This is a genomic window from Hymenobacter sp. (genome assembly GCF_036387835.1).
GTDB lineage: Bacteria > Bacteroidota > Bacteroidia > Cytophagales > Hymenobacteraceae > Hymenobacter.
In genome coordinates, this window is the sequence record NZ_DASVSY010000050.1 from 1 (window position 1) to 91,995 (window position 91,995).

General features: G+C 56.9%; 78 protein-coding genes and 2 pseudogenes. 38 read left to right on the top strand and 42 right to left on the bottom strand.

The features are described from left to right. The 8 genes and pseudogenes from VF639_RS25470 to VF639_RS09895 all read left to right on the top strand — a co-directional run. Positions 1–121: pseudogene (locus VF639_RS25470) on the top strand (IS982 family transposase); the annotation flags it as partial. After that, positions 75–644 carry a hypothetical protein gene (locus VF639_RS09865; RefSeq protein ID WP_331145730.1) on the top strand — a complete coding sequence of 190 codons (570 nt, stop codon included), beginning with the start codon at positions 75–77 and terminating at the stop codon, positions 642–644. The pseudogene VF639_RS25470 and the gene VF639_RS09865, both read left to right, overlap by 47 nt. A gap of 181 nt (positions 645–825) precedes the next feature. After that, the gene (locus tag VF639_RS09870) at positions 826–1,260 is read left to right on the top strand and encodes a hypothetical protein (RefSeq protein ID WP_331145731.1); all 435 of its coding nucleotides are present in this window, start codon (positions 826–828) and stop codon (positions 1,258–1,260) included. 190 nt (positions 1,261–1,450) lie between these two features. Further along, positions 1,451–2,485, top strand: coding sequence for a sensor histidine kinase (locus tag VF639_RS09875; protein ID WP_331145732.1), 1,035 nt, complete (start codon positions 1,451–1,453; stop codon positions 2,483–2,485). Positions 2,486–2,637: 152 nt separating this feature from the next. Then, complete coding sequence (locus VF639_RS09880) at positions 2,638–2,907, top strand: DoxX family protein (RefSeq protein ID WP_331145733.1); 270 nt, start codon at positions 2,638–2,640, stop codon at positions 2,905–2,907. A gap of 17 nt (positions 2,908–2,924) precedes the next feature. After that, positions 2,925–3,107, top strand: a complete 183-nt coding sequence (locus VF639_RS09885) for a DoxX family protein (protein WP_331145734.1) — start codon at positions 2,925–2,927, stop codon at positions 3,105–3,107. Positions 3,108–3,193: 86 nt separating this feature from the next. Then, on the top strand, positions 3,194–3,718 hold the full coding sequence (locus tag VF639_RS09890) for a flavodoxin family protein (RefSeq protein ID WP_331145735.1): 525 nt from the start codon (positions 3,194–3,196) through the stop codon (positions 3,716–3,718). A gap of 37 nt (positions 3,719–3,755) precedes the next feature. After that, positions 3,756–4,541, top strand: a complete 786-nt coding sequence (locus VF639_RS09895; protein ID WP_331145736.1) for a LytR/AlgR family response regulator transcription factor — start codon at positions 3,756–3,758, stop codon at positions 4,539–4,541. Positions 4,542–4,734: 193 nt separating this feature from the next. On the opposite strand, the gene VF639_RS09900 is transcribed toward VF639_RS09895, so the two are convergent. From VF639_RS09900 to VF639_RS09925, 6 genes are all read right to left on the bottom strand, one after another. Beyond that, positions 4,735–7,155, bottom strand: coding sequence for a glycoside hydrolase family 2 TIM barrel-domain containing protein (locus tag VF639_RS09900; protein WP_331145737.1), 2,421 nt, complete (start codon positions 7,153–7,155; stop codon positions 4,735–4,737). 213 nt (positions 7,156–7,368) lie between these two features. Beyond that, positions 7,369–8,976, bottom strand: coding sequence for a glycoside hydrolase (locus tag VF639_RS09905; RefSeq protein WP_331145738.1), 1,608 nt, complete (start codon positions 8,974–8,976; stop codon positions 7,369–7,371). Between the two features lie 175 nt (positions 8,977–9,151). Beyond that, positions 9,152–10,639 carry an RICIN domain-containing protein gene (locus tag VF639_RS09910; RefSeq protein WP_331145739.1) on the bottom strand — a complete coding sequence of 496 codons (1,488 nt, stop codon included), beginning with the start codon at positions 10,637–10,639 and terminating at the stop codon, positions 9,152–9,154. A 443-nt stretch (positions 10,640–11,082) separates the two neighbouring features. Then, a complete protein-coding gene (locus tag VF639_RS09915; protein WP_331145740.1) occupies positions 11,083–12,621 on the bottom strand; it encodes a RagB/SusD family nutrient uptake outer membrane protein in 1,539 nt (512 codons plus the stop codon). Positions 12,622–12,642: 21 nt separating this feature from the next. Further along, entirely contained in the window at positions 12,643–15,657 is a 3,015-nt protein-coding gene (locus VF639_RS09920) for a SusC/RagA family TonB-linked outer membrane protein (RefSeq protein ID WP_331145741.1), read from the bottom strand. Positions 15,658–15,770: 113 nt separating this feature from the next. Continuing rightward, positions 15,771–17,630 carry a glycoside hydrolase family 35 protein gene (locus VF639_RS09925; protein ID WP_331145742.1) on the bottom strand — a complete coding sequence of 620 codons (1,860 nt, stop codon included), beginning with the start codon at positions 17,628–17,630 and terminating at the stop codon, positions 15,771–15,773. A gap of 619 nt (positions 17,631–18,249) precedes the next feature. On the opposite strand from VF639_RS09925, the gene VF639_RS09930 reads away from it, so the two are divergent. After that, a complete protein-coding gene (locus tag VF639_RS09930) occupies positions 18,250–22,464 on the top strand; it encodes a hybrid sensor histidine kinase/response regulator transcription factor (protein ID WP_331145743.1) in 4,215 nt (1,404 codons plus the stop codon). An 83-nt stretch (positions 22,465–22,547) separates the two neighbouring features. On the opposite strand, the gene VF639_RS09935 is transcribed toward VF639_RS09930, so the two are convergent. Beyond that, positions 22,548–23,780, bottom strand: a complete 1,233-nt coding sequence (locus tag VF639_RS09935; RefSeq protein ID WP_331145744.1) for an isocitrate dehydrogenase (NADP(+)) — start codon at positions 23,778–23,780, stop codon at positions 22,548–22,550. Positions 23,781–24,082: 302 nt separating this feature from the next. Here VF639_RS09935 and VF639_RS09940 point away from each other — a divergent pair, with 302 nt between their 5' ends. Further along, positions 24,083–24,703 (top strand): GNAT family N-acetyltransferase, encoded by a 621-nt coding sequence (locus tag VF639_RS09940; protein ID WP_331145745.1) that lies wholly within the window; start codon positions 24,083–24,085, stop codon positions 24,701–24,703. A 22-nt stretch (positions 24,704–24,725) separates the two neighbouring features. Here the strand turns inward: VF639_RS09940 and VF639_RS09945 are convergent, their stop codons facing one another. The 4 genes from VF639_RS09945 to VF639_RS09960 form a co-directional block, all read right to left on the bottom strand. Next, entirely contained in the window at positions 24,726–25,523 is a 798-nt protein-coding gene (locus VF639_RS09945; protein WP_331145746.1) for a LytR/AlgR family response regulator transcription factor, read from the bottom strand. Positions 25,524–25,704: 181 nt separating this feature from the next. Then, positions 25,705–26,799 carry a sensor histidine kinase gene (locus tag VF639_RS09950; protein WP_331145747.1) on the bottom strand — a complete coding sequence of 365 codons (1,095 nt, stop codon included), beginning with the start codon at positions 26,797–26,799 and terminating at the stop codon, positions 25,705–25,707. Between the two features lie 349 nt (positions 26,800–27,148). Further along, entirely contained in the window at positions 27,149–27,844 is a 696-nt protein-coding gene (locus tag VF639_RS09955) for a hypothetical protein (RefSeq protein ID WP_331145748.1), read from the bottom strand. 319 nt (positions 27,845–28,163) lie between these two features. Then, a complete protein-coding gene (locus tag VF639_RS09960) occupies positions 28,164–30,356 on the bottom strand; it encodes a TonB-dependent receptor (RefSeq protein WP_331145749.1) in 2,193 nt (730 codons plus the stop codon). A 95-nt stretch (positions 30,357–30,451) separates the two neighbouring features. On the opposite strand from VF639_RS09960, the gene VF639_RS09965 reads away from it, so the two are divergent. Next, the gene (locus VF639_RS09965) at positions 30,452–30,595 is read left to right on the top strand and encodes a hypothetical protein (RefSeq protein ID WP_331145750.1); all 144 of its coding nucleotides are present in this window, start codon (positions 30,452–30,454) and stop codon (positions 30,593–30,595) included. A 702-nt stretch (positions 30,596–31,297) separates the two neighbouring features. Here the strand turns inward: VF639_RS09965 and VF639_RS09970 are convergent. Next, complete coding sequence (locus tag VF639_RS09970) at positions 31,298–31,966, bottom strand: XAC2610-related protein (protein WP_331145751.1); 669 nt, start codon at positions 31,964–31,966, stop codon at positions 31,298–31,300. Positions 31,967–32,073: 107 nt separating this feature from the next. Continuing rightward, positions 32,074–32,607, bottom strand: a complete 534-nt coding sequence (locus tag VF639_RS09975; protein WP_331145752.1) for a hypothetical protein — start codon at positions 32,605–32,607, stop codon at positions 32,074–32,076. A gap of 286 nt (positions 32,608–32,893) precedes the next feature. On the opposite strand from VF639_RS09975, the gene VF639_RS09980 reads away from it, so the two are divergent. The 3 genes from VF639_RS09980 to VF639_RS09990 all read left to right on the top strand — a co-directional run bounded on the left by VF639_RS09980 (position 32,894) and on the right by VF639_RS09990 (position 34,735). Further along, positions 32,894–33,541, top strand: coding sequence for an MOSC domain-containing protein (locus tag VF639_RS09980; RefSeq protein WP_331145753.1), 648 nt, complete (start codon positions 32,894–32,896; stop codon positions 33,539–33,541). 75 nt (positions 33,542–33,616) lie between these two features. Further along, on the top strand, positions 33,617–34,204 hold the full coding sequence (locus VF639_RS09985; RefSeq protein ID WP_331145754.1) for a Crp/Fnr family transcriptional regulator: 588 nt from the start codon (positions 33,617–33,619) through the stop codon (positions 34,202–34,204). 90 nt (positions 34,205–34,294) lie between these two features. Continuing rightward, the gene (locus VF639_RS09990; RefSeq protein ID WP_331145755.1) at positions 34,295–34,735 is read left to right on the top strand and encodes a carboxymuconolactone decarboxylase family protein; all 441 of its coding nucleotides are present in this window, start codon (positions 34,295–34,297) and stop codon (positions 34,733–34,735) included. Positions 34,736–34,983: 248 nt separating this feature from the next. Here the strand turns inward: VF639_RS09990 and VF639_RS09995 are convergent, their stop codons facing one another. Then, the gene (locus VF639_RS09995) at positions 34,984–35,346 is read right to left on the bottom strand and encodes a hypothetical protein (protein WP_331145756.1); all 363 of its coding nucleotides are present in this window, start codon (positions 35,344–35,346) and stop codon (positions 34,984–34,986) included. 363 nt (positions 35,347–35,709) lie between these two features. Between VF639_RS09995 and VF639_RS10000 the strand changes: the two genes are divergently transcribed. From VF639_RS10000 to VF639_RS10020, 5 genes are all read left to right on the top strand, one after another. Continuing rightward, a complete protein-coding gene (locus VF639_RS10000; RefSeq protein ID WP_331145757.1) occupies positions 35,710–37,437 on the top strand; it encodes a PQQ-dependent sugar dehydrogenase in 1,728 nt (575 codons plus the stop codon). Between the two features lie 505 nt (positions 37,438–37,942). Then, positions 37,943–38,764 (top strand): aldo/keto reductase, encoded by an 822-nt coding sequence (locus tag VF639_RS10005; RefSeq protein WP_331145758.1) that lies wholly within the window; start codon positions 37,943–37,945, stop codon positions 38,762–38,764. Positions 38,765–39,124: 360 nt separating this feature from the next. Beyond that, positions 39,125–40,249, top strand: coding sequence for an SDR family oxidoreductase (locus VF639_RS10010; RefSeq protein ID WP_331145759.1), 1,125 nt, complete (start codon positions 39,125–39,127; stop codon positions 40,247–40,249). Between the two features lie 45 nt (positions 40,250–40,294). Next, a complete protein-coding gene (locus VF639_RS10015) occupies positions 40,295–40,666 on the top strand; it encodes a hypothetical protein (RefSeq protein WP_331145760.1) in 372 nt (123 codons plus the stop codon). A gap of 243 nt (positions 40,667–40,909) precedes the next feature. Then, positions 40,910–42,115 (top strand): Gfo/Idh/MocA family protein, encoded by a 1,206-nt coding sequence (locus VF639_RS10020; protein WP_331145761.1) that lies wholly within the window; start codon positions 40,910–40,912, stop codon positions 42,113–42,115. A 317-nt stretch (positions 42,116–42,432) separates the two neighbouring features. Here the strand turns inward: VF639_RS10020 and VF639_RS10025 are convergent, their stop codons facing one another. Then, positions 42,433–42,972 (bottom strand): DUF4136 domain-containing protein, encoded by a 540-nt coding sequence (locus VF639_RS10025; RefSeq protein ID WP_331145762.1) that lies wholly within the window; start codon positions 42,970–42,972, stop codon positions 42,433–42,435. Positions 42,973–43,093: 121 nt separating this feature from the next. Then, positions 43,094–44,074 (bottom strand): aldo/keto reductase, encoded by a 981-nt coding sequence (locus VF639_RS10030; RefSeq protein WP_331145763.1) that lies wholly within the window; start codon positions 44,072–44,074, stop codon positions 43,094–43,096. A 126-nt stretch (positions 44,075–44,200) separates the two neighbouring features. On the opposite strand from VF639_RS10030, the gene VF639_RS10035 reads away from it, so the two are divergent. Continuing rightward, the gene (locus tag VF639_RS10035; RefSeq protein WP_331145764.1) at positions 44,201–44,674 is read left to right on the top strand and encodes a GNAT family N-acetyltransferase; all 474 of its coding nucleotides are present in this window, start codon (positions 44,201–44,203) and stop codon (positions 44,672–44,674) included. A 57-nt stretch (positions 44,675–44,731) separates the two neighbouring features. On the opposite strand, the gene VF639_RS10040 is transcribed toward VF639_RS10035, so the two are convergent. The 5 genes from VF639_RS10040 to VF639_RS10060 all read right to left on the bottom strand — a co-directional run bounded on the left by VF639_RS10040 (position 44,732) and on the right by VF639_RS10060 (position 51,346). Continuing rightward, complete coding sequence (locus VF639_RS10040; protein ID WP_331145765.1) at positions 44,732–46,300, bottom strand: DUF6770 family protein; 1,569 nt, start codon at positions 46,298–46,300, stop codon at positions 44,732–44,734. A gap of 28 nt (positions 46,301–46,328) precedes the next feature. Next, positions 46,329–47,801: a M48 family metallopeptidase gene (locus tag VF639_RS10045; RefSeq protein ID WP_331145766.1), complete on the bottom strand. Its 1,473-nt coding sequence runs from the start codon at positions 47,799–47,801 to the stop codon at positions 46,329–46,331. A gap of 1,004 nt (positions 47,802–48,805) precedes the next feature. Beyond that, positions 48,806–49,237 carry an EamA family transporter gene (locus tag VF639_RS10050; RefSeq protein WP_331145767.1) on the bottom strand — a complete coding sequence of 144 codons (432 nt, stop codon included), beginning with the start codon at positions 49,235–49,237 and terminating at the stop codon, positions 48,806–48,808. A gap of 198 nt (positions 49,238–49,435) precedes the next feature. Beyond that, entirely contained in the window at positions 49,436–50,977 is a 1,542-nt protein-coding gene (locus VF639_RS10055) for a glycosyltransferase family 39 protein (RefSeq protein WP_331145768.1), read from the bottom strand. A gap of 126 nt (positions 50,978–51,103) precedes the next feature. Further along, positions 51,104–51,346, bottom strand: coding sequence for a hypothetical protein (locus VF639_RS10060; protein WP_331145769.1), 243 nt, complete (start codon positions 51,344–51,346; stop codon positions 51,104–51,106). A gap of 139 nt (positions 51,347–51,485) precedes the next feature. Here VF639_RS10060 and VF639_RS10065 point away from each other — a divergent pair, with 139 nt between their 5' ends. Beyond that, complete coding sequence (locus VF639_RS10065) at positions 51,486–52,826, top strand: YfcC family protein (RefSeq protein ID WP_331145770.1); 1,341 nt, start codon at positions 51,486–51,488, stop codon at positions 52,824–52,826. Between the two features lie 270 nt (positions 52,827–53,096). On the opposite strand, the gene VF639_RS10070 is transcribed toward VF639_RS10065, so the two are convergent. After that, entirely contained in the window at positions 53,097–53,498 is a 402-nt protein-coding gene (locus tag VF639_RS10070) for a DUF6960 family protein (RefSeq protein ID WP_331145771.1), read from the bottom strand. Between the two features lie 208 nt (positions 53,499–53,706). Here VF639_RS10070 and VF639_RS10075 point away from each other — a divergent pair, with 208 nt between their 5' ends. Both VF639_RS10075 and VF639_RS10080 read left to right on the top strand, forming a co-directional pair. Next, the gene (locus VF639_RS10075) at positions 53,707–54,396 is read left to right on the top strand and encodes a DUF421 domain-containing protein (protein WP_331145772.1); all 690 of its coding nucleotides are present in this window, start codon (positions 53,707–53,709) and stop codon (positions 54,394–54,396) included. Positions 54,397–54,610: 214 nt separating this feature from the next. Continuing rightward, positions 54,611–55,375 (top strand): DUF421 domain-containing protein, encoded by a 765-nt coding sequence (locus VF639_RS10080; protein WP_331145773.1) that lies wholly within the window; start codon positions 54,611–54,613, stop codon positions 55,373–55,375. 207 nt (positions 55,376–55,582) lie between these two features. Here VF639_RS10080 and VF639_RS10085 read toward each other — a convergent pair whose 3' ends face one another. Further along, positions 55,583–56,254, bottom strand: coding sequence for a hypothetical protein (locus VF639_RS10085; RefSeq protein ID WP_331145774.1), 672 nt, complete (start codon positions 56,252–56,254; stop codon positions 55,583–55,585). 285 nt (positions 56,255–56,539) lie between these two features. Here VF639_RS10085 and VF639_RS10090 point away from each other — a divergent pair, with 285 nt between their 5' ends. Continuing rightward, positions 56,540–58,357: an alpha-amylase family glycosyl hydrolase gene (locus VF639_RS10090; RefSeq protein WP_331145775.1), complete on the top strand. Its 1,818-nt coding sequence runs from the start codon at positions 56,540–56,542 to the stop codon at positions 58,355–58,357. Between the two features lie 185 nt (positions 58,358–58,542). Continuing rightward, positions 58,543–60,381, top strand: coding sequence for a glycosyltransferase (locus tag VF639_RS10095; RefSeq protein WP_331145776.1), 1,839 nt, complete (start codon positions 58,543–58,545; stop codon positions 60,379–60,381). 237 nt (positions 60,382–60,618) lie between these two features. On the opposite strand, the gene VF639_RS10100 is transcribed toward VF639_RS10095, so the two are convergent. Next, positions 60,619–61,662 carry a fasciclin domain-containing protein gene (locus VF639_RS10100; protein ID WP_331145777.1) on the bottom strand — a complete coding sequence of 348 codons (1,044 nt, stop codon included), beginning with the start codon at positions 61,660–61,662 and terminating at the stop codon, positions 60,619–60,621. Positions 61,663–62,078: 416 nt separating this feature from the next. On the opposite strand from VF639_RS10100, the gene VF639_RS10105 reads away from it, so the two are divergent. The 6 genes from VF639_RS10105 to trpS all read left to right on the top strand — a co-directional run bounded on the left by VF639_RS10105 (position 62,079) and on the right by trpS (position 67,025). Next, a complete protein-coding gene (locus VF639_RS10105; protein WP_331145778.1) occupies positions 62,079–62,915 on the top strand; it encodes a DUF4198 domain-containing protein in 837 nt (278 codons plus the stop codon). Positions 62,916–63,018: 103 nt separating this feature from the next. Beyond that, a complete protein-coding gene (locus tag VF639_RS10110; protein WP_022825949.1) occupies positions 63,019–63,393 on the top strand; it encodes an STAS domain-containing protein in 375 nt (124 codons plus the stop codon). Between the two features lie 113 nt (positions 63,394–63,506). Next, on the top strand, positions 63,507–64,418 hold the full coding sequence (locus VF639_RS10115) for a ribonuclease Z (RefSeq protein ID WP_331145779.1): 912 nt from the start codon (positions 63,507–63,509) through the stop codon (positions 64,416–64,418). Between the two features lie 133 nt (positions 64,419–64,551). Beyond that, on the top strand, positions 64,552–65,289 hold the full coding sequence (locus VF639_RS10120; RefSeq protein ID WP_331145780.1) for a queuosine precursor transporter: 738 nt from the start codon (positions 64,552–64,554) through the stop codon (positions 65,287–65,289). A gap of 34 nt (positions 65,290–65,323) precedes the next feature. Next, positions 65,324–66,040, top strand: a complete 717-nt coding sequence (locus VF639_RS10125; protein WP_331145781.1) for a hypothetical protein — start codon at positions 65,324–65,326, stop codon at positions 66,038–66,040. A 7-nt stretch (positions 66,041–66,047) separates the two neighbouring features. Beyond that, positions 66,048–67,025 (top strand): tryptophan--tRNA ligase, encoded by a 978-nt coding sequence (trpS, locus tag VF639_RS10130; protein ID WP_331145782.1) that lies wholly within the window; start codon positions 66,048–66,050, stop codon positions 67,023–67,025. Positions 67,026–67,100: 75 nt separating this feature from the next. On the opposite strand, the gene VF639_RS10135 is transcribed toward trpS, so the two are convergent. From VF639_RS10135 to VF639_RS10145, 3 genes are all read right to left on the bottom strand, one after another. After that, complete coding sequence (locus VF639_RS10135) at positions 67,101–67,937, bottom strand: hypothetical protein (protein WP_331145783.1); 837 nt, start codon at positions 67,935–67,937, stop codon at positions 67,101–67,103. Positions 67,938–68,064: 127 nt separating this feature from the next. After that, positions 68,065–69,201, bottom strand: coding sequence for a CaiB/BaiF CoA transferase family protein (locus VF639_RS10140; protein WP_331145784.1), 1,137 nt, complete (start codon positions 69,199–69,201; stop codon positions 68,065–68,067). Positions 69,202–69,393: 192 nt separating this feature from the next. Next, positions 69,394–70,125, bottom strand: a complete 732-nt coding sequence (locus VF639_RS10145) for a class I SAM-dependent methyltransferase (protein ID WP_331145785.1) — start codon at positions 70,123–70,125, stop codon at positions 69,394–69,396. Between the two features lie 153 nt (positions 70,126–70,278). Between VF639_RS10145 and VF639_RS10150 the strand changes: the two genes are divergently transcribed. Together VF639_RS10150 and VF639_RS10155 are read left to right on the top strand one after the other, a co-directional pair. Beyond that, positions 70,279–71,289 carry a Gfo/Idh/MocA family protein gene (locus tag VF639_RS10150; protein ID WP_331145786.1) on the top strand — a complete coding sequence of 337 codons (1,011 nt, stop codon included), beginning with the start codon at positions 70,279–70,281 and terminating at the stop codon, positions 71,287–71,289. 226 nt (positions 71,290–71,515) lie between these two features. Beyond that, positions 71,516–73,114 carry a DEAD/DEAH box helicase gene (locus VF639_RS10155; RefSeq protein WP_331145805.1) on the top strand — a complete coding sequence of 533 codons (1,599 nt, stop codon included), beginning with the start codon at positions 71,516–71,518 and terminating at the stop codon, positions 73,112–73,114. A gap of 115 nt (positions 73,115–73,229) precedes the next feature. On the opposite strand, the gene VF639_RS10160 is transcribed toward VF639_RS10155, so the two are convergent. The 9 genes from VF639_RS10160 to VF639_RS10200 form a co-directional block, all read right to left on the bottom strand. Further along, positions 73,230–73,820 carry a YdeI/OmpD-associated family protein gene (locus tag VF639_RS10160; RefSeq protein ID WP_331145787.1) on the bottom strand — a complete coding sequence of 197 codons (591 nt, stop codon included), beginning with the start codon at positions 73,818–73,820 and terminating at the stop codon, positions 73,230–73,232. A 57-nt stretch (positions 73,821–73,877) separates the two neighbouring features. Next, positions 73,878–74,282: a hypothetical protein gene (locus tag VF639_RS10165; RefSeq protein WP_331145788.1), complete on the bottom strand. Its 405-nt coding sequence runs from the start codon at positions 74,280–74,282 to the stop codon at positions 73,878–73,880. Between the two features lie 62 nt (positions 74,283–74,344). Further along, a complete protein-coding gene (locus VF639_RS10170) occupies positions 74,345–74,764 on the bottom strand; it encodes a hypothetical protein (RefSeq protein WP_331145789.1) in 420 nt (139 codons plus the stop codon). Positions 74,765–74,810: 46 nt separating this feature from the next. After that, the gene (locus VF639_RS10175) at positions 74,811–75,737 is read right to left on the bottom strand and encodes a 1,4-dihydroxy-2-naphthoate polyprenyltransferase (RefSeq protein ID WP_331145790.1); all 927 of its coding nucleotides are present in this window, start codon (positions 75,735–75,737) and stop codon (positions 74,811–74,813) included. Between the two features lie 83 nt (positions 75,738–75,820). After that, entirely contained in the window at positions 75,821–76,318 is a 498-nt protein-coding gene (locus tag VF639_RS10180; RefSeq protein ID WP_331145791.1) for a glutathione peroxidase, read from the bottom strand. Positions 76,319–76,714: 396 nt separating this feature from the next. After that, positions 76,715–77,296, bottom strand: a complete 582-nt coding sequence (locus VF639_RS10185; RefSeq protein WP_331145792.1) for an LOG family protein — start codon at positions 77,294–77,296, stop codon at positions 76,715–76,717. Between the two features lie 124 nt (positions 77,297–77,420). Then, a complete protein-coding gene (gene argS, locus VF639_RS10190) occupies positions 77,421–79,214 on the bottom strand; it encodes an arginine--tRNA ligase (protein ID WP_331145793.1) in 1,794 nt (597 codons plus the stop codon). Between the two features lie 415 nt (positions 79,215–79,629). Continuing rightward, on the bottom strand, positions 79,630–80,292 hold the full coding sequence (locus tag VF639_RS10195; protein ID WP_331145794.1) for a hypothetical protein: 663 nt from the start codon (positions 80,290–80,292) through the stop codon (positions 79,630–79,632). A 215-nt stretch (positions 80,293–80,507) separates the two neighbouring features. Then, positions 80,508–81,482, bottom strand: a complete 975-nt coding sequence (locus VF639_RS10200) for an arginase (RefSeq protein ID WP_331145795.1) — start codon at positions 81,480–81,482, stop codon at positions 80,508–80,510. Between the two features lie 398 nt (positions 81,483–81,880). Between VF639_RS10200 and VF639_RS10205 the strand changes: the two genes are divergently transcribed. Both VF639_RS10205 and VF639_RS10210 read left to right on the top strand, forming a co-directional pair. Then, positions 81,881–83,278 (top strand): type III PLP-dependent enzyme domain-containing protein, encoded by a 1,398-nt coding sequence (locus VF639_RS10205; RefSeq protein WP_331145796.1) that lies wholly within the window; start codon positions 81,881–81,883, stop codon positions 83,276–83,278. A 468-nt stretch (positions 83,279–83,746) separates the two neighbouring features. Then, positions 83,747–83,899 carry a hypothetical protein gene (locus VF639_RS10210; RefSeq protein ID WP_331145797.1) on the top strand — a complete coding sequence of 51 codons (153 nt, stop codon included), beginning with the start codon at positions 83,747–83,749 and terminating at the stop codon, positions 83,897–83,899. 159 nt (positions 83,900–84,058) lie between these two features. Here VF639_RS10210 and VF639_RS10215 read toward each other — a convergent pair whose 3' ends face one another. Continuing rightward, positions 84,059–84,574, bottom strand: a complete 516-nt coding sequence (locus VF639_RS10215) for a D-glycero-alpha-D-manno-heptose-1,7-bisphosphate 7-phosphatase (RefSeq protein ID WP_331145798.1) — start codon at positions 84,572–84,574, stop codon at positions 84,059–84,061. A 147-nt stretch (positions 84,575–84,721) separates the two neighbouring features. On the opposite strand from VF639_RS10215, the gene hemG reads away from it, so the two are divergent. Further along, positions 84,722–86,056, top strand: coding sequence for a protoporphyrinogen oxidase (gene hemG, locus VF639_RS10220; protein ID WP_331145799.1), 1,335 nt, complete (start codon positions 84,722–84,724; stop codon positions 86,054–86,056). 97 nt (positions 86,057–86,153) lie between these two features. Here the strand turns inward: hemG and VF639_RS10225 are convergent, their stop codons facing one another. Genes VF639_RS10225 through VF639_RS10240 form a run of 4 tightly spaced genes read right to left on the bottom strand, consistent with a single transcriptional unit; the run spans position 86,154 to position 89,274 of the window. Continuing rightward, complete coding sequence (locus tag VF639_RS10225) at positions 86,154–87,008, bottom strand: DUF4097 family beta strand repeat-containing protein (RefSeq protein ID WP_331145800.1); 855 nt, start codon at positions 87,006–87,008, stop codon at positions 86,154–86,156. Then, a complete protein-coding gene (locus VF639_RS10230) occupies positions 87,005–87,874 on the bottom strand; it encodes a DUF4097 family beta strand repeat-containing protein (protein ID WP_331145801.1) in 870 nt (289 codons plus the stop codon). The genes VF639_RS10225 and VF639_RS10230 overlap by 4 nt, the downstream gene beginning before the upstream one ends. Then, on the bottom strand, positions 87,822–88,739 hold the full coding sequence (locus tag VF639_RS10235; protein ID WP_331145802.1) for a HEAT repeat domain-containing protein: 918 nt from the start codon (positions 88,737–88,739) through the stop codon (positions 87,822–87,824). The genes VF639_RS10230 and VF639_RS10235 overlap by 53 nt, the downstream gene beginning before the upstream one ends. A 10-nt stretch (positions 88,740–88,749) precedes the next feature. Beyond that, positions 88,750–89,274, bottom strand: coding sequence for an RNA polymerase sigma factor (locus VF639_RS10240; RefSeq protein WP_331145806.1), 525 nt, complete (start codon positions 89,272–89,274; stop codon positions 88,750–88,752). A gap of 545 nt (positions 89,275–89,819) precedes the next feature. Between VF639_RS10240 and VF639_RS10245 the strand changes: the two genes are divergently transcribed. Together VF639_RS10245 and VF639_RS10250 are read left to right on the top strand one after the other, a co-directional pair. Then, the gene (locus VF639_RS10245; protein ID WP_331145803.1) at positions 89,820–90,608 is read left to right on the top strand and encodes a polyprenol monophosphomannose synthase; all 789 of its coding nucleotides are present in this window, start codon (positions 89,820–89,822) and stop codon (positions 90,606–90,608) included. A 63-nt stretch (positions 90,609–90,671) separates the two neighbouring features. Continuing rightward, positions 90,672–91,601 carry a TerC family protein gene (locus tag VF639_RS10250; RefSeq protein WP_331145804.1) on the top strand — a complete coding sequence of 310 codons (930 nt, stop codon included), beginning with the start codon at positions 90,672–90,674 and terminating at the stop codon, positions 91,599–91,601. 274 nt (positions 91,602–91,875) lie between these two features. Here the strand turns inward: VF639_RS10250 and VF639_RS25475 are convergent. Continuing rightward, positions 91,876–91,995: pseudogene (locus VF639_RS25475) on the bottom strand (IS982 family transposase); the annotation flags it as partial.

Genomic DNA, 91,995 nt, shown 5'->3' on the forward strand with positions numbered 1-91,995 from the left:
GTGCTTCAGCCAACTTACAGCGCGCTTTCCCAAACAAATCCACGCCGTAACGGCTGCTGGATTTGCGTTAAAAATTGCCCTCTTCATTTTTGCTCACGCTCTGCACCAAGCCGGCCTATAGGCTGCAACTTGGGTTAGCTATCTTTTTGCAGGCGGCCCGTGGCACCACCTCGCATTACAACGTCAGCTCGCCGCTCAACGGCTTGTTGTTCGGCTTGATGGGGCTGTTTATTGCGCTCAATACGGCGTTGATACTTTGGGCTGTCTACCTGGTATGGCGGCACCGACCCCACGGCCCCGCCAGCTACGTGTGGGGCATACAGCTCGGGCTGCTGCTGTTTCTGGTGGGCAGCGCCGTAGGCGGGGCCATGATCAGCCATTCCGGCCACACGGTAGACGCCCCCGATGGTGGACCGGGCCTGCCCGGCCTGGGGTGGAGCACCCGCGCCGGCGACCTGCGCATTGCTCACTTCCTGGGCTTGCATAGCTTGCAGGTGCTACCACTGCTAGGCTGGTGGCTGGGCCGCCGCTGGCCGCGCCGAGCGGTGTTGCTCACGTGGTTGGGCGCTGCTGCTTACGCCGGTCTGGTAGCAGCGCTGTTTGTGCAGGCTTCGCAGGGCGCGCCGTTGCTGGCGGACCGGTAGCCACCCTAGAATAACCTTGCTTGGCGTCAGTTATGTGTTGGTCTTGAGTCAACAGCCAGCAGTTCCTTGCCGTGGCCTGGGCACCGCTAAGCAAGCCTATCTTTTCTTTCCACCTGAAGGCCGCTGCTTATGCAAACTCTGCATCATTTCAAACATAGGTGTACACATCCTGTTCGGCACATTGGTTTTTTTGATAGGGGTAGTGCCGCTGCTGACGGCCAAGGGCAGTAGGGCGCACCGGCGGTTCGAGCCTTGGTTTCTACGCATCATCACGGTGGTGCTAGTAACGGCAGTGCTGGGACTGGCGGTGTTCAACTTTCGCCCGTTTCTGACCTTAATTGTGCTGCTAAGCGTGTACAACGCGTATGCCGGCTACCGCACGCTGCGCATTCGCCACACGGGTCCCACCTTGGCCGACGGCTTGTTTTCGGGCGTTTTTTTGCTGGGTGGACTGGCTTTTCTGGCGCTGCTGCCACGTATTCACCTGGTCTGGTCGCCGGTGGTTATGTACAGCACTCTCGGGGTACTGCTAACGACTACGGTTTATGATGTGAGCCGTTTTAGCGGCAACAGTGGCAGCCTGGGGGGTGGCTCTACGAGCATACCTGGAAGATGATAAGCGCCTACGCGGCCCTGCTGTCGGCCTTTAGCGGCACGGTCCTGAAAGCCTATCAACCATACAGCCAGTTTTTGCCGTCGATGCTGTATACGGGTATGGCACTTGGGTTCATGCTTGCTATTTACAGAAAACGAGGGCGCACGGCAGCTTCAGCCCTTACCTAACGGCGAGTATCTTGCTTGCTGCTATGAACGACCGTCGTCTCCGCCTCCTTGGTATTCCCATCCTGAGCTTGATTATTACGCTGCTCACGGCGGCGGAGCACAGCATGTGGACGGTGCCGCTATTTTTCGTTGATTGGGGTATTTCCTTGTACTTCACTTCCGCGCTCTGGATTGGTAACCGGGCGCTGTGGGACTGGTTGCTCCGGCGCTTTCCAAACGTAGATCAAACCAGTCGCCGCCTGTGGGCCCTGGCCGGGCTGTCGGTGCTGTTTACGAGCGTGGCCACGGCCCTGCTGCGGGTGCCGCTGCACTGGTTGCTGCCCCGATTTTTCAGCCTCAACTGGCAGGCTCAGCTGTCGGCCACGTTCTTTAACCTGTTTCCGACGCTGGCGGTGCAAACGCTCTACGAAACCATCTACTTCTTCCGGCAGTGGGAGCAGAACGTGCGCCGCGCCGAGCAGCTGCAAAGCGCCGGGGTGCAAAGCCAGCTCGAAGCCCTACAAAGTCAGCTCGATCCGCATTTCCTTTTCAACACCCTCAACACGTTGTCGGCCCTTATTGAACCCGGCAACAAACCCGCGCAACAGTTTGTGGAGCAGCTCGCCGATATATACCGCTATGTACTCCTGACCCGCGACAAACCCACCGTGCCGCTGACTGTAGAGCTAGCCTTCGTGGATACCTACCTGGCACTACAAAAAGTCCGCTTCCGCGACAAGCTGCGCGTAACTGTGGCCGTAGCTCCGGCCGCCCTCACCACCCACGTGGCTCCGCTGAGCGTGCAGCTCTTAGTGGAAAATGCCCTCAAGCATAATGTTGCCTCGCGAGACTCTCCGTTGGAACTTCACCTGACGGCAGACGGCGAATCCAACTACCTGACCGTGGAAAATACCCTGCGCCTGCGTACGGCCGGCCTGGCCCCAAGCACCGGCATGGGACTGGCCAACGTGCGCCACCGCTACGAGCTGCTGCAAGCCCCCCACCCCGTCACCGTCTCCACCGAAAACGGCTGGTTCCGGGTGCAACTACCGCTTCTATCAATGAGCAACGCGGAATGAGTAACTGGCTGGCACGGGCAGTCAGGAAGTTCTTCATTCTTGTGTGCTGTGCTCTTAGAAACTCTTCAAGACCGTCCTGCTTGATCTGGCGTCCGCATGTGGCGCTGCCTGACAGGTGCACAATTCTTCATTACTCTTTTTTGTTCTAAGAAATGAAACCCTTACTCGTCCTGCTCGGAAGCTTCTTGTTGACTTTAGGAATTGCTCGTTTGTTTGCGGGGAATCTGGACTACCTACTGGCGGGCAATGTAGCAATGGCCGTAATGCTGCTGTTTACGGGCGCGGCGCATTTCACCCTCACCCAAGGCATGGTGCTGATGCTGCCGGAGTGGCTGCCGGCCCGGAAAGCGTGGGTGTATTTTACGGGTGTTGTGGAGCTGGTAGCGGCCGTGGCTTGCTGGTGCCCGCGCTTCGAGTGCTGACTGGGTGGTTGTTGCTGGTGTTTTTCGTACTTATCCTCCCGGCTAACATCCACGCAGCTTTGCATCATATCAACTACCAGAAAGGCACCACCGACGGTCCCGGCCCGCGCTACTTGTGGTTCCGGATTCCGTTGCAGCTGTTGTTCATTGCCTGGACGTGGTACTTTAGCGTACACCTGCCAACGGCGCTTAGAGCCTAACCAAATAGGCAAAGGTTGTGTCATTCCGACAATCCCCTATCCGGATAGGCTCTTAGCACCTCGGGCCTTACCCACTAGCCTCCCCCGTGTCTTCATCTACATCTGCCGTTCCTCGGCCATTGGTCATTATTGGCAGCGCCCGCCACAGCGGCGACACGCACCGCTTGGTGGCGCAGGTGCTAGCCGACGTTCCGCACACACTCGTTGATCTGTTGGATTGGCCTGTGGCGCCTTATAACTACCAGAACGATTATCCGAGCGAAGACGCTTTTCAGCACTTAGCTGAGTTGATGCTCCAGCACCAAGCCATTGTATTTGCAACGCCGGTTTACTGGTATAGCATGAGCGGGACAATGAAAACCTTTTTCGACCGATTTACCAATCTCACAGACACCCACAAGCAGCTAGGTCGCCAGCTAGCCGGCAAGCACGCTTTCCTGCTCACCATTGGCTCTGACCAGGAGTTACCGGAAGGGTTTGAGGTGCCGTTTCGGCGGACGGTTGAGTATTTCCACATGACGTTTGAGGTCACTTTGTATCAGTCGCTCAAGCAGCCGTTTCCCGAGGAAGAAGTTCGCCAGCTTGCGCATCAACTCCGGGGCTTGTGCTAAGCAACACGCCGTCTAACTTCTCAACTTCCTGCCTCGCATGACTGTTCTGCTCCTCGAAGACGAATATCCGGCCGCCGAGCGCCTACAACGCTTGCTGCTGGAAGCAACCCCCGAAGCGCAGGTGCTGGCCGTGCTCGATAGTGTGGCCGGGGCACTGCACTGGCTGGCCTCGCACCCCGCTCCCAACCTGATTCTTTCGGATATTCAGCTGGCTGATGGCCTGAGTCTGGAAGTGTTTGAACAGGCCGTAGTGCGCAGTCCGGTTATCTTCACCACCGCTTACGACGCCTACGCCATCCGGGCCTTCAAGGCCAACAGCATCGATTACCTGCTCAAGCCCGTGAAACTAGTGGAGCTGCAAGCGGCCCTCACCAAGCTGCGTGAGTGGCGCAGCCCCGCCGCGCAGCACTCCCCCGAAGCTACCGACGACACTGCCCGCCGCCTCGAACGCCTCCTCGACAGCCTTCCCCGCCCCGACCGACAATACAAAACGCGGTTTCTAGTCCGCAGCGGTGAACAGCTGCTACCCTTGGCGGTCAACCAAATAGCGTGGTTTCAAAGCCGCCACGAAACCACCACGCTCGTGGCCACCGACGGTCGCCGCTACGTGGTGGAATACACCCTGGAACAGTTGGAAGGCCTGCTCGACCCGCGGCAGTTTTTTCGCCTCAACCGGCAGTTTATTGCTCAACTCCCGGCCGTGCAGCGCCTGCACCCGCACTTCAACGGCAAGCTCCTGCTCGACCTACACCCCGCCCCCGGCGAGGAAGTGTTGGTGAGCCGCGAGAAAGCCAGCGCCGTAAAGCAGTGGCTGGAAGGATGAAGCAGTGACGCACTACCTGCCTAGTAGCGGTTCACGCAGTGGTTTAGGGTGTAAAAGCGCAGGGTTTCGCCGTGGCCTTTGAAAGACCCTGCGAAACCCTGCGTGAAATATAAGCTGGCGTTTTCTGCGTACTGCAACTGGCGCGGTAAGTCCGTCAACCTAGCTGCTCTTCCGCCTGATAGTCACCACGCTGCTATTGAATTGCCTTAAACTCAACGACTTTGCTTTTCAGTCCCGGCGACTGGAGCGACACTTTAACGGTGCCACTGGCCGCGGTGGCCTGCACGTAAACGAGTAACTTGCCCCGGTAGGCCAGGCGCTTGGCGGCTTTATAGTCTTCGTGGCTGGCTAGGTCGCCGCTTTCCATGCCGAGGAGCTTGGCGGGACCTTCCAGCGCCACGGTTACTTCGTTGGTGGCGGTGTTGACCGGGCTGCCGTTTTGGTCGGCAATACTTACTTCAATCTGGGTTACACTCTGCGCTTTAGCGGCCGGCGAGCCAGGGTAAGTGGCCGCTTGAATGAGAGCGGGCGCACCGGCAGTTTTCAGTGTACTCTGGCTCACTTCCTTGCCGCTCTTGTAGCCCTTGGCTACCAGCTCGCCGGGCTGGTAGGGTACGTCCCAATAAACTTCCTGGCCCTGCTTGCGGCCCAACGACTGCCCGTTGAGGAACAACTCCGCGGCGTCGGCGTTGGTGAAGCCTACTACCCGGACCGTGGTGCCCGCTGGCCAGTTCCAGGTGGCATTAAGGCGTCGGTGGCCGCGGTTGGGCTGCTCGTCGGCTTTGGGCACCTCGGCGGCCGCCAGGTAGAGCATGGGTTTATCTAGCCACAGGCTTTGGCGGAAGTAGTATTCCGGCTTCGGGAAGCCCGCCAGGTCCAGCAGGCCGGCGCCGTTGCTGCGTTGGGGCCACTTGCCGGCTTCGCCCATGTAGTCGATGCCCGTCCAGAGGTATTGGGCGGAGATGTACGCCAGCGAATCGACGGGTCTCCAAGCCTTGAGGCCCATACCGTTTTCGCTGCCGTAGATGACGCGGTTGGGGTATTTCTGGTGGTCTTCGGGGTAGCGGAATTCCTGGTAGTTGTAGCCGACCAAGTCGAGCGCGGCGGGGTAGTCGGTGAAGTTGGACATCACTACGCCGGCCAGGGCGGCGGTGATGGGCCGGGAGGTATCGGCCTGCTTGGCCACGGCCACCAAGTGCTTGGCTAGCTCGCCTAGGCGGCTTGCTGGTGGGTGATCGGGCAGGTAGCCTTTGCCGTAGATTTGGGGGTTGCGGCCGGTGTTCAGGACCTCGTGGGTGTAGGGGTCGTTGGGGTAGTCGATTTCGTTGCCGATGCTCCACATAATGATAGAGGGGCGGTTGCGGTTGCGTGAAATCATGTCGCGCAAATCCCGGTCGGCCCACTCCTTGAAGTACTCGTGGGTGCCAAACTTGGCGGGCGTACCCACGTTCCAGCCTTCCACCCACTTGTTTTTGCCTTCCTCCCACTCATCAAACGCCTCGTCCATCACCAGGAAGCCAAGCCGGTCGCAGAGGGCGTAGAAGTAGTCGGCGTGGGGGTTGTGGCTCATCCGGATGGAGTTGCAGCCTACATCCTTCAGCGCCCGCAAACGCCGCTCCCACACCTCCACGGGTACGGCCACGCCCAATGCCCCCGCATCGTCGTGCAGACAGACGCCTTTGAGCTTGACGTTTTTTCCATTCAAAAAGAAGCCTTGGTTGGCATCGAAGCGGATGCTGCGCACTCCCACTTCCTCTACCACTTCGTCGGTCACTTTGCCCTGCACCGACAGCGCCACCCGCAGCTTGTACAGCCGCGGGTTGTCCACCGACCACAACGTGGGCTTGCTGATGTTCAAGGTTATGGCGGCCGGCGCCTCGGCGTTGGGCTTCACTTGCACCTGCTGCTGCCCGGTAGCCACCACCTTGCCCTGCGCATCAACTAAAGTGCTTTTCACCAACACGCTTGCGGCGGCAGCCGTGGCATTGTTGACGGCCACCGTCACCTTGCCCGTGGCGGCGCTGGCCGACACCTCGGGCGTGGTGAAGCCTACGCCCCACGGCCCGACGTGCACCGGCGCCGTGGCCACCAGATACACGTTGCGGTAGATGCCCGAGCCGGTGTACCAGCGCGAATCAGCCACCTGGCTATGATCGGCTTTCACGGCCAGCACGTTCTTGCCGCTGGCATTCAGGTACGGAGTCAGCTCATATTGGAACGACGCAAAACCACTCGGCCGCTTGCCAAGGAAGTGGCCGTTCAGCCAGACTTCGCTGTTTTTGTACACTCCATCGAAATACACGAATACTTTCTTGGCGCGGAAGCTGGCGGGCACGTCAAACGTTTTGCGGTACCAGCCGATGCCGCCCGGCAGAAAGGCCGTGGCGCTGGCCCATTCCTGACTGAACGGCCCCTCAATGCTCCAGTCGTGGGGCAGTTCGAGGCGGCGCCACTCCTGGTCGTTGAAGTCTGGCTTTTCGCCCGCGGTTACGTCGCCCCGGTGAAACTTCCAGTCGGCGTTGAAAAGCAGTTGCTGGCGGGCCGCCGGCGTTTGTGCGCGGGAGGAAAACCAGGAACAGGTGAAGAGTAGCAGAAGTAGCAAGTTTCCTTTCATAGGGCGGACAAGGGAGGTAATGAGGGACAAAACCGTTATGCTGAGCATGTGGCGCAGCATAACGACTTGCGGTTGTCATGCTGAGCTTGTCGAAGCATCTCGCTCGAATCGTTGCAATGGTAAAAGGATCTACCACACTAGCGAGATGCTTCGACTTCGCCTCCGGCTCCGCTCAGCATGACATTACTATTGCAACGGCAGCACGCGCTGCCACTAGCGGATTTCGCTCACCACGGTGGTAATTGAGCGTGGGGCCAGATGTACCAGCTGACTGGCTTTCAGGACCGGGCCGGGCTGCAGGTCGGTGGTGGCAGTGGTGGTGTAGGTACGCACGGCGCCTAGCTTCTTGCCGAGCTTGAGCTGCAGGTCAGTGGCGGTGGTGGCGGAGTTGACAACCACTGTTACCAACTGCTTGCCACCGGCATTTTTGTAGGCCGATACCAGCAATTGGTTGTCGGTGCCGGGGGCGAGGCGGGCGTCGATGCGGACGGCACCGGGCCGGATGTAGCGGCTGTAATTGCCGAGCGCCCAAAGCATCTTGCTGGTTTGGTAGTTGCCGTCTTCCTTGGTTTTATCGACGTAAATCAGCCCATCCTTGTAATTGTAAGGCGAAACGGCCAGCCACCACTGCCAGGCGGTAGCATTGGCCGTGACCAGGTCGTTGTGAATCACGCGGGCCAGGTACAGTGCGGGCTCGATGGTCAGGTCGCGCTTGCTGCCGTTGATTTCGCCGCCGTTGTCGCCCAGAATGCAGTATTCCGATTGCCAGAAACTAAGCTTGGGCACCGCGGCTACTTTGGCGGCCAGCTGCTGACGCACCGCTACGGCCTGGCCGTAGGGCGAGGTGGTGAAGTAGCTGTGGCCGGCCACGACGGGCGCCATACGGGGCAAATTGCCCACGTAGGTGGGCGAGGCAGCACTGAAAAAGGCGGTGATTTGCTCGCCTCGGTCGGGCTTGTCTTCGGGGGCCAGCAGGTAGTTGATCTTGCCCGCTTCCGTAATCAGAATTTTGGTGGGCAGCTTTTGGGCTTCCAGCGCAGCGTTCAGGGCTTTGCTTACGCCGGCAATTTCCTCGTTTCTAAACGGGCTGCCTTCCTGCTTGGGGTCGCTCCAGTCCCACTGCGGCTCGTTGATGGGGCTGATGTAGTCGAACAAGATGCCGGTGCTGCGCTGCACGCCCTGCACTACGTCGGCCATGAATTTGGCAAAGGCCTCGTACTTAGTAGGCGCAATATTGGTTTTGCCGTCGGCGGCGAAGGCTTTGCCGGTGAGCGTGTACTGCACCGGCGGGCTATTGAGAAAGCCCAGAAACTGCTTCACTCCGCGCTGCTTAGCAGCCTGCATAAACCAGACCTGCCCGGCTTGACGGGTCCAGTCGTAGCGGCCGTCGGGCAGCAAAAACGACTCGGCCCGGTGCCACTCGTCTTTGATGCCGCTCGCCTCGCCTTGCTGCGTGCTGCCGGCCCCAATATTGAAGCGCCACATCGACAAGCCAATACCTTTGGGGTTGCCGTTGGGTGCGCTTGCGGTGCTGAACAGCAAGTCGGCAATAACTTCTTTCTTGGCCGCGGGCCACTGCCCCACAAACTGACACGCCCACGCATCGGAAGCACTGAAGTTGTCGATGGTTTGGTAGGTCTTCGCGTCGTCGAGTAGCACCGTTACGGGTTTGGCGGCCGCGCTGGCCCCTGTTTGGCTGCCCTGCCCGTAACCCGGACCAGCGGCCAGCAGCAGGAGCGCCCCTAACAAGATGTGCGCACTTGTGCCATGTTGCTTGTGGAATGTGGAAGCTGAAGCGCCCGATTGAGTTGGAACACTCATTGCAAATCGTTTAAGTGAAACAAGGGAAAGATAGCCACTTGCAGATTTTATTCACATTAGCGCCTGTCCTTCCGACAGTACCTATTCGCATAGCCCATAAGAACATACGGCAGAAAAACCAGCTGGCTAACTTTCGTTAACCAACCGGTCTGTTTTTACTCAGGCACAGCTTTGATTATTGCTGCAGCACTTCCCACTGCTGGTTGTTGGCGCCGCTGAACGGATATTGAATGACGCTGGCGGCGGGAGCCGTAGAAGCCCCGTTGACATCCAGCGCCTGACTGCTGTTGCGGTTGATTATCCTGAAATAGCCGCCCCCGTTGTCGGCAACCTGCCACTGCTGGTTGTTACCACCGCCGTAAGGATACTGAATGACGGGCGCCGCGGCGGCTGTCGAGCCGTTATTAACGTCCACGGCTTGCCCGCTGTTGCGGTTGATGAGCCGGTAATAGCCCCCGCTGGTGCTCAAAACCTGCCACTGCTGATTCGTGCCGCCGTTCTGCAAATACTGGATTATGCCCGCCCCAGTGGTTGTCGAGCTGCCGTTCACGTCCAGGAGTTGGCCGCTGTTGCGGTTGATGATACGATAGTAGGCCGTAGGGTAAAAGTTGTTGGTGCCGCCCGCACCCACGCCCCAGGCGTACTGCACCCGGCCTAGGCCCGAGGCACTGGTCGTAGTCATGGTTGTTCCGTCGAATTGCTGTAGGCTGTACGAATCTCCAGTGCGCAGGCCGGGCCAATACACGCTGCTGATGCCAGCCTTGCGGCACTGGTTGGTGATGCCCAGGACGTAGGCTTTCTTGACATCGTTGGCAATGGCGCTGTTGTAGTTCACGCCCGTCGTCATGAAGGCCCCGTACTCGGTTAGCACCGCCCGGCTGGCGTAGCTGCCCAGGTTAGCCGCAAAGGCGCTTTCCCAGCCTGCAGCCGTAGTGGCCGGACTACCATAAAAGAAATCGTAGATGTGAATCGAGAGCAGGCAGCCATTGAACCGGCTGTCGGCCCCTATGCCCGTGATGTTCTGCGAGTAGCCGGTGCCACCAAGCAGCACCCGGCCCCGCGGAACGCTGGTGTAGCGGCTCAGCCAGTCGGCGTACAGGTTGCCTAGGTCGGTTTGGTTGTAGCCGTGGGGTTCGTTGAAGACCTCGAAATAGACGTTGGCGTTGCCGCCGTACTTACTGACTACGGTTTGCCACATGCTCCAGAACTGCGCGGCATCATCCACCCGGCCGTCGCGGGAAGAGTTGGCTTCCCAGCAGGCGAGAATTACCTTCATGCCCTTGCTCAAACTCCGGTCGATGGCGCCCTGGTAGGCGTTCCAGCTAGAGCCGAGCACTGTAGCTGGATTGATAGGCAGCCGCACGGTATTGGCGCCGGTGTTGGTTTGAAAGCCGGTGATGATTCTGTCGGTTTTGGCTTGCACGGTGGCGTAGCTATCGGAGGCGGCTAGGCCGGAGAGCACCAGCGCGCCGTCCACGAAGTTGTCGCGGGCGTCGGCCCAGTTGAGGCCCGCAATGCCGGCTGCTCCTACTGCATCACTGGCTACGGTGGCCGCTGGCGCCGCATCCGGGCCTACCAGTTCGTCTTCCTTGGCGCAGCCGCCGAAGGCTACGGCCAATAACAGGGCACTGCCCGAGAGCAGCGAATAATAGTTTTTTTTCATGGGTATTTTGGAATAGTGGGTAATGAGAACGAGACGTAATTTTTAATCGGGATTATTCGCCCGCCGTCAGCAGCGCCAGCTACTAGTGGTGAGTAGCTGGCGCTCTGACAAAGGATCTGTGTTTATCCAGCTAGACGGCGTCCTGCTTTATCTGTCATCCTACTGCCGTCCTGCTTGATCTGGCATCCGCTTGTCGAAGCATCTCGCGTGCTGACGCAGGAGTAGTAATCTAGTGTCATATCAGCACGCGAGATGCTTCGACTGCGGCTGCGCACCCTGGCTTGAGGCGCCACCTGCGGGCGCTAGATCAAGCAGGACGTTCCTTTTCAGCCGGTTTCCGGAATTCTTGTCCTTCCGATGCAAGAGAAATCTGAGTGGCGTCGTTAATAACTTGATTCAGATTCCTCCTGCGTTGGAAGGACAAGGACCCGTGGCATTGGCTTTTAGTACCCGGGGTTCTGCTCCACGTTGCCGCCGGAAAGTTGAATTTGCGGCGTAGGAATCGGGAACAGGTTGTTTTTCTCGGATATCTGGTCTTTCACTTTGCCCTTGTCGTAGGGGTCGGTGCTGGTCAGGTTGTAGGCATTGAAGGCCGTAATGACGGCCACCAGCCGGTGCTGCCGCACCAGGTCGTAGTAGCGGTGACCTTCCATGGCCAGTTCCAGGCGGCGCTCCAGCCAGATGTGGTCGAGCAGGGCCGGGCCGGTGGAGGTGCGGGGCAGCACGGTGCCGGGCTTGAGGCGGTTGGCGCGGGCGCGCACCAAATTCAGCGACGTGCGGGCCTTGCCCTCCTGCCCCAGGCGGTACGAGGCCTCGGCGTGCATGAGCAGCAGGTCGGCGTAGCGCAGCTCGATGCGGTTGAGGGGGGAGTGGTTGCCTTCGTTGGCGGGCCGGTCTTTCAACTGCAAAAACATCTTCCGGCTGATGCGCCCCGATTCATTTTCCGACAGCTTGGTGTCGTACTTCGAGTAGTCGAAGCCGGGCGTTTTCACGTCCACACTGTCGCCCTGCTTGATGATGGTCCACTTCAGGCGGGGGTCATTTTCCCGCACAAAAGCCTGCTCTAAGTTGCTGCTCGGCGTGTTGAAGCCCCAGCCGCCGTCGGCCCGGCTGCGCATCACCACCGTGAGGTAGGTGCCCAGGTTAAAGGTCTGGTTGGCGTTGTAGTTCAGCTCGAAAATAGACTCGTTGCCGTTGGCGTTATTCGCGTTCCACACCCGGCTGAAATCGTCGTTCAGGTTGTACTGCGCGGAGTTGATTACGATTTCGGCGTACTGCTGCGCTTCGGCCCACTTCTCGGTGTAGAGGTAGGCTTTGGCCAGATAGGCGTTGGCGGCCCCTTTGGTGGCCCGGCCCCGGTCGCCGGCTGGTTGTGCGCCTTTCTCGGGCAAGGCAGCGGCGGCCTCTTTCAGGTCAGTGATGATCTGCGCGTAGCACTCTTCCGCGGTATTGCGGCGCAGCGTCAACGACTCGCTCGGCGACACCGGCGCAAGCACCAGCGGCACCCCGCCGTAGCCCTTCACCAACTCGAAGTAGTTGTAGGCCCGGATAAACTTCACTTCGCCCAGCAGCTGCTTCTGCAGCTCCCCATCGATGGGCGCCTTGGCAATGCCTACCAGGGCCGCGTTGCAGTTGCCGATGGCCTGGTAGATGTGGGTGTAGCGGTTGTCGAACCACTCGTTGTTGGGCAGCCAGAAGAAGCGGGCAAAGTCGCCGAACTCGCGCTGGTCGCCGGCAATAGAATTGCCTTTCCAGGCGTCGTCGGAGCCGGCATCGCCGAACATGCGGGTCCGGTCGATTTTCCACCAGTCATCCTGGTCGGTGGTGGAGTAGCAGCCCATAACGGCCGCTTTGCATTCGTCGGCAGTGTTAAAGTAGTTGTCAACGGTTTGCTGACCACGGGGTGGCTCGTTCAGGAAGTCCTTGCAGCTTTGCAGGCCCAGGCCAAGCACCAACGTAAGGAGGAAGCTATATTTTTTCATGATTGCAGCGGCTAAAGGGAATTAGAAGGCGATGTTGGCGCCCACCAGGTAGGTGCGGGAAGTAGGGTAGTTGCCAATGTCGACGCCCCGGTTCAGCGCCGACGGCAGATCGGTGTAGTAGCGACCGTAGCCGATTTCGGGGTCCAGCCCGCTGTAGTTGGTGATGGTGAACAGGTTCTGGGCACTCACGTACAGGCGCAGGCTGCTCATGCGCAGCACCTTCGAGGCCTCCTTGGGCAGCGTGTACCCGAGCTGCAAGTTGCGCATCCGGGCGTAGGAGCCATCTTCAACATAGAAATCCGAAAAGCGCGTCAGATTCTGGTTGTTGTCGTTGGCCACAATGCGCGGCACCGTGTTCGAAGTGCCTTCCCCATGCCAGGCCAGGTCTTCGAGGCCCGATACTTTATTGTAGTTGTAGCTGCCCGAATAAGTCCAGCCTTTGGTTACGTTCACCACGTCGTTGCCCAGGCTGCCGGCCAGCGTCACCTGCAAGTCGAAGTTCTTGTAGCCGGCCGTCAGGTTCACACCGAAGGTCAAATCCGGCGTGGGATTGCCGATATATTGCTGGTCTTTGGCATCCAGCACCCCGTCATTGTTGAGGTCAGCAAAGCGAAAATCACCGGGCTTGGCGTCCGCCTGAACCAGCTTGCCATCGGGGCCGGTGTAGGAGTTGATTTGTTCCTGGGTCTGGAAAATACCCTGGGTTTGGTAGCCATAGAACGCGCCCACGTAGCCGCCTTCTTCGGTTTTGGAAGGCCGCCCGAAGATGGGCGTGTTGCCGGAAAACAAAGCCTGACCGTTCGCCAGCTTGTTGATTTTGCTGACGGCCCGGGTGGCGTTTACGTTGGCGCCGTAGGTGAATTCGCCCGTTGTTTTGGCGTAGCCCACCGAGAAGTCCAGCCCGTTGGTTTTCATGCTACCAATGTTGGTAACCGGGCTGTTGTAGCCGTAGCCGGCGTGCGCCGGAATGGATTGGCTCATGAGCATATCCATGGTGTTGCGGCGAAATACGTCGGCTGTCACCGTGAGCTTGTTTTCCAGGAAAGCCAGATCGGTGCCGAGGTCGTAGTCTTCCACCGTTTCCCATTTCACGTTGGGGTTGGGCACGTTGCTTTGAATGACGCCGAGCTGCTCGGTGCGGGCGTCGCCGGTCACGTAGAAGACGCGGCCTAGCGTGCCGGTGTAGGCGCTGTTGGTGATGCTGCGAATGTTCTGGTTGCCGACTCGGCCCCAGCTGGCCCGTAGCTTAAAGAAGTTAACTGGCGCCAGTCCCTTCATAAAGGTTTCATCCGAAATCAGCCAGCCCGCCGACACCGACGGGAACACGCCCCAGCGGTTGGCCGAAGGAAACACCGATGCCCCATCGCGCCGGATGCTGGCCCCGAGCAGGTAGCGGCCCTTGAAGTCGTAGTTGACCCGGCCAATGAGGGAAGCAATAGTGTTAACGAAGTCGTTGCCAGTTACCCTGAAGTTGGCAGTGGCCGCGTCGGGGTAGCGCAAGTTCGGGTCGTTGCTCGGAATGGCCTGCCCCTCGGCCAGTTCCGTGCGGGTGGAGAAGCGCTCCAACGTCACGCCGGCCAGCGCCGACACGTTATGCTCGCCCAGCGACTTAGTGAAGTTAAGCGTGTTGGTGTTGTTCCAGTTGATTTCAAGGTTGTGCTCCCGCGTCACCGTGTTCACCTGGTTGCGCTCGTTGGCGTCGATGGTGAAAAACGGTGAAAAGGCGTTGCGCTCGTACACGTTGTTGTTGGAGCCGAACCGGGTTTCGAAAATCAAACCTGGCACAAACTCGTAGTTGGCGTACACGTTGCCCACCAGAAAGTACTGGTTGCGCCTGTCGTCGTTGCGCTCCACCACGGCCAGCGGGTTGCCAATGTCGGTCGGCGAGGCGCCGTAGTAGTCGTAGGGGTTGCCCGAGGTACCTGCTACCCGCGCCGGGGTAATGGGGTCGTTGTTGAAAGCATCCCGAAACAGGGCATTGTTGTTTAGGAACTTCTGGTTGGTAACCGAGATGTTGAAGTCCTCACCCACTTTCAGGCGCTTGGCGGCCTGGTACTCGGTTTTCAGTCGTAGCGAAAGCCGGTCGAAGTCGGAGTTCTTGATCAACCCTTGCTCTTTGAAGTAGCTGATGCCGGTCGAGTACACCACCCGGTCGCTGCCGCCTGACAAGCCCACCGAGTAGTTCTGGGTGCTACCCTGGCGCGCTATTTGGTCCCACCAATTGGTGGTCGAGGTCAACGAAGCCGGATCGGGGTACACGGCGGGCCGGTTGGAGTTAGTAGCCGCCAGGTTCATGATGCGGGCGTACTCACTCGAGGAGGCCATTTCAGGAATGTTGGTGGGGTTGGATACGCCATACGTCACGTCGAGCGTGATTTTGGGGTCCCCTTTCGTGCCCGCTTTCGTGGTAATCAGGATGACGCCATTCGCCGCCCGCGAACCGTAGATAGCCGCAGAAGCTGCGTCCTTGAGCACGCTCAAGGACGCAATATCCTTGGGGTTCAAGTAGTTGATGTTAGCCACCGGCAGGCCATCTACCACGTAGAGCGGGCTGTTGCCGTTGATGGTGGAAAGGCCCCGGATCAGGATCTGCGGGCTTGCGCCCGGCTCCGAGCCTGCTCCCACCACCGATACCCCGGCGGCTTTGCCTTGCAGCGCGCTGCCCACGTCGGCCACCGTTAGCTTGGCAATATCTTCGCCCTGCACGGTGGTTACGGCATTGGTTATGCTGCGCTTTTCCTGCGTGCCGTAACCCACCACCACTACTTCGTCCAGCGCTTTGGTGTCGGCGGCCAGTCGGATGTCTACGCTGGTGCGGTTGGAAATTGCTACTTCCTGCTGGCGGTAGCCCACAAACGAGACTTGCAGCACGCCCGTGGCCACATTGGGCACGCTCAGCGAGAAGTTGCCTTGGTTGTCGGTGGCCGTACCCGTGGTCGTGCCTTTCACCAGCACGGTCACGCCGGGCAGCCCCGCCCCCGACTCATCGGTGATTTTTCCGGTGACGGTACTCGTCTGGGCGTAGGCCCCGGTCACGGAAAGGCAAAAGAGAGGTAAGCACGCAGCGTACTTCCTTCTGAATAAAAGGTGTGTCATAAACAAACAGGTGAGAATTTGGATGGGGAAACAAGGAAAACCAGCGGCACTACTTAGTTTGATTTTCCCACCGCTGGCGAGGGAAGGCGGCCCAGAATGGGCGTCGGTACACTTTTCAGAATCTTTTGCTCGGGCTTGAGCAGTTCCAGCACCACTACTTCGTTGGCACCCTTTTTCAGCCACTCCACCGGCACGTACACCGTTTGCTGCGGCCCAATGCCCCAGTAGCGCCCCAGCGAGTGGCCGTTGACCCAGATGCTGCCCTTGCCCCAGGCTTGCATGTCGAGGTAGGTGTCGCCGGTTTGGCTGAGCGTGAAGGTGCCGCGCTTCACCACCGGGCCAGTTGAAGTGGCGGCGGTGGTTTTGCCTTTGAACAGGGAGGCATCAACCCGGTCGAAGGGCAACCCGAACATTTGCCAGTTTTTCACTTCCTGCTTACCAAGCATAACCTTCTCGGTGATGCCTTTGCGGTTTTGCAGCAGGTATTTGCCGAAGTTGATCCGGCCCAGGTTTTCAACCAGAATATCGAGTTGCACCTCGCCTTTGGGCAGCGTTACGCTGAGGCTGTCTTGCTTGAGGCGCCGGTCGAGCACCCCTACCCGCTTGCCATTGACATACACCAAGCCGTAGTCCCGCAAATCTTTAATCTTCAACATCTTGGTGCTGCCACCCGCTACCTTGCTCCGGTACAGCACGAAGCCGTAGGCCTGGTTTAAGTCTTCAAAGGAAAGCGGCGTGGCATTGCTTTTCGGAGCTGGCAGCACGTCGAACAAACTGGCGGTTTCAGTGAGCTGCATGGCGGGCAGCGTAATGGCGGGCTTGGCTGCGGGCACGGCCGGCAGCTTGGTACCCGCCGGCAAGTGCTTCTCGATTACGCTGCGGAAAGCCATGAACTTAGGCGTAGCATTGCCGGCCTCGTTCAGCGGTGCGTCGTAGTCGTAGCTGCTGATTTGGGGCTCATAGGCAACGGAGTCGCTGAAGTTGGCGCCGTTTAGGAAGCCGCGGGTGGTACCGCCGTGAAACATGTACATGTTGATTGATAGGCCAGCAGCCAACACCGTATCGAGGCGGCCGGTGTAGTTTTTGGCGGACACGGTGTGGTGCGGGGCGCCCCACCAGTCAAACCAGGCCGGATACCACTCCGCTATGAAGTAGGGGCCTTTGCCGTTGTGGTTGGTACGCACTATCTGCTTCACTTCGTCGGGCTTATCGAGGCCGTTCACGGCGGGCAGCAGCCCCGGCAAGTGCCCCTGGGCTACCTTAGCGGCGGGGTCGCAGGTGTAAAGCAACCCATCGAAGCCGGCTTCCAGGAACAGCTTGCGGTTCAGGTCGAGGTACTCTTTGTCACTGGCGTAGAAGCCGTACTCGTTTTCCACCTGCACCATCAGCACCGGCCCGCCGTGGTTGATTTGCAGCGGCGCCAGCTGCTTGCCTACTTCCTGAATGTAGGCCCGGTACTCGGCCAGAAACTCGGGCGACCTGCTGCGCACGACCAGACCTTTCTCGTTTTGCAGCCAGTATGGGTAGCCCCCGAATTCCCACTCGGCGCACACGTAGGGGCTTGGGCGCAGCACCACCCACAGGCCTTCTTCCTGGGCCATCTTCACGAAGGCGGCAATGTCGTTGTTGCCGGTGAAATCGAACTTGCCTTTCTGGGGCTCGTGCAGGTTCCAGAACACGTAGGTACCAATGGTATTGAGGCCCATGGCCCGGGCCATTTTCATGCGGTGCCGCCACGCCTCGCGCGGTACGCGGGGGTAGTGCATCTCGCCGGAAATCATCTGGAACGGCTTGCCATCGAGCAGGAAATTTTCGTCGCCTAGCGCAAAGGTGTGCTTAGCCTGCTGAGCGACGGCGGGCGGCAGCGTGACAGTCAGGACGAACAGCAGTAATAGGTGGAGTACTCTTCTCATAAAGGGTGGTAGGTTTTGTAAAGAGGCGGATCAGGAAGCTCCACGGCAGCTTCAATCGATTGCACAACTCCGATAGTAGTACAGGCCCGCGGCCCGCGTCGGAGGTAGCTATAGCTATTGCCAGAGTTGGTGGAAGGTGCTGCGCTTCCTTATTAGCAGGAGAGTGGCAGCAAGACCAGCGAGCAGTTCATCAACTTATCTGCAGGCTGGTACCAGGAAGTTTCAATACTTTGATTTGATAAAGCTACCGGGTCGAAATGGGTTGAAACAGGGGAATTTTAGTAAAAAAACGGGGGTAAATTGGTCTGAACCCAGTAGCGACGAGGTTATCCGGACTTGTTTCGCAAGAAGACCTGGGGCATACAAGTCAGAGAAAAGGGATAAATTGGTCTGGGTCGGAAAAGGAGCTAGAGGAAGGAGGAGCCAGGCAGTATGAAATCTGCTTTGATGCCGCAAGACATTCGCGGCCAATCGGGGCTCACTTCACGCCGCTGTCCAACCTCTGCCTTACCCAAGTTCAATTCCTGCCCAAGCTGTTCTTTTGTTTTCAAGCCTGTTGCAAGGCTCAGTACATATGAAGTGGTTACTTACCCAAGCTCTGTGCCTCTTCCTGCTGGGAATGGCATGCCCTACCAGCTTGGCCCAAAATGCCCCCAGTGAATTTCGCTTCGAACACCTGACCGTAAACGACGGCCTGTCGCACAGCGACGCCATGGCCGTTACGCAGGACCGCCTGGGCTTCCTCTGGATTGGCACCAACCGGGGCGTCAATCGGTACGACGGCTACGAGTTGAAAAAGTACATCCTGCCGGTCAACCCCCTGAACGGCCTGTCCGGCAACCGGGTCCGGGCCTTGCACGTGGGCCGCGACGGGCGCCTGTGGGTGGGGGCCGAAAGCAGCGGCCTCAGTTTGTACGACGCCGACCGCGACCGTTTTATTGATATCAACGAGCACCAAGTCCCGGCGGCGCTCCACAGCCTGGCCCGCCGGCTGGCCCAAGCCGATGTGGCAGTTATCACCTCCGACCCGCAGGGGCGCTTGTGGGTGGGTACCCAGCGCCAAGGGGTGTTTGTGCTGGACTTCGACGCGCAAGGGCGACTGCGCAACCTGCAACAGGTTCCGCTGGCCGAAGACAACCGCAACGACTACCAGGTAATGAGCGTGGTAGCGGCGCCGGAAGGCCAAATCTGGCTGGGCACCCTCGGCGCGGGGCTCCGGATAGTGGAGGCTGGCACCGCACTCCCAAAACCACTGGTTGCCCGCAAAGCTCCCCTGGCGTTGGCTACCGTGCGCAGCATACACCTCGACCGCCGCGGCGACCTTTGGCTGGGCACCAACCGGCAGGTATTTTGGGTGTCGCGCCAGGATCGGCTGCGCGTTCAAAACCTGGACGCTCATCCCCTACCCCAGGCCTGCCGCGACATTCACGATGTTCGCTTGGACACGTTTGGGCGCTTGTGGGTAGGCACCGATTACGGCTTATATCTCTGGCAGGCTGGCACCGTTACGGGCAGCACCCCACCCGTGCAGCTCACCAAACCCACCCTGTTTCTGCCCGTGGGCGGCGACCCGTTCAGCTTGCAGTCCGAGCGGGTGCACCAGCTCTTCGAGGATCAGGATCAGGTGCTGTGGCTGGCGGCTTCGGCCGGGGGCCTGAACAAGGTGGACCTGCGCCAAAAGCCGTTCGGGCAGTTGCAGCACCAACTAACGACCAAGCCCACCCTGCCCAACAACTACGTGAACACCATTTACAAAGAGGAAGCGAAAAACCTGCTTTGGATTGGCACGCGTAACGGCTTTTCCTGCTACGACTTAGCGCGCAAAACCTACCGCAATTACCTGAGCTGGCAACAATCGAGCGACTCGACCGGTGTGGATGTATCGGCGGTGGTGCAGGCGTCGGATGGCACCTTGTGGCTCGGCACCCGCACCCACGGCCTCTACACGCTCAAACGTGAAAACGGCCGCGAGAAGATTACGCCCTTCGCGGCCCTGTCGAACCAGCCAGACCAAGTAACTACCAGCGTAGAAACCATCGTGGAGGACCGTTTCGGGACCATGTGGGTAGGCACCTTCAACGCGGGCCTGGCCCGCTTCAGCCGCTCCGGCAAGCACCTGAAAACCTACAGCGTAGGTACGGGATTACCTACCGACCATTTCACCTACCTGCTCTACGACCCCAAGCAAGACTTGTTGTGGGCTAGCACCCGCGATGCAGGCCTGCTGAAGCTGCGCGTAACCGCCGATTCGCTGGTATTACTCAAGCAGTTCAGCCACGACGAGCGCAACGCTAATAGTCTGAGCGTTAACTATGTGTGGCCCTTGCTGCAAGACCGCCAGGGCACGCTATGGATCGGTACCATTGGCGGAGGCCTCCACCAGTTGAGCACCGACGCGCAGGGCCGCGAGCATATTCAGCGCTGCAGTCAGTGGCTGCCCGAGAGCGACGTGGAGAGTTTGCTGACCGACGAAGACGGCCACCTCTGGATTGGGGCTACGGGCTTGTACTGCGTCACGCCCAGCACCCACCGCTACCTGCGCTACGATGTGGCCGATGGTCTGCAAAGCAATGCTTTCAAGATTGGGGCCGCCTGCCGGGCGCAGGATGGCACGTTGTATTTCGGCGGCATCAACGGCATCAGCTACTTCCAGCCGCGCACCATCCGGGCCAACCCGTATCCGCCCGTGGTGCGCATCACTGGCTTCCGGGTGGCCAACAAAACCGTGGCCGTCGGTGATACCATCAACGGGCGCGTATTGCTGACCAAGGCGTTTGCTCATCCGCAAACGATTGCCATTCGAGCCGACGAAAACGACTTTTCGGTGGAGTTTGTCGGGCTAAACTACGCCACGCCCAAAAAGCACCAATATGCCTACCAGTTAGTGGGTTACAACGCCGATTGGGTTGCCGCCGCTCCCGGACAGCGTACCGCCAGCTTCGCCAACCTGCCGCCTGGCGACTACACGTTTCGAGTGAAGGCCAGCAACGGCGACGGGCTCTGGTCGACCAAGCTGGCCACCCTGCAACTGACTGTGCTGCCGCCCTGGTGGAAAACCTGGTGGGCGTACCTGCTGTATGGCTTGGCTTTCATGGGCGCCCTGCTGGTTTACCGCCGCGTGACCATGGCGCAGCAAAGCCTGGAGAATAAGCTTGCGTTAGAGAAATTCCGGGTGGAGAAGGAGAAGGAACTTACGGATTTGAAGCTGAGCTTCTTCACCAACGTTTCGCACGAGCTGCGCACGCCACTTACCTTGATTTTGGGGCCCATGGAAGAGCTGCTTTCGGCCGCCAACCGCTTCACGGGCTTCAAAGACAACATCGTGCTCATGCACAAGCAAACCCGGAAGCTGCTGGAGCTGGTGAATCAGCTCCTCGACTTCCGTAAGGTAGAAGCCGGCAAGGTGCCACTGCGGGCCACCCGCGCCGATATGGTGGGCTTTCTAACCGAAATCTTTCTGATTTTCAAGCTGAAAGCCGAAGAGCGGCAACTCTCCTACTCGCTGCTGCTGCCGCCCGAGCCCATAGAGCTTTACTTCGATGCCGGTAAGCTGGAAATCGTGCTTACTAACCTGCTGGCCAATGCCTTCAAGTACACCAAGGAAGATGGCAGCATCACGGTCACGGCCGCGGTAATAGGGCAGCCGAGCGGCAACGCCGTCTTCGGGCCGAATGGCTTGATGGACAACTACCTGGAAATAAAAGTTATCGACCAGGGCATTGGGATGCCACCCAACGAATTGGCCAATATTTTCGACGCGTACTACCAGGCTTCTCAAACGGAAACCCTGCGCATGATGGGCACGGGCATCGGTTTGTCGTTGGTGAAGCAGTTTGTGGAGCGCCACGCCGGCGAAATCACGGTGACCAGCCAGGTGAATCAGGGGGCAACATTTACGGTCCGTCTGCCCTTCGGCCATGAACATCTAACGCCCAACGACTTCGGGCCCGAGGTGCCTGCCGATGAACAGCACCTCTCTGCCCCCGCCGCGGCCACTGCCCTGGGTACTGATCAACTGGTTGATTTAACAGAGCAAGCTTTTGCCAGTCCGCCGCGTTTGCTTATCGTCGAGGACAACACCGATTTGCGGCAGTACCTAGAGCAGTTGTTTGACTCGGAGTTCGAGGTGACCGTGGCCGCCGACGGCGTGGAGGGTTGGGAAAAGGCGCAAGCCCTACTGCCCGATTTGGTGTTGAGCGACATCATGATGCCCCAGAGCGACGGATTGGAACTCTGCCAAAGAATCAAGCAACACCCTAAGACGCTGCACATTCCGGTGCTGTTGCTTACTGCCCGCACGGCGGCCGTGCACGAGCTGGAGGGCATGGAAAACGGTGCCGACGACTACATCAGCAAGCCTTTCAACCCCAAGATTCTCCACGCCAAAGTCTCGGCCGTGCTGCGCAACCGCGCCAAGCTGCGGGAGTTCTACGAGCGCCAGATCTTACTGGAGCCTACCAAGGTGGTCATCCCGGAAGTTGACAAGCTTTTCCTTGAACAAGCCATGAAAGCGGTGGAAGACAACCTCGCCGACCCAGAATTCAACGTGCAGGTGTTGCTTCGGGAAATGGGCATGAGCCAGTCGTTTCTCTACCGCCGCGTGAAAAGCATTACCGGCCAGTCGGTGGTGGAATTTATTCGCGACGTGCGCTTGAAGCGGGCCGCGCAGCTGCTGGCCGGCACGCAGCTGCGAATTTCCGACGTGGCCTACCAAGTGGGCATCCAGGATTTAAAGCACTTCCGCACTATGTTTCAGAAGTTGTACGGCATGTCGCCCTCCGAATACGCCAAGCAGCACCGCGGAGGCGAGCAGGTCGGGTTAGTGGTACACTAATCGGCTGGCTTACACTTGGCACCAACAAGCAAAAAGGCCCACCCGGTTACCGGGTGGGCCTTTTTTGGTTTCAGGCGCAAAGCTTACTGACCTAGCTTGGCTTTCAGGTTTTGGTCAAGCGCTTCCAGGAACTCCTCGGTGTAGAGATAATCCCGGCCGTGCTCCACCTTGTTGCCGTGGATACAAACGGCCAGGTCTTTGGTCATCTTGCCGCTTTCCACGGTTTCGACGCACACCTGCTCCAGGGCGGTGCAGAAGTCGATGAGTTCCTGGTTGTTGTCGAGCTTGCCGCGGAACTCCAGGCCCCGGGTCCAGGCGAAGATGGACGCAATAGGGTTGGTAGACGTTGGCTTACCTTTCTGGTGGTCACGGTAGTGGCGGGTTACGGTGCCGTGGGCGGCTTCGGCTTCCATCACGGTGCCGTCGGGGGTAACCAGCGTGGAGGTCATCAAGCCGAGCGAGCCGAAGCCTTGGGCCACCGTGTCGCTTTGCACGTCGCCGTCGTAGTTTTTGCAGGCCCACACGAAGTTGCCGTTCCACTTCAGGGCCGAGGCCACCATGTCGTCGATCAGGCGGTGCTCGTAGGTGATGCCGGCAGCGCTGAATTTCTCGGCGTAATCCTGCTCATAAATCTCCTGGAAGATGTCCTTGAAGCGGCCGTCGTACTTTTTCAGGATGGTGTTCTTGGTCGATAAATACAGCGGCCAGTTTTTCATCAGGGCCTGATTGAAGCAGGCGTGGGCGAAGCCCCGGATGGATTCGTCGGTGTTGTACATGGCTAGGGCCACCCCGTCGCTTTTAAAGTTGAACACTTCAAACGACTGCGTTTCGCCCCCGTCTTCGGGGGTGAAGGTGATGGTGAGCTTGCCTTTGCCTTTGGTCAGAAAATCGGTGGCGCGGTACTGGTCGCCGAAGGCGTGGCGGCCGATGCAGATGGGAGCAGTCCAGTTCGGTACCAAGCGGGGCACGTTGCTCATCACAATGGGCTCGCGGAAAACCGTGCCGTCGAGGATGTTGCGGATGGTGCCGTTGGGCGACTTCCACATCTGCTTGAGGCTGAACTCCTTTACCCGTTCCTCGTCGGGGGTGATGGTGGCGCACTTGATACCGACGCCGTACTGCTTGATGGCGTTGGCGGCATCAACGGTAACTTGGTCGTTGGTTTCGTCCCGGTATTCGATTCCCAGATCGTAGTATTTGATATCCAGTTCCAGATACGGAAGGATCAGCTTGTCTTTGATGAACTTCCAGATGATGCGCGTCATTTCGTCGCCATCAAGCTCTACTACGGGGTTCGCTACGTTGATTTTGGCCATTATCTGTGGTTGGGTTTGGTAGGTTGTTGCGGTGACACTAGGCTTTGTGATACAGGTTTGCGTGCTTGCCACCTAGCCGACAGGAGCACGCATCAGGCTTTTTGCCCGCGCCAAAGTATGGAATAATATGCGTTATTGCTGGCACCCCAAGGCACGTATTCCGGCGCCTGGTTGGTAGTCAGGAGCTTCCGACAAGTCTACTTTACAGACTACTACGGCGTAGGAGCCATTTCAACGCAGATCAGCGCATTTGCGTTAGAGGCTAACGCATCAACAACCTGTTCGCTTTCAAGAAAGCCCTGATGCACTTACCTGCCGCCCTGTCTGGCTTCCCCGCAACTGATTTTCCCATGCACATCAGCCTAGCTGAAACCGACGAAGACCTGCGCGACATTCTGGCCTTGCAAAAACAGAACCTCGTTGGCCGGTTGCCAGCCGATGTGCAGGCGCGCGAAGGATTTGTTACGTTGCAGTACACGCTGGCCGAGTTGCAGCAGCTCCACGCCGTAGCACCTAGTATCATAGCCCGAGCAGACGGCCGCCTGGTAGGCTACGCGCTGGTGGCAGTGCCAGCGGTCCGCGGCTACGTGCCACCCCTCGACGACCTGTTTGCCATGGCCGAGACGTTGCCCTACCGTGGTAGCCTGTTGGCCGATTATCCTTACTACCTCATGGGGCAGATATGCATCGCCGAAGGCTACCGGGGCTTGGGCTTGTTCGACCAGCTTTATCAGGCCCACCGCACCCTCTATAGCCCGCACTATCAAGTGCTGGTGACGGACATTTCGGCCCGTAACGCCCGCTCCCTCCGCGCCCACAAACGGGTAGGGTTCCAGGAGCTGCACCGCTTCCTGGACCCGACGTCGCAGCAGGATTGGGTGGTAGTAGCGTGGGACTGGCAACCGATCAGCCAAGCCGGGTAGCCCGCCGCTTTTTATCACCGCCTCACCTATCCAGCCACGCTTTGAAGGCGGCTACTTTTTCGCGGCTGACCAGCACGGTTTCGCCTTCGGGGGCGGCGGGCTTGAGCACGGTTTGGAGGCGGGAATTGGTGTAGTGGATGATGTCGTGGATGGAATCGGCGTGGGCCAGGTAGGCGCGGTTGAGGCGGAAGAATTCGGTAGGATCAAGCATCTGCTCTAGCTGCTCCAGGGTGTAGTCGACCACAAAGCGGCGGCCTTCGCGGGTATGTAGCAGCGTGACTTTTTCCAAGCTGGCGAAGTAGGCAATCTGCTCCACCGGAACAGCCTTCAGGTGCTCCCCCACCCGCACCACAAAGCGCGACTTATACTCCTTAGCGGGCTGCGCCTGCTGGAGCACGCGCGCCAGCAAGGCCGCATCGAAAGTTGGAGTAGCCGCTTCGCGCAGCTGCCGCAGCTTGGTTAGGGCCGCCGTTAACTCGTCGGGGTCAATGGGCTTGAGCAAGTAATCGACGCTGTTCACTTTAAACGCGCGCAGGGCATACTTGTCGTAGGCCGTAGTGAAGATAACCGGGCTGCGGATTTCCAGCCGCTCAAATAGCTCGAAGCTCAATCCATCGGCCAGGTGAATGTCCAGAAACAGCACGTCCGGCGCCGGGTGTAGCGCCTGAAGCAGCGCCTCGGCCTCCGCCACCGATTCGGCGGTGCCTACTACTTCCAAGGGCGGCTGCTGCTTTTCGAGCAGCCCGGCCAGGCGGTTGGCGGCCAGCGGTTCGTCTTCAATAATCAGGGCGCGTAACAGTGGAGTAGATGGAAAGGCCATAGGCGAAGGTAGGGAGCAGGGCTGGTGTTGCCGGCCCTGAATGTAAAGCGAAGTTTCACTTCGCGAGGCGCCGGAATATGGTCGGCTGCACATTACCCCGACGGCGCTTACGCGAGGCTCAAGTTGTTCTGGCGGTACTTACGCGAGTCGCGAAGTGAAACTTCGCGTTACATTCTCCGGCTTATTCCAGCTCCAGTACCGGCAGCGTGACGATAAACTCGGTTTCTGTTTTCTCCACGGTCATCGGCTGTGAAGTCAGGAAGGCATAGCGGGCGGCGAGGTTGCGCAACCCCAAGCCGGTTGACTCGCCGTCGGGCACGCGGCGGTAGCGCAAGGCGTTGCGCACCACCAGCTGCCGCGTGGCCGCATCGAGCGTGATGCTGATGTGCAGGGGCTGCTTTTGGCTGGTGGCATTGTGCTTGAGCGCATTTTCGAGGAGGAGCTGCACGGCCAGCGGCGGTACCAGCAGCTGCTCCAGGTCGGCGGCGGGCGGCAGGCTAATTTCCACTTGCAGGCCTTCGCCAAGGCGGGTGCGCTGCAAAAACACATAGGCTTCCACGAAGCGCATTTCCTCTGCTAGCGTTACCACTTCCTGCTCCTGGCTGTCGAGCACGTAGCGATACACGGTGGCCAGCTGGCGCACGAAGCGCGTGGCGCGGGCCGGGTCGTTCTCTTCAATCAAGGAAGTCAGCGCGTTCAGCGAGTTAAACAGAAAGTGCGGGTCTACCTGCCGGCGCAACGAATCGAGACGGGCCACGGCGTTTTCCTTTTCTACCCGCTCGGCCCGGATGGCGGCCTCGCGCCACTGCAGCAGAAACGAGCGGCTGTGCAGAAACATGGAAATGATGAGCGTAATTATCAGGGGCACCAGGTAGTCGCCCCACGTCCCCGAATCGAGCAGCACCCGCCACGACTGATGCCAGTACAGCACCATAAACGAAGCCTGCACCCCCACAATCACCACCAACGAGCCGCCCAACAACATAAGCAGCGTCACCAGCAGCCGCCGCAACGGCTGGTCGGTCCAGGGCATTCGGGCATTCAGCCAGTTCACCATGTAGCCATTGATCAGCCACAGGCCCACCGTGTACGTGATGGTGTAGGCGAAGGTCACAGGCCAGATTTTCCAGCCGTTCAGCGTACTCAGCCCCACACTAATCCCTAAGCTCACCAGCAGTAGAGTCCGCACAGTTTTGCCTATAGTACGCCAGGAGCGGTTGTCGGGCAGGTAGCCAGGCGTGAAGTCAGACATAGCGGAAGCGGCAGAGGTTTGCATCAAGTATAGGGGGAATTGATGGTTGATTGGCTGATTTGTTGGAGTTTGTCACTTCCCTCTTTCGGAGTTGCACCCTTCCCTCTTTCGGAGTTGCACTCCGAAAGTCACCCGCCGCGGAGTTGCTCTCTGCCCGTCCACGACGTTCTTGGCGGTTTGTTCTGGCGGGCGGAGTGCAACTCTGCAACGGGTGGCTTTCGGAGTGCAACTCCGAAAGAGCAGTGAGAGCGGTGACCGGCACAACGATTCGAGCGAGATGCTTCGACTACGGCTCCGCACCCTGGCTTGATGCGCCACATGCTCTGCATGACCGTTCTTTTCCCTTCCCTCATTCCTTCAGTTACTCAGCTACTCATTTGCTGGCGGTGGCTTCGTACTGTTTCAGGATGCCCGCCAATTGGCCTTTGCCCCAGGTGGGGGCGATACTGGAAGCGGGCTGGAAAGTGTCGAAGCAGGCTTTGGCTTTGTCGTAGTAGGGTTTGGCAGCTTCAGGCCCGCCCCCAAACATTTTAGGCCGGAAATTGAGGTCGTTGCCGCGTACCAGGTACACGCGCGGGTTGCCGGGGTTCAGCTTTTCGGCTTGCGCAAGGCTCTCCCCCACCTTGGTTGTGTACTGCATGGCCCGCGTCATCGGCGACACCATAATGCGGCCCTGGTAGAGGTAAGCCTGCATCACGGCCAGCTCGGAAGCATCGGCGGCGGGTTGCTTGCGGGCCTGATCCAGCGCGGCTTGGGCCTGGTCGAAGTACTTGTCCTGCCCCTCACCGTCTTTGGCAAAGAAGCCCAACCGTACGTAGCCGTAGGCCTGGTAGTAGCGGGGCAGCCAGTCGGCGGGCATCACAGCCGCGGCCCGCTCGAACTTGCTGATGGCCTGCTGAGTAGCGGCCGGGTCGTTGGTAGTCAGCAGCTCCTGGATGGTAGCGGCCATCATGTTGATGTAGGGGCTGGCGGCAGAGGCAGCCGGGGCTGGAGCGGCGAGGGTTGGCTGCTGAGCCAGGGCGGCGAAGGAAGCGGCAACGAGGGCGAGGGTGAACAGGGGCTTTTTCATGACGTGGAAAATGGTTTGTGGTGGTTGAGTGATTAAAGGTGCGCGGCCGGCGGCGGCCTTGAAATTTGCTGTTACCGAAGCGTCGGATTAGGCGGATGAAGCGTAGGCTCTGTTAGCTGACCTGAACTGCCGCGTAGCGGCTAAAGGTTTGTAGCCCTGAGTTGGTCGAGTGCGGTAGCGCCGCGTAGCGGTGCCAGAGGCGCCTGTACTTCTGGCACCGCTACGCGGCGCAGGCTCCAATTCATCCGTTTTACTACAAACCTTCCGCCGCTACGCGGCAGCTTAGGTTAATTAATGGCTGGCCAGCAGCCAGCAGAGGCTACTCCGGCCGCTCGTTCACGTTGCCGGGGGTTTTCTTGTTTATCGAGATAAATACGCCCACGAACAGCATGCGGGGCGCGGTAGGCGTCACGGCTACGCGGTTGAACTGGCCACTGGCGTCGGGGGTGCTGGCGTAGCGGTAGCCGTAGATGTTCTGGCGGCCGAGCAGGTTGGAGGCCGAGACGTGGATGATGGTGAACTGACCGAACAGGCGCGTGAGGTGGCTGGCGTTCAAGCTCAGGTCCTGATAAGTAGGCAGCACGCCCTGGTTGTAGCCTTGCTGGTTGAGGTCATAGTAGCGCCGGGGGCTGCCGTAGGAAGCGGTGGCGCCGAAAAGCGTATTCAGCTTGGGCACCCAATACTTGCCTACCACCGACACATTGTGCCGGGCGGCGAAGGTGGGCACGGCCGAAACCGGGTCGGTGCGGTACTGGCGGCGGGTGTCGAGGAAGCCGTAGCTCACCCAATACTCCAAGTTCTTCACGGTTTTACGGTCGCGCCAGAGCACATCAAGGCCGCGGGCGTAGCCGGAGCCGCCGTTGTTGTAGGTGGCGGGGTTGTAGGGGTCGTGGCCGTTGTAGCGGGTGAGGTGGTCGTAGGTTTTGTAGTAGCCTTCGGCCTGCAGCAGCTTGCCGTCGTGGTTGTATTGGTAGGTGAGCACCGAGTGCGTGGCTAACTCGAAGCGCAGGTTCGGCTGCACCAACAGCAGGCTGTTGTCGGGCGTTTGATAGAACCGTCCGTAGGCGCCGGATACCGAACTGTTTTCAGTGGTCTGATAGGCCAGCGCTACGCGGGGGGCGGCATTGGCGCGGCCGAGCAGCGCCGAGTACTCCACCCGCGCACCGGCCCGGCCCGCCAGCCGGTCGCTCAACTGGAAATCCGATTCTACGAAGCCGGCCGCGCGCTTTTCAGTGAAGCTGGTTTCGTAGCGAGTACTGGCCTCGGTGAAGTTGGGCTGATACTGCTGCGTCACTTGCTGGCCCACGCCTTCTACGCCGAGCTTGAGGTTCCAGCGGGCACCCGCCGAATCGTTGGTGAGCACTACGCGGCCTACCAGGGCTTGCTCCAAGGTGCGCAGCCGCAGCGTATCGGGCTGTACGTCTTTGTTGTCACGCGAGAGAGCTACGCCAGTTTGCAAGCTCCAGCCGCGGCGCAGGGGGCTGCGGAAAGTGGTGTTGAGGTAGCCGTTGCCGGTTGCAAGCGCTACAGTTTGCTGGCCGGTGGGCTCGGGGCTAGGCTGCCGGATAGTGAGGCGCTGCGTGCTCCAGGTACCGTATACTTTAAGCATACCGGCCTGCCCGGTGCGGTGGCTCAGCTTGATCGAGCTGCTGCCCGAGCGGGGCGCCCGCACCCACTCTACGTTCTGCGGCATCAGGCCGGTGTAAGGCGTTAGGTTGGTATAGTCGGCCGACACGTCCAGCGAGGTTTGCTCCCAGCGCTTCGTCCGCGAAGCACCCACAAACAAGTTGGATAACGATAAACCCGTTTGCGTTTCCGGCGACAGGTCCGTGGAATTCAGGAGCAGTATGCCCGACAAAGCCTGACCGTACAGGGCCGAGTAGCCGCCCGTGCTGAACACCGTGCCCCGAAACAGCGTGGGCGAAAACCGGCCTCGTGCCGGCACGGCGGGCACCGACCCGTTGTAGAAGTTCAACACGGGCAAGCCATCCATGTACACTTTGGTTTCGTTGGCCGCCCCGCCGCGCACAAACAGCATGCCTTCCTCCCCTACTTTAGTGGTACCAGGCAGCGTGTTCAGCGCCCCCGCCACGTCGGCCAGCGCGCCGGCCGTGGTTTGCACGTCGCGGGTGTTGAGGGCGGCGGAGCGCTTCTCGTCGCTAGCCTCAAAGGCGCCGGCCGTCACCACCACCGACCCGAGGGCATGGGGCGTGCCTTTCATTTTTAGGGCCAGCTTCACCGGCTGCCCGCTCAGCGTAAGCGGCAGCTCCTGCGCCTGATAGCCCAGCAAGCTCAGCACCAGCGTAGCACCACCACCTTGCTGCGTCTCGAACCGAAACGCGCCGAGCGTATCGGTGCTGATGCCGTCGAAGGTGCCGCGCAGGAACACGTTCACGCCCGGTAGTGCCTGCCCCGCCGCGTCGCGGACGGTGCCGCTGAGGATGGTAGTAGATTGGGCCCGCAGCCCCGAGGTGGAGGCCAGCAGCAATAAGAAGAGTAGCAGACGTTTCATGGCGGTAGCAGCAAAGTGATGCCCAAAAGTGGGCGGCTGCCGCAGCCAATAAAATTTGCTGTTACCGAAGCGTCGGATTAGGCGGATGAAACGTCATGCAGCACGAAGCTCCCGCTTCGCACATCGTTGCTGACACTGGCGCGGTGCGCACTGGCGCGAGCTTGCAGCGCATGCTGACCTTGGGTAGAGGCTCCGCCCCCACTGCCGCGCAGCGGCAAGCCGGAGCCGCGCCACTGTAGACCTATAGTTCGGATGGAAGAGGCACAGCCTCCTGGTTTGGCTGGTCAAGAGCTGGAAGCTCGCGCCAGGATAGGAGAGCCCGGAGTACCCGATTCATGAAACTGCTCTAGCTGGCATTTTTTGTTTGCTTGGATTTGGCAATCATAAAAATTCCAGCCGAACCAAGCAGAGTCAGGAGAATACCAGTGAGTAAATTAAAACCTTGGGATTGCCTATAGATAACTACCCCATGTAAGTTTATTCCTCTCACCCCCGTATTTATTTTATTAGTAGTCGACACAGTGGGATCGACAAGAAACGTGTAGACACTATTCGCGTGAATATGGTTCAACAATGGGTTGGCTGACAACTGGCGCTTTGTTCCTAAATAGATACCAAATCTATCCTAATAGCCATCAACCCTAAATGTCATTCTATAATTAGGTCCACATTCCGAAACAACCTCAACTTGCTTTGCCAGAATCTTTAAATCTATTTTAATCGAACTACTTCGGCTTAGAATAACTCTATACAATGACAGCAACTCTATAGCAAGAATTGAAATCAAAAAAGCATAACCGATAATCCTTTTCATAGCTAAGTGTGGCTTTAAATATTGCACAAGGATGAATTATTTATAAAATTACGATAATTAAAAAAACACCACGTTAACTTCTATTCCTAATTTTAAACATACCATTTTATCCGCGTCTTTTCTCGCCCTATATAAACTTGCTATAGTTGTTTGTCCAATAGTGTTTAATATAACCCCGCTTATTGTCTTTATATGCTTTGATTGTGATTAAAGGCAACGTTTTGATTAAAAGTTTCTTTTCGTCTCTGACCCTGAAAATGGAAATATCATCTTTGATACCACAACCATCACCTTTGATATTTCCAAGTTTGAAAATCTTATAATCTTTAACATAGAATAAATCACTACCCCACGTCATGTCAGCGCATCCTGATGGATAATATGAATAATAATATACAGTTCCTTTGACTGGTTTTGCTGAAGGAACTTCGCTGAAGCCCGTAAGTTCTTTGAAATTTCCTTTTGAGGGAACAAATAAATAAAGGGTATAGCGGTCTGGCATATTACCGCTCCACTCCAGGTAAATATCCTTGTAGCCGTCCAGATTAAAATCCTTAAACGTAAAACCAAAGAAGTCGGCTTGAGGCAAACTTAGAACAGTATCTCGTTTTTGAGTGATTAAACAAAAGCCTGACTTATCTAATTGTCCAGTGTAACGCCTGCCCTTTATTATAGCAGTCTGCGTCTGCTGTGCTTTCAGTCCAACAGGGAAAGCAATAATTACAATAAAAGCTATATAGAATAAGCAACTCATAAAATTGCAGCTGACGTTAGAATGTTTATAAAGTTGTGGCATTTCAAAAATGGTAGTTTCAATTAACCAAAAAAACAAAATAGTAATTTAAATTGAATAATTGACATCTATTCACAACTTTATAAACACATTATTAGCTGGCAATTTTATTATCGCTTGAAAATCCAATTTATGCGAGAATTAATCTCTGGATAGTTATCTGTACAGGAACTCCCTTCGCAAAAACCTAACATCCACCCAGACGATAATTTATAATAATAACCCCAGCCAGGTTCTTTGGTTAATTCAGTTTGGATGTCTTTTGGCAATTCTGAAAACCTTATTCCAACTTTAAAACCTTCAGGTGTTTGAAACTTCTTATCCCGCGTGGCCAAGTAAATCGTGTTATTGCCTCTTGTAACTAAATCAAAATCACACCCATTAACTTTGATTATCGTACAAGATGAAACTTGTCCGCTTGATACTATAGTCATTTTATCAAATGAAATATTCGGTATTGTATCAAGCTTTGAATTGCTATTATCTATTTTCTTTATCTCCGGCCGATGTGTAATTCCCGGATATTTTACACTTACTAACTTTTGATTTAAACTACCTGTTAATTGATGAACTTTATCTTGTCCAATATCATGGCAAGAGCAAATTACAAATACCAATACAACTAATAAAACAGATGATTTCATAAAATGTCAGCTAACATTTGGATTGCCGCTACTAAGTGCACTGCAAGTAGCGTCAATCTGTCCATAGTACGCTACTGAGTAGCGTAATCTGTACCAAAATAAGTGGGATTACGCTACCAATAGATCTGAAGACTGAAGCGGAACAGCGGGTCGACCTCTCCAAACCAGCCGCTGCCGGACCAAAAGCCCCCGAAGCACCACCAGACGACCTCAACGCCTTGCTGCTGGTTTGCATTATGGTGCGGCTCCCTATCTTGTGCTAGCCTACTTCTAACCCCGTAACGCCATGCACATTACCTCCCTCAATATTGGCCTGCCGCAAGAATATGAATGGCACGGCCGGCAGGTGCGCACGAGCATCTTCAAGCAGCCCGTGGCCGGCCCCGTACTGGTGTATGCCGAACACCTGGCTGGCGACGGGCAGGCCGACTTGCGGGTGCACGGTGGGCCAAACAAAGCGGTGTACGCCTATCCGCAAGAGCACTACGCCTACTGGAAGGACTACCTGCCCGCGGCCAGGCTGGTGCCGGGAGCGTTTGGCGAAAACCTGACGACGGTTGGTCTGCTGGAGAGTGAGGTGTGTATCGGCAGCTTATACCAGATAGGCACGGCCGTTCTGATGGCGTTTCAGCCCCGCCAGCCCTGCTTTAAGCTCGGTATTCGTTTGCAGGACGACGGCATGGTTCGGCAGTTCGAGTTGGCGCGGCGCAGCGGCATCTACTTCCGGGTAGAGCAGGAAGGAATCGTGCAGGTGGGCGACGCTATTAGCTTGCTGCAGGCTTCGCCCTACGCCGTTACCATTCAGGACATAGTGGATAACAATGCCTCCGGCCCCAAAGACCTTGATAAGATTCAGGAGATTCTAGCCATGCCGTACCTGTCGGCGTCGTGGCGGGAGCGGTTCACGCGTATGGTGGCGGAAGGCTCGAATTGAGGGAGATACGAGGCCCAAAGGGCAGGCTTTGAATTGCTTGAAACAACCGTCGGCTTCGGCTACATCTTCACGTCTATGTCCAGCCCATTTGCTCCTCTATTTGCGCACATAGCCCGGTACGTGCCCCTGAGTGCTGCCGAAGCCGACACGCTGCAAACGTATCTGACGCGGCAAACCATTGCCCGCAAAGAGCATCTGCTCACGGAGGGGCAAATTTGCCCGGCCAACTACTTTGTGCTGCGCGGCTGCCTGCGCACCTACCTCGCCACCGAGAAAGGCAACGAGCAAACCATTCAGTTCGGCATCGAGGACTGGTGGCTAACCGATTACGCCAGCCTCGACACGCAGACGCCTTCGCAATTCTATATTCAGGCCGTAGAAAACACGGAGGTGGTAGTGCTTGATAGGCGTGTGCAGGAGGAAGTGTTCAGCCGACTACCGCAGCTAGAGCGTTATTTCCGCCTGCTGCTGCAGAAGTCGACCGCAGCGGCGCTGTTCCGCATCAAATTCATCTTTAGCTTATCGGGCGAAGCACGCTACCATCATTTCAACTCAACTTTTCCGGGCTTTGTGCAGCGGGTGCCACAGTATATGCTGGCTTCTTATTTAGGATTTACGCCGGAGTTTCTCAGCAAAATCAGGGCGAAGGTGAGCCACACGTGAGACGTTCATTTCTTGAACTAGATTAAGTTTTTTTCGGGCGCTGCGGCGGAAATTTGATGCATACTTCAACGCCCGCTAAACCCCAAGAAGATGCGTCTCAACATCCAGCACACCGAACCCGAAGCCTATAAAGCCATGTATGCTCTGGAGAAATACCTCGGCACCTCCCGGCTCAGCGGCACGCACAAAGAACTGATTAAGATGCGGGCCTCGCAGATAAACGGCTGCGCCTACTGCCTCAACCTGCACTCCCGGGATGCCCGCAAAGCCGGCGAAACCGAGCAGCGGCTGTACCTGCTGTCGGCTTGGCGCGAAACCACTTTATTCACCCCCGAAGAGCAAGCCTTACTGGCCCTGACCGAGGAAGTAACTCTCATCGGCCAGCACGTATCTGACGCCACCTATCAGCAGGCTGCCGCCTTGTTCGATGAGCACTATCTAGCGCAGGCTATTATGGCCATCGTAACCATCAACGCCTGGAACCGCATTGCCATTTCAACCCAGTTACCTCTCGATGCCGGAACGCCGTAGAGACGTGACACTTCATGTCTCATCATTAAACGACCCGTCCCTACGCACAACGGCTCCCGTACAGTACATAGTACAGGAGCCGTTGTGCGTACTCACTAATAGCACAGAATGTAGCGCGGAAGCCACAGGAAATCTGTTCCGCGACGAGCAACGCGAGTATATAGCACTGCGCCGCGTGGCTCATACGCGTAGGGACTCGCGTTGCTCGTCGCGGAACAGATTTCCTGTGGCTTCTGCGCTACACCACGCTAGTCAGCGTTGCCGGTGGCGCCGTCGTCAGTGAATTCGCCTTCGTTGTTGGGGTTGTGCACGGTGGATTCAGCCACTTCATTGTTTAGGGCCACATCAACCGGGGCTTCGGTGTTAGGAGCCGTTGGGTTGCCCGACTTACCAGCACCCGAGGCTTTAGCGCCGCTTTTCTTACCCGTCAAAAACGACCAGTCGACTTTGTCTTTGGTTAGATAGTAGGCGCCCGCAGCGGCAGCGGCTACACCTGCTCCTACCAGAGCTGTTGTTTGGTTTTTGCTTAGTTTATTCAAGCTGATCAGCTTGTTGATGCCGTTGGGTTTAACAGCCGTTGTCTTTTTGGTTTTGTTTTTTTTCTTGGTCATGGCCTTGGTGTGTAGCTAAATGCTAGGTTGAAAGGAAGGGTGTTGAATTAGGAGCCGGTGGAGGCCTGATTGATAAGCAGCAGAAAGCGAAAGACAGCCCGTCACATTCCTCTGGCTGCGCCGTAGCAGCGTTATACGGCAGCAAGGCAAGATGGTGCCACTGATTTCACGAATTCAGGCCTACTGCCTTGTGTTATTGGCGTTTTGAAGCGCAGTTTATTTCAACTGCCAGCTGCTTTTCCAGGCAACCGCCATGCTAAGAAAACGACCGGCGGCAAGGTCGACCATAACATAATCCGCTGCCCGAGAGTAAGGAAAGCCGCCTTTCAAAGAAAACTTTCTATCTGACTTTCCCTAGAATTCATGCGGTTACGGCTTGTTGTTTTGTGTGGAATGTGGGCGCTGCTGCTAAGCCAGGCAGTGGCCCAAACCGTAGTGGGTCCGCAGGGCGAGCAATTCACCGAGCGAGTGGTAGCCCGCCAGCTCAGCGACCCGTGGGAAATAACCTACGGCCCCGACAATTTTCTGTGGATGACCGAGGCCAAAGGCTACCGTGTCAGCCGCGTTGACCCGGCCACGGGCGCCCGCAAAGTGCTACTGGACGTGAGTAAGGAGCGGCATTTCCCGCGCTACGACAAGATCCCGGACGCGGTAGACGGCGGCAAGCCCTGGCCGCAGGGTGGCCTGATGGGTCTGGCGTTGCACCCGCAGCTGTTGCAGGGCCAGCCCTACGTGTACCTGGCTTACATTCACTCGTTTGCGGGTGCCAACCAGCCTGGCAGCGGCAGCGCCCCCAACCACGGCGGCAACTTTTTCACGGCCCGCCTGGTGCGTTACCAGTACGATGCCGCCACCCAAACCCTAAGCCGCCCCCTGGTGCTCTGCGACACCATTCCGGCCAGCAACGACCACAACGCCGGCCGCCTGCTGATAGCCCCCGTTGCCGGCCGCAGCTACCTGTTCTATTCGGTGGGCGACTTGGGTGCCGGCCAGTTCGACAACGGTGGCCGGCCCAACCACGCCCAAAACCCCAACTCCTACGAAGGCAAAATCCTGCGCTTCAACCTGGAACCTGACGCCGACCCCAACGCCGCCGACCGTTGGTTACCCAACGATAACCCATTCAGCACCAAGCAGCAAAGCGCGGTGTGGAGCCTCGGGCACCGCAACCCGCAGGGGTTAGCCTACGCCGTGGTGGGCGGCAACGGCCGACTGTACTCGTCGGAGCACGGGCCGTATTCCGATGATGAAATCAACCTCATCGAGAAAGGCAAAAACTACGGTCACCCGCTGGTGCTCGGCTTTGCTGATGGCAACTACAACGGCCTGGCCGCTGCTGCTTCCGAGCACCCCAGCCTGCCGGGCCCCTGGCACACCACCTACCCCACCATCGCCAGCGAACAAGCCAACGCCAAAGCCCTCGGCCCCACTTACCGCGACCCGCTGGCCACGCTTTACCCGCTCAGCCACGATTTCCTGACCACCGTACTCACCCGCACCCGCAGCCACGACCCCGACGAGCCGACCTGGAACTCGGAAGCCCCGAGCAGCCTAGCCGTTTACACGGCCAATGCCATTCCGGGCTGGCAGAACTCCCTCTTGATTCCAACCCTGAAACGGGGCAAGCTGGTCCGCCTGAAACTGAATGACGCGGGCACCGCCGTCGCCAGCGACACGGTGATGTATTTCAAAGCGCCCGTCCGCTACCGCGACGTTGCTGTTTCGCCTGACGGCACCAAACTCTACCTCGCCACCGACAGCGCCACCGTCACGTCCGGCCCTTCTCAGGACGCGCCCAAGGGCACGGTGTGCAAGGGTTGTCTGCTGGAATACACGTATGTACGCGGCGGCTCCGCCACCAATCCGCCGGTATCGGCCCGCGAGCCAGTGAGTTCAAAGCAAGCCTTGCAGGAAGCTACCGCCATGGTGCAAAAGCTGCAACCGAAAGACCGCCGCGTGAAACGCGCTGGTTTGCCGCCAGCGCAACGTCCGGTCTTCGATTTGCTGCTCAAACCCACTCTCACCGCGCAGGAAAAGGTGCGGGCGCAGCAGAATGCCCCTGCTTTATTAGCCGGGCTCCGGCAGCAGTGAGCCAGAGGGGTGAACAGAGACAATAAACCGCTCTGCAAAGGCGCCGCCAAAGCAGCTCGCGTGTTTACGTTGCCAAGCTAACTGTCATGCTCTATCTGACCTTACGCAGGCGAGTTGTTCTGACGGAGCCTCACCCCCTAGCCCCCTCTCCTACGGGAGAGGAGGAACTAGCTTCTAGCTTTTTAAAGGCTGTTTGCGTTACGTTTTCGAAATCACCGAACGATGTAGTGACACCTCTCCGCGTCTCATCGTTGAACGACCATCGGCTACGCAAAGAGGCGTCATTACACCGTTCTAGTCGCTCTTCTGTTAACTCAAATAGCTTTTTAGAGCTAACAGCTTAACTAAAGCTAGTTCCCCCTCTCCCCTAGGAGAGGGGGCTAGGGGGTGAGGCCCCGCCTGAACAACTCGCCTGCGGAATAGCAGTTGTTGTGCCGGCGTACGGTACATCAGAAAATACGTAGCACCTAGGCTAGACTTCTGGTTGCATTTTACTCCCTTTCCCATGCATACCCGCCTGATACCTTCCAGCCAGCAGCCACTTCCCGTTATCGGGCTAGGTACCTGGCAGACGTTCGATGTCCGTAGCACTTCCGCCTATCCGCCGTTGCAGCAAACCCTGGCTACGCTGCACGCGGCCGGGGGCACCGTCATCGACTCGTCGCCGATGTACGGGCGGGCCGAGGAAGTGGTGGGCGACTTAACCAGCCAGCCGGAAGCGCCAGACGCCTTTTTCTACGCCACCAAAGTTTGGACGCAGGGCCGGGAGGCGGGCATCCAGCAGATGGAGGATTCGTTGCGGAAGCTGCGCCGCCCCAGCATCGACCTGATGCAGATCCATAACCTGGTAGACTGGAAAACCCACCTCCGGACGCTACGCGACTGGCAGGCCGCGGGCAAGGTGCGGTACGTGGGCATCACGCACTACACCGACGCCATGCACGACGAGCTGGCCCGGATTCTGAGTTCGGAAACCCTGGATTTCGTGCAGTTCAATTACTCTATCCTCGACCGGCACGCCGAGAAGCGGCTATTGCCGGTGGCAGCGGAGCGCGGGGTAGCTACGCTTATCAACCGGCCTTTTACCGAAGGCAATCTGCTACTGCGGGTGCGCGGCAAAGCCCTGCCCGGTTGGGCCGCCGAGCTAGGGATTACCAATTGGGCGCAGTTCCTGCTTAAGTTCCTCGTGGCTCACCCCGCCGTCACGTGCGTGATACCCGGCACGAGCAACCCCGCGCACCTGGCCGACAACCTGCTGGCAGGCGAAGGAGAATTGCCGGACGAAGCTACGCGGGAGAAAATGGCCGCTTACGTGCGAGGGTTGTAGGCCGTGGCCCAACTCCGGGAGAGAGGATAATGCCAACGGCATCCAAGGGGAATCGAAAGTTTAAAACTTGTCACAGCTAGGCAGCAACCAGCCTGTTGTGTGGTTATGACTGCCTTGTAAGCCAGGGAGTTAGTGCAGCTGAGCTTGTTGCTTTTTACGGTTTAGGTCGGTTGTCCTTTCGCTTTACTCGACTATAACCACTTGCTATTCAGAGCGTAATCTTTGGAACAGGGCGTGAGAATGTTATTGCAAAAGCCACTTCATTTCTTTCTAATTCGGGCCTTGACAGGCACCCGGTAAGTGGAAGTGTGTGCCTTGTTTCCTGCCCCCTATATCAGACCAACTCACCTCTTTATTCGCATGAAGCTCAAACCACTCGACCAACAGGTAATCGTTATTACGGGCGCATCCAGCGGCATTGGGCTGGTAACGGCGCGCATGGCGGCTCGGAAGGGCGCGACCGTGGTGCTGGCCGCCCGCAATGCCGACGCCATTCGCCAACTTGCCGACGAAATAAACAGCCAGGGCGGCGCCGCGCTGGCCGTACCTACCGATGTCGGCAGCGAGGAAGATATGTTCCGGCTGGCCGCGGCGGCGGTAGCGGAATTTGGCACCTTCGATACGTGGGTGAACAACGCAGGCGTGTCCATCTTCGGCCACTGCGACGAGGTCAGCATCCCCGACATGAAGCGCATGTTCGACACCAACTATTGGGGCACGGTATATGGCTCGCGCCTGGCCGTGGAGCACTACAAGCGCCGCCAGGAACCCGGAGCCCTGATCAACATCGGCAGCTTCTTTGGCGACCGGGCCACGCCCATTCAATCCACGTACTGCACGTCGAAGCACGCCCTGCACGGCTGGACCAACGCCTTGCGCATGGAACTGGAAATAGAAAAGGCGCCGGTTTCGGTTACGCTCATCCACCCCGGCCGCATCGACACTCCTTACAACGAGCACGCCCAAAGCTACTACAAGCACCAGGTAGCGCACCGGGGCATGGTGTACCCGCCCGAGACGGTGGCCGAGGCCATCTTGTTCGCAGCCGAGCACCCCAAGCGCGACATGTACGTAGGCTTCCAGGCCAAAGCCCTGGCGGCAGTTGGCCACCTGGCCCCGCGCCTCATGGACAAGATTATGGAGGTCCTTATCTATCCCACCCAAATTGACCCCAAGCGCCCCTCGCGCAACCACGAAACCTCGGGCCTGTACCATGCCGGCTATGGCCTGCACGAGCGAGGCTCGCACGAGGGTTGGTTCCGCTCGAGCAGCTGGTACGTGAAAGCTCAAAAGCATCCGCTGCTGACCGCTGCCGCCGTTGCCGGCCTCGGTACCGCCGCCTGGCTGCTCGGCAAATCCGCTGATGGCCAAGACAGCCAGGCGATGGCACCGCCAGAGCAGGAGGCCATTAATCAGGGCGAGGCAGCTCCGGTTGTAATCGAAGAAGTGGAGGTTACGGTGATAGAGGTTTTTGGCGATGTTTAATCGGTGGCTACCGGGAACGGCTGCAGCCCACTGCTCGCGCTTGGTTTGCTGACGAAGCGCTTGCCCAAGCCTATTTCAGCGCAGGCGCATGCTTACTTCGATTTGCTGGCTTTTCCGGCCATCATGGGTTTAGCCGCCTGGATGTGGCCCCGCAACCGGAAAGCAGCTTTGCTCGTGGTGGCCAATGGGCTGCTGGAAGGCACCACGGCGGCCATCACTTATTTTCCGCCGCCCGGCCCGGTTCCACTGATTAATTTTCGCGCCCACGTCAAGATTGGGCTGATGGGTGCGCCGCTGTTCCTGGCAACCAGCAGCTGGGTTCCTGGCATTCCTTGGGCTGACCGCAGGATAGTGCTGTTGCTAGGCGCTTTGCCTATCGTAGTGAATGGCTTAAGCGACACGAGTAGGCCCCACTAATCATCTTGGTTGCGTTAAACAACAAAGCAGGCCCCGGTAGTTTATGATACTGCCGGGGCCTGCTGCGTAACCATCATTCGCTGAATGAGGTAAGTCTAACTGCGTGTAGCGCGGAAATCCGTTCCGCGTCGAGCCGCAGGCGAGTATCCGGTTCTGCGCCGTGCGGCCTATACGCGCAAGAACTCGCGTTGCTCGTTGCGGAACAGATTTCCGCGCTATACTTTCAACCATCAACCTACTGCTATGAAAAACTTTGATTCTTTTTCTTCTGCCTCCCGCCGCGAATTCATGCGCACGTTATCGTTGGGCCTGGGGGCCACGCTGGTCGGTAGCTCGGCTTTGGGCGGGTCGTTGTCGTGGCTAGAGGATGCCAGCTACGGCCCGGCCAGCCTGGAGGCTTTGCAGGCCGGCAAGCAGCTAGGCGTGGCGCTAGTCGGGTTGGGCGGGTATAGCGCGGGGCAGCTGGCGCCGGCTTTGCAGCAAACCAAGCTTTGCAAGCTCGCCGGCATCGTGACGGGGACGCCAACCAAGGCCGCCAAGTGGAAGCAGCAGTACCAGATTCCCGACCAGAATATCTACGACTACAAAACCTTCGACCGGATTGCCGACAACCCCGCCATCGACATTATCTATATCGTGTTGCCGGTAGGTTTGCACGCCGAGTATGTCGAGCGGGCGGCGCGGGCGGGCAAGCACGTTATCTGCGAGAAGCCCATGGCCACTTCCGTCGCCGACTGTCGGCGCATGATAACGGCCATGCAGAAGGCCGGCAAGAAATTCAGCATTGGGTACCGCCTGCACTTCGAGCCCCACAACCAGGAAATGATGCGCCTGGGCCAGCAGAAAGTGTATGGCCCCATCAAGACCATGAAAGCCGACAATGGGTATCACGCAAGCAACAAGTCGTGGCGGCTTGATAAAGAGCTAGCCGGCGGCGGGCCGCTCATGGACATGGGCATCTACTGCGTGCAAGGCATCGTGTACACCAAAGGCGAACTGCCGGTGTCCGTCACGGCCAAGTTCGGGCCCAAAACCGACCCGGAGCTTTTCAAGGAAGTGGAGTCCAGCATCAACTGGCAGATGCAGTTTGCCGACGGGGCCGTGGCCGACTGCCGCACCAGCTACGCCGAAAACATGAACAGCCTGCTCCGTGCCGACGCCACCAAAGGCTGGATGGAATTGCAGCCCGCCTACGGCTACGGCGGCCTCGATGGCCGTACCAGCCAAGGCCCCATGAACATCGAAAACGTGCCCCAACAAGCCCGCCAGATGGACGACTTCGCCGACTGCATCCTCAACAACAAGCCCACCCGCGTACCCGGCGAAATGGGCCTCCGCGACATGCAGATTATCGAAGCCATTTACCGCGCCGCCCAAACCGGTCAGAAAGTCTCTACCAAAGACGTAGTAGCCGTGCTCGACAAGGTAAGCCCCAAACTCAAGCAATAGCCGTCTGTCCTACCAACATCCCGCGCCTCAAGCGGCGTGAAGCATCTGGCTTTAGCTAACAGCCCGTTTTGCCTTATCGGCCGTACTGGCGTTGCTGGTATGAAACGATGTAGAGACGCGACACTTGGCTATGCCGACCTTCGGTTCGCGTCTCGTCGTTGCTGACGTTGTTTAGCCAAGGTTGTCCCTTACCAGCCGTTCAATGACGAGACGCGAAGTGTCGCGTCTCTACAACCGGGTGGGCAGGATACTTTGGCACGCGGACACGAGGTAGAACAGGATGGTCAATACAAGTATCAACTTCGCCGCTTTCCGGACTACTGCCGCGGTGTTACCGGGTACTTCTCGAACATCTCGGTGATGCCCTCGTTGATGCGGGAAGTTAACTTTTCCGGGTCTTTGGAGAGGGTGCTGGCGGCCACGCCCTGCCAGATACGCTCGTTGCGGGCCGCATCCACCACATCGACGGTGGCGGTGCCTTCGGCGTAGGTACCTACGGGCACTTCCTGGCTCTGCCAACGGTACCGGCGCTGTCCGATATAGAGGGGAGCATCATAGATAGTCGTTTGCCGAGTCTGTGTTTTTTCTTGGGTCACGACCCCGATGTTGACCAGCAGATCCGGAGAGTCGGAGCGTTGGTAGCCGCGGCGCTCCAGTTCCCGGCTCACGGCGCTTTTCAACGCTTCAATGCTGGTAGTGGGGCCCTGAAAAGCGGCTTCGTTGCGCGCCGTTACGTCCATGAAGTTATAGGTTTTGTAGGTTGTGAAGTTAACGCCCGGAGTTTGAGTGGTTGACTTCACGCGCACCGGGGAGCAAGCTGTAAAAGCCAGCAGAAGCAGCAAAAGAAAGGTTTTCATAGGTGGTAAAAACTGATGTGAATGGATTACTAATGCCGGGTGGCATATAGGCTGTAAGGGCAGGTAGCGCGCAAATCCTGTGGCTTCCGCGCTACATCTCACGTAGCTCGATGGAGCGGCATTATGAGAAGCCCAACACCGGATGCGGCTGGTACAACTCCTCTAGCCGCTTGATTTCCTGGCCCGAGAGCCTCACTCCTACCGCCGCCACGGCATCCTCTAAGTGACCGGGCTTGCTAGCCCCTACGATGGGCGCCGTAATGACGGGCTTGGCCAGCATCCAGGCCAGCGCCACTTGCGCGTTGGGCAAGCCGCGCTCCTTAGCTATTTCTGTCACGCGGTCAGCCACTGCAAAATCGTCGTCGCGGCTGTAGAGGCTCTTGCCGAAAGCGTCGGTTTTGGCGCGCTCGGTTTCGTTACGTTCCTTGCTGCGCCCACCCGTCAGCAGCCCCCGCGCCAGCGGCGACCAGGGAATCACGCCGATGTTCTGGTCCTGGCACAGCGGCAGCATTTCGCGCTCCTCTTCGCGGTACACCAGGTTGTAGTGCGGTTGCATGCTCACGAAGCGCGTCCAGTTGTGCTGGTCGGCCAGGTATAAGGCTTGGGCGAACTGCCAGGCAAACATCGAGGAGGCCCCGATGTAGCGGGCCTTACCAGCCTTTACCACGTCGTGCAGGGCTTCCAGCGTTTCCTCGATGGGCGTGTTGTAGTCCCACCGATGGATTTGGTAGAGGTCTACGTAGTCGGTGCCGAGGCGCTGGAGGCTGGCATCAATGGCGCTCATAATGTGCTTGCGCGAGAGGCCTCGCTGATTAGGACCGGGGCCCATGGGGTTGTATACTTTGGTGGCCAGCACAATCTCGTCGCGCTTCGCAAAGTCGCGCAGGGCGCGGCCCACTACTTCTTCGCTGGCGCCATTCGAATACACATCGGCGGTATCGAAGAAGTTGATGCCCAACTCCAAGGCTTGCTGAATGAAGGGGCGGCTTTGCTCCTCGTTCAGGGCCCACGGCCAACGGTCGGTGGGCGTGCCGTAGGTCATGCAGCCCAAACATATTTTAGAAACTTCAAGGCCGGTGCCTCCCAAGCGGATGTAGTCCATGCGGTGTGTGGTTGAAGGCCCGCCAAGTGGCCAAGGTTGTGTAGGCTTTATACGCAGGACCTGCCGCCAACGCTGTAGCAGTTATGCGGCAACTCGTGCAGACGTTCCCGTATTCAGCATCCATCTTTGCATTTCGCCTACTTTTCGCTCATGACCCTCACCTGGACCACCAAGCCCTTCAACGCCCTCACCCTCCCCGAACTCTATGCCGTGCTTCAACTGCGCTCCGAGGTATTCGTGGTCGAGCAAACCTGCGCCTTTCAGGACATGGACGGCCAGGACCAAACAGCCCACCACTTACTCGGCCACTCCGAAAGCGGCGAGCTAGCCGCCTATTCCCGCCTCTTCGGCGCCGGTGTTGTTTACCCCGAGGCCAGCATTGGGCGGGTCGTTGTAAACCTTAAATTCCGCCGCTATGGCTTGGGCCGGGAATTGCTGCGCCAGTCTATTGCAGCCGTAGCCGAGCTGTTTGGGGAGCAGCCCATCCAGATTGGAGCACAACTCTACCTAAAGGAATTCTACGAGAGCTTCGGATTTCAACAGCACGGGGAAGGCTACCTGGAAGACGGCATTCCGCACATTCATATGGTGCGGCTCTAAAGCAAAAGGCCCGACTAACGTCGGGCCTTTTGTATTAATAAACGCTAGGAAGGAGAATCAGATATTCAGCTTTACGAGCTTCATCCCGAGTTGCTTCTGCTTTTTCAGATAATCTACCATCATCACGTAACCTGGTTTGGCCGGGTACACGAACGAGTTAGTAGCTGTGCTAGTGCCATCAATTTTGTCGACTGCGAACTTACCGTTTTCGCCGAAGGCAATGTTACCAACTATCTTCTTGGTCGCTTCGCCCTTCTCTTTGTCGTAGTTGATATATACCACGTTGAAGAGGGAGTTGGCATCACTGCGCTGCATAAACTGGTAGTCGAAACCGCCAATTGCCTTGATATACTGCCCTAAGAGGCCCGCGCCCGCGAAGCCCGCGCCACCCGGCAATATCACTTTCGAAACATCCTTGGTGTAGCACTTGACATCGGTCAGCTTGTAGGCCGGGTCGAGCACGAACACTACCATGTTGCCGATAACCCCTTTAGAGCCACCGCCACCCGCGCCCATCAACGACATAGCGACGTCGAGGCCTTTACCGGCAATTTTATACTGCTCGCTCACCACGTACGTGTTGCCGTTGGCGCCCTTCAGGATGGAGTGCGTAAAGTTCATGAAGCCATCTTCCATGCCTTGCCGGGCTTCGGCGGGCATGAGGCCTTTCACTTCTTTCTGCCAGTTGTAGGGCTTGATGCCCACCAGTTTGCCGTCCTCCCCAAAGCGCTTGATATAGAAGCCCTGGCTTTTGTTGACGAAGGGCTTGTCTTCGGGCTTATAGTATTCGCCTACGGCCACAAATTCGTGGTTAGAAGCGTCATACGTGAAGGAGCTCAGCGAAAGTTGCTCGGATTTACTGGATTCTACGGCTTGGTCGAGCACTTTCTTACCCGTAGCCAGGTCGAAGGCCACCATGTAGGAATCAAGCTTCTGCGACATTGCCCCACTCTTGCGCAGCACAGTGCCAATCATGTATTTATTTGTGCTTTCCGAGATGATAAGGGTTTCGAGATACTTGGATTTAGGGTCCGTCTTCTGCCGCCATTTTAGTTGCAGGTTGTTATCGTACATCTCCAGCTCGTAGTGCTTGCCATCAACGTTGACACGCGCAAAGCCTTTGTCGGCTACCGGGCGCAGTTCGAGCCCTCCAAACGGCATTCTGCCTTCCCCACCTTCACTACGCATCTGAAAGTCGATGGCTATCAGCTGCTGCCTGTTTACTTCGCCCACTACCTTCGACGCCAGCTTTTTAAGATTGGTATCATAGGTTTCTATTTCCATTGTTTTCTCTTTGTGATTGTAGAAATAGAGTGCAAAGGTGGAGCCGTTGAAGGCGTTATCGAGCAGGAAATACTTGCCCGCTGGCTTCTGAATGACCACGGTCGATACCTTGTTCAGGTCCTGGTCGTAGAAGTCGAGGTGGTAATTGTCGTTTTTGCGGTCGGCTTTATCAGCCTCGCTATACATCAGATAGCCCTTTACCTCATTGCCGGCATAAATAGGAGATATACTGGAGCGAGGCACTCGCTTAACGCCCTCCAGGGTCTGGGTTTGGGCATAGGACGCGGCCACAGCCGAGAGGGTGAGCACGGCCGTCAGCAGCGTGCGTTTAAATTGAAACATAGAAGTAGAATTGTTGGATTAGGTGAGCTTACTTGCGTTTGACGTTGGAAACAGGAGTTGGAAAAAGCAGCGCCGAGAATTTTCCGCTCTTGTACTGTGCGAGGTACTGCTGCCGTAAAGCGGCGGTTTGGGTGGGATTTTCGGCCAGGACCGCTGCCGCATAGCGGGCCGCCAATGCGTATTCGTCGGCAGCGGAAGGTGGCGCTGTTAATTGCTCGAAACAGGTGCTCAGGCCTTTGAAGTCGGTGCTGTGGAGGTTATAGAGCGTATTGAGCAGTTGGTTGAAATTCTCCGGATTGTGCGTTGCCACGTTGGATACTACTTCCGTGAAGCGGTGCGTAACCAGGTGCTCGCGCAACTCATACAAACTCAGCTGCACCACCGAACGGAGATAGGCGTTTTGCGGCTCTTCTCGCAACAGCAGCAGCGCATCGAAAAGCGCATGGTCGTAGCAGTCGGTATCAAACCAGCTTTGCACCACTTCCAGCCGGCTCATGGCGCGCAGGCGGGCAAACTCCGGGGTTACCACTTGCGTCCCCTCGGCCACTTGCCCCTGCGCCAGTTCCCGGATGTAGCGCATGCGCTTCACACAATCAGGGTGCGACTTGAGTGTGTCGGTGGTTTGCAATACGCTTTTCTCGGGCGCTTTCACTGCAAAAATGGACTGCGGCTTGGCCGGAGCAGTTTCGAAGGTTTTCGGGAAGCTGGCGCACTTGAAGTAGCGAGCCATTTCCAGTTGGTCTTTAGACGCTGGCTCGTCTATTTGGTCGAGCAACTGAAGGGCGCGGTGAGCTTGGGGAGCGTCGTAGGAAGTGCGCTTCAGCAGCACGTAGCCCAAGGAGTCTGCCTGCCGCTCGTGTTTGCGCTGGTGGTAGGTGTTATCCAGGGAAAGGCCCATCACCAACGCTTTCATCTTGGAGTTGATGTTGTACTCGGCCTGCACAATGCGGCGCACTTCCCGCTTCAGCTCCCGGCTGTGCAATACAGTGAGGCGCTCGGCAATAGACGCTTCCATATGCCGGCACTGCACATGGGCCAGCTCATGACATAGAATAAAAGCCAATTGACTTTCATTTTCGAGCGTTGGCAGCAAGCCCACATTCAAAATAATAGTGCCGTTGCCAACGGCCCGAGCATTGGGCTCCGGATTTTTGGCGAGTATCAGTTGGGTGTTGGACAGCTGCGGATTGGCCTTCACCACTTGCTGAAACACTCGCTGCACAAAATTATTCAGCACCGGGTCGAGCAAAGCCGAGTAGCGTATGGAATTGTATACTTCCGATGAAGCCTCCAACACAATGCGCTTGTAGTGGTCCCGGTACTCGCCGTTGCCCGTCTTGGGTGCGGCAAAGTGAGTTCGCACGGCATTGCGTTGGGCCACCGCCAGTTGGTATACTTGGGTGGTATCAGGCGAATAAAATGGAAAGTAGGGCGCGTCTTGCGCTACGGCTGCCCTAGTGCTGACACAGAGTAGCAGCCAACCAAAAAAGTATCGGAGCATAATAATGGAATCCGGCTTAATTCCGGGCAAAGTATAATTATATAGAAATCCAAAACTAAGGCATATTATTGGTATAATTCAAATTAATTGGAATATATATTTTTACTATTATATTTTTCCCGCTAAAGTGTTACGTGGTCTTTACAGGATTATGCTGTATATAATTTGACCAACGAAGTTAGAACTGTACTGACATTGGGTCTGCTATGTTTTCCCATGCTATTTGCTTATTACTATTATTGTCACTTAGCATAGCCACTAGCCTAGCAAGTTTTAATCTTCTAACTCACTTTGTGGCAGTGAATTGGTAGATGTAGCGCCCTCTCCTTCCTTAAGATAATATGGTGAGCATACCGCCGTGGCCCTTACCCACAATATCGTGGCTAAGCGAGAGGCCCAGCCAGTACCTTCTCCTATCGGCTTAGCGCCTATCCACCTAGGCCGTCCTGCGGAGCTGATCGATGCCTCTCTGCCGCTTCGTTGCCCTAACCTTGCTTCCGGCGGCTCCGCATGACCGTCCTTTTTTACTGCCTATTCGGCTAGGCTCTTAGTGGTGATGAGGGTTTCGCTCTCCGCCGTGGCGGTAACCGCTGCCACGGGCCAGCAGCTGCGTATAGATAGCGACCAATACTGGTCGCTGATTTTGCGGAGTAGCAACACTCAACTGCTACCGGGTGAGCTTTGCAGCAGCAGTGTGCGCAGTTTCGCGAGTACGGGGCTTTGGGCGTTGGCTCTGCCGCTTGCTCCTGCCAGCAACAGAAGCGTCAGGAGCAAGGGCGACGCAAACAAATAAAAGCGACGGAGCACGTATTAGGAAGAGCAGGCGAAAACGAGAAACTCAAAGCAGTACGTATAGTTCAACTTTGTTATCCCGCCGTCAACTACCTACATAATTACATGCATGGAGGAATGAGCTCCTTCGCACTCCCTAAGTTTCAAATAATCAGCAGGAAACTATACATCATTAGTGCCTGCTAGTAGCCGGCGCATTGCTTGCTGCTCGTCTATTCGCCGGTGGGCTTGGCCATAGCAATAACCACCGCCCCCACCACCATCAGGCCTGCGCCGAGCATCACCTGCCAGCTCACTTTCTCTTTCAAAAACACCGCGGCCAGCACAATAGCAAACACCAACGACACCTTGTCGAGGGGCGACACGCGCGAGGCGTTGCCGAGTGAAAGCGCCCGAAACGACAGCAGCGACGAGACGCAGGTAATCACGCCGGCTACAATCAGAAACGCCCAGCTATGGCCGTCAATGGCTGCTACCTTGGGCAGGTTGCCCTGATAGGCCACTACGCTCCAGGCCACCAGTACAATCAGCACCGATTGAATGGCGAAGGCCAAACTCGAATCTACGTTTTTGATACCCGCCTTGGAAAGCGTGACGACCACAGCAGCCGATAAGGCGGCCAGCAAAGAAAAGACTATCCACATACGGCTTACTTGGGCACTATTCGGTGGTAACAATGAAAATGAAGCCGAGTGTACAACACTCCGGCATGCGGAGTGAGTTACGGGGCGCCCCAGGCAAAGTTATTGGCCTTAGCACGCAGCTAACTTCCACGAACTTGCTATGGCGCCACCACAACGACAACCAGACACTAATCCGTGTTAACGCTTGCCTTATAATTATTATTTCTGTCCTTCCCAGGCGGCCAGCTCGGCCTGATGCTCCCGGTAAGCTAAATTCAGAATAGCGGAATCAGGGTCGGTGCCGAGGAAGATGGCGGTGCCTTTCTCGCGGGCGTAGGGGTTGGTGATTTCTCCTACTTTCCGAAACTGGCGGAAATGCGGCACCAGCTTCGCGGGCTCTCCCTCGCCTACCAGCAGCAAGTAGCGAAACGCCTGCGCCGGCCGGGGCGGAAACCAGAACAGGTAGCTGCCATTAAAGCTGTTGGCCAAGGGCAGCGGCCGGTTGCGGTTGTAGTAGTTGATGGCGCCGGCCTGGCCGTAGTTGTCGCACTTGATAAGGGTGTGGGCGCGGGCGGCGGCGGGCAAGGCTTGGTAGGCTTGCCAGGTTTTGTCGGCTAGCTCCTGCCAGCCCACCATGTCGGCGTAGTCCTGCGGCAAAGGGTGGTTTTGGCCGTCTTCCCAACGCAGTACGCCTAAGTCGCGGTAGGTAGGGCCTATGCGCTGCATATGGGCAGGCGGGTAAAGCGTGAACACGAACGGGAGCACCGGCAACAGCACGAGCACCGGCAAGACTAGCAGCACCGGGCGCAGCACCGCCGCGAACCGCACACCCGCCAGCTGCCGCTCCATCCACACTGCCCCAAACGAGAGCAGCATTGGATAGTAGCCCAAACCGTAGTAGCTTTTGCCGTGCAGCACCGTCAGAAGCAGTAAGCCTGCCAGGTAAATTATGCCCACCGCCCGGTACGCCCGAAACGGCCGGTAGAACAGCAAGGCCAGCAACCCTGCCAGCCATACCCACAACGCCGGAAAACACATCAGCAGCTGGTCTTTCCAGAAATCTGCCACCGATACGTTTACCAGCTGCGTGTCGTGGAGCAGGGCCATGTGGTGGCGAAACGGGATGCCGTGCGCCAGCTGCCACACCAGGTTAGGCAGCCACAGCAGCAGCGCTAGTCCGGCCGCGCCCCACAAGTGGGAGCTTCGAAAAAGCTGACGCTGCGGCGTAAGCAGTAAGCCCGCCACTAGCGCGCCGACATAAAAAAAGGTAGTGTACTTGTTGAGCATACTCAGCCCGAGTATCACCCCTAGCCCATATAGGTAGCGGGGGCGGCCGGTTTGGGCGTGGCGCACCAGCGCGTAGGAAGCGGCCGTGAAAGCCAGCACCTCAAACGAGTTGGGCTGAAACAAGAAGTTGAGCCGCGCATACGCCGACGCCAGATAGCCAATGCCCGCCAGGGCCACCGCAAACCAGCCACCGCCCACGTGCTGCGCCAGCCGCGCCACCAAATACACCGTGACACTGCCCCACAGAATCGGCCAAAACTTCACCCAGCCCCAACCGCCACCCAGGGCCAGCGTGAGCCAGCTTTGCAGCGCCGTAAGCGGCGGCACTTCCAGGTAGCCCCAGGCCAAATGCCGCCCGTAGTTGAGGTACAGGTACTCGTCGCGGTGCAGCTCATAAGCGCGACTAGCCAGCAGGTAGCTCAACACAAACTTGATCAGGGCTAGCAGCAGAGGTAGAAGGCGCGACGGTTTCATGCCGTCAATATAGCTGTTCGTGGATATGCAAGGCCCGGCCTTTATGCGCACCGTCAGAACACGATAAACTAACGCGGCACCTTTAAAGCCCTCTGTTGCCTTTATGCTTGATCTGGCGTCCGCTCTTCACACTTCCGGCAGCCGGATCTTCGCCAGGTACTCGCTCAGCCCGCCAGAATGCTGGAAAAGGTGGATGAAGAGAATAGGATCTTCGTCTTGGACGCGCCACTCCTCGGCATAAAAATCACCTAGCGCATACAAACTCAACTTGAAGCTGTCTTCCCGTCGCTCGGCCAAAAAATGGCCGTGCCGCCGCAGCAGGTCAGCCTGCTGGCCCATGGGGAGCTTTTTGAAGACGAGCAGATTCATGAGGTAAAAAAGAAAACCCGAAGATACGCAGGAGGTGATGTAGTGACTTAGTAAGTTGATGAATTCGCCGTTTTGCTGGCTCTACATGCGCATATTGCGCGGTCAGAACGCCCAACCCGCCAAATCACCAAGTCACCACATGAAGACGATTCGCTTTCCGCACCCGCTGGTTTTGTTGGTGGGGTTTATTCTGCTGGCCTGCCTGCTGAGCTATGTGCTGCCGGCAGGCGTGTTTGAGCGCCGCCCCGACGCAGCCACCGGGCGCGACGTAGTGGTGGCGGGCTCCTACCATCGGGTGCCTGCTTCGCCCGTCAGCCTCTGGCAAGCCCTGGTTGATATTCCGAAAGGGTTGTTTGATGCTGGTTCGGTTATTTTTCTGGTGTTTCTGGCGGGCGGCGCTTTCACCGTGGTAGACCATACTGGGGCTTTGCGCCACGGCGTCGATTGGCTGCTGGCACGGTTTCGGGGGCGCGAGGCCATTGTTATTCCTATTATTTCGGTGCTCTTCGCCACCATGGGGGCGCTGGAAAATATGCAGGAAGAAATTATCCCGCTGATTCCGGTGCTGCTGGTGCTTATGCGTCGCATTGGGTACCCGGCCATTACGGCAGCGGCCGTTAGCCTAGGCTCGGCGGCGGTGGGCGCCGCGTTTAGCCCGCTCAATCCGTTTCAGGTGGGCGTGGCGCAGAAACTGGCGCAGCTGCCGCTGCTGTCGGGTGGGGGCTTTCGTTTCATGTTTTTAGCTCTGGCCGTCGCGTTCTGGATTGCCGGTACGGTGCGCTACGCCGTGCGGCACCGCGTGGCCCCGGAAGTAGATGAGGATGCAACCGCAGCAACTCGCGCCGGCCGGCACGGCTTGGTGCTGGCCTTGCTGCTGGTTACGTTTGCTTTCTTCGCTTACGGGGTACTGCAGTTGGGTTGGGACTTCGAGCAAATGGCGGCCCTGTTCTTCGCGCTAGGCGTAGTGGCCGGTTTGGTAGGCGGCTTAGGTCTTACTGGCACCGCCGAAAGCTTCATTACCGGCTGCCGCGACATGGCGTTTTCGGCCATCCTCATTGGCTTTGCCCGCGCCATTTTTGTGGTGCTCGAGCAAGGCCAAATCGTCGATACCATTGTCAATACCCTGTCGGCGCCGCTGGCCGGGTTGCCAGTTATGCTGTCGGCCCTGGGCATGATGGGGCTGCACACGGCACTGCACCTGCCAGTGCCGTCGGTGAGCGGGCAGGCCGTGCTCACCATGCCGCTGCTGGTGCCCCTCTCCGACCTGATTGGCCTCTCGCGCCAGGTTACGGTGCTGGCGTATCAGTACGGCGCAGGCCTCTGCGAGCTAATCACGCCTACCAACGGCGCCCTAATGGCCATTGTGTCGGTCTGTGGCGTGCGGTTCGATGAGTGGTGGAAGTTTGTGCTACCGCTTTACCTAGGGCTGGTGCTGCTCGGCATCGTGGCCATTATGATTGGTATTGCCGTGGGGCTGTAGAGTAACGGAGTAGCAGAGTAACTGCGTAAGACGTTGGTACCGCCTGAACAATTTTCGCGCTGCTGTTGCTTTTCGTTCTGGTGGGGGCCTCACCCCCTAGCCCCTCTCCAAGGGGAGAGGAGGGACTAGCTCTAGAAACTAGTACTATTTTTGAGTGAGGTACCGATAAAGAATATTTAGAGCTAGAAAGCTATTCTAGTTCCCCCTCTCCCCTTGGAGAGGGGGCTAGGGGGTGAGGCAACCGCCTGAACAGTAGTTACTCCCCTACCCTCACTTCAGCCGCAGCTCATCAGACTCGAATATGCGCTTCAGCTTGCGCTTGCGCTCTACTATCTGGTAACGGGCCGTGTGGGTGGCATCGTCCCAATACACGTCCGACACCAAGCCCTCGTGGGCTGGTTGCCCGGGGGCGGGACTCACTTCTTCTACTAGGTCGCCGAAGCTGAAGCGGGGCTTGTCGTAGAGCTCTTTGAACAATTCGCCGCTGACTTTGAACTGCTGCTCGTCGTAGCGAAGCAGAATCCAGTCTTCGGTTTCGTCGATTTTCTCGAACAGTTTACCCACCGGCTCCAGCCACTCAAACGTGCGGCGGTTGGCGGGGTGAATGTAACGGAAGCCGTAATCAGGCGTCCAGGAATACAGGCCGTAAATGACAGGTTTAGGACGAGGCACTTTTCTATTGAGGAATGAAGAATGAGCAATGAACTAACAACTTCCCAAAGGTAAAGGCTCCAACGGCTCTCAAATCCTTGTTCTTTCTCCCTCATCGCCTGATAGAAATCCGGGTTTATACGGAGTCTTTTCGGTTACTATAACCGCAACGCCCGCTCCACAGGCTGCGTTTAGTCATACTAGATTTCAATGTACTACAGCGAGTTATATGAAAAAGGAGGATATCCACTTGGGCGACTGGCACCGGATTTTGTTTGGCGATACTCCGGGCGTATTCACTTGGGAAGTGGTGGTACGCACCATCATTATTTACCTAATTTTTCTGGTGGTGATGCGCCTGCTCAGCAAACGCATGAGCGCGCAGCTTACCATCACAGAGCTAGGCGTGATGATTATGCTGGGAGGTATTGTGGCCGTTCCTATGCAGATACCAAACCGGGGCCTGCTGCCCGGCGCGCTACTGCTGATTTGCGTGCTGATTTACCAGCGCGGCCTCAGCTGGCTGTCGCTCAAAAAGCGCAGCGTGGAACTAGCCGTCCAAGGCGACGTCACGGTTCTGGTTAAGGATGGCGTGATGCAAATTAACCACATGCGCGACGATTCTATATCGCACAACGAGGTGTTTGCCCAACTGCGTGACCGTAATATCAAGCAGCTTGGGGAAGTAAAGCGGCTATACCTGGAAGGCAACGGGTCGTTTAGCGTCTTTAAAAACGACGCCCCAATAGCGGGGCTAAGCGTGCTGCCCGTCAAAGACCACAAGCTGAACCAGACCCTCCAGCCAGTCGACCACCAAAAAGTCTGCCTCTACTGCGGCCAGCCCGACAAAGCGCAGATTCACTCCGGCAAACAGTGCCCCAACTGCGGCCACGACCAGTGGACCAACGCCGTGAAGTAAAAAAGCGTCGAGGTGGTAAAGTAGTGCGGTGTGGTACTATGACTGCAAACGCCCTGACACTACCATCGTTGCGCGACTACTCTTGCGCAACATCCGATGGACAGCAGCAACAATAGCGGCACCACGGGGCCCTCCGGGCAATTCGAGGAACCGCCCCGTCCCCTCACTTCCCCTCCCACCAGATCACCATTTCACAACTTCACAAGTTCACCTCATGCCAGAATTCAAGCCTTTCGATTTAATGCGGATGGGACTGGGCGATGTACCCTGGAGCTTTCTACTGGAAGCCATCCTCCGAATCACGATTATTTATGCCATCCTGCTGATTTCGATGCGCCTGATGGGCAAGCGCATGGGCAGCCAGCTCAACCGCACCGAAATGACGGGCCTGGTATCGTTGGCCGCAGCCGGGGGCGTCCCGCTGCTGGCCCCCGACCGGGGCATACTGGCGCCGCTGGTAGCGTCGGCTATTATTGTAGTAGGGCAGCGCTTGCTGGCCCGTGCCACTTTTCGCAGCAGCCGCTTCGAGCACATTGCGCAGGCCGATTTAAGCATACTAGTGGAAGATGGCTGCCTGCAGCTTGATGCCATGAAAGAGTGCTTGCTGCCGCAGGAACGGGTATTTGCCAAGCTGCGCGGGTCCAAGCTCGACAACCTGGGGCAAGTGAAGCGGCTCTACATGGAAGCTAATGGCTCATTCACAGTTATCGAGCAAGACGAGCCCCAACCCGGCCTCACCCTCGCCCCCGATTGGGACCAGGACTACATTCAGCAGCAGCAGCGCGTGCCCGATACGTTTGCCTGTACTTGCTGCGGCAACCTTGCCCACTCGTCGCAGATGCCTACCAAGCAGTGTCCGCGCTGCAACAACACCAAATGGAGCCCGGCCGTCACGAAGACCTCGGCCAAGCAGCAGACGTCGCAGCAGGTAGCGCCGCCCGAACCGGTAGCCCCGCAGCCCGCACCAGTGTTGTATTAGTGGGGCTGACAAACAACCACAACACCAACAGCTTGGCCGTCACGAAAGTGACGGCCAGTTTTGTTATTAGCCAGCTAGCCAAACAGTATGCTAAGGCCCGTAAGCTTCAAAGCTGGCCGTCATCCTAAGTCGAGCCCATATCGAGGGTCAATTGTTTAAGCGGGTGGTACAGGGGTGCAGGGGGGTTGAGGTCAGCCACGTTCTGTTTCAGCTCGTTTTGCTTGAATTCATATTGCTATGTGCTAGCAATTGGTCACGCATGGCCGGGCCATTCTGTACGTTTGCAAAGGAGAGGCGCTGCTGTTGCCCGTTGCGGTAGTGCACTATCACATCGGCAGGCTCGCTCGGCTCTAGGCGGTCCACTTCGGGCCAAGTGTAGGCGAAGCGCCGCCCAAACGGGTGCAGCCGGCCACTGAATCCTTCGGCGTGCAGGTGCAGGTGGCGGCGCTCATAGATTCGTCCGATGCCAAAAGCCATGGCCACATACCAAACGGCCAATCCTGCGTACAGCCACGGCAGCACGTGAAATTTGTGCTCGCCAGTTAGCAATTCCTTTTCGTGGTGGCGGTGCCAGATATGGTAGCCTTCCAGCGCCAGAATACCTGCCGCTGCCAGCTCTAGCCACGCCACTTGCGGGTGTTGGTCGGGATGGTGGCGCAGGTGCCGCATCTCCCGCAGCAAAAGCAGCACGTAGGAGACGCCCACCAAAATTTCCAAGCCTACCAACACCGTAAAAGGCTCTCGTCCGCTCACTACGTCCAATAAGCTGCTAAGCAACACTGCTGCTGGTACTAAGTGGCTGAACCCTTTGGCGCGCTCTATCCGGACGCGGCGCTTGTGATATAAGATGATACGGCCGGTAGCAGACGGGTTATTCATATCGGAAACACAGCATATTTTCTTGCTTCTGCAACTCTGTTTTGCTACCTGAAAGCGAATCCGATAGTGTGCGTTCGTAGCTAGTAGCTTCTAAAGCTACCGTTGCAACTGGCCTTTTATCAACGACTTCACTACACTACTTGGTGCGCCTGACAGCAGTACACTCTTTCTTGAACTGTATATAGACCATTATCAACATATTATAGTGCCAAGCCCAACAAAAACATAACCTTAACAGTAGAAGACTCAACCGTCAGCCTTTCGTGTTGATTTTCTTCTATTTCCATGCTTGACACTGTTCCTTCTTCCGCCCCCGTGCTGCAAACCGGCATGGGTGCTTTGCCACATACCAACGGCACTACTTTTCGCGTTTGGGCACCCGCCGCTACGGCGGTGTCGGTAGTTGGCCCCTTCAACGACTGGGACCACACCACTCACTCTCTCGCCGCCGAAACTGATGGCTATTGGGCCGCCGACTTTCCCGATGTGGAAGTTGGCGCCGAGTATAAGTTCTGGCTCGACACGCCAACCGGCGAGCTAACCCGCAACGACCCCTACGCCCGCGAAGTCACGCACTCGGCTGGTAATTCCATTGTGCCCGACCATAGCTTTGATTGGGAAGACGACCATTTCGAGATGCCGGCCTGGAACGAGCTGGTGATTTATGAGCTGCACGTCGGCACCTTCCACGCACCCAATCACGAGCAGCCCGGTACTTTCCTCGACGTAATAGAGAAGCTCGGCTACCTGCGCGAGCTAGGCGTCAATGCCATCGAAATCATGCCGCCCACCGAGTTTCCGGGCGGCCGAAGCTGGGGTTATAACCCGTCGCACCCCTTCGCCCTCGAAACGGACTACGGCGGGCCACAGGCTTTCAAGGAGTTGGTGAAGCAGGCCCACCGCCACGGCCTTGTTGTTATTCTGGATGTGGTGTACAATCACTTTGGTCCGGGCGACCTGGATTTGTGGCAGTTCGATGGCTGGCAGGAAAACGACGGCGGCGGCATCTACTTCTACAACGACTGGCGCGCCGTAACGCCCTGGGGCCACAACCGCCCCGACTACGGCCGCGACGCCGTGCGCGCCTACATTCGCGACAACGCCCTGATGTGGCTGGAAGACTACCGCGTTGATGGCCTGCGCTGCGACTCCATCTCTCACATCCGCAACGTGGATGGCGCCTCCGACCCTTCTCGCGACTTGCCCGAGGGCTGGAGCCTCATGAAATGGATCAACGAGGAAGTGCACCAGCACATGCCCTGGAAAATCATGATCGGGGAGGATTTGCAAGGTAACGAGTACATCACGCGCCGCCCCGAAGACGGCGGTCAGGGCTTTTCCAGCCAATGGGATGCCGCTTTCGTCAACATCGTGCGCGATGCGCTGGTGGCTCCCGACGATGCCGAGCGCAACGTGCAGGCCGTAGCCGATACCATCACGAGTGTGTACAACGGCGACGCCTTTCAGCGCGTTATCTACACCGAAAGCCACGACGAGGTAGCCAACGGCAAGCAGCGGGTGGCCGAGGAAATTATGCCCGGCGACGCGCATCACTGGTTTTCCAAGAAGAAGGCCACCCTGGGCGCGGCCTTGGTCTTTACGACGCCCGGCATTCCGATGCTGTTTCAGGGCCAGGAAATGCTGGCCGATGGTTTCTTCTCCGACGACCTGCCTCTGCAATGGGAACACGCCGAGTGGCACGCTGGCCTGGTGCACCTCTACCGCGACCTGATTGCGCTGCGCCGCAACCTGGCGGGCCACACCCGCGGCCTGTTGGGCCAGCACACCGAAGTTCACCACGTCAACAACGACGACAAGACGCTGGCCTTTATCCGCCGCGACCACAGCGGCCCCGGCGACACCACCATCGTGCTGGCCAACTTCGCCAACCGCACCCACGAGGGGTACACCATCGGGCTACCCCGGGGCGGCAACTGGCGCGTGCGCTTCAACTCTGATTGGAAAGGCTACGACTCCGAATTCGGCAACTTCGAAAGCCTGGACACACACGCCGAAGAAGGCATCTACGACGACCAGCCTTTCCACGGCACGTTTGGGCTGGCGCCGTATTCGGTGCTGATTATTTCGCAGGAGCCGGGGTAAGGTGACTGTAGCGCGGAACAGATTTCCTGTGGCTTCCGCGCTACATCTTTGCGGGCCAAACTCGTTGCTTCGTCCACCGTTATTTTATTCCCCACGAAACCCTGTTATCGGGTACACGGTAGAGCAACACTAGCTAAACTCCGCAAGAAACCTATCTTGCCGCCTTCCACTCAAGCGCCCACCGTATGCAAGTCCCTCCTTCCGCGCCCACCCCTATTGCTCCCGATGCGTTACTAGTTGAAGTAGCCTGGGAAGTTTGCAATCAGGTGGGGGGCATTTACACGGTTATTCGAAGCAAGGTACCCGCCACTATGCAAGGCTGGGACGACCGATACTGTTTACTCGGTCCTTACTTCTCGCAGCAGGCGCAGGGCGAGTTTGAGGCCTACGACGATTACCAGCTTAACACCCTCTCCGACCCGTTTGCCGAGGCCGTGCGCCGTATGCGCCAAATGGGCTACGACGTGTGCCTGGGCGTCTGGCTGGTAACGGGCCGACCCCGCACCGTACTCATCAACCCGTTTCAGGCCTATCCGCAGCTCGGCCAGATCAAGTACGACCTTTGGGACCATCACCGCATTCCCACCCCCGACCACGACGACCTACTGCACCAGGTAGAGGCGTTCGGGCACTTGGCGAAGATATTTCTGCAAGTGCTCGCCGCCGAAGTGGTGCCGCCAAAGCGCATCATCGCGCACTTCCACGAGTGGATGACCGGCGTGGCCATTCCCGGTCTGCGCCGCGACCAGACGCCGGTGCACATCGTGTTTACCACCCACGCCACGCTGCTCGGCCGCTATCTGGCCATGAACGACCCCAATTTCTACGACCACCTCATGCAAGTGGACTGGCTACCCGAAGCCCGGCACTTCAACATCGAGACGGCCGTAACCATGGAGCGCGCCGCCGCCCACGGGGCGCACGTCTTCACGACGGTGAGTGAGCTGACGGTGCGCGAGTGTATTTATCTGTTGGATCGGATTCCGGACGCCGTGCTGCCGAACGGGCTTAACATCGAGCGGTTCGTGGCCGGGCACGAGTTTCAGAACCTACACCAGCAGTACAAGGCCAAGATTCACGAATTCGTGATGGCCCACTTCTTCCAGAGCTACTCGTTTGACCTCGACAAGACGCTGTACCTGTTCACGAGCGGCCGCTACGAATACCACAACAAAGGCTTCGACCTGACGCTGGAGGCGCTGGCCCGGCTCAACTACCGGCTCCAGCAAAGTGGCTTGGAAGGCAACGTAGTGATGTTCTTTATCACCAAGCGCCCCTTCACTAGCATCAACCCCTTGATTCTGCAAAACCGAGCCATTCTCGACGAGGTGCAGGAAACCTGCGAGGCTATTGAGCGGCAAGTGGGCGAACGGCTCTTCTACGCCGCCGCCGCCTCCACCGACCATCGTCTTCCCGACCTGAGCGATATGGTGGACGACTACTGGAAGCTGCGCTACCGCCGCACCCTGCAAAGCTGGAAAACCAACAATTTGCCCTCGGTCATCACCCACAACCTCATCGACGACCAGAAAGACGACATCCTCAACTTCGTGCGCCAGGCGGGCCTCATCAACCACCAGCACGACCGGGTGAAGATTGTGTATCACCCTGATTTCGTGTCGCCTACTTCGCCCTTATTTGGCATGGAATACGGCCAGTTTGTGCGGGGCTGCCACCTCGGCGTGTTCCCGAGCTACTACGAGCCGTGGGGCTACACCCCCCTCGAATGCGTGGCCCGCGGCGTGCCCGCCATCACCTCCGACCTTTCCGGCTTCGGCGACTACGTGATGCAAAACGTGGCTGCCCACGAAGACAAGGGCATTTACGTGGTACAACGCCAGGAAAAAAGCTTCGATGAATCGGCCGAAGAGCTGACACAGATGCTCTGGAACTTCGTGCTCCTCACCCGCCGCGAGCGGATCATGCAGCGCAACAACGTGGAAAGCAACGCCGAAATCTTCGACTGGAAAAACCTGCGCATCTACTACGACCGCGCTTATACCCTGGCCCTGGAACGGCAGTAAGAGTTAACAGCAAGCTTGTTCTTACTTAAATTCGTCGGGAAATGTTTGGCGGAAACCGACTGACAAGTACAGAAACGCGCCCTAGGCTACTTGCCTGGCGGAGGCTGTAGCGCGAAGCCTCCGCCAGGCAAGTAGCCTAGGGTGTCCTTTCCGCACAGCTTACTTCATGATAAACATAAAAGCCCGGCTGTACAGACAGCCGGGCTTTTATGTTTAATTCTCAAGGCTTGCCGAGGCTTATGGCAGCTGCAGCACCTGGTCGATGACGTGCACGACGCCGTTGGTGGCTAGCACATTGGCTGTCGCAATATTGGCCGCCGTACCACTGCCGCCGCGTACAGTGACACCATTAGCTACCGCCGCCACGGTGATGTTACCATTGAGAGTAGCCACATTGCCAGGCGCCAGATCCGACGAAAATACCCGGCCACTGCCAACAATGTGCTTCTGTAGAATGGAAACCAACGTGGCATCGGGTACCTGACTCAGGCTTTGCAAGCCAAGCGCCATCAGAGCTGCCCGGAAGGCTGCATCAGTAGGAGCAAACACCGTAATGTTGGACGCATTGGCGGAGGCCGTCGCCAGCAAAGCCGAAGCAGCAGGCCGCGACAAAGCCTCCAGCAGCAGCGTGAACTGCGCCGGATTGGCGGAGGCGCTGGCTCTTACAATGGCCGCTATCGTCTGGCTAGGTGGCAGCAATACATTGTCGATGGCGTGAATAGTACCGTTGCTGGCCGCAATGTCGGCTGTTACGACCCGCGTGCCTCCGTTGAGGGATACCGTAGTGCCCGTCTTGGTTAGATAAAGGGTGTTGTCGTTGACGCCGCTAGTGCCGGCTGGCTTAGCGGTAAGAGCCGTGCTGGCACCGGTGGCAATGTCGGCGGCTCGCACGTTGGCCCCCACCACGTGGTAGAGCAATACGTTGCGTAGCGCCGCAATCTGATTGGCATCCGTTACGGCATTGATTTTAGCGGCTGTGCTGAAAGCGTCTAGTGGTCCACCGGCTAGTTTGGCAAATGCGGCGTTGTTGGGGGCAAACACCGTGAAAGGCCCCGGACTGCTCAGCGTCGTTGCCAAATCGGCCTTCGTTACGGCGGCCACCAAGATGCTGAAGTCAGCATTGCCTTGTGCAACCTGTACAATATTTTGCTGCGTCCCCCCTGTTGGTGTATCATCATCGTCGCTGCAAGAAGTAACACTCAAGCTAAACGTGACACCAACCAGGAGTAGCCAGAACACCCGCAGAAACTGGAAGGAGTGAAAATTGGAAGTTGCTTTCATTTGTGTAGGTTTTTAGATCAAAAAATTAAACAAAACTCGACTACACAATAAATATCCCTCTTCAGATGTTTGCGCTCGGCTTTACATAATTTTGTCTTTATAGTATTTTTAATTTAATTTTAACAAGAACTGCCACTCTGTGGAGGCCGTGTACCTTCTACCAGTACTGCTTGCTATATCTTGTCGGATACATAGCGAAGCCTAACCCATTTAGCCTTGGTAGCTGCCTTAGTCGACAAAGTTGGCGCGACTGCCCGCCGCCAGGCTTGGGTTAGTTGGGAGACTGACGGCCGTAGCGCGGCTATGCGTTGTTTAAACCGAGTTGTTTTTCGGGTAGGCAGAATTGTTTGTACTATAGTGAATTGCCTTTAGCTGGTGCCTGGCAAGCATTCAACATTATTCTGGCCCTTACGCACTTGCAAAAAAAGTACGCCTCTGCCCCGCTCCTTGCCTTAGCTGCCCTCACGGCCACTGCCGCGCTAGCCCATGAATTTTGGCTGTTGCCACCGCAATTTTTCGTGACGCCGGGTACTACGCTTAATCTGCATCTGTTCGTCGGCGAGAACTTCACTGGTGAGCGGTGGGGAAACAAAAGCAACCGGGTCACGCGCCTGGCACAGTACGCGCCGCCTGGCCTCAACGACTTGCTGGCTACGGCCACAACGGCCGACACGCTGCACCCAAACGTCACGTTTGCGCAGCCTGGCACGCACATGGTCGTGTTGTCCACCAACAATGCTTTTATCACGCTGGAAGCCGAGAAATTCAATGCTTACTTGAAGGAAGACGGCCTCGATTATATTCTGCTGCGGCGCCAGCAGCGCGGCGCCCTCAACAAGCCCGGTCGCGAGGCCTATAGCCGCTGCGCTAAAACTCTGGTGCAGGTTGGCAGTTACACTTCCACCGATACCGCCAGGGCCTGGAGCCGGCCCACGGGTATGGCCCTGGACCTGGTACCCGAGCAAAACCCATATGCCCTGCGAACGGGCAATTCCCTCACCATTCGAGTGCTGGCCGACGGGCAACCCAAGGCCGGACAATTGGTGCAAGTATGGCAGCGCAGCCCCGGCCAAACAGTAAAAATTACCAAGCTCTACAGTAACCAAAACGGCCGTGTGTTGTTTCGATTAACCAACCCTGGTCAGTATATGGTAAGTGCCGTGCGAATGGTGCCTGCTAGCCTGCCAGAAGCAGATTGGCAAAGTAATTGGAGTACCCTTACGTTCGGTTTCAAGGGAATTCCAAGCCGTTGATGCAGCCTTTTCAAACCGGTTTTGTTGGTACCTGAACGCGCTGCCAACGAACATTTTTTTGCTACCTTCGCAACTCCCTAAAAACCCCGAACCACCGACCGGTATGAAGTACTCGATTGATAAAAAGGAAACGTACACGATAATTACGATTGACGAGAAGAAGCTAGACACAACAGTAGCTCCGGACCTGAAATCGGAATTTGTGAAGCTGAACGCCGAAGGCATCAACAACCTGATTCTGGACCTCACCAACGTGAAGTATACCGACTCGTCAGGGCTTAGTTCTATTCTGATTGCCAACCGTTTGTGCAATTCCACGGGCGGCCTGCTGGTGCTCACCGGCCTGCAAGACCACGTGATGAAGCTCATCACCATCAGCAAGCTTGAATCGGTACTGCACATCCTGCCCACTGTGGAAGAAGGCATCGACCGCATTTTCCTGCACGCCATCGAGCGTGACCTGACCAGCAAAGAATAATTATACTATAAGCGACAAGCTGTAAGTTGCAAGCTGCAAGCTCTCGTTCTGCTGGCGAACCCCAGAACGAGAGCTTGCAGCTTGCAACTTACAGCTTGTCGCTTTTCCACGCTATGGAGTTTGAGCTGAAAATTTTAGGTAGCGCGTCGGCGACGCCTTTTCTGGACCGGCACCAGACGGCGCAGGTGCTAACCGTGGGCAACGCGCAGTACCTCATCGACTGCGGCGAAGGCACTCAAAGCCGCCTGATGGAACACAAGCTGCGCCATCAGCGCATCAGCACCATTTTCATCTCCCACCTCCACGGCGACCATTATTTTGGGCTGTTTGGCTTGTTGGGCACTATGCACCTCAACGGCCGCACCGAGCCGTTGCGCCTCTTCGGCCCCGCCGGCCTCGATGAGGTGCTCACCACGCAGTTCCGGCATTCCTTCACGCAACTCTGCTTCGAATTGAACTTCACGGTAGTCGATACCACGCAATTTCAGTTGGTATACGAAGACAAGCACGTGATTGTGCACACGTTGCCCATGCGCCACCGCATTCCGTGCTGTGGCTACTTGTTTCGGGAGTTGCCCCGGCGCCGGCCGTTGCTTAAGGAAAAGCTGCCCGCCAGCCTCACCCCCACTCAGCTTACAGGCCTTACGCTCGGCGAAGACGTGCTCGATGAAGCCGGCAACATGCTGGTCCGCAACCTCGATGTGACCACCGAGCCCCGCCCGCCCCGCAGCTACGCCTTCTGCTCTGATACGCTCTACACCGAAAGCCTGGCCGACCTCGTGCACGGGGTAGACTTGCTGTATCACGAAGCTACTTTTTTAGAGGAAATGCGCGACCGGGCGCTTACCACCCACCACTCCACCGCCCGCCAGGCCGGCCTGCTAGCCCGCCGCGCCCAAGTACAGCGCCTGCTCATCGGCCACTTCTCTAGCCGCTACCGCGACCTAACCCCCCTACTAACCGAAGCCCAAACCATGTTCGAGTGGACCGAGCTGGCCACCGAAGGCTTGACGGTCAGTGTGTAAGATAGTGAGTTGGTGAAGTTGTGAAATGGTGAGTCTGATGTTCTATCGGCATCAACCATTTAGCAAGTTCATTTTTTCACAGTTCGGTTGAACGTCAAACTCCCTATTTTACAACTTCACCAATTCACCTTTCATGTCCCATAAAAAACAGCAGCTTTACCTGGTACTCAGCGGTATTTTCATCGTAAATGCGCTGCTGGCGGAAATTATCGGAGTAAAGATTTTCTCGGCGGACGCTTTGATGGGTTTGCCGGGCAACCTCACGGCCGGGGTGCTGATCTGGCCCGTTGTGTTTGTTACCACCGATATTATCAACGAGTATTTCGGGCGCGCCGGGGTGTTGCGCGTGAGCTACCTCACGGTGGGACTGATTCTCTTCGCCTTCCTGGTGATTTATGCCACCACCAAACTACCGCCCGCAGCATTTTGGCTGGACGTGAATAAGACTGACTCACAAGGCCGGCCGTTCAACATCGACTTTGCTTATCAAAGCATTTTTCGACAGGGCTTGGGCATTATCACCGGCTCTATCACCGCGTTTGGGATCGGGCAGGTACTGGATGCCACCGTATTTCAGGCCCTACGACGCGCCACCAAGGGCCGCTACGTGTGGCTGCGCGCCACCGGCTCTACACTTATCTCGCAGCTCGTCGATTCGTTTGTAGTGCTCTATGTAGCTTTCTACGTGTTCGGCAACTGGACAATGGATCAAGTGCTGAGCGTGGCCAACACCAATTACTGGTATAAATTCGCGGCGGCTATTCTACTCACGCCAGTGCTTTACTTAGCTCACTTCCTGATTGACCGGTACTTAGGCGAGGAGGCCACTACTGAGCTACAGCAAGAAGCCGCTGCTAACGTGAGCGTGTAATGCTTGAATATATTGCTACAATTCACTTAATATTATGCAATTGACTCGTACAATATTTTTCTTTCTTATTGCTATCATCAGTACTACTCTAGTTAATGCACAGCCTGGTTTTACCAAAGGGAGCTGTGTTCTCAAAGATGGCCAACAACTAAATGGCAATTTCAACTTGCGTACGGCTACAGCACAGTCATCTGCTATTCTTGTGTATTACGACCGCAAAGAAGAACAGCAGTTTGAGCCGAGCGAGGTTAAACGTTGTACACTCGGGCGTCGGTCTTACATTGTAGGAGGCAATTTTGTAGCGCCAGACGACAAAGCTGGTATTCCAGTCGACCGTGATTTTGTGGAAGTAATTGATACCACTGGCGGCATTCAACTGTTCCGCTATGAATATGAGGGCTATCTGAATAGCAGCCGAGGCGGCTATGTAATTCCGATGAGCGTTAGAGCAGGCAGTCTCCCTGTAATGATGTATGGTGGCGGTGCGGGCGGCTACCGCCGAACCGACATATTACTGCTTCGCGCCGGAACAAAGGGGCCGCTAGTACCTTATACACCTGGTCCGCGAATAGGCTTGTTTACTCCAGCAGAAGAAAAAATTATTTTGGTGGCCGTGGGTGCTACTACGGCCTTTTTTGCTGATGATCCTGAATTACAAAAGCGCATTGAAACCGGCAAGTTGTCGGAGGCCCGATTAGGGGAGGCAGTACGCGCTTACAACGCCGGCGTTAGATTACAACTTAAGAACTAATTACTTCATGTCCCGCATCCTTACTGGCATTCAGAGCACCGGCCGCCCACACTTGGGCAACCTGCTCGGCGCCATTCTTCCCGCTATTGAGCTATCGAAAAGCAGCGCCAACGAGTCGTTGCTGTTCATTGCTGACATGCACTCGCTGACCACCGTGCGCGACGCGGAGCTGCTGCGCCAAAACACGTATGCGGTGGCGGCGGCGTGGCTGGCCTGCGGGTTCGATACCGACAAGAACTTGTTCTACCGCCAGTCGGATGTGCCGCAGGTGACGGAGCTGGCCTGGTACCTGTCGTGCTTTGCGCCCTACCCCATGCTGGCCAACGCCCACTCGTTCAAAGATAAATCGGACCGGCTTTCGGACGTGAATGCGGGCCTGTTCACGTATCCGGTGCTGATGGCGGCCGATATTCTGCTCTACGATGCCGACTTCGTGCCGGTAGGCAAAGACCAGATTCAGCACCTGGAAATCACCCGCGACATTGCCAGCACCTTCAACAGCCGCTACGGCGAAATCTTCGTGCTGCCTCAGGCCAAAACGGATGAGCAGGTGATGATTGTGCCCGGCCTCGACGGCCAGAAGATGAGCAAGAGCTACGGCAACATCATCGACATCTTTCTCGACGACAAAGCCCTGCTTAAAAACATCAGGCTCATCGTGTCGGACAGCACGCCGCTGGAAGCCCCCAAAAACCCAGACACCGATACCACCTTCAAGCTCTTCTCCCTGCTGGCTTCCGCCGAGGAAACCGCCGACCTGCGCGCCCGCTACCTAGCCGGCGGCTACGGCTACGGCCACGCCAAACAGGCCCTCTACGAGGTCGTTTTACGCCGTTTCGCCACCGAGCGGGAGCAGTTCAACTTCTACATGAACAACCTCCCCGAATTAGATGCCCGCCTGGCCGAAGGTGCCCGTAAAGCCCAAGCCTACGGCTCGGAAGTGCTGAATAAAGTACGGGAGAAAGTTGGCTACCTGCGACGGTAGTTCATTCTTGAGTAAATAAGAACGTCATGTCAGATCAGGCATGACGTTCTTTTATGCAGTCACTCGCCTATTACCTTAGAGTATTTGGTGCAATTGCTGCTCGTGGGAGAAGCTGAAGCCAACTTTGCTTGGGCGGCTGACTTGCTGGTTTTCCAGCTTTTGCTTTACCGATATCTTTTGAATATCGTTGAGGGGTGGGGCGATAAGGTCGTTGTTGACGGCGGCAATCATGGCGCTTTCCACGAACAGGCGCATGCCATCGGCCGTTACTGCGTTGTCCGACATATCGTTGTCGGGTAGCTCCAACTGCTGCACGCCTTCCAGGAAGTAGTGGTTGTCGATGTTGATGAGCAGGCGGCCTACCAGATAGCCGGGGTCATTCATGCGCTGGTACTTGATGCTGTCGGCCATGAAGTTGTAGGCCATGATATGCCCGAAGAAGCGGCGGCGGAAGTCGGCTTCCACGTATTTGGTAGGCATAGGGCCGTACTCGTCGGCGAACGTGACAATGTTGGAGTGCATCACGAAAACCAGCAGGTCGCCGGAGAAGCGGATGTGAAACTCCATGTCGTTGATGGGGCGGTACTCGATAACAATCGTGGAATCGACGGGCGTGATTCGGCGGCTCAGCTCCACCACCAGCTCTTGCGTGACTTGCCGTAGCAAATCGAATGTGGACATGGTGTTGCGGTAGATAGACTGCTTGGCCGAGGACTTTTGCTTGAGGCCCTCAAATATCTGGTCGAGGCGGTCGGCGGGGGCTTCGGCAGGCTCACCGGCGGCGTTGGGGGCCGTATTGTCGGTATTGGTGGAGCCGCTGGTGGCGGGTGCCAACGGGGCATCGGGCGTACCGTCGTCGGCTTGGGGGTTGGTGGCGGGAGCAGGAACTGTTTTCTTTTTTCTAGTAGCCATGCAGTAAAAATTTGACGCGCCAGCAAGCAACGGCACGATGAAGTAGAGTTGAGAATGCAACCTCGGCAAAGCTCTTACCTACGCAAAGTAGCAACTCGGCAGTTGCCGTTGCGTCGGTACTGTAGTGTTAAGCTCCAATTTGGGGTTGCTGCGCGGGCGGCGCAACCAACTGCTCGACCACCGGCCACTCACTGCTCCGGAAAGCTACGGTGCGTAGGCCGGCGTACGGAAAGTCGGTTGTTGGGGGCAGCAGCATCTCCTGCGCCGACTCGTGGCGCAGGGCCTCCCCTACCGTCCGCACGGCGCCGGCGGGTACGGCTTGCTGCTCTAACTGCCGAAGCAGTTCGGCCCCGCTTACAGCGGCTATTCTTTCGCGCAGCAGTTGCTCTAGCTCGGTACGGTGCGCTACGCGAACTGAATTGGTAGCAAAACGGGCATCAATGGCCCATTCCGGTCGGTCCAGCACAGCACATAGCAACTGAAACTGCCGGTCGGCCCCTACGGCCAGCAGCAGCCGGACGCCGTCGGCTGCTTCGTACACGGTGCCATACGGCGCTATGCTCGGATGGCTGGACCCCATGGGCTGCGGGTCGTGGCCGGTGACGAGAAACGTGGCCGCCTGATTGGCCAGGGAAGCCAGCGCGCTGTGTTGCAACGACACCTCTACCAGCCCACCTCGGCCGGTTTTCTCCCGCTGATACAGCGCCGTGAGCAGGCCTTCCTTAAGCTGATGCGCAGCCAATAGGTCAAGTAAGGCCACCGGCATCTTCAACGGTTCCTGACCAGGCAACGTGTTTAGGTGCATGAAGCCAACCTCCGCTTGCAGTACCGCATCGTAGCCAGCGCGCAAGGAGTTGGGGCCATAGCCAGTGATATGGCCGTAAAGCAACCGTGGATTAAGCGTAGCCAGCGTGCTATAATCAACCTGCAGCTTTTCAGCATCGCCGGGCTTGTAGCTGACCACTACAATATCGGCGCGGGCGGCCAGGCGGTGCACTTCGGCAAGTCCCTCAGCGGTAGTCAAATCCAGCGCCACAGACTGCTTGCCCCAATTGGCACAGCTGAAATACGCCGACACCGTGGTATCGGGAGCTTCGGCGGGGGTGCGCCAGGAGCGCGTGACGTCGCCGGTAGGCGGCTCTACTTTTAACACCTGAGCGCCTAGCTCGGCAAAGAACTGTCCCACCTGCGGCCCGGCCAGTACAGAAGCCAATTCGAGGACAAAAAGACCGTGGAAGGGTAAGGATATTTTGTGGTCAGACATACGCAAAGATGCATTACCTGCTGCTTTACAGTCTGCGTGGTATCATTATCGTTACTGATGCCTCTCTAATGCTGAATGCCTCCAAGCCTACACCTTTCGTGGCACATGCCATTACTGATGTTTACTTGGGGTTGAGCATGTCGTGCAACGATAGGGGTACCACGACGGATAAAGTCGTGGCACCACAACGTTCTATACTTTCCCTAACCGCAGAAATACCGGAAACTGCACCTCCCGCTCCTGCGGCCCCCATAGCTGCGTCATTTGCTCAGCAATCAGTTGCACCGGGTCCTGGCCGTGCTGCTTTTCGTACTTCACCACGCTCGACCAAGTACGCAGGTAATTCAGAAACCACGCCGCCGACCATTGCCGCCGCACCAGAAACTGTGTGTGTTGGACGGCCTCGAACGGAAACGGAATCCGGGCGTATTCGTCGTCGATATGCCAGCGGTTTGCATCCCAATACGGCCGCATAGTTTCGGCGTAGAACTGCTGAATGAGCGGGTTTAGGGTTTCGTGAACTTGCACGAGCCCGTAGCCCCATTCCGCTACGGTGGCACCTGGGCGGGTCACACGGCGCACCTCTTGGTTGAAGGCTTCGGCATCAAACCAATGCACGGCCTGCCCTACCGTTACCAGGTCCAGGGAAGCATCAGGCAGGGGCGTATGCTCGGCGGCCGACACTTGGTAGGCGATATTAGCTCGCTCAGGCGCTTGTGCTAGTTGCGCGGTGCTGATGTCGGTGGCGTCTACGTGCTGGAAGTGCTCGGCCAGCACCACGGCTACCTGCCCGTTGCCGGTGGCACAGTCCCACGCCCGCTGCCGGTGCAGCGTGTGGGCCAGCAGAAATTCGTAGAGCTCCGGTGGATAGTCGATGCGGTAGCGGGCGTAGAGTTCAGCTTGGGTTGAGAAACGGTCGAGCATGTGCTGGTTGTTGATTGCTGGATGTCGATTGTTGGGGGCTCACCGCAGTGCCGGAAACCAATGACTACCGATATTAGGGCCAACGATAGAACAAGCGGCAATAGCCTGCTATGTTCTTTGCAAATAATCACCAATCAACCATCACCAATCAACATGCCCATTCAAACTGGTTTGCTCGCCTACGGCATGTCGGGCCGCATATTTCACGCACCGTTTATAGAGGCGCATCCGGGTTTTGTGCTGCGGGCCGTAGTGGAACGCAGCCGCAAGCAGATGCAGGCCACCTATCCGCACGTCATCAGCTATGACAGCGTCCCGGACTTGCTCCATGACCCCGCTATCGAGCTAGTTGTGGTCAATACGCCCAACGATTCGCATTTTAGTTTGGCCACGGAAGCCTTGCAGGCCGGCAAGCATGTGCTTGTCGAGAAGCCCGTGGGCACTTCTGCCGCTGATATTGATGCGCTGTATGCCCTAGGCCGCCAGATGAACCGTCAGGTGTTTGGCTACCAGAACCGGCGGTGGGACAGTGACTTTATGGCCGTGCGCCAAGTGGTGGAAAGCGGCCAGCTCGGCCAGCTCATCGAGGCCCACATTCGCTTCGACCGCTACAAAACGGCCATCCACACCAAGGTTTTCAAGGAAGAACCCACCACCCCTGGCAGTGGCCTGCACTTCGACCTCGGCCCGCACATTCTCGACCAAGCCATTAGCTTGTTCGGGCGCCCCACTGAGTTCCGCAAAACGTTCGGCAGCTTCCGCCCCAACTCCCGTGTCACCGACTATTTCCAGCTGCACCTGCTCTACCCCAACGGCCTCAACGTGTACCTGACCACCAGCCTGCTGGTAGCCGACCCCGGCCCGGCCTTTGTGCTGCACGGCACCCGCGGCAGCCTGCGCAAAGGCCGCACCGACGTGCAGGAAACCCAATTAGATAGCGGCCTGTCCCCCCTGGACGACCAATACGGCCTGGAACCCGCAGATGCCGCCGGTACGCTCACGCTGGTGAACGAAACCGGCGAAAAAACTGTGAGTGCTATTGAGCCGTTGCGTGGCGACTACATGGGCTTGTTTGAGGCAGTGCACCAGTCCGTCCGCCACGGGCAGCCCTACCCCATTCGCGAAGAACAGCTCCGGGCACAGCTGGAAATCCTGGCATCCTAAGCTGAGCGCTACCGCCGTTGTTTCTTCTATCTTTGTTGAAAGCTGCAAGCCACAAGTTGCAAGCTGACGTTCAACGAAAAGCTTGCAGCTTTAGGCTTACAGCTTATAGCCCCACACATGATCTGACCGGGAAAGCAAGGTCAGCCATTTATTCATCTTAACTAGCTACACCTTGACGTTTCACGAGTTCAACCTTCACGACGACCTGCTGGCCGGCGTGGACGCCATGAATTACCAGAATGCCACTCCTATCCAAGAGCAAGCCATTCCCAAAATTATCGAAGGCAAAGACCTGATTGCCTGCGCCCAAACCGGCACCGGCAAAACCGCTGCCTACCTCCTGCCCCTGCTCGACAAAATCTCGCACGACAAGCACGGCAACACTTCCACGCTCATTCTGGTACCCACCCGCGAGCTGGCCACCCAAATCGACGAGCAGGTAACTGGCTTCGGCTACTTCGTGGAAGCCAGCAGCATTGCCATTTACGGGGGTGGCAAAAGCGAGAATTGGGAGCAGCAGAAACGCGCCCTCACCAGCGGCGCCGACATCATCATTGCCACCCCCGGCCGCCTGATTGCGCACCTGCAAATGGGCTACGTGAAGTTCGATGAAATCAAGTATTTGGTGCTCGATGAAGCCGATAAAATGATGGACATGGGCTTCTCGGACGATATTCTGAATATCGTGCGCCAGCTACCTAAAAAGCGGCAGACGCTGCTGTTTTCGGCCACCATGCCCACCAAAATCCGGGACTTCTCGAAGCAGATTCTCAACGAGCCCGAAGAAATTCGGCTAGCCGTATCCAAGCCCGCCGCCGGCATCGACCAGCAGTTTTACATGGCCTTCGACCGCCAGAAAATCTACCTGCTCGAACACATTATCAAATCACAGGACGTGCAGAGTATGGTGCTCTTCACCAGCCAGAAAGCCGCCGTTGCCGGCATTGTGCGGGCCATCAACAAACTAGGCTACGAGGCCCAGGGCATTTCGTCGGACCGAACGCAGGAGGAGCGCGAGCAAATCATGCGCGACTTCAAAAACAAGAAGTTCCCCATCCTAGTCGCTACCGACGTGCTGAGCCGCGGCATTGACATCGATTCGCTGAGCCACGTAGTGAACTACGACATCCCGCGCGCGGCCGAAGACTACGTGCACCGCATTGGGCGTACGGCCCGTGCCGCCACCAAAGGCACCGCCATCACCTTCATTGCCGATCAAGACCAGGACCGGGTCGTGAAGATTGAGAAGCTCATCGAGCGCGAAGTAGAAAAGCAGAGCATCACCGAAGAGCTAGGCCTCGGCCCCGCCCCGGAGTTCGATCCCAAACGCTTTGCTGGCCTGCACGGCAAAATTGGCGGGCGGCCCGAACGCGGCCACCGCTCCGGTGGCAGCCGCGACCGTGGGCCTCGCCCGGAAGGTGACCGTGGACCCCGCAGCGGAGGCCGCGACGGCAACCACCCCGCCCGCAGCGGTGCCCCCGACCCTAAAGACCCCAAGCACCAAGAACGCATAGCCAAAGCGCAAGCCGCCCTGGCCGCGCTCGACGCCGGTGGCGCGCCCGCCATTCCCTACGAACGTCCGCCCCGTGGCCCCCGCCCTGAAGGCGAAACCAGAGAAGCCCGCCCACCACGTGAGCCGCGTGCTCCCCGGCCCGAAGGCGAACCGAAGGACGGCGTGAGCCAAGCGCAGGAACCTCGCGCCGAAGGCTCGGAAGGCCAGCGTCGCCGCAAGCGGGGCGGGCGTAACCGCGGAGGCCGCGGCCCCCGCCCCGAAGGCGCCGCCCCGGCCGCTGAGGGCCAAGCCGCCGCTCCGTCAGCCGAGTAATTTTTCAATCTTCGTCATAAAAAGGGCCGCCATACCAAATAGCGGCCCTTTTTATGACTATACATCTGGTTACCAAATCGTTTCGCCAGAACCCGAATACTATGGCACTATATTCCTACTTGCTTTGAGGGCCAGCTTTCCTGTTTTCCGCCGCTAAAGTCACCGTTTCCTCTACCCGACGGGTGCGAGTATCGGGGCGTTTGGCGTTGGCAATCCATGCTAGAATAATCTTCTGGCTCGACGGGCTGAAGGCCGTGAAGTTTTGCTGCGCCGGCGGGTTTGCCTGGAGTGCTGCCGCTAAGTCGGCTGGAATCACGAGGGCGTCGCTGTCGGTGAGGGCGTCCCACGAACCGTTTTGCTTGGCAATATTTATTTTCTCTAAGCCGGCTTCCAACATGCGGCCCGCTGCTATGAGCCGGGCTACTCGCTCCTTGTTGGGCTTCGACCACACACTACGCGGCTTACGAGGCGTGAAAAGCAGCATAGACCGCTCTTCGTCGAGGCGGCGCGCCAAGCCATCTATCCACCCAAAGCAGAGTGCTTCCTCCACCGCTTCTTCGTAGCTGATGCGTGGTTTGCCGCTAACTTTCTTGTAGTACACCAGCCACACGCCCGGCGAGGTGGTATACTGCTCAGTCAGCCATTGCCGCCATTCTGCGCACGTCAGCGGATGAAACGAGGCTAGTTGGTCGAGTGCATTGGGCATAGGTGAAGCTAAGTGGAGGAAAAAGTTGACCTGCCAGTCCTGCCGCGCAGCCTATTCTTACTTTCTGGTTTTCGGTATGGACTTATCCGGTTCCTGGTGTATCAGAAACAGCTTGGGCAACAGTGCCTCAACCTTAATCAGGCTGCTTTGCGCACTCAGCCCATAGCTATCCTGTTCGACACTCAGTACGCCAAACCAGTTTAACGCCCGGTCGAACACCCGGGCACCGTAGCAGTTTGCCAGCTGCAGGGCGGGAGTAGCATAGATGGAACCAGCGAATTCGGCCAATAGGAAAGGAAATGCTTGCTGGTACTTGGCGGCGTAGAAGCTAACGGGCAGCGGTTTGGCCCCAAAACGAGCCAGCAGGTACACGGAAAAGGCCCACCCCAGCTGCCCCGCCGTCGGCGACGGGTAGGCGTCGTGGAAGGCCCAGTTGAAGCGGCCCGTAAAGGCGTCGAGCACCTGCCGCAGCAGCGTGTTGCGTTGCGCGGGCTGCCGCAGCGACTCGCCTTTTTTGGTTGGAGTCAGCTTGCCGTGGTTTTTTTAACCAGCCCCGCTTCCGTACCAACGGTATGAAGCGTGGTAATAGAGAGGGAGTCTAATTCCCGGCTCAGCTTGATAAAGCCAGTGTCAATTCCCCTTTCCGGAATGTGGCCGTGGGCGTACAACTCATGCAGGTACTTGCGGGGCAAAGCACCCAGGGGCGTGAGCTTGATAGCGCCTTCCCGCTGCACCAAGGCCAAAAAATCTTCGGTAAGCCGTAAAAAAGGCACCTGATCGAGCGTTTCATCGGGAATAGCGGTTTGCAGCTGCACCGGGCAGCCCGGCGCCAGCGGCTGATACAGCAGCTGGTGCATCTGCGCGGGGCTCAGACCGCAAAACCCGGCCTGCGGGCTCGTGTTATAGCGCTGAAAGTGCGCGGCTACCTGTTGTTCGAGCGTCATGCGGCTTCAGATTGAAGAAGCCGAATATCCATTTTTTCGCTGAAAACTAAATCACCTGCCCTATTCCAAACAGCAGCGTGAACACCAGTGTGCTTAGGGCCATTTGCTTGAGCAGCGGGTCAAGCTGCATACTCTCCTGGCGCTGCCATACAGCGCGGGCGTTGAAAAGCAGCAGCGGGGCGGCCAGCACAAACAGCCACTGCCACGCCGAACGATACGAAAGCGCCACGTACAGCACCGCGCAGCCGAAACCGAGCAGCAGCAGCAGCCAGTGGTAGCGGCGGGCATGGGCAGGCCCGAGCCGCACCGGAATGGTGATTTTGCCAGCCAGCTCGTCGGAGCGAATGTCGCGGATGTTGTTCACGTTGAGCACGGCCGTTGCGAAGCAGCCTAATGCCGTGGCCGGCAGTAGCACTACGAGGGGCAACGTACGGGTTTGGAGGAAGTAGGTGCCGCACACGCCCACAATACCGAAAAACGTAAATACCGACAGGTCGCCGAGGCCCGCGTAGCCGTACGGTTTCGAGCCCGCCGTGTAGTTCACCGCGGCCCAGATGGCAGTCAAGCCTAGCACGAAAAACGTAACGAATATCCAGGCGCCGGCTGTGCCGAGCGCCACCCACAGCAGTGCCAACCCGCTTACCAGCGAAAGGGCACTGAATACCACCATGCCGCGCTTCATTTGCTCTGGCGTAATGGCCCCGCTTTGCACTGCGCGTTGCGGCCCTTCCCGGTGTACACTGTCGGCGCCGTTTTGGGAGTCGCCGTAGTCGTTGGCTAGGTTGCTCAGAATCTGAAGCAGGATGGTGGTAAGCGCCGCCAGCCCGACGACTATGCCCCGAAACTGGCCGTGCGAAGCCGCCAGAAACCCACCGGTAAGGATACTAGCCAATGCCAAAGGTAACGTGCGTGGCCGAAAAGCCGAAATCCACGCCTTGGCGGGGCTAATAACAGGAGAAGGAGTGACAGTCATAACACCACAAAAATAAGCACGTCCTGCTTGATCTGGCTTTCGCGCAGTCGAAACAGGACGTGCTTAACTAGCAAGAGGAAAGCTTATTTCAGAATAGCCGCTACTAATTCCTCACTCATGGGCTTCACTTTAGATGGGTAGAAGGCGACCACATGGCCTTGCTCATCAACAAGATACTTACAGAAATTCCAGTTTGGCGCATCACCCACGGTACCATTCTTGGTTTTATCGGCCAGGAACTTGTAGAGGGGCGTAGCTTCGTCGCCTTTTACGGCAACCGTGGAAAACAGCGGGAACGTGACGCCGTAGTTCTTCTCGCAGAACGAGGCCACTTCCGCATCAGAGCTTAACTCCTGCTTGAAGCTGTCGGAAGGGAAGCCCAGTACCATCACTTTACCGGCATACTTCTTCGACAGCTCCTCCAGTTCCTTGTACTGGGGCGTGTAGCCGCATTTAGAAGCCGTATTCACGATGAGTAGCTTCTTGCCTTTGTACTGGCTCAGCTTCACGTCTTTACCGTCGATGGACTTAACGGTGAAATCGTACACGGTGGCGGGCGCAACGGCGGTAGTCTCAGGCATGGCAGCGGGGCTGGAAGAAATTAGGGAAGAAATAGACGAGAAGCCACAAGCAGCCACTACGCTCAAGAGAAGAAGACTTTTCATATCACAGATTTTGCAGATTATTTGCGGATGACACTGATTCAGGCGGTAGCCTCAACCATTAGGTTGACGCGGATTAACCCGACAAAGAAACCTATTTCCGGACAGTAAACCGCTTGCGGCCGTTGGAGTTTCAACACTTCTTCATGTGGCCTACGGTACGGACTTCAGCCGTTGCGTTTATCGATGCCCGGCCAATCGGCGCGAGAAGCAGACAAATAACCGTGGTTCGCTCCGCACGCCGATTAGCTGGCCGGAGCGGAGCGTAAACCGCGCGACTAAAATCTGCCTAAAATCAGCGGAAATCTGTGATGTTTAGGTAGTACTCGGCGTCAGCCATTTAGGCAACTCCACGGGTTGGTAAGCCAGCATCTTGTCGAGGATGCCGTTGGGGGTTGGGTCGCTGAGGAGTTGATGACGGTTTTCGATGCGCAGCAAACCCTGGTCGGCCATGTGGTCGAGGGCGCGGAGCAGATGGTCGTAGTAGCCTTCCACGTTAAGGATGGCTATGGCTTTGCGGTGCAAGCCGAGCTGGCCCCACGTTAGGACCTCGAACAGCTCTTCCAACGTGCCGTAACCGCCGGGCATGGCAACGAAGCCTTCCGCGAGGTCGGCCATGAGTAGCTTCCGCTCGTGCATGGTTTTTACGATATGCAACTCCGTTAGGCCCTTATGCTCCACTTCTTTGGCCACCAGGAAATCGGGAATGACGCCAATGGCTTTACCGCCGTGTTGCAATATGCTATCGGCTACGGTGCCCATGAGGCCCACGCGGCCCCCGCCGTACACCAACGTCATGTTACGCTCGGCCAGTACGCGGCCCATTTCATAGGCTTGTTGGGTGTACATTTCGTTGGTCCCGGAGCTGGAACCGCAATAAACTGCTACGCTTTTCATAAGATTCGGCGCCAACAGAGAGTTGGCTGAGTAAGCTAGTGACAGAAATAAAAACAGCAGCAACGCCAGTAACCGGCGTTGCTGCTGGACCTAGAGCGAATGTAGTGCGGACTGTTCGTCAGCCTTACATCCGATCCGGCACCTGAATGCCCAACAGGCCCATGCTGGTCTTGATGGTGCGGGCCGTTTGGGCGGAAAGCGCCACGCGGAAGGCTTTCTTGGTGGCCTCAGGCTCGATGAAAATAGGCACTTCCGTGTAGAAGCGGTTGTACGCTTTGGCCACGTCGTAGGCATATTGCGCCACCAGGGCCGGCGACTGCGTGCGGGCAGCTTCGGCCACCACCGCAGCATAGCGACCTAGCTCCTGAATCATCTCCCGCTCGGTTTCGTGTATCTCGGTCAGGCCAATCAGAGGAGCATCTAGCCCTACTCCCTGCTCAGCGGCTTTGCGCAGGATGCTGGAAATCCGGGCGTGGCTGTATTGAATAAACGGGCCGGTGTGGCCTTCCAGGCTCACCGATTCTTCGGGGTTGAAGAGCATCCGCTTCTTGGGGTCCACTTTCAGCAGGTAGTATTTCAGCGCGCCCAAACCGAGCATGTGGAACAGCTGCGCGGCTTCCTCTTCGCTCAGGCCTTCAATCTTTCCTTTCTCCAGGGTGGCTTGCTTGGCGGCTTCCACTACTTCACGCACCAGCTCGTCGGCGTCTACTACCGTGCCTTCGCGGGTTTTCATCTTGCCGGTGGGCAAGTCAACCATGCCGTAGCTGAGGTGTTGAATAGCAGCGGCGTAAGGCTTTTCCAGCTTTTGGAGCGTGGCCTGCAGCACCTGCATGTGGTAGTTCTGTTCGTCGGCAATAACGTAGATGCTCGAGTCGTAGTGGAAGTCGGCGTACTTCAGTTCGGCTGTACCTAGGTCCTGGGTGAGGTACACGCTGGTGCCGTCCGAGCGGAGCAGGATTTTCTGATCAAGACCTTCCTGCGCCAAGTCCACCCAAGTGGAGCCGTCTTCTTTGCGATAGAACAGACCCCGGTCCAGTCCTTCCTGCACCCGCTCCTTTCCTAGCAGGTAGGTGTTTGATTCGTAGTAAAACTTATCGAAATCAACGCCGATGGTCGTGTAGGTAGCGTTGTGGCCTTCGTACACCCAGCCGTTCATCTGCCGCCACAGACTAACAACTTCTTCGTCGCCGGCCTCCCACTTCTGCAGCATGTCGCGGGCTTCCAGTATCAGCGGGGCCGACGCCTTGGCCGTATCCTCGGCCACACCCTCGGCTACGAGCTGAGCAATCTGCTCCCGGTAGTGCTTCTCGAACAGCACGTAGTACTTGCCCACCAGATGGTCACCCTTGATGTTGTCACTTGCGGGCGTTTCGTTGTGGCCATACTGCTGATAGCCTAGCATCGACTTGCAGATATGAATGCCCCGATCATTCACCAGGTTTACCTTCGATACGGTGGCGCCGGTGGCTTTCAGAATCTCGGCCACCGAGTAGCCGAGGAAGTTGTTGCGCAAATGACCTAAGTGCAGCGGCTTGTTGGTGTTAGGCGACGAATATTCCACCACCACGTTCTGCGGGCCGCCGGTGGCAACGGGCGCGCCGGCCGGTAGCTGCCGCAGCTGCTCGAACACGTTCAGCCACTGCGCATCGGCAATTTCCAGGTTCAGGAAGCCCTTCACCACGTTGAAGCCTTTCACGGCCGGCTCGTTGGCCACCAGCCACTCCCCCACGGCCAGCCCAATCTGCTCGGGTCCTTTGCCGAGGGTTTTGGTGAACGGAAACGTAACCAACGTGAACGAGCCCGCAAAGTCTTTGCGGGTTGGCTGCAACACGAGTTGGGCGGCGGGCACTTCGGTGCCAAATACGTTTTGAATGGCCGCGCCAAGCGCGGTTTTGAGGATTTGTTCGAGTTGTAACACGGAAAAGTCAGGAGTAGCAGCGACGTGGTTCCTTATGTTGCGGCATATGATGCAACGTGAGCCAGCATCAGCGCAATAAGTGGAAGCAGAAGCCGCTGCCGGTTTCTACTGCTGCAAAGGTAGAAAGGCTAGGGAGAACCGCAGGAGCAGGTTAGGAGCTAGTGGCTCCTTTGCTCTGGTTTCAACTGGTTTGCGTGCAAAGAAGCGTATAGGAGAGAATGAAAATACCGCCTTCCTCTACTTTTGGCTGGCCTACTTTTAGTGGAAGCTTACATATGCCCCAAACAGATACTTTGTAACGGTACTACTCGAACGCGATAATCATCGTCCAACTTCTTATACTGTTGAGTCACATTAAAGCACGAGCCCTGGCCAATTGGCTGAGGCTTTCTTTATGGGCACAACACTATGAAAATTAGCGTTTCTGAAGGGTATTTCTAGTCGCTGGTGCACGAGTGGGTTCATAAGGCGTAAAAGTAGCTTCCTTGTAAAACTCCAAAGTGACTTCCCGCCCGTAATCTTTCAAAATATTGACCCCCCATATACTTTTCATATCTCTGAGAAGTATGAAAAATCGTTTTCCTTGTTCTACTGCTATTGTTTGTCTAGAAAACTTGACTGGTCCCTTACCAATAGGCATTGTCTTAGCAATACCAACTATACCCGTGAAGTTGATTTCAAGTCCATCTATCGCAATTAATACTCTTCCATTAAAAATGGACTTTGGTTCCTCGTATTTAAATACTTCACTAATGATTCTAGCACTATCTCCTAGTGTAGTTCTCAGTTTATGATTTCTATACTTCAACTCTGTATTTTCAGCTTCTAACTGATTTGAGAATGCTAGACGGTCTTGGTACCTATCAAAATAGACAAGCCCAACAACGGACAGAAGTGCCACTATACCGTAGGTAATTCCTACAGGGGCATTAAACTTGAAATACTTTGTTTCAATACTAGAATCTGATTTATGTTGCCCTAAACTATTCATCGAGACAACTATAGAGTATAAGCCACTGAAGGCAAGAAATATCCCTATAAATACAATGAAAATTGCGTTACCTGATTCTTGATACATGATTGTCAATGAAGTGGCTTACCAATGCTACGAAAAAGCCCTGACCATTTAGCCAAGGCTTTTGCTTCATAGCCGCAATGCTCCAAGTGTAAGCTTCCTCATCCAGTATGCCAGTGAAAGGTAGAGATTAAGCGACTTTGCGTGCGCCTCCCCGAAACCAGACTAGTCGAAACTAAAGATATTTCCTCACCCGCCTACTGCTTCCCCGAGTGGCACTACCTACTCACCACCTCGTCCATGCGCAGGCGGTTTTGGATGGCGTCGGTGGCGGCTTCCAGGATGTCGAAGGCGTTGGTGGCCATGGTGTTTTCCGAGTCTAAGGTGGGGTTGATTTCCACCATCTCGAAGCACACTACCCGGTCGTTGTCGAGAAGGGCGCGGCACAGGCTGATGGCTTCTTCTACGTTCAGCCCATCCACTACGGGCGTGCCGGTGCCCTTGGAGTAGCGCGAGTCCAACGAATCGACATCGAAGCTGATGTAGACCATGTCGCAGAAGCGGAGCCGCTCGTAGATTTCGCGGGCCACTTGGCGGGTGCCTTTGGCTTTGACTTCGTCGAGCTTGTAGTTCTTGATGCCGAGGCGCTCGATGATGGCATTTTCCTCTTGCTCGGTGGAGCGCACCACTACGTACACCAGGTGCTCGGGCGCAACTTTAGGGCCGGGTTCTGCCAGGTTTTTCAGGCGCTGCCAGAAAAATTCGGTTTCCGGGTCGGGCTGGTTGCGTTGGCACTCGCGGTTGTCGTCGCCGAGGCTGATGGCCAGCGGCATACCGTGCATGTTGCCGGAGGGCGTGGTGTAGGGCGAGTGAATGTCGGCGTGGGCATCAATCCAGACGACGCCGAGCGTCTTGTGCGGATAAGCGGCCTTGATGCCCGCAATGGTCGCCGAAGCGTTGGAATGGTCGCCGGCCAGCACCAGGGGGAACTCGCCGAAGCGTAGCGTTTGCTCGACGGCACTGGCAATGCCTTTCTGCACTGTATAAATAGAATCTATGTATTTCGCCTTCGGAAAATGATTCTTTTCGAAGAGAACGTGGTTTAAATCGGGTACGGCAACCGAGTTGAACCGGCGGAAGTAGTCGCACCCTTTGTTGAGGCAGGCCACTTTGAGGGCATCAACCCCCATACTGGCGCCTCGGGTACCGGCCCCGATTTCGGACCGCACTTCCAATAGCTTGATGCGTCGCATATTACATGGGCAGGAAAAAGGTTAAGTGGGTTTGATGCTTGCCGATTGAGAGGTAGAGTCCCACTCAGGCTTGACGTGCGCAGACCTTCCGGCACAACCAACGAACATAGCACAACCAAAACCCCATGAGTGGGGTATCTTTGCGGGCTGCAAGTTCGACAAAAGCTGTCGAGTTTAGAAATTGAAAGGATAGCACAACGTCATGCTCAACTTGCCGAGGCATCTGGCCGAAGTGGTACTGTCATAGGGAATAGCGAAGCACTTTTTTGTTTCACTCTAAACCTGACTACAACTTGCCAGAGGCACTTCGGCTAGCGGAGCATGACGTCTTTTTAGCGGCTCTTTCTCTTTTGCAGCTCTATCATTTAAAACCCGAAAACAGTCACATAAATTTCCTGATGGATACCTATCACGACCTGATTTCCCAAACCTTCGACTTCCCGAGCCAAGAGTTTCGCGTGGAGCAGAACGAGCTACGCTTCCACGACATCGACCTGATGGCGCTGGTAGAAAAGCACGGCACGCCCCTGCGCATTGCCTACCTACCCCGCATCAGTTCCCAAATTCAACGGGCCAAGCAATGGTTTAAGGAGGGCATCGAGTTAACCGGCTACCAGGGTAGTTACTCGTATGCCTACTGCACCAAGGCCTCGCACTTCTCGTTTGTAGTGGAAGAGGCTCTCAAAAACGACGTGCACATCGAAACCTCGTCGTGGTTTGACATGAGCATCATCCGGGCCATGCACGCCAAGGGCAAGGTTTCCAAGGAAACGTTTATCATCTGCAACGGCTTCAAGCCCGAGGAATACAAGCAGGAAGTAACGGCCCTTATCAACGACGGCTTCGTGAACTGCATGCCTATTCTGGACTCGCCCAACGAGGTGCAATATTACCACGACCACGTGCGCTCAACGTGCAACCTCGGCATGCGCCTAGCTTCGGACGAGGAGCCCCGCTTTCAGTTCTATACCTCGCGCCTTGGTATCCGCTACACCGATGCTATTCCGCTCTACCAGCAGCGCATCAAGGACGACCCGCGCTTCGAGCTGAAGATGCTGCACTACTTCATCAACACCGGTATCAAGGACACGTCGTACTACTGGTCGGAGCTGAGCCGCTTTGTGCATAAGTACTGCGAGCTGCGCAAAGTGTGCGACACGCTGACTACCATCGACATTGGCGGTGGCCTGCCCATCCAGACCTCGATTCAGCCCGAGTACGACTATCCGTATATGATTGCCGAGGTGCTGCGCACCATCAAGCGCATCTGCGAGGAAGAAGGCGTACCGGAACCCGACGTCTTCACCGAGTTCGGCATATTCACGGTGGGCGAATCAGGGGCTACCATCTACTCTATTCTCGACGAGAAGCTCCAGAACGACAAGGAGTTGTGGTACATGATTGACGGCTCGTTCATCACCAACCTGCCCGACACGTGGGCCTTGAACCAGCGCTTCATCATGCTGGCCCTCAACGGCTGGAACAAGCAGTATAAGCGGTGCCAGCTCGGCGGCCTTACCTGCGATTCTCAGGATTATTATAATGCAGAGAAGCACATATACCAGGTTTTCCTGCCCGAGCGCAAACCAGCTGATGCGCAGCCCCTGTACGTGGGCTTTTTCCATACCGGCGCCTATCAGGAAAGTCTGAGCGGCTATGGGGGCATCAAACACTGCCTGATTCCAGCTCCCAAGCTGGTAATCCTAGACCGGGATGAGGAGGGCAACCTGACGGATCGGGTATTCGCGGAAAAGCAGGACAGCGCCTCGATGATGCGCATCTTGGGCTATCAGTAAATGAATATAGGTTATTTTCAGTGGGCTGGCTTGGCTGGCCCGCTGGAAAATCCTATTTTTGAGGCTAATCCTTTTCTATAAAAATTCAGTTTACCTACTTGATGATGAAAAAGCTACTCCTTTTGGCTTCTATGGCCGTTTTGGGTTTGAGTGCATGCAACAAAACAAGGTGCCCGGCTTATTCGAGCATTAAAGCCGCCAACCGCGTCTCTTCGCCTATTACGGCCTCCGCGGCCACTCCGGCAGCCCGTCAGTAAGCCAGGGTAGGCGGCTTCACTTCGCCGGTTTCGGAACTTAAAAAGGCCAGCTTCTACTTTAAGTAGGAGTTGGCCTTTTTTCGTTTGAACATTTGCTTGATAATTAGATGACGCCAGAACAATTTTAAGTTGCGTTCTTCGTTATCTGCCAGAAAGCGCTAATTTCGAGTACTTTGACATTGCACTCACATCTAACAAATTGCACTTATATATGAAAACAGTTTTGCTTTTCCTTGCTTTGGGTCTTGCAGGCCTTAGCTCTTGCAGCACCAAATGCCCTGCTTACAGCAGCACCAAACCCGCCACTCAAACGGCCTCGTCTATCACGGCGAGCACCGCGCCTTCTCCCGTTGAGCGTCAGTAAATTCAGATTTCCTAGCAAGCAGAACGCCGGTTTCCAACGTTGGAAACCGGCGTTCTGCTTGCTAGGAGAGTAGGTCCGATTGACTTGTTTCTGTAGGTCGTCCTGCCTGATCTGGCGACCTATTTCTATTCTCAGGGTATAGATGACGCCTATTGAGGACTATAGACTTAGGATTAGCTGCGTAGCAGCCCGCAGGTCCTTCACTCGGGGCTGGTACTCTACGGCTTCTGTTTCATCGACCAGGATGCTGCGCACGCCTGCTTTTATGCCGGCTTGCATATCGCGGTACCGGTCGCCGACCATCCAGCACTGTGCGGGGTCGAGGTGAAAGCGGGCTATGCCTTTCTCCAGCATCAACGAATCGGGCTTGCGGAGCAACGACTCGGAAATGCTTGGATGAGCCGGGGCAAAATAGAGCGCGTCGAGCAGATTGCCACAGGCGGCTTGCAGCTTGGCGTGACAGGCCCGCACGTCGGCGGCTGTATACAGGCCTTTGGCAATGCCGGCTTGGTTGGTAACGACAATTAAGTGATAGCCGGCTTGCTTGAGCTGCGCTAAGCTTTCGGGTACACCTTCCAACACAACAAACTTGTCTAGCTCCCACACATAGTCCCCGATTTCTTTGTTCAGAACTCCGTCACGGTCCAGGAAGACGGCTTTGTTGGTAGCAGACATACGGTGTGCGAATGGAGGAGTGAGCGGCGCAAAGTTGCGCGTTTTGGCGTGGCTGGCAACCTGTCGTTATCCACTCTGCACTTTCTTGCCACCTTTACGCCTCCAGTCGGTTATCTACTCACTTATCCATCCATTCTTACTCACCCTATGACCATAGCTATTCTTGGCGGCGGCATTTCGGGCCTTACCCTGGCCTGGCAACTCCAAAAAGCGGGTATTGCCTACGACTTGTTTGAAGCCGAAGCTACACCGGGCGGCTCTTTAAGCTCGGTGCAGCACCCGGATGGCTATTTGCTGGAATCCGGCCCCAACTCGCTACAGCTGAGCGACGAGCTGCTGGAACTGCTAACGGAACTAGGGCTGACCGACGAAATTCAGGATGCGGCGGAGGTAAGCAAGCACCGCTATGTGCTGCGCAACGGCCGCTACCAACAGCTGCCTGGCTCGCCGCCAACCTTGCTCACCAACAGCTTTTTCAGCTGGAAAGCCAAGTTCAACATCCTACGGGAGCTGAACCGCCCCGCGCTTCCCCCCGACCCCAACGAAACGGTCGATGCGTTTTTTCGACGGCGCTTCGGGTCTGAAATCGTGGATTACGCGGTTAACCCGTTCATTTCAGGCATCTATGCCGGCGACCCGGCACAGCTTCTGATTCACAAAACGTTTAGCAAGGTGGCAGCTATGGAGCAGCAATACGGCTCGGTGCTGCGCGGCTTAGTTAAAACCGGGAGCGGCGCCGGCCGCCGCCGCATCATCACGCTGCGCAACGGCATTCAGCACCTCACCGACACGCTAGCGGCTCGACTTACGCACCGCCACGCCGGCCAGCGGGTACGGGCGCTGCACCGCATCACCGATGGGCGCTATCAGGTACATACCTCGGCAGGCTCAAATGGTGGCTTTGCCTATGATGCCGTGGTGCTATCGATACCGGCCTTTGCCGCGGCCCCACTACTACAACCATACTTCCCGGAGGCGGCGGCGGCACTAGCGGCCGTGCACTACCCGCCCATGGCCGCCGTGTACACCGCCTACCGCCGCGAAGATGTGGGCCATCAACTCAACGGCTTCGGCGCGCTCAACCCAAAAGTGGAGCGCCCCTACGCGGCCGGCAGCATCTGGACCAGCTCCATCTACCCCAACCGCGTGCCCGCCGGGCAGGTGCTGTTCACCACGTTTGTAGGCGGCGCTCAGTACGAAGACCATGCCCTACAGCCCGAAGCCACCCAAAAAGCAGCGGTGCACGAAGAGCTGAGCCGTTTCTATTCGATAAAAGCCGCGCAGCCCCTCTGGCAGCACCGGTACCTGTGGGAAAAGGCCATTCCGCAATACGACCAGCATATTGTCGCGGCTCACACCACCACCGATGCCCTGCAGGCCCACGGCATCTGGAGCGTAGCCAACTGGCGCGGCGGCGTCGGCGTCCCCGACTGCATCCGCCACGCCCGCAACGTTGCTGAGGAACTAGGAGCTAGGAGCTAGAAGTGAGGAGCTAGGAAACAGGGGCTTTCTCCTAATTCCTATCTCCTCCTATCTCCTCTTAACTCCTAGCTCCTATCTCCTCTTAACTTCTATCTCCTCACTTTCCCTTGCGGATGTAGATATTTCCGTTCAGGGTCTTCATCATGACTTCTGCGCCGCCGCCGTTGATTTTACCGTAGGTCCAGTCGTCTATGGTCACGCGGTAGGTGCCGCCTTCGTTGGAGCGAGTTACTTTTTTCGGGCTTTTATCGGTCGCTAGGTCGAAGTCGCTGTAGATTTCGCCGTGGTCGGATTTTAGCTTCAGGGCAGCTTTGGTATTGCTCGGAAACGTGACGTCTACCTGGCCATTGACGGTGGAAAAGGCCATGGGAGCACCAGTCGCTACGTCTTTGAATGTTGCCTTTACTACGCCATTCACGGTATTGGCCACTGCGGAGCCCGACACCTGATTTAGCTGAATGGAGCCGTTGACGTTACTCACTTCCAGCTCACCGGCTACATTTTCAACCGTGATGTCGCCGTTTTGCACCGTGCCAATCTGCAACGAAAATCGCTGTGGCACTTTGATAACCAAATCGATAGGGTTCTTATAGGAGTTCGTCCGGATGGAAACCTGGTTGTTGTCTTCGTTGGCGGTAAGGTCGAAGCTGTTGCTGGTTTCGATGCGCCTCATGCCATTTGCCGCTGCTGGCGCTTGCCGGCTGCTACTCCTGCGACCAAGGTGCGAAGTGGCATCAATCACCACGTCTTTGCCACTGTAGCCGACTACGGTAATCGAGCCGCCGACTAGTTTCACGCTCACCCGGCCAGGTTTGCCAGGGTTGCTCAGGGCCACAACAAGTTGTTCTTTGGTGTCAGTTTGGGCCCATGTGGGCAAGGAGGTGCCAAGCAGCGTAGTCAGGCAGGCAGCCCCTGTGATGTTGCGCAAGGTGGTTGCTATGGAAGGGTTCATTTTTGTTGCTGTTTGATAGTTACGCTGCCGTTGATGGTTTCAAAGCGGAAGTCTTTACCGCCTTTGCCTAGTCGCACGACCGTATCCTTGGTGAGTTTGTATTGCGTGCCGCCCCCGGCACCTTGCTTGTTTTGCGTTACTTGCACGGGCAGCGTCTCGACACTTGGGAAGTCGGTGTAAAGCTCCCCGTGCATGCTTTTGAAGTGCACATCAGCCGACAAGTCAGGTAGGTAGGTCACCTTGATCTGGCCGTTGATGGTTTTGTAAGACGACGGACCCGGTGGATTGGCCGCGTAGGTGGCTTCCAAATTGCCATTGATGGTGCGGGCCGTCGTGGTGCCCTTGATGTTCTTGAGGGTCACGGCCCCGTTGACGTTGTTCGCCTTCATCGTGCCCGCAACATCCTGCACCAGCACGGCCCCGTTGTTGACGGTCGATACGTGTAGGTTCATCTGGTAAGGCACCTTCAGCACGTAGTCAAACGAGTAGCGGTACTCGATGTCGTTTTGGCTGATATTCATGTTGCGCCGCGGCCTTGCGTCGAAAGGCGCTTTCATGTATACCACCACGCTGTCGTTGCGCTGATAGAAGTCGAGCTGCGCTTCTTTTTTGCCTACCTCCAGCGTTTGAGTGTCGTCGGCTCTGATGGTTTTGGTGGCTTCGAGCACTACTTTGTTGCCAGCGTAGCCCTGCACCGTGATGGAGCCATTGATGTTGTACACGGCCAGAGTGTTGCGGCCGGGGTCGGTGGTCAGGGTAAATTCTTTGTTGATCTTCTCCTTGAATTCCTGCCTTTGGGCCCAAAGCGGGCAGCTAAACAGTAGTACGAGCAGTCCGATTTGGCCGGGAATGATAAAGCGTTTCATGGTAAGGCGGTTGAGGTGAGGAAGACGGCTTGGCGGACTGGCCGTTAGACAAGGACTTGAGGCTTTCTTCAATTTTGCTTTTCACCGCCGAGTTCAGGTCGGGTTGAGCCAGTAGGCGGCGCAGGGGCTGCACCGAGCGTTTATCCTGCAGTTGCACCATCACATCGGCCAGCGCCGACTGCACCAGCGGCGACTCTTGCTGCGGCAAGGCTTGCACCAGTCCGAGCCGCACGGCGGGGTCTTGGGTTAATGCGGCCAGGGCTTCCAGCGTGGCCAAGCGCACATTCACGTTTTCGTCGTGGTTGAGGGTACTTAGCAGGGCTTCCACCACCCGCGGATTGGCGCTTTCCAACTCTTTGGTGTAGCTCACGGCCCGCAGGCGTTCGGTGGCCGAGGGGTTTTCGATGAGCGTGAGCAGCATCACCTGCTGCATCTGCTCTACTTGCTTGCTGAGCGTGGCGAGTTGCTGCTGGTCGGCACCGGTGGGGGCGTTGCGGTTGTTGAGCCACCACCCGGCTGCGAGCCCTATCCCAATCAGGCAAAGGCTGTAGGTCAGCTGTACCACGGGCCGGGGCACCACCAGCGCCTGCCACCACTGCCGCAGGCCCGCCAACGAATATTTCGGGGTGGCTGCCACTTCTTCCTTGTAAGAAGCAAGCATGGAGTAGAAGGCCGGGCGCAGGTTTTCGCTTGGTTCTGGCACCCGTACGCTGCCGAGTGTGTACCACATCTGCTGCATGGTTTCCAGCTCCTCCTGGCACGCCGGGCACTGCGCCAGGTGGCCCCGCAGCGCGTCCTGCTCCGCCGCTGGTAGCTGCTGTTTCAGGTAATCAATCAACTTGTTTTCAACTTGTTCGCAGTTCATGACCTTCCCTTCAATTTTCAATTCGTAGGTATATTTTCTTCAGCTCGTTCATGGCCCGGTGCACGCGGACTTTCACGGCGCCTTCGCTGGTGTTCAGCACTCGGGCTATTTCCTCGTATTTCAATTCCTGAAAGCGGCTCAGCACCAACACCTCGCGGTTTTCGGGGGTTAGCTTGTTGAGGGCTTGGTGAAGGGTAGCTACTTCCTGCTCCTTTTGCAGCCGCTCATCAGCGTGGGCGCCACCGCTGATGTATTCGGCCACATCGGCTACGTCGGTATGGCGGACGTCGTGCCGGTTTTTCTTGACGTGGTCGGCCAGTACGTTGCGGGCCAAATGGTACATCCAGGACCGGAACTCGCCCTCCCCCGTGTAGGTATGGCGGTACTTGAGCATGCGGTAAAACACGTTCTGCACCAAGTCTTCGCTGGTGTCGGCTCGCCCGAGCATGTGGTAAAGAAAACCGAATAGCTTGCGATGGTAGCGCTCGAAGAGCAAGCCCATCCGGTCAGTCTCCCCGGCCTTTACCCGGAGCATAAGCGCGTTGTCTGATAGCGAATCCAACCCGGTAGGAGTGAGTTTCAAGGTATTTGATTGTGGACACCGCCCTTATTCGGGAAGGTTACAGCAAAGCACCAATTAATTTTTCAAGCTAAATTGGAATTTCCTACACACTCAAGCTATTGGGTCACCTGACCGGAAAATACGTTTTGCAGTCTTGCTCGAAGGTGAATTTGTGAAAGGTGAAACGTGTTGCATTTAATAGTCACACCTTCCCGTTTCACCTTTCACAAATTCATATCTGTCCCGAAGGATTCTGCGCGTCAAGCAGCGGAGTCAACGAGTTTGAGAAGCACTTAACCGTCCGCTTGCATCCTATTGCTCCCAAATTATTTCTAAAATACTGCAACCTGAGATGTTCGCGGGTGTATCATAAGAAGCCATCGGCTGTTCCTAACTTATCTACTTTTCAGTTAGTTGGCTGACTGCCTCAAGGCTATACTTAAGCTCGTCACTATCCAACTTGGCAAAGTCTGGTCTCTAGTCTATTCGTACTCATATCTAACTTCTATCTTTGGCCAATGAATGATGGGCTCGTCTTAATTCCAACCTACAATGAGCGAGAAAATGTGGAGTTGATCCTTCGCAAAGTCTTCTCATTGCCCAAGGCGTTCGACGTGCTGATCATTGATGATGGTTCGCCGGATGGCACGGCCGCTATTGTGCAGGGGCTGATGGGGGAGTTTTCAGACCGGCTGTTTTTAGAGGAGCGCAAGGGCAAGCTAGGCTTGGGCACGGCCTATATTCATGGCTTTAATTGGGCCCTGGCGCACGGCTATCAGTACATCTTCGAGATGGACGCCGACTTCTCGCACAACCCCGACGACCTAGTGCGCCTTTACGACGCCTGCGCCCACCAAGGCTACGACCTGGCTATTGGCTCGCGCTACATTCAGGGTGTCAACGTCGTGAACTGGCCCATGGACCGGGTGCTGATGTCGTGGTTTGCCTCGGCCTACGTGCGCTTCATTACGGGTATGCCCATCATGGATGCCACCGCCGGCTTCAAGTGCTACACGGCCCGCGTGCTGCGCACCATCCAGCTCAACCGAATTCATTTTGTGGGCTACGCCTTCCAGATCGAAATGAAGTGGCTGGCTTACAAGTACGGTTTCCGCCTCAAGGAGGTGCCCATCATCTTCACCGACCGTACCCGGGGCACGTCCAAAATGAGCAAGGGCATTTTTAAAGAGGCTTTTTGGGGAGTTATCAAGATGAAAGTAGATAGCTGGTTTCGTCGCTTTCAACCCGTAGAGCCCAATAGCCTGGTTTCCGCCGCCGTCGCAACCTCGACCCAAGAAACCCGGTAAACCGATTAGTGACAAGGCGGTCCGCTTGCGCTTTGCAGGTTAGGTGTATCTTGCCACTATCGCATGGAAAACACTCCTCTGTTCTGGATAGGCTTCAATGTCTTCGTGCTAGGTATGCTCCTGCTCGATTTGCTGGTGTTCAACCGCAAAGCGCACGTCGTGAAAATGCGCGAAGCGTTGGGCTGGAGCTTCTTCTGGATAACGTTGTCGTTGTCGTTCAACTACTTCGTCTACCGCAACATGGGGCGGCAGGCAGGGCTGGAATTTCTTACCGGCTATCTGATCGAGAAGTCGTTGAGCGTCGACAACCTGTTTGTCTTCTTGCTGATATTCACTTACTTCCGAGTACCGCCGCAGTATCAGCATAAGATTCTGTTCTGGGGTATTCTAGGGGCGCTGGTTCTGCGGGCCATCTTTATTCTGGTAGGGGCGGCACTGCTGGCGAAGTTCAGTTTTCTGCTGTACGTGCTCGGCGCCTTCCTCGTATACACGGGCATCAAAATGGCTACCAACGCCGGAGAGCCTGAAATTGACCCCGATTCTAATCCGGTGGTGAAGTTTCTGAGCCGCCACCTGCCCATTACCAGCCAGCTACACGAAGGCAAGTTTTTCGTGCGTAAAGACGGCCTGCTTTTCGCCACTCCCCTACTAGTAGTGCTAGTAATGGTGGAAACCACCGACGTAGTATTTGCCGTCGACTCCATCCCTGCCATCCTGGCCGTATCCCGCGACACGTTCATCGTGTACACCTCCAACGTGTTTGCGCTGCTCGGGCTGCGAGCTTTGTATTTCGCCCTCGAAGGCCTGATGCGCCTCTTCCACTATCTCCACTACGGCCTTTCGCTCATCCTCATTTTCATCGGTAGCAAGCTATTGCTGTCCGAGGTCTACCATATGTCTATGGGCCTGTCGTTGGGAATAGTAGGAACCATTTTAGCTCTGTCCGTCATTGCGTCGCTACTGTTTCCGAAACAGGAAGAAGAAACTGCCTAACCCGCACAACGGCGCACTAGCGGCAGTCTTAGCCCACAAAGTCGGCGCGACTGTCCGCCACCAAACCGCGTCAGTCTCCGCCTAACGGCCGCAACGCGGCCAGCCGGCATCGCGCCAATGGGTAGCACCTGCATAAACCTGGACAACTATGACTCCAGACAACAAAGCCTCAGGGAGGAGATACTAAGCGTTAAATGCTTGATATCTCCTCCCTGAGGCTCTTGTTACGTCAGCAGACTGTGAAGCAAGCTAACTAGCTAACCCAAGTTGCAGCCTATAGGCCGGCTTGGTGCAGAGCGTGAGCAAAAATGAAGAGGGCAATTTTTAACGCAAATCCAGCAGCCGTTACGGCGTGGATTTGTTTGGGAAAGCGCGCTGTAAGTTGGCTGAAGCA

Coding starts and splice junctions, on each gene's coding strand:
- VF639_RS09875 (WP_331145732.1), top strand. CDS start 1,451: ATGAACGACCGTCGTCTCCGCCTCCTTGGTATTCCCATCCTGAGCTTG.
- VF639_RS09880 (WP_331145733.1), top strand. CDS start 2,638: ATGAAACCCTTACTCGTCCTGCTCGGAAGCTTCTTGTTGACTTTAGGA.
- VF639_RS09895 (WP_331145736.1), top strand. CDS start 3,756: ATGACTGTTCTGCTCCTCGAAGACGAATATCCGGCCGCCGAGCGCCTA.
- VF639_RS09900 (WP_331145737.1), bottom strand. CDS start 7,155: ATGAAAGGAAACTTGCTACTTCTGCTACTCTTCACCTGTTCCTGGTTT.
- VF639_RS09905 (WP_331145738.1), bottom strand. CDS start 8,976: ATGAGTGTTCCAACTCAATCGGGCGCTTCAGCTTCCACATTCCACAAG.
- VF639_RS09910 (WP_331145739.1), bottom strand. CDS start 10,639: ATGAAAAAAAACTATTATTCGCTGCTCTCGGGCAGTGCCCTGTTATTG.
- VF639_RS09915 (WP_331145740.1), bottom strand. CDS start 12,621: ATGAAAAAATATAGCTTCCTCCTTACGTTGGTGCTTGGCCTGGGCCTG.
- VF639_RS09925 (WP_331145742.1), bottom strand. CDS start 17,630: ATGAGAAGAGTACTCCACCTATTACTGCTGTTCGTCCTGACTGTCACG.
- VF639_RS09930 (WP_331145743.1), top strand. CDS start 18,250: ATGGCATGCCCTACCAGCTTGGCCCAAAATGCCCCCAGTGAATTTCGC.
- VF639_RS09935 (WP_331145744.1), bottom strand. CDS start 23,780: ATGGCCAAAATCAACGTAGCGAACCCCGTAGTAGAGCTTGATGGCGAC.
- VF639_RS09940 (WP_331145745.1), top strand. CDS start 24,083: ATGCACTTACCTGCCGCCCTGTCTGGCTTCCCCGCAACTGATTTTCCC.
- VF639_RS09945 (WP_331145746.1), bottom strand. CDS start 25,523: ATGGCCTTTCCATCTACTCCACTGTTACGCGCCCTGATTATTGAAGAC.
- VF639_RS09950 (WP_331145747.1), bottom strand. CDS start 26,799: ATGCAAACCTCTGCCGCTTCCGCTATGTCTGACTTCACGCCTGGCTAC.
- VF639_RS09955 (WP_331145748.1), bottom strand. CDS start 27,844: ATGAAAAAGCCCCTGTTCACCCTCGCCCTCGTTGCCGCTTCCTTCGCC.
- VF639_RS09960 (WP_331145749.1), bottom strand. CDS start 30,356: ATGAAACGTCTGCTACTCTTCTTATTGCTGCTGGCCTCCACCTCGGGG.
- VF639_RS09965 (WP_331145750.1), top strand. CDS start 30,452: ATGCAGCACGAAGCTCCCGCTTCGCACATCGTTGCTGACACTGGCGCG.
- VF639_RS09970 (WP_331145751.1), bottom strand. CDS start 31,966: ATGCCACAACTTTATAAACATTCTAACGTCAGCTGCAATTTTATGAGT.
- VF639_RS09975 (WP_331145752.1), bottom strand. CDS start 32,607: ATGAAATCATCTGTTTTATTAGTTGTATTGGTATTTGTAATTTGCTCT.
- VF639_RS09980 (WP_331145753.1), top strand. CDS start 32,894: ATGCACATTACCTCCCTCAATATTGGCCTGCCGCAAGAATATGAATGG.
- VF639_RS09985 (WP_331145754.1), top strand. CDS start 33,617: ATGTCCAGCCCATTTGCTCCTCTATTTGCGCACATAGCCCGGTACGTG.
- VF639_RS09990 (WP_331145755.1), top strand. CDS start 34,295: ATGCGTCTCAACATCCAGCACACCGAACCCGAAGCCTATAAAGCCATG.
- VF639_RS09995 (WP_331145756.1), bottom strand. CDS start 35,346: ATGACCAAGAAAAAAAACAAAACCAAAAAGACAACGGCTGTTAAACCC.
- VF639_RS10000 (WP_331145757.1), top strand. CDS start 35,710: ATGCGGTTACGGCTTGTTGTTTTGTGTGGAATGTGGGCGCTGCTGCTA.
- VF639_RS10005 (WP_331145758.1), top strand. CDS start 37,943: ATGCATACCCGCCTGATACCTTCCAGCCAGCAGCCACTTCCCGTTATC.
- VF639_RS10010 (WP_331145759.1), top strand. CDS start 39,125: ATGAAGCTCAAACCACTCGACCAACAGGTAATCGTTATTACGGGCGCA.
- VF639_RS10020 (WP_331145761.1), top strand. CDS start 40,910: ATGAAAAACTTTGATTCTTTTTCTTCTGCCTCCCGCCGCGAATTCATG.
- VF639_RS10025 (WP_331145762.1), bottom strand. CDS start 42,972: ATGAAAACCTTTCTTTTGCTGCTTCTGCTGGCTTTTACAGCTTGCTCC.
- VF639_RS10030 (WP_331145763.1), bottom strand. CDS start 44,074: ATGGACTACATCCGCTTGGGAGGCACCGGCCTTGAAGTTTCTAAAATA.
- VF639_RS10040 (WP_331145765.1), bottom strand. CDS start 46,300: ATGTTTCAATTTAAACGCACGCTGCTGACGGCCGTGCTCACCCTCTCG.
- VF639_RS10045 (WP_331145766.1), bottom strand. CDS start 47,801: ATGCTCCGATACTTTTTTGGTTGGCTGCTACTCTGTGTCAGCACTAGG.
- VF639_RS10050 (WP_331145767.1), bottom strand. CDS start 49,237: ATGTGGATAGTCTTTTCTTTGCTGGCCGCCTTATCGGCTGCTGTGGTC.
- VF639_RS10055 (WP_331145768.1), bottom strand. CDS start 50,977: ATGAAACCGTCGCGCCTTCTACCTCTGCTGCTAGCCCTGATCAAGTTT.
- VF639_RS10060 (WP_331145769.1), bottom strand. CDS start 51,346: ATGAATCTGCTCGTCTTCAAAAAGCTCCCCATGGGCCAGCAGGCTGAC.
- VF639_RS10065 (WP_331145770.1), top strand. CDS start 51,486: ATGAAGACGATTCGCTTTCCGCACCCGCTGGTTTTGTTGGTGGGGTTT.
- VF639_RS10075 (WP_331145772.1), top strand. CDS start 53,707: ATGAAAAAGGAGGATATCCACTTGGGCGACTGGCACCGGATTTTGTTT.
- VF639_RS10080 (WP_331145773.1), top strand. CDS start 54,611: ATGCCAGAATTCAAGCCTTTCGATTTAATGCGGATGGGACTGGGCGAT.
- VF639_RS10085 (WP_331145774.1), bottom strand. CDS start 56,254: ATGAATAACCCGTCTGCTACCGGCCGTATCATCTTATATCACAAGCGC.
- VF639_RS10090 (WP_331145775.1), top strand. CDS start 56,540: ATGCTTGACACTGTTCCTTCTTCCGCCCCCGTGCTGCAAACCGGCATG.
- VF639_RS10095 (WP_331145776.1), top strand. CDS start 58,543: ATGCAAGTCCCTCCTTCCGCGCCCACCCCTATTGCTCCCGATGCGTTA.
- VF639_RS10100 (WP_331145777.1), bottom strand. CDS start 61,662: ATGAAAGCAACTTCCAATTTTCACTCCTTCCAGTTTCTGCGGGTGTTC.
- VF639_RS10110 (WP_022825949.1), top strand. CDS start 63,019: ATGAAGTACTCGATTGATAAAAAGGAAACGTACACGATAATTACGATT.
- VF639_RS10115 (WP_331145779.1), top strand. CDS start 63,507: ATGGAGTTTGAGCTGAAAATTTTAGGTAGCGCGTCGGCGACGCCTTTT.
- VF639_RS10120 (WP_331145780.1), top strand. CDS start 64,552: ATGTCCCATAAAAAACAGCAGCTTTACCTGGTACTCAGCGGTATTTTC.
- VF639_RS10125 (WP_331145781.1), top strand. CDS start 65,324: ATGCAATTGACTCGTACAATATTTTTCTTTCTTATTGCTATCATCAGT.
- trpS (WP_331145782.1), top strand. CDS start 66,048: ATGTCCCGCATCCTTACTGGCATTCAGAGCACCGGCCGCCCACACTTG.
- VF639_RS10135 (WP_331145783.1), bottom strand. CDS start 67,937: ATGGCTACTAGAAAAAAGAAAACAGTTCCTGCTCCCGCCACCAACCCC.
- VF639_RS10140 (WP_331145784.1), bottom strand. CDS start 69,201: ATGTCTGACCACAAAATATCCTTACCCTTCCACGGTCTTTTTGTCCTC.
- VF639_RS10145 (WP_331145785.1), bottom strand. CDS start 70,125: ATGCTCGACCGTTTCTCAACCCAAGCTGAACTCTACGCCCGCTACCGC.
- VF639_RS10150 (WP_331145786.1), top strand. CDS start 70,279: ATGCCCATTCAAACTGGTTTGCTCGCCTACGGCATGTCGGGCCGCATA.
- VF639_RS10155 (WP_331145805.1), top strand. CDS start 71,516: ATGAATTACCAGAATGCCACTCCTATCCAAGAGCAAGCCATTCCCAAA.
- VF639_RS10160 (WP_331145787.1), bottom strand. CDS start 73,820: ATGCCCAATGCACTCGACCAACTAGCCTCGTTTCATCCGCTGACGTGC.
- VF639_RS10170 (WP_331145789.1), bottom strand. CDS start 74,764: ATGACGCTCGAACAACAGGTAGCCGCGCACTTTCAGCGCTATAACACG.
- VF639_RS10175 (WP_331145790.1), bottom strand. CDS start 75,737: ATGACTGTCACTCCTTCTCCTGTTATTAGCCCCGCCAAGGCGTGGATT.
- VF639_RS10180 (WP_331145791.1), bottom strand. CDS start 76,318: ATGCCTGAGACTACCGCCGTTGCGCCCGCCACCGTGTACGATTTCACC.
- VF639_RS10185 (WP_331145792.1), bottom strand. CDS start 77,296: ATGAAAAGCGTAGCAGTTTATTGCGGTTCCAGCTCCGGGACCAACGAA.
- VF639_RS10195 (WP_331145794.1), bottom strand. CDS start 80,292: ATGTATCAAGAATCAGGTAACGCAATTTTCATTGTATTTATAGGGATA.
- VF639_RS10200 (WP_331145795.1), bottom strand. CDS start 81,482: ATGCGACGCATCAAGCTATTGGAAGTGCGGTCCGAAATCGGGGCCGGT.
- VF639_RS10205 (WP_331145796.1), top strand. CDS start 81,881: ATGGATACCTATCACGACCTGATTTCCCAAACCTTCGACTTCCCGAGC.
- VF639_RS10210 (WP_331145797.1), top strand. CDS start 83,747: ATGAAAACAGTTTTGCTTTTCCTTGCTTTGGGTCTTGCAGGCCTTAGC.
- VF639_RS10215 (WP_331145798.1), bottom strand. CDS start 84,574: ATGTCTGCTACCAACAAAGCCGTCTTCCTGGACCGTGACGGAGTTCTG.
- hemG (WP_331145799.1), top strand. CDS start 84,722: ATGACCATAGCTATTCTTGGCGGCGGCATTTCGGGCCTTACCCTGGCC.
- VF639_RS10225 (WP_331145800.1), bottom strand. CDS start 87,008: ATGAACCCTTCCATAGCAACCACCTTGCGCAACATCACAGGGGCTGCC.
- VF639_RS10230 (WP_331145801.1), bottom strand. CDS start 87,874: ATGAAACGCTTTATCATTCCCGGCCAAATCGGACTGCTCGTACTACTG.
- VF639_RS10235 (WP_331145802.1), bottom strand. CDS start 88,739: ATGAACTGCGAACAAGTTGAAAACAAGTTGATTGATTACCTGAAACAG.
- VF639_RS10240 (WP_331145806.1), bottom strand. CDS start 89,274: ATGCTCCGGGTAAAGGCCGGGGAGACTGACCGGATGGGCTTGCTCTTC.
- VF639_RS10245 (WP_331145803.1), top strand. CDS start 89,820: ATGAATGATGGGCTCGTCTTAATTCCAACCTACAATGAGCGAGAAAAT.
- VF639_RS10250 (WP_331145804.1), top strand. CDS start 90,672: ATGGAAAACACTCCTCTGTTCTGGATAGGCTTCAATGTCTTCGTGCTA.